The sequence below is a fragment of the Nocardioides mangrovicus genome, assembly GCF_003674065.1.
Taxonomy (GTDB): domain Bacteria; phylum Actinomycetota; class Actinomycetes; order Propionibacteriales; family Nocardioidaceae; genus Marmoricola; species Marmoricola mangrovicus.
Window position 1 is genome coordinate 525,321 of record NZ_RDBE01000010.1, and the last position, 115,343, is coordinate 640,663.

The 115,343-nt window shown below is 72.5% G+C and carries 102 protein-coding genes and 1 tRNA gene (1 of these 103 only partly in view); 33 read left to right on the forward strand and 70 right to left on the reverse strand.

Features of this window, described 5'->3' with window-relative positions; all coding sequences use genetic code 11:
- The 3 genes from D9V37_RS20780 to dnaK form a co-directional block, all read right to left on the reverse strand.
- Positions 1–648, reverse strand: a 648-nt coding sequence (locus tag D9V37_RS20780) for a DnaJ domain-containing protein (RefSeq protein WP_232524977.1), incomplete at its 3' end; no start/stop codon positions are given.
- A 77-nt stretch (positions 649–725) separates the two neighbouring features.
- On the reverse strand, positions 726–1,319 hold the full coding sequence (gene grpE, locus D9V37_RS17130; protein ID WP_332835760.1) for a nucleotide exchange factor GrpE: 594 nt from the start codon (positions 1,317–1,319) through the stop codon (positions 726–728).
- A complete protein-coding gene (dnaK, locus tag D9V37_RS17135; protein WP_121807348.1) occupies positions 1,316–3,175 on the reverse strand; it encodes a molecular chaperone DnaK in 1,860 nt (619 codons plus the stop codon). Before dnaK ends, grpE begins: the two co-directional genes overlap by 4 nt.
- A gap of 292 nt (positions 3,176–3,467) precedes the next feature.
- On the opposite strand from dnaK, the gene zwf reads away from it, so the two are divergent.
- From zwf to D9V37_RS17150, 3 genes are read left to right on the forward strand one after another with little or no spacing between them, the layout of a single operon-like run.
- A complete protein-coding gene (gene zwf, locus D9V37_RS17140; RefSeq protein WP_121807349.1) occupies positions 3,468–4,910 on the forward strand; it encodes a glucose-6-phosphate dehydrogenase in 1,443 nt (480 codons plus the stop codon).
- Between the two features lie 37 nt (positions 4,911–4,947).
- On the forward strand, positions 4,948–5,475 hold the full coding sequence (locus D9V37_RS17145) for a DUF3093 family protein (protein ID WP_158604508.1): 528 nt from the start codon (positions 4,948–4,950) through the stop codon (positions 5,473–5,475).
- A 55-nt stretch (positions 5,476–5,530) separates the two neighbouring features.
- Positions 5,531–6,376 carry an aldo/keto reductase gene (locus tag D9V37_RS17150; protein ID WP_121807351.1) on the forward strand — a complete coding sequence of 282 codons (846 nt, stop codon included), beginning with the start codon at positions 5,531–5,533 and terminating at the stop codon, positions 6,374–6,376.
- A gap of 34 nt (positions 6,377–6,410) precedes the next feature.
- On the opposite strand, the gene D9V37_RS17155 is transcribed toward D9V37_RS17150, so the two are convergent.
- From D9V37_RS17155 to D9V37_RS17175, 5 genes are all read right to left on the reverse strand, one after another.
- Entirely contained in the window at positions 6,411–7,067 is a 657-nt protein-coding gene (locus D9V37_RS17155) for a hypothetical protein (protein WP_121807352.1), read from the reverse strand.
- Positions 7,068–7,081: 14 nt separating this feature from the next.
- Positions 7,082–7,354: a hypothetical protein gene (locus D9V37_RS17160; protein ID WP_121807353.1), complete on the reverse strand. Its 273-nt coding sequence runs from the start codon at positions 7,352–7,354 to the stop codon at positions 7,082–7,084.
- A gap of 12 nt (positions 7,355–7,366) precedes the next feature.
- Complete coding sequence (locus tag D9V37_RS17165; protein WP_121807354.1) at positions 7,367–8,890, reverse strand: hypothetical protein; 1,524 nt, start codon at positions 8,888–8,890, stop codon at positions 7,367–7,369.
- Positions 8,887–9,729 (reverse strand): hypothetical protein, encoded by an 843-nt coding sequence (locus D9V37_RS17170; RefSeq protein WP_147455992.1) that lies wholly within the window; start codon positions 9,727–9,729, stop codon positions 8,887–8,889. The genes D9V37_RS17165 and D9V37_RS17170 overlap by 4 nt, the downstream gene beginning before the upstream one ends.
- A 107-nt stretch (positions 9,730–9,836) precedes the next feature.
- Positions 9,837–10,112 carry a WXG100 family type VII secretion target gene (locus tag D9V37_RS17175; RefSeq protein ID WP_121807356.1) on the reverse strand — a complete coding sequence of 92 codons (276 nt, stop codon included), beginning with the start codon at positions 10,110–10,112 and terminating at the stop codon, positions 9,837–9,839.
- Between the two features lie 176 nt (positions 10,113–10,288).
- On the opposite strand from D9V37_RS17175, the gene D9V37_RS17180 reads away from it, so the two are divergent.
- Positions 10,289–14,902: an FtsK/SpoIIIE domain-containing protein gene (locus D9V37_RS17180; protein ID WP_121807357.1), complete on the forward strand. Its 4,614-nt coding sequence runs from the start codon at positions 10,289–10,291 to the stop codon at positions 14,900–14,902.
- Positions 14,903–14,905: 3 nt separating this feature from the next.
- On the opposite strand, the gene D9V37_RS17185 is transcribed toward D9V37_RS17180, so the two are convergent.
- The 28 genes from D9V37_RS17185 to D9V37_RS17325 all read right to left on the reverse strand — a co-directional run bounded on the left by D9V37_RS17185 (position 14,906) and on the right by D9V37_RS17325 (position 44,833).
- The gene (locus D9V37_RS17185) at positions 14,906–15,880 is read right to left on the reverse strand and encodes an FKBP-type peptidyl-prolyl cis-trans isomerase (RefSeq protein ID WP_121807358.1); all 975 of its coding nucleotides are present in this window, start codon (positions 15,878–15,880) and stop codon (positions 14,906–14,908) included.
- Between the two features lie 152 nt (positions 15,881–16,032).
- Positions 16,033–18,822, reverse strand: coding sequence for a bacterial transcriptional activator domain-containing protein (locus D9V37_RS20310; RefSeq protein ID WP_158604509.1), 2,790 nt, complete (start codon positions 18,820–18,822; stop codon positions 16,033–16,035).
- 34 nt (positions 18,823–18,856) lie between these two features.
- Positions 18,857–19,819, reverse strand: a complete 963-nt coding sequence (locus D9V37_RS17200; protein ID WP_147455993.1) for a hypothetical protein — start codon at positions 19,817–19,819, stop codon at positions 18,857–18,859.
- A 122-nt stretch (positions 19,820–19,941) separates the two neighbouring features.
- A complete protein-coding gene (locus D9V37_RS17205) occupies positions 19,942–20,562 on the reverse strand; it encodes a hypothetical protein (protein WP_121807360.1) in 621 nt (206 codons plus the stop codon).
- A 100-nt stretch (positions 20,563–20,662) separates the two neighbouring features.
- Entirely contained in the window at positions 20,663–21,145 is a 483-nt protein-coding gene (locus tag D9V37_RS17210; RefSeq protein WP_121807361.1) for a pilus assembly protein TadG-related protein, read from the reverse strand.
- The gene (locus tag D9V37_RS17215) at positions 21,145–21,591 is read right to left on the reverse strand and encodes a TadE/TadG family type IV pilus assembly protein (protein ID WP_121807362.1); all 447 of its coding nucleotides are present in this window, start codon (positions 21,589–21,591) and stop codon (positions 21,145–21,147) included. Before D9V37_RS17215 ends, D9V37_RS17210 begins: the two co-directional genes overlap by 1 nt.
- The gene (locus tag D9V37_RS17220; RefSeq protein ID WP_121807363.1) at positions 21,588–22,037 is read right to left on the reverse strand and encodes a TadE/TadG family type IV pilus assembly protein; all 450 of its coding nucleotides are present in this window, start codon (positions 22,035–22,037) and stop codon (positions 21,588–21,590) included. Before D9V37_RS17220 ends, D9V37_RS17215 begins: the two co-directional genes overlap by 4 nt.
- Position 22,038: 1 nt before the next feature.
- On the reverse strand, positions 22,039–22,260 hold the full coding sequence (locus D9V37_RS17225; protein WP_121807364.1) for a Flp family type IVb pilin: 222 nt from the start codon (positions 22,258–22,260) through the stop codon (positions 22,039–22,041).
- 37 nt (positions 22,261–22,297) lie between these two features.
- Positions 22,298–23,227, reverse strand: coding sequence for a type II secretion system F family protein (locus D9V37_RS17230; RefSeq protein ID WP_232524978.1), 930 nt, complete (start codon positions 23,225–23,227; stop codon positions 22,298–22,300).
- Positions 23,224–24,126 carry a type II secretion system F family protein gene (locus D9V37_RS17235; protein ID WP_121807366.1) on the reverse strand — a complete coding sequence of 301 codons (903 nt, stop codon included), beginning with the start codon at positions 24,124–24,126 and terminating at the stop codon, positions 23,224–23,226. The genes D9V37_RS17230 and D9V37_RS17235 overlap by 4 nt, the downstream gene beginning before the upstream one ends.
- 7 nt (positions 24,127–24,133) lie before the next feature.
- Positions 24,134–25,456 carry a CpaF family protein gene (locus tag D9V37_RS17240; RefSeq protein WP_121807367.1) on the reverse strand — a complete coding sequence of 441 codons (1,323 nt, stop codon included), beginning with the start codon at positions 25,454–25,456 and terminating at the stop codon, positions 24,134–24,136.
- Positions 25,457–25,458: 2 nt separating this feature from the next.
- A complete protein-coding gene (locus D9V37_RS17245) occupies positions 25,459–26,367 on the reverse strand; it encodes a hypothetical protein (RefSeq protein ID WP_121807368.1) in 909 nt (302 codons plus the stop codon).
- A 3-nt stretch (positions 26,368–26,370) separates the two neighbouring features.
- Complete coding sequence (locus D9V37_RS17250; RefSeq protein WP_121807369.1) at positions 26,371–27,066, reverse strand: SAF domain-containing protein; 696 nt, start codon at positions 27,064–27,066, stop codon at positions 26,371–26,373.
- A gap of 168 nt (positions 27,067–27,234) precedes the next feature.
- Positions 27,235–27,759: a hypothetical protein gene (locus tag D9V37_RS17255; RefSeq protein WP_121807370.1), complete on the reverse strand. Its 525-nt coding sequence runs from the start codon at positions 27,757–27,759 to the stop codon at positions 27,235–27,237.
- A gap of 100 nt (positions 27,760–27,859) precedes the next feature.
- Positions 27,860–28,075: an SCO4848 family membrane protein gene (locus tag D9V37_RS17260; protein ID WP_121807371.1), complete on the reverse strand. Its 216-nt coding sequence runs from the start codon at positions 28,073–28,075 to the stop codon at positions 27,860–27,862.
- Between the two features lie 329 nt (positions 28,076–28,404).
- Positions 28,405–29,757: a cytochrome P450 gene (locus D9V37_RS17265; RefSeq protein ID WP_121807372.1), complete on the reverse strand. Its 1,353-nt coding sequence runs from the start codon at positions 29,755–29,757 to the stop codon at positions 28,405–28,407.
- Entirely contained in the window at positions 29,754–30,899 is a 1,146-nt protein-coding gene (locus D9V37_RS17270) for an NAD(P)/FAD-dependent oxidoreductase (protein ID WP_121807373.1), read from the reverse strand. Before D9V37_RS17270 ends, D9V37_RS17265 begins: the two co-directional genes overlap by 4 nt.
- Positions 30,896–31,798 (reverse strand): sucrase ferredoxin, encoded by a 903-nt coding sequence (locus D9V37_RS17275; protein ID WP_158604510.1) that lies wholly within the window; start codon positions 31,796–31,798, stop codon positions 30,896–30,898. Before D9V37_RS17275 ends, D9V37_RS17270 begins: the two co-directional genes overlap by 4 nt.
- Positions 31,795–32,925 carry a JmjC domain-containing protein gene (locus tag D9V37_RS17280; RefSeq protein ID WP_121807375.1) on the reverse strand — a complete coding sequence of 377 codons (1,131 nt, stop codon included), beginning with the start codon at positions 32,923–32,925 and terminating at the stop codon, positions 31,795–31,797. Before D9V37_RS17280 ends, D9V37_RS17275 begins: the two co-directional genes overlap by 4 nt.
- On the reverse strand, positions 32,926–33,165 hold the full coding sequence (locus tag D9V37_RS17285; protein WP_121807376.1) for a hypothetical protein: 240 nt from the start codon (positions 33,163–33,165) through the stop codon (positions 32,926–32,928). It abuts the gene before it with no gap.
- Between the two features lie 77 nt (positions 33,166–33,242).
- Entirely contained in the window at positions 33,243–34,085 is an 843-nt protein-coding gene (locus D9V37_RS17290) for a glycosyltransferase family 2 protein (RefSeq protein ID WP_121807377.1), read from the reverse strand.
- A complete protein-coding gene (locus D9V37_RS17295; RefSeq protein WP_121807378.1) occupies positions 34,082–35,029 on the reverse strand; it encodes an NAD-dependent epimerase/dehydratase family protein in 948 nt (315 codons plus the stop codon). Before D9V37_RS17295 ends, D9V37_RS17290 begins: the two co-directional genes overlap by 4 nt.
- Positions 35,026–36,042 carry a glycosyltransferase gene (locus tag D9V37_RS17300; protein WP_232524979.1) on the reverse strand — a complete coding sequence of 339 codons (1,017 nt, stop codon included), beginning with the start codon at positions 36,040–36,042 and terminating at the stop codon, positions 35,026–35,028. The genes D9V37_RS17295 and D9V37_RS17300 overlap by 4 nt, the downstream gene beginning before the upstream one ends.
- Positions 36,043–36,128: 86 nt before the next feature.
- The gene (locus D9V37_RS17305; protein WP_158604511.1) at positions 36,129–39,068 is read right to left on the reverse strand and encodes a helix-turn-helix transcriptional regulator; all 2,940 of its coding nucleotides are present in this window, start codon (positions 39,066–39,068) and stop codon (positions 36,129–36,131) included.
- 290 nt (positions 39,069–39,358) lie between these two features.
- Positions 39,359–40,987, reverse strand: a complete 1,629-nt coding sequence (locus tag D9V37_RS17310) for a DEAD/DEAH box helicase (RefSeq protein WP_121807380.1) — start codon at positions 40,985–40,987, stop codon at positions 39,359–39,361.
- Between the two features lie 95 nt (positions 40,988–41,082).
- The gene (gene hutI / locus D9V37_RS17315) at positions 41,083–42,222 is read right to left on the reverse strand and encodes an imidazolonepropionase (RefSeq protein WP_121807381.1); all 1,140 of its coding nucleotides are present in this window, start codon (positions 42,220–42,222) and stop codon (positions 41,083–41,085) included.
- Complete coding sequence (locus tag D9V37_RS17320) at positions 42,219–43,586, reverse strand: formimidoylglutamate deiminase (protein ID WP_121807382.1); 1,368 nt, start codon at positions 43,584–43,586, stop codon at positions 42,219–42,221. Before D9V37_RS17320 ends, hutI begins: the two co-directional genes overlap by 4 nt.
- Entirely contained in the window at positions 43,583–44,833 is a 1,251-nt protein-coding gene (locus D9V37_RS17325) for an allantoate amidohydrolase (protein ID WP_232524980.1), read from the reverse strand. The genes D9V37_RS17320 and D9V37_RS17325 overlap by 4 nt, the downstream gene beginning before the upstream one ends.
- A gap of 16 nt (positions 44,834–44,849) precedes the next feature.
- Here D9V37_RS17325 and D9V37_RS17330 point away from each other — a divergent pair, with 16 nt between their 5' ends.
- Positions 44,850–45,446: a nitroreductase family protein gene (locus D9V37_RS17330; RefSeq protein WP_332835761.1), complete on the forward strand. Its 597-nt coding sequence runs from the start codon at positions 44,850–44,852 to the stop codon at positions 45,444–45,446.
- 76 nt (positions 45,447–45,522) lie between these two features.
- On the opposite strand, the gene D9V37_RS17335 is transcribed toward D9V37_RS17330, so the two are convergent.
- A complete protein-coding gene (locus D9V37_RS17335; RefSeq protein WP_232524981.1) occupies positions 45,523–46,263 on the reverse strand; it encodes a class I SAM-dependent DNA methyltransferase in 741 nt (246 codons plus the stop codon).
- An 86-nt stretch (positions 46,264–46,349) separates the two neighbouring features.
- Complete coding sequence (locus D9V37_RS17340; RefSeq protein ID WP_232524982.1) at positions 46,350–47,660, reverse strand: MATE family efflux transporter; 1,311 nt, start codon at positions 47,658–47,660, stop codon at positions 46,350–46,352.
- 19 nt (positions 47,661–47,679) lie between these two features.
- Between D9V37_RS17340 and D9V37_RS17345 the strand changes: the two genes are divergently transcribed.
- From D9V37_RS17345 to D9V37_RS17365, 5 genes are read left to right on the forward strand one after another with little or no spacing between them, the layout of a single operon-like run.
- A complete protein-coding gene (locus D9V37_RS17345; RefSeq protein ID WP_121807384.1) occupies positions 47,680–48,981 on the forward strand; it encodes a M20/M25/M40 family metallo-hydrolase in 1,302 nt (433 codons plus the stop codon).
- The gene (locus D9V37_RS17350) at positions 48,951–50,396 is read left to right on the forward strand and encodes an MFS transporter (RefSeq protein ID WP_121807385.1); all 1,446 of its coding nucleotides are present in this window, start codon (positions 48,951–48,953) and stop codon (positions 50,394–50,396) included. Before D9V37_RS17345 ends, D9V37_RS17350 begins: the two co-directional genes overlap by 31 nt.
- A gap of 10 nt (positions 50,397–50,406) precedes the next feature.
- Positions 50,407–51,096, forward strand: a complete 690-nt coding sequence (locus D9V37_RS17355; protein ID WP_269778397.1) for an NADPH-dependent F420 reductase — start codon at positions 50,407–50,409, stop codon at positions 51,094–51,096.
- A gap of 20 nt (positions 51,097–51,116) precedes the next feature.
- Positions 51,117–51,572, forward strand: coding sequence for a DnaJ family domain-containing protein (locus D9V37_RS17360; protein ID WP_121807387.1), 456 nt, complete (start codon positions 51,117–51,119; stop codon positions 51,570–51,572).
- A 17-nt stretch (positions 51,573–51,589) separates the two neighbouring features.
- On the forward strand, positions 51,590–52,957 hold the full coding sequence (locus tag D9V37_RS17365; RefSeq protein WP_121807388.1) for an SMI1/KNR4 family protein: 1,368 nt from the start codon (positions 51,590–51,592) through the stop codon (positions 52,955–52,957).
- Positions 52,958–52,991: 34 nt separating this feature from the next.
- Here D9V37_RS17365 and D9V37_RS17370 read toward each other — a convergent pair whose 3' ends face one another.
- Positions 52,992–54,407 carry an MFS transporter gene (locus D9V37_RS17370; RefSeq protein ID WP_232524983.1) on the reverse strand — a complete coding sequence of 472 codons (1,416 nt, stop codon included), beginning with the start codon at positions 54,405–54,407 and terminating at the stop codon, positions 52,992–52,994.
- Positions 54,408–54,517: 110 nt separating this feature from the next.
- On the opposite strand from D9V37_RS17370, the gene D9V37_RS17375 reads away from it, so the two are divergent.
- Entirely contained in the window at positions 54,518–55,903 is a 1,386-nt protein-coding gene (locus D9V37_RS17375) for a threonine/serine exporter family protein (protein WP_121807390.1), read from the forward strand.
- Here the strand turns inward: D9V37_RS17375 and D9V37_RS17380 are convergent.
- The 5 genes from D9V37_RS17380 to D9V37_RS17400 form a co-directional block, all read right to left on the reverse strand.
- Positions 55,845–56,870 (reverse strand): M48 family metallopeptidase, encoded by a 1,026-nt coding sequence (locus D9V37_RS17380; RefSeq protein WP_121807391.1) that lies wholly within the window; start codon positions 56,868–56,870, stop codon positions 55,845–55,847. The two genes, D9V37_RS17375 and D9V37_RS17380, sit on opposite strands and share 59 nt — an antisense overlap.
- A gap of 30 nt (positions 56,871–56,900) precedes the next feature.
- Positions 56,901–57,500, reverse strand: a complete 600-nt coding sequence (locus D9V37_RS17385) for a maleylpyruvate isomerase N-terminal domain-containing protein (protein WP_121807392.1) — start codon at positions 57,498–57,500, stop codon at positions 56,901–56,903.
- A 90-nt stretch (positions 57,501–57,590) separates the two neighbouring features.
- Positions 57,591–59,243, reverse strand: coding sequence for a urocanate hydratase (gene hutU, locus D9V37_RS17390; protein ID WP_121807393.1), 1,653 nt, complete (start codon positions 59,241–59,243; stop codon positions 57,591–57,593).
- Entirely contained in the window at positions 59,240–60,781 is a 1,542-nt protein-coding gene (gene hutH / locus D9V37_RS17395; protein ID WP_121807900.1) for a histidine ammonia-lyase, read from the reverse strand. The genes hutU and hutH overlap by 4 nt, the downstream gene beginning before the upstream one ends.
- Before the next feature lie 75 nt (positions 60,782–60,856).
- On the reverse strand, positions 60,857–61,813 hold the full coding sequence (locus D9V37_RS17400) for a glycoside hydrolase family 25 domain-containing protein (RefSeq protein ID WP_121807394.1): 957 nt from the start codon (positions 61,811–61,813) through the stop codon (positions 60,857–60,859).
- Positions 61,814–61,927: 114 nt separating this feature from the next.
- Between D9V37_RS17400 and D9V37_RS17405 the strand changes: the two genes are divergently transcribed.
- Positions 61,928–62,332 carry a hypothetical protein gene (locus tag D9V37_RS17405; protein ID WP_121807395.1) on the forward strand — a complete coding sequence of 135 codons (405 nt, stop codon included), beginning with the start codon at positions 61,928–61,930 and terminating at the stop codon, positions 62,330–62,332.
- Between the two features lie 10 nt (positions 62,333–62,342).
- Here D9V37_RS17405 and D9V37_RS17410 read toward each other — a convergent pair whose 3' ends face one another.
- Positions 62,343–64,577, reverse strand: a complete 2,235-nt coding sequence (locus D9V37_RS17410) for an FUSC family protein (RefSeq protein ID WP_121807396.1) — start codon at positions 64,575–64,577, stop codon at positions 62,343–62,345.
- A gap of 13 nt (positions 64,578–64,590) precedes the next feature.
- Positions 64,591–65,178, reverse strand: coding sequence for a TetR/AcrR family transcriptional regulator (locus D9V37_RS17415; RefSeq protein ID WP_232524984.1), 588 nt, complete (start codon positions 65,176–65,178; stop codon positions 64,591–64,593).
- 79 nt (positions 65,179–65,257) lie between these two features.
- Between D9V37_RS17415 and D9V37_RS17420 the strand changes: the two genes are divergently transcribed.
- The 3 genes from D9V37_RS17420 to D9V37_RS17430 all read left to right on the forward strand — a co-directional run bounded on the left by D9V37_RS17420 (position 65,258) and on the right by D9V37_RS17430 (position 68,813).
- Entirely contained in the window at positions 65,258–66,712 is a 1,455-nt protein-coding gene (locus D9V37_RS17420) for an MFS transporter (protein WP_121807398.1), read from the forward strand.
- A gap of 85 nt (positions 66,713–66,797) precedes the next feature.
- On the forward strand, positions 66,798–67,943 hold the full coding sequence (locus D9V37_RS17425; protein WP_121807901.1) for an MFS transporter: 1,146 nt from the start codon (positions 66,798–66,800) through the stop codon (positions 67,941–67,943).
- Between the two features lie 108 nt (positions 67,944–68,051).
- Complete coding sequence (locus D9V37_RS17430; RefSeq protein WP_121807399.1) at positions 68,052–68,813, forward strand: IclR family transcriptional regulator; 762 nt, start codon at positions 68,052–68,054, stop codon at positions 68,811–68,813.
- Positions 68,814–68,842: 29 nt separating this feature from the next.
- Here D9V37_RS17430 and D9V37_RS17435 read toward each other — a convergent pair whose 3' ends face one another.
- Both D9V37_RS17435 and D9V37_RS17440 read right to left on the reverse strand, forming a co-directional pair.
- Positions 68,843–70,966 (reverse strand): YadA family autotransporter adhesin, encoded by a 2,124-nt coding sequence (locus D9V37_RS17435; protein ID WP_147455994.1) that lies wholly within the window; start codon positions 70,964–70,966, stop codon positions 68,843–68,845.
- A gap of 131 nt (positions 70,967–71,097) precedes the next feature.
- Entirely contained in the window at positions 71,098–72,318 is a 1,221-nt protein-coding gene (locus D9V37_RS17440) for a hypothetical protein (RefSeq protein WP_121807401.1), read from the reverse strand.
- A gap of 278 nt (positions 72,319–72,596) precedes the next feature.
- Here D9V37_RS17440 and D9V37_RS17445 point away from each other — a divergent pair, with 278 nt between their 5' ends.
- On the forward strand, positions 72,597–76,088 hold the full coding sequence (locus tag D9V37_RS17445) for a heterodisulfide reductase-related iron-sulfur binding cluster (RefSeq protein ID WP_121807402.1): 3,492 nt from the start codon (positions 72,597–72,599) through the stop codon (positions 76,086–76,088).
- A gap of 49 nt (positions 76,089–76,137) precedes the next feature.
- Here D9V37_RS17445 and dcd read toward each other — a convergent pair whose 3' ends face one another.
- The gene (gene dcd, locus D9V37_RS17450; RefSeq protein WP_158604512.1) at positions 76,138–76,716 is read right to left on the reverse strand and encodes a dCTP deaminase; all 579 of its coding nucleotides are present in this window, start codon (positions 76,714–76,716) and stop codon (positions 76,138–76,140) included.
- A 42-nt stretch (positions 76,717–76,758) separates the two neighbouring features.
- Between dcd and D9V37_RS17455 the strand changes: the two genes are divergently transcribed.
- From D9V37_RS17455 to D9V37_RS17475, 5 genes are all read left to right on the forward strand, one after another.
- A tRNA-Gly gene (locus D9V37_RS17455) sits at positions 76,759–76,834 on the forward strand.
- A 93-nt stretch (positions 76,835–76,927) separates the two neighbouring features.
- Positions 76,928–77,581, forward strand: a complete 654-nt coding sequence (locus tag D9V37_RS17460) for a DUF2461 domain-containing protein (protein ID WP_121807404.1) — start codon at positions 76,928–76,930, stop codon at positions 77,579–77,581.
- Positions 77,582–77,628: 47 nt separating this feature from the next.
- The gene (locus D9V37_RS17465) at positions 77,629–78,570 is read left to right on the forward strand and encodes an esterase/lipase family protein (protein ID WP_121807405.1); all 942 of its coding nucleotides are present in this window, start codon (positions 77,629–77,631) and stop codon (positions 78,568–78,570) included.
- Positions 78,571–78,580: 10 nt separating this feature from the next.
- Positions 78,581–79,054 carry an XdhC family protein gene (locus tag D9V37_RS17470; RefSeq protein ID WP_121807406.1) on the forward strand — a complete coding sequence of 158 codons (474 nt, stop codon included), beginning with the start codon at positions 78,581–78,583 and terminating at the stop codon, positions 79,052–79,054.
- A gap of 59 nt (positions 79,055–79,113) precedes the next feature.
- Entirely contained in the window at positions 79,114–79,983 is an 870-nt protein-coding gene (locus D9V37_RS17475; protein WP_121807407.1) for a hypothetical protein, read from the forward strand.
- Between the two features lie 21 nt (positions 79,984–80,004).
- On the opposite strand, the gene D9V37_RS17480 is transcribed toward D9V37_RS17475, so the two are convergent.
- Genes D9V37_RS17480 through D9V37_RS17495 form a run of 4 tightly spaced genes read right to left on the reverse strand, consistent with a single transcriptional unit; the run spans position 80,005 to position 83,066 of the window.
- Positions 80,005–80,475 (reverse strand): RrF2 family transcriptional regulator, encoded by a 471-nt coding sequence (locus D9V37_RS17480; protein ID WP_121807408.1) that lies wholly within the window; start codon positions 80,473–80,475, stop codon positions 80,005–80,007.
- Positions 80,476–80,501: 26 nt separating this feature from the next.
- Complete coding sequence (locus D9V37_RS17485) at positions 80,502–81,746, reverse strand: YibE/F family protein (protein ID WP_121807409.1); 1,245 nt, start codon at positions 81,744–81,746, stop codon at positions 80,502–80,504.
- A complete protein-coding gene (locus D9V37_RS17490) occupies positions 81,746–82,387 on the reverse strand; it encodes an FMN-binding negative transcriptional regulator (RefSeq protein WP_121807410.1) in 642 nt (213 codons plus the stop codon). Before D9V37_RS17490 ends, D9V37_RS17485 begins: the two co-directional genes overlap by 1 nt.
- Positions 82,388–82,391: 4 nt before the next feature.
- Positions 82,392–83,066 carry a maleylpyruvate isomerase family mycothiol-dependent enzyme gene (locus D9V37_RS17495; RefSeq protein WP_121807411.1) on the reverse strand — a complete coding sequence of 225 codons (675 nt, stop codon included), beginning with the start codon at positions 83,064–83,066 and terminating at the stop codon, positions 82,392–82,394.
- Positions 83,067–83,171: 105 nt separating this feature from the next.
- Here D9V37_RS17495 and D9V37_RS17500 point away from each other — a divergent pair, with 105 nt between their 5' ends.
- Together D9V37_RS17500 and D9V37_RS17505 are read left to right on the forward strand one after the other, a co-directional pair.
- Positions 83,172–83,666 (forward strand): hypothetical protein, encoded by a 495-nt coding sequence (locus D9V37_RS17500; protein ID WP_121807412.1) that lies wholly within the window; start codon positions 83,172–83,174, stop codon positions 83,664–83,666.
- Positions 83,667–83,890: 224 nt separating this feature from the next.
- Positions 83,891–84,145: a hypothetical protein gene (locus D9V37_RS17505; RefSeq protein ID WP_121807413.1), complete on the forward strand. Its 255-nt coding sequence runs from the start codon at positions 83,891–83,893 to the stop codon at positions 84,143–84,145.
- A gap of 24 nt (positions 84,146–84,169) precedes the next feature.
- Here the strand turns inward: D9V37_RS17505 and D9V37_RS17510 are convergent, their stop codons facing one another.
- Positions 84,170–84,673, reverse strand: coding sequence for an OsmC family protein (locus tag D9V37_RS17510; RefSeq protein WP_121807414.1), 504 nt, complete (start codon positions 84,671–84,673; stop codon positions 84,170–84,172).
- A 94-nt stretch (positions 84,674–84,767) separates the two neighbouring features.
- Between D9V37_RS17510 and D9V37_RS17515 the strand changes: the two genes are divergently transcribed.
- A complete protein-coding gene (locus D9V37_RS17515) occupies positions 84,768–86,642 on the forward strand; it encodes an acyl-CoA dehydrogenase (RefSeq protein ID WP_121807415.1) in 1,875 nt (624 codons plus the stop codon).
- A 78-nt stretch (positions 86,643–86,720) separates the two neighbouring features.
- On the opposite strand, the gene D9V37_RS17520 is transcribed toward D9V37_RS17515, so the two are convergent.
- Positions 86,721–88,688, reverse strand: coding sequence for a CASTOR/POLLUX-related putative ion channel (locus D9V37_RS17520; RefSeq protein WP_121807416.1), 1,968 nt, complete (start codon positions 88,686–88,688; stop codon positions 86,721–86,723).
- 94 nt (positions 88,689–88,782) lie between these two features.
- Here D9V37_RS17520 and D9V37_RS17525 point away from each other — a divergent pair, with 94 nt between their 5' ends.
- From D9V37_RS17525 to D9V37_RS17540, 4 genes are all read left to right on the forward strand, one after another.
- Positions 88,783–89,643, forward strand: a complete 861-nt coding sequence (locus D9V37_RS17525; protein ID WP_121807417.1) for a glycosyltransferase family 87 protein — start codon at positions 88,783–88,785, stop codon at positions 89,641–89,643.
- The gene (locus D9V37_RS17530) at positions 89,604–89,789 is read left to right on the forward strand and encodes a hypothetical protein (protein WP_121807418.1); all 186 of its coding nucleotides are present in this window, start codon (positions 89,604–89,606) and stop codon (positions 89,787–89,789) included. The genes D9V37_RS17525 and D9V37_RS17530 overlap by 40 nt, the downstream gene beginning before the upstream one ends.
- Before the next feature lie 68 nt (positions 89,790–89,857).
- Positions 89,858–91,069 (forward strand): aminotransferase class III-fold pyridoxal phosphate-dependent enzyme, encoded by a 1,212-nt coding sequence (locus D9V37_RS17535; RefSeq protein ID WP_121807419.1) that lies wholly within the window; start codon positions 89,858–89,860, stop codon positions 91,067–91,069.
- A gap of 7 nt (positions 91,070–91,076) precedes the next feature.
- Complete coding sequence (locus tag D9V37_RS17540) at positions 91,077–92,549, forward strand: carboxyl transferase domain-containing protein (RefSeq protein ID WP_121807420.1); 1,473 nt, start codon at positions 91,077–91,079, stop codon at positions 92,547–92,549.
- A gap of 62 nt (positions 92,550–92,611) precedes the next feature.
- Here the strand turns inward: D9V37_RS17540 and D9V37_RS20315 are convergent, their stop codons facing one another.
- The 6 genes from D9V37_RS20315 to pdhA all read right to left on the reverse strand — a co-directional run bounded on the left by D9V37_RS20315 (position 92,612) and on the right by pdhA (position 97,810).
- Positions 92,612–93,028 (reverse strand): GNAT family N-acetyltransferase, encoded by a 417-nt coding sequence (locus tag D9V37_RS20315; RefSeq protein WP_158604513.1) that lies wholly within the window; start codon positions 93,026–93,028, stop codon positions 92,612–92,614.
- Positions 93,025–93,489 carry a VTT domain-containing protein gene (locus D9V37_RS20320; protein ID WP_158604514.1) on the reverse strand — a complete coding sequence of 155 codons (465 nt, stop codon included), beginning with the start codon at positions 93,487–93,489 and terminating at the stop codon, positions 93,025–93,027. Before D9V37_RS20320 ends, D9V37_RS20315 begins: the two co-directional genes overlap by 4 nt.
- Positions 93,486–94,148, reverse strand: a complete 663-nt coding sequence (locus D9V37_RS17550; protein WP_198412630.1) for a CDP-alcohol phosphatidyltransferase family protein — start codon at positions 94,146–94,148, stop codon at positions 93,486–93,488. The genes D9V37_RS20320 and D9V37_RS17550 overlap by 4 nt, the downstream gene beginning before the upstream one ends.
- A gap of 77 nt (positions 94,149–94,225) precedes the next feature.
- A complete protein-coding gene (locus D9V37_RS17555) occupies positions 94,226–95,668 on the reverse strand; it encodes a dihydrolipoamide acetyltransferase family protein (protein ID WP_121807421.1) in 1,443 nt (480 codons plus the stop codon).
- 10 nt (positions 95,669–95,678) lie between these two features.
- Positions 95,679–96,656 carry an alpha-ketoacid dehydrogenase subunit beta gene (locus tag D9V37_RS17560; protein WP_121807422.1) on the reverse strand — a complete coding sequence of 326 codons (978 nt, stop codon included), beginning with the start codon at positions 96,654–96,656 and terminating at the stop codon, positions 95,679–95,681.
- Positions 96,653–97,810 carry a pyruvate dehydrogenase (acetyl-transferring) E1 component subunit alpha gene (gene pdhA / locus D9V37_RS17565; RefSeq protein ID WP_121807423.1) on the reverse strand — a complete coding sequence of 386 codons (1,158 nt, stop codon included), beginning with the start codon at positions 97,808–97,810 and terminating at the stop codon, positions 96,653–96,655. The genes D9V37_RS17560 and pdhA overlap by 4 nt, the downstream gene beginning before the upstream one ends.
- Before the next feature lie 199 nt (positions 97,811–98,009).
- Between pdhA and D9V37_RS17570 the strand changes: the two genes are divergently transcribed.
- Both D9V37_RS17570 and D9V37_RS17575 read left to right on the forward strand, forming a co-directional pair.
- Positions 98,010–98,480 (forward strand): SRPBCC family protein, encoded by a 471-nt coding sequence (locus tag D9V37_RS17570; RefSeq protein WP_121807424.1) that lies wholly within the window; start codon positions 98,010–98,012, stop codon positions 98,478–98,480.
- A complete protein-coding gene (locus tag D9V37_RS17575) occupies positions 98,477–98,701 on the forward strand; it encodes a hypervirulence associated TUDOR domain-containing protein (protein ID WP_121807425.1) in 225 nt (74 codons plus the stop codon). Before D9V37_RS17570 ends, D9V37_RS17575 begins: the two co-directional genes overlap by 4 nt.
- Here the strand turns inward: D9V37_RS17575 and D9V37_RS21025 are convergent.
- From D9V37_RS21025 to D9V37_RS17590, 3 genes are all read right to left on the reverse strand, one after another.
- The gene (locus tag D9V37_RS21025) at positions 98,685–99,410 is read right to left on the reverse strand and encodes a diguanylate cyclase domain-containing protein (RefSeq protein WP_408636234.1); all 726 of its coding nucleotides are present in this window, start codon (positions 99,408–99,410) and stop codon (positions 98,685–98,687) included. The two genes, D9V37_RS17575 and D9V37_RS21025, sit on opposite strands and share 17 nt — an antisense overlap.
- Positions 99,411–100,316: 906 nt before the next feature.
- Complete coding sequence (locus tag D9V37_RS17585; RefSeq protein ID WP_121807427.1) at positions 100,317–101,978, reverse strand: APC family permease; 1,662 nt, start codon at positions 101,976–101,978, stop codon at positions 100,317–100,319.
- 117 nt (positions 101,979–102,095) lie between these two features.
- Positions 102,096–103,064: a glutathione S-transferase C-terminal domain-containing protein gene (locus D9V37_RS17590; RefSeq protein WP_121807428.1), complete on the reverse strand. Its 969-nt coding sequence runs from the start codon at positions 103,062–103,064 to the stop codon at positions 102,096–102,098.
- Between the two features lie 71 nt (positions 103,065–103,135).
- Between D9V37_RS17590 and D9V37_RS17595 the strand changes: the two genes are divergently transcribed.
- Together D9V37_RS17595 and D9V37_RS17600 are read left to right on the forward strand one after the other, a co-directional pair.
- The gene (locus tag D9V37_RS17595; RefSeq protein WP_121807429.1) at positions 103,136–103,702 is read left to right on the forward strand and encodes a winged helix-turn-helix domain-containing protein; all 567 of its coding nucleotides are present in this window, start codon (positions 103,136–103,138) and stop codon (positions 103,700–103,702) included.
- Positions 103,699–105,027, forward strand: coding sequence for an MFS transporter (locus D9V37_RS17600; protein WP_121807430.1), 1,329 nt, complete (start codon positions 103,699–103,701; stop codon positions 105,025–105,027). The genes D9V37_RS17595 and D9V37_RS17600 overlap by 4 nt, the downstream gene beginning before the upstream one ends.
- Here D9V37_RS17600 and D9V37_RS17605 read toward each other — a convergent pair.
- From D9V37_RS17605 to D9V37_RS20785, 6 genes are all read right to left on the reverse strand, one after another.
- Entirely contained in the window at positions 104,949–105,938 is a 990-nt protein-coding gene (locus tag D9V37_RS17605; protein WP_121807431.1) for a zinc-binding metallopeptidase family protein, read from the reverse strand. The two genes, D9V37_RS17600 and D9V37_RS17605, sit on opposite strands and share 79 nt — an antisense overlap.
- A gap of 152 nt (positions 105,939–106,090) precedes the next feature.
- Complete coding sequence (locus tag D9V37_RS17610) at positions 106,091–106,957, reverse strand: transglutaminase family protein (RefSeq protein WP_121807432.1); 867 nt, start codon at positions 106,955–106,957, stop codon at positions 106,091–106,093.
- Positions 106,954–109,392: a circularly permuted type 2 ATP-grasp protein gene (locus tag D9V37_RS17615; protein ID WP_121807433.1), complete on the reverse strand. Its 2,439-nt coding sequence runs from the start codon at positions 109,390–109,392 to the stop codon at positions 106,954–106,956. The genes D9V37_RS17610 and D9V37_RS17615 overlap by 4 nt, the downstream gene beginning before the upstream one ends.
- Positions 109,389–112,613, reverse strand: coding sequence for a transglutaminase family protein (locus tag D9V37_RS17620; RefSeq protein ID WP_121807434.1), 3,225 nt, complete (start codon positions 112,611–112,613; stop codon positions 109,389–109,391). Before D9V37_RS17620 ends, D9V37_RS17615 begins: the two co-directional genes overlap by 4 nt.
- A gap of 34 nt (positions 112,614–112,647) precedes the next feature.
- Positions 112,648–113,721, reverse strand: coding sequence for a histidinol-phosphate transaminase (gene hisC / locus D9V37_RS17625; protein ID WP_121807435.1), 1,074 nt, complete (start codon positions 113,719–113,721; stop codon positions 112,648–112,650).
- A 123-nt stretch (positions 113,722–113,844) separates the two neighbouring features.
- Positions 113,845–114,384 carry a dimethylarginine dimethylaminohydrolase family protein gene (locus D9V37_RS20785; RefSeq protein ID WP_232524985.1) on the reverse strand — a complete coding sequence of 180 codons (540 nt, stop codon included), beginning with the start codon at positions 114,382–114,384 and terminating at the stop codon, positions 113,845–113,847.
- Between the two features lie 399 nt (positions 114,385–114,783).
- Between D9V37_RS20785 and D9V37_RS17635 the strand changes: the two genes are divergently transcribed.
- On the forward strand, positions 114,784–115,343 hold the 5' portion of the coding sequence (locus D9V37_RS17635) for a GntR family transcriptional regulator (protein ID WP_232524986.1). 103 nt of this gene lie beyond the right edge of the window; 560 of the gene's 663 nt are visible here — the first part of the coding sequence; the start codon lies at positions 114,784–114,786; its stop codon lies beyond the right edge, outside the window.

The window sequence follows — 115,343 nt, forward strand, 5'->3', positions numbered from 1 at the left end:
GACCAGCTGCCGGCCGTGGCACTGCGGGCAGGTCTCGTTCATCATGAAGCCGCCGCCGACCGACGATGCGACGGTGCCGGCGCCGTCGCAGGTCGGGCACACGTGCGGCCGCGTGCCCGGCTTGCCGCCGGTGCCCTGGCAGTGGGAGCACGGAGCGTCGGAGGAGAGCCGCAGCGGCAGCGTCGTGCCGTCGATGGCCTCCTTGAACCCGATGGTCGCCTCGGCCTCGATGTCGGCGCCGGGGCGCGCCTGCTGTCGCGTCGTGCGCCGGCCGCCCGCACCGCCGCCCCCGAAGAGGTCGCCGAACAGGTCGCCGAAGTCGAACTGCTGCCCGCCCCCGCCCGTCGACGTCCGCCCGCCGCCGAAGCCGCCCGGGAACCCGCCGGGGAAGCCCCCGCCGAACCCACCGGAGGCCGCCGCGGCGCGCAGCTCGTCGTACTCCTTGCGCTTCTTCTCGTCCCCCACGACGTCGTAGGCCTCGGCGACCTCCTTGAAGCGGGCGTGCTTCTTCTCATCGCCCGGGTTGGAGTCGGGGTGGTTCTCCTTGGCCAGCTTGCGGTAGGCCTTCTTGATGTCCTTGGCGTCGGCGTCCTTCGCCACGCCGAGGATCCGGTAGAAGTCCTTGGTCGCCCAGTCGGCACTGCTCATGGGGTCACCCCTCCTCTCGTTGCTTCATCGTTCTCGGTCTCGAGGCGACGCTGGCGCGCCCCCTCGACCAGCGACCCTCACTCAGGGTCGAGCACCGTCACCTTGGCGGCCCGGACGACACGCTCGCCGATCCGGTAGCCGGCCTGCGCGACGTGCTCCACCGTCGTGGTGGTCACCTCGGCGGAGTGGCCGTGCATCAGCGCCTCGTGCAGATTGGGGTCGAACTCCTCGCCGCTGGCGCCGAACTTGGTCAGCCCCAGCCCCGCGACCACCCTGTCGAGGGAGTCGGCCACGGCCTTGAAGCCGCCCTCGACCTCGCCGGCCTCGCGGGCCCGGTCGATGTCGTCGAGCACCGGCAGCAGCGAGCTGAGCACGGAGAACGTGGCGTTCTGCCGCACCAGCTCGCGGTCGCGGTCGACGCGCCGCTTGTAGTTGACGTACTCGGCCTGGATCCGCTGCAGGTCGGCGGTGCGCTCGGCCAGCTGCTGGGCGAGCGGGTCGGCCCCGGCGCCCGAGACCTGGTCGCTCGACACGCCGTCCGCCGACACCTCGTCCTGAGGCTCGAGCGGGCCACCCTCCTCGACCCAGTTGTCGACTCCGGAGATCTCCTCGGCGTCGGGGGCAGGAGGGGCCGACCGGTCGACCGGCCCCTCCGGGTGCTCCTGGGTCACTTCTTCTCGCCCTCGGGCTCGTCGTCGACGATCTCGGCGTCGACGATCTCGTCCTCGCCCGCCTGCTCGGCCTGCTCGGCGGCCTGCTCACCGGACGCGGACTCCTCCGCGGCCGACTGCTCGTACATCGCCGCGCCCATCTTCTGGCTGGACTCGCCCAGCTTGGTGATCGCGGCGTTGAACGCATCAGTCTCCGTGCCGTCGTCCTCCAGCAGCTTCTTGAGCGCGTCGACGTCGCCCTGCACCTCGGACTTGATGTCCTCGGGCAGCTTGTCGCCGTTGTCGGAGAGGAACTTCTCGGTGTTGTAGACCAGACCGTCGGCCTGGTTGCGCGTCTCGATCGACTCGCGACGCTTGCGGTCCTCGTCGGCGTACTGCTCGGCCTCGTTGACCATCCGGTCGATCTCGTCCTTCGACAGCGCGCTGCCGCCGGAGATCGTCATCGACTGCTCCTTGCCCGTGCCGCGGTCCTTGGCGGAGACGTGCACGATGCCGTTGGCGTCGATGTCGAAGGTGACCTCGATCTGCGGGATGCCGCGCGGTGCCGGCGGCAGGCCGGTGAGCTCGAAGTTGCCCAGCGGCTGGTTCTGCGACCACATCTGGCGCTCGCCCTGGGCCACCTTGATCTCCACCGACGGCTGGTTGTCGTCGGCGGTGCTGAACACCTCGGACTTCTTGGTCGGGATGGTGGTGTTGCGCTCGATCAGCGCGTGCATCACGCCGCCCTTGGTCTCGATGCCCAGGCTCAGCGGGGTCACGTCGAGCAGCAGCACGTCCTTGACCTCGCCCTTGAGGACGCCGGCCTGCAGGGCGGCGCCGATGGCGACGACCTCGTCGGGGTTGACGCCCTTGTTGGGCTCCTTGCCACCGAGCAGCTCGCGCACGACGTCGGTGACGGCGGGCATCCGGGTGGAGCCGCCGACGAGCACGACGTGGTCGATCTTGGAGACGTCGACGCCGGCGTCCTTGATGACCGACCGGAACGGCGACTTGGTGCGGTCGAGCAGGTCGGCGGTCAGCTTCTGGAACTCCGAGCGCGTCAGCCGCTCCTCGAAGTGGAGCGGACCGGACTCGCCGTGGGTGATGTAGGGCAGGTGCACGGTGGTCTCGCTGGAGGAGGACAGCTCGATCTTCGCCTTCTCAGCGGCCTCCTGGAGGCGCTGCAGCGCGATCTTGTCCTGGCTCAGGTCGACGCCGTTGCCGTCCTTGAACTTCTTGACCATCCAGTCGACGATCCGCTGGTCCCAGTCGTCGCCGCCGAGGTGGTTGTCGCCCGAGGTCGCCTTGACCTCCACGACACCCTCGCCGATCTCGAGCAGGGACACGTCGAACGTGCCGCCACCGAGGTCGAAGACCAAGATGGTCTGGTCGGTCTCGCCCTTGTCGAGGCCGTAGGCCAGCGCGGCCGCGGTGGGCTCGTTGACGATCCGGCTGACGTTGAGGCCCGCGATCTCGCCGGCCTCCTTGGTGGCCTGGCGCTGGGAGTCGGAGAAGTACGCCGGCACCGTGATGACGGCATCGGTGACGGTCTCGCCCAGGTAGGCCTCGGCGTCGCGCTTGAGCTTCTGCAGCACGAACGCGCTGATCTGCTGGGGGGTAAAGGACTTGTCGTCGATCTTCACCGTCCAGTCGGTGCCCATGTGCCGCTTGACCGACCGGATGGTCCGGTCGACGTTGGTGACGGCCTGCCGCTTGGCGACCTCGCCGACGAGCACCTCGCCGGACTTGGAGAACGCCACGACCGACGGCGTCGTGCGGGCGCCCTCGGCGTTGGCGATGACGGTGGGCTCGCCGCCCTCCAGGACGGACACGACGGAGTTCGTCGTACCCAGGTCGATACCGACCGCTCGTGCCATGTCTGCTACCTCTTCTTCTCGGTGTTCACGTCTAGTGAGCAGCGTGGTGGTTCTGCTCCGGTGGAGTCAAACAAGTTGAGTGCGCTGCGCTCAAGTCTGACATCTGGTCCAACGGCCGAGGTCGGCGGGAGATTCCCGATCGGCGCAATCGGGTTCGCACACGCCTCGACGCGGTGGCCGATCGGCCTCCGCGGCCGCGGCTGCGCTCGCGCTGCGGCCCCACCACCGACTGGGCCGGGATCGGCAACACGGGCGTCATCCGGACCGGGCGGCGAGGTGCGACAGTTAGGACATGGCCACCGCACCGACCACCGTCGTCCTGTTCGGCGCGACCGGCGACCTCTCGCGCCGCAAGCTGCTGCCGGGGCTGATGCACCTGTTCGAGACCGGCCTGGTCGACCAGATCCAGGTCGTCGGCACCTCGTTGGACGAGCTGGACCGCGACGGGTTCGTCGACTTCGCCCGCAAGGCCGTGGAGGAGTTCGGCGGCGAGCGCGACCTCACCGTGTGGGACGACTTCGCGCCCCGGTTGCACTGGGCTCCCGGCGCCGAGGGACCCAACGGCCTGCGGCGAGCCGTCGAGGACGCGGAGAAGGCCGCCGGAGTCTTTGGCGAGAGCCAGCGCCTGCACTACCTCAGCGTGCCGCCGAAGGCGGCGCTCGCCGTCGTCCACGAGCTGGAGGAGGCGGGCCTGGCCGAACGCAGCCGGATCATCATGGAGAAGCCGTTCGGCGTCGACCTGGCCTCGGCCGTCGAGCTCAACAACGAGCTGCACGAGGTGTTCGCCGAGGACCAGATCTTCCGCATCGACCACTTCTTGGGCAAAGAGGCCGCCCAGAACATCTTGGCCTTCAGGTTCGGCAACGGGCTCTTCGAGCCGATCTGGCACCGCAACCACATCGACCACATCCAGATCGACGTCCCGGAGTCGCTCGGCCTGGAGCAGCGGGCCAACTTCTACGAGTCGACCGGTGCCTATCGCGACATGGTGGTCACCCACCTGTTCCAGATCATGGCCTTCACCGCGATGGAGCCGCCCACCGCGCTCGAGCCCTTCGCGATCAGCGAGGAGAAGAACAAGGTCTTCCGCTCGATGAGCCCGATCGAGCCCCACGACGTGGTCCGCGGCCAGTTCGTCGGGTACCGCGACATCCCCGGGGTCAAGCCCGACTCCGAGACCGAGACGTTCATCGCACTGCGCTGCTACATCGACAACTGGCGCTGGGCGGGGGTGCCGTTCTACCTGCGCACCGGCAAGGAGATGGCCGAGGGCGCGCGCATCATCTCGATCGCCTTCCGCGAGCCGCCGCGCTCGATGTTCCCGCCCGGCTCCGGCGTCGGCGACCACGGCCCGGACCATCTGACCTTCGACCTCGCCGACCGGGCCAAGATGTCGTTGTCGTTCTACGGCAAGCGTCCCGGCCCCGGCATGAAGCTGGACAAGCTCTCGATGCAGTTCGCCATGGGCGACACCGGGTGGGCGGGCGCGGTGCTGGAGGCCTACGAACGGCTGATCTACGACGCCATCCGCGGTGACCGCACGCTGTTCACCTCGGCCCAGGGCATCGAGCGCCTCTGGGAGATCTCCCAGCCCCTCTTGGAGAACCCCCCGGTGGTCCGCCCCTACGCGAAGGGCTCCTGGGGCCCCAACGCGATCCACCAGCTCGTCGCTCCCGCCACCTGGCGGCTCCCCTTCGAGCGTGGCTGGCGCGACCCGAACGCAGCGGGCGCCTGACGGTCCCGCGCGCACCGGGGTTGGTAGCGTCCGCGCCGTGCCGCAGACCATCTACCGCAAGAGCCGGGTCAGCCCGCGGGCGTGGGCGCTCCCCGTCGTCCTCTGGGTGATCGCCGCCGTGGTCATCGTGGTCTTCTTTCCGGGCGTGAGCACCAGCGCCACCGTGCTCGCCGCCACCCTGCCGACAGCGATCGTGCTCGCGATCTGGCTGCTCACCTTGTGGTCGATGAACCGCTACGGCAGCCTGCGCTTGACCGCCGAGACGCTGTTCGTCGGCCGCGACACGGTGCCGGTCGACCAGATCGACCCCGCCTCGGTGCACGGCGCCGACAGCCGCCCGCCCGGCGCGCTCGAGCGCACCGTCACCTCGGCCGCCACGGTGCAGCCGCCCGGCCAGGGGCCGACGTCGGCCGACATGGACCGGCTGCTCGGTGGCGCCTACGGCTCCACCCTGGGTGACGACGTCGTGGTGATCCGGATGCGGAACGGCTCGCGCTACGGCGTGCCCACCACCGATCGCGCACGGCTACTGGCCGCGCTCCGCGAGGTGGTCCCCACCCCCTGAGGTGGGATCACCACCCCAGCCGGAATACCCGTCGGCACTGCTCGTTGCTACTTCTATGAGCGTTCTCGACCTGACTCTGAACAACGGCATCACGATCCCCCAGCTCGGCTTCGGTGTGTTCCAGATCCCGCCGGAAGAGACCGCGAAGGCGGTCGCGACCGCACTCGAGGTCGGCTACCGCCACATCGACACCGCCGAGATGTACGGCAACGAGGCGGAGGTCGGCGCCGCGATTCGCGCGTCGGGCGTCCCGCGCAACGAGATCTTCGTGACCAGCAAGCTCAACAACGGCTTCCACCAGCCCGACCAGGCCCGCGCCGCCTTCCAGGGCACGCTGGAGGCGCTCGACATCGGCTACGTCGACCTGTTCCTCATCCACTGGCCGCTGCCCACCCTCTACGGCGGCGACTACGTCTCCACGTGGGAGACCCTGGTCGAGTTCACCGCCGACGGCCGCGCCCGGTCGGTGGGCGTGAGCAACTTCCAGCCCGACCACCTCGACCGGCTGGCGGCGCAGACCGGCACGGTGCCCGCCGTCAACCAGATCGAGGTGCACCCCTACTTCGGCAACGAGGCGGCCCGCAAGGCCAGCCACGACCGCAACATCCTCGTCGAGGCGTGGTCGCCGATCGCGCAGGGCGGCGTGCTGGAGGACGAGACGATCGTCGGCATCGCCCAGAAGTACGACAAGACGCCGGCCCAGGTCGTGCTGCGCTGGCACCTCGAGCGCGGCGACATCATCTTCCCCAAGTCCACCCACGAGGAGCGGATGCGCGAGAACTTCGCGCTCTTCGACATCGAGCTGAGCCCCGACGACGTCGAGGCGATCAGCGCGCTGGACAAGGGCGAGGAGGGTCGCACCGGCCCGAACCCCGACACCTTCGCCTACATCCCCGACTGACTGTCCGAGCCGCTCGGCGCGGCGGTGGGGCACCTCAGCGACGTCGCCGGGCCAGCGAGGCCAAGGCGCCCACCGCTCGGGCGGTGTCGGCGGCGGCGTGAACCGCCGAACTCGCCAGCGTCTCGGTGGCAGACGGGAGGTCGGCCAGCTCGAGCAGCTCGAGCAGGAGAAGCTCGGCCGCCAATGTGCCGGCCTCCCAGCGGGTCACGTGCCGCCGGCCTGTACCCCGGCGCTGCATCCGGATGCGAGCAGGGTGCGCTCCTGGCCGCTCACCGCGGGCCAGCAGCGCCGGTGAGCGGTGCCAGCGCCGGCCGTCGAGGTGAACGGTCCACGCGTGCCCGTCGCCGCGCACCAGCAGGTGCTCGATCTGACTGCCTCCCCCCGCCGGCTCGACCCACTCCTGCTGCACGGTGAGCTCGCGGCCGAGCACCGTGAAGCGTCGGATCCGGACCGAGCCGACGACGTCCTCGTCGGCGGGCGCCCAACTGAACCGGGCCAGCTGGGCGCCTGCGGCGGTGAGGTTGAGCTCCCGAGCTGCCACGCCGGCGCTCACCGCGGTCCGGTCGACCTCGAACTCGGCCAGCAGCTCCGAGTCACCGCGAGCGTGGGCCCGCACGGCCGTGCGCTGGTCCACCGTGAGCAGCTCCTCGACAGACTGCTCACCGGCCTCCAGGGTCGTCGACCAGTCCATGCCCGATGCAGCCCTCAGTGGGCGCCGCTGGTGGCGTTGGCCTGCTCGGTCTTCTCGGCTGCGCGGGCCTGCCCTTCCACCTTGGTGGCCTCCTCGCGGATCCCCTCGGCGGCCCGCTGGGCGGCGCCGCGGTAGCCCTTGATGGCACCACGAACCTCCGTGGCGTTGTCGCAGTCCCAGGTGCTGCCCGCCGCCGCGGTGTTCGCGGCGTCGCAGCAGACCTCGATGTCGGATGCGAGCGCGCGCAGCAGCCGCGCCTTTTGGAAGAGGTCGTCTGAGTGAGCCATGCCTGACGTCTCCTAGAACCAGTTGCCCGGGTTGACCGGTGAGTCCTTGACGGCGTCGACCGCATCGCCGAGGCCGTCCTTGACGTCGTCGACGGTGTCGCTGACCTTGTCCTTCACGGTGTTGTAGGCATCGCTCGCCTTGTCGCCGACCCACTTCCCGGCGTCGGAGACCGCGCCGGTGACGTCGTCCCAGTGCTCGACCAGGCGCGCGCCGCCGTAGACGATGCCGGTGACCGCCACCGCACCCCAGGTGACCGGGTTGGGCGCGATCATCGCCGCGGTGAGCGAGGCGTTGAAGCCCACCTCGGCGACGTCGCCGATGACCTTCGCCTTGCCCTGGGTGCCACCCTCGCTCCATGCCTTCTGGAGCTCGCCCGACCGGAAGCCGTTGACCACACCGATGGTGGAGTCGACGGTGGCGAACGCGCTGCCGGCCACCCCCAGCACCCGCAGCGCACCGCCGACCTTGGCCACCTGGGCGAACTTGCCGGCCACCCCCTCGCCGTCGGCGAACACCTTGAGCAGGTTGGTGGCGTTGCGGCCCACCGTGACGGTCTCGGTGACGCCCCCGCGCACGACGGTGGTGGTCCACGGCCGGCCGAAGATGTTGCCGGTCAGCGCGGCGAGCTTGCTCGAGGCCGGCGTCTTGGTGAGGTCGACCAGCTTGTCCATGTTGGACTTGATGAGCGGGTTGTTGAGGATCTTGGCCGACATCGAGAGCTGGCCCTCGCCGTTGGTGGCCTCGCGGGCGGCGTTGAGGGCGTCCTCGAAGCTCTGCGACTTCAAGATGTACTTCACGGCTTGGCCCTTGAGCCAGGGCAGGGTGCTGCCCGGCGCCGTCAGCGTGCGCCGCGGACCGGTGTAGAGGTCGTCGACGAGCTTGATGCCCTTCTGCAGCCACTGCGCCTGGTTGAGCAGGCCACGCGCCCGCAGCGCGTCCTGGCCCATCTCGCCGTAGCGGCTGGTGACCTTGAACAGCAGCCCGTAGGCCTGGCTCTTCGACAGGTTGGCCACCGCCACCGACGCCATGCCACCTGCCTGCAGCAGGTTCTGGTACTCGTGGAAGGCGTGGATGCCCTTGCTGATCAGCTCGCCGTGGCTGCCCAGTAGGGGCAGGTGCTCGACAGCCTTGGTCTCCACCTTCTCCAGCCAGTCGGAGAAGTTCTGCGAGCCGTCCCAGCTCAAGATGCTGGAGTCGTCGCCCGACAGCTTCGCCTTCTGCGCCCCCTCCAGGGTGTAGAGCTGCTCGTCGACCGGCATCGAGGCGCCTGCCATCGCCTTCAACTGCGCCTCGGAGGCGCTGAACCCGTCGAACTTCGTCTGGTGGGCCTCCATGCGGTGGATCAGCCCGACCCGTGCGCGCAGGTCGATCGCGGTCTCGGTGGCCCAGGTCGAGAGCGTGCGCAGCTGGCCGACCTCGTGACCGACGTCGAGGGAGTCAGCGGTGCGCAGCATGCCCGGCACGTCGTCGGCCAGCGCGGTCAGCTTGTCGGCGGTGGCCTTGAGGACGTCGGCGTCGACGAACGAGCCGCTCACACCAGTGCCCCGCTCGCGGCGGCGCCGGCCTCCAGCTCACCCTTGGCGGGAAGGAGATCGCTCAGCGCCTGCCACAGGTCGCCACCGCTGGTGGGGACGAAGGTGGCATCGGGATCGGCCGCGATGTCCTCGGGGTGCAGCGGCTCGGCCGGCGTGGTGCGCACCCAGAAGCCGCCGGGTCCGCAGTCCCACACGGCCAGGCCGCGAGCGTGGGCGCGCGAGTCGGGACCCCAGACGCAGGTGACCCGCCACGTGGCCTGCAAGGTGGCGAGGACGGCCAGCCACATCTCGCGCTGATCGGTCTCCATGGAGCCGAGGATGTCGTCGAGCGTAGCGATCGCGACGGTGCGCACGTCCTCCCACTCGGTGTGCTCCGAGGCGGCGGCGAACGCCGCCATCAAGGAACCCACCGTCGAGAACGACGCCGCGACCGGCCGCGAGACCGGCGGCGGGGTGCTGCGACGGAAGCCGACGAGCCGGGCCAGCACCCAGATCAGCTGCGGCAGCGCGTCACGGGTGTAGACCGTCTCGTCGCGGCCTGGCCAGGGGTCGGTGTACCAGATCGTCTCGTCACCGCCCACGACCACGTGCGCGGTCACCTGACCGCGGTCGCTGGCGGACTCGACGAAGAGCTCGATGAGCGGGCGCGACATGGCCAGCGCCAGGTCGGCCACCAACGGATGGATCTCCCCGTCGGCGGTGAGCAGTCCTGCCGTGCTCAGCTCCTCGCGCGTGGCTGCGTCGACCCCGGCGGACTCGCCGTTGCTCACCGCTCGCAGCGCTTCGAGATGATCGTCGCTGACTGACAGCCGTCGTCGCATCGTGTCCAGTGCGGGCACGCGGCGCTCCCCCTCGGTCGTGTGTCGTCGATGTGGTCGTGCCTGGTGATGACGAACCGGGCACCGCCGCGGTGGCGGTGCCCGGTCCGGTGCAGCCGTGGAGGGCCTCAGATGGAGGCGGACTCCCCGGTAGCTGCAGCGATGTTGTTGTGCTGGGTGCGCACGTCGTCGCGCCCCTCGTGCAGCGCGGTCTGCAGCTTGTCGAACGCCGGCTTGAAGTCGTTCCAGGCCGAGCGGAACTTGTCCGCGTTGTGGCCCTTCCAGACGGCCTGGTTCAGGTGACCGTCACCCTTCGACTTCATGTCCTGCGCCTGGTCGCCGAGCTCGCCCAGACCCTTGTGCAGGTTCCGCAGCGTCTCGAGATCGCCACCAACTTCCGGCATGATCCTTGCCCCCTTCGAGGGATGTGTCACGGCCCGCGAAGGCCCTTGTTAGGTGAGGATTTACCACCGTCCGGCGCCCCCCAAACATCGGATTCACAAGTTGTTGAGGAGCCGCCAGGCGCCCCGGTCGCGGATATCCTGGGTGGGCACGTCTCGTGCGGACGAGGGGACTCCTGGTGCGACTGCTCATCACGGCCGTCATCGACGGCGACCCCGTCGACCTCGCCATCGACGCCGAGGACGACGCCCGGGTGCGCGATCTGGCCACCGTCATCGCCGGGGCGTACCCGCGCGTCCACGCCGCCGCTCTCGCTGCCGCCGCGCCGGTCGGAGCGCCGTCGCTGCGCGTCGTCGGCCGCAGCGAGGAGAGCACGCCGCGGCTCCCGCCGCCGGACCTGTTCTGCGACACCGATCTGCTCGACCCCGACGAGCCGCTGACGCACAGCCGGGTGCGCCACGGGGTGGTGCTCGGCGTCGGCAAGCCCGCGCCGGGATCCTTCGCCGAACCGGCCGGGCTGCTCGAGGTGCGCATCAGCAGTGGTGCCGGCGCCGGCACCGTCGCCCGGCTCGGCGCCGGCGAGTACACCGTCGGCGGCGGCGCGGACTGCGACGTCGTGCTGCCGGACCTGGGCCTGCCCGAGCGGTGCCTGTGCCTGCTGGTGCGCGTCGACGGCACGGTGGAGCTGGTGCCCGACGCCGGCGTCGTCGGCCGCTCGCGGCCTGCCCCGGTGCGGGCGCGGCCGTTGGAGGGCCCGATCGTCCTGGACATCCACAAGCAGCGGGTGCCCAAGAAGCCGAAGCCGGGCTCGACGCTGCCCGACGGCACGGTGACGGCCGACCCGATGGGCGACATCCCCCTGCTGCACATGGATCGCAAGCCCGTCGAGGCACCGCAGGACTGGCCGGTGGGCCAGACGCTCGCCGTCGGCACCACCCTGCTCGACCTGGTGCGGGTGTCCGCGCCGGACGCCTCGCTGTCGCCCAACCCGGCCGGCGCCACCCTCGACTACAACCGACCGCCGCGATTGCTGCCGCCCGACCGGCGCACCAGCTTCGGGCTGCCCAACGAGCCGCAGCGGCCGGAGAAGACGCCGATCCCGCTCCTGATGATCTTCATCCCGATCGCCCTCGGCGGGGCGATGCTCGCCATCACCCACAGTGCGTACTCCCTGCTGTTCATGCTGATGTCGCCGATGATGGCCATCGGCAACTACGTCAGCGGCAAGCGCTCGGGCAAGCAGCGCTACACCGACCAGGCCAGCGACTACGCCGAGCGGATGCACAAGATCCAGCAGGACGCCCTGGCGGCGTTGGTGGAGGAGCGCACGGCCCGGCGCCGTGACTTCGCCGACCCGGCCGAGATCATCATGACCGCCGTCGGCCCGCGCTCGCGGTTGTGGGAGCGCCGCCAGACCGACCCCGACTTCCTCGTGGCGCGCCTCGGCACGGCAGACCAGCCCTCCGACGTCACGGTGAGCAACCCGGCGCGGGAGAGCCACGAGGGCGACCTGGCGTGGACGGCGCCCGACGTCCCGGTCACCGTCGACCTCGCCGAGGTGGGCGTCACCGGCATCGCCGGCCCGGCCGAGGAGCGGCTCGGGCTGGCGCGCTGGATCATCGGCCAGACCGCCGTGCTGCAGACCCCGGCCGACGTCGACATGGTGCTCCTCACCGATGTCGGCGGCGACGCGGACTGGAACTGGGTGCGCTGGTTGCCGCACGTGCGCTCCGACGCCGGCGACTCCGAGCTGGTCCACATCGGCGTCGACGAGGAGAGCACCGCTCGTCGCGTCAGCGAGCTGATGGCCGAGATGCAGCAGCGGCACGAGGCATTGGGCGAGGGCTCCGGAGGGCTCGGTGGCGGCGCCAACAAGCTGGCGGCGTTCCAGCCGATGCTGATCGTGCTCGACGGCGCCCGCCGGCTGCGGCTGCTGCCCGGCGTGCCGGAGCTGCTGCAGCTCGGGCCGCGCGTGCGCATGTACTTCGTGTGCCTCGACGCCGATGCGCGGCTGCTGCCCGAGGAGTGCAACGCGGTCGTCAACGCCGTGCACGGCGACTTCTCGCTGAGCGTGACCGGACGTCCGGTCGTCGAGGGCGTCCGGCCCGACCTGGTGAGCATCTCGTGGGCCGAGATGCTGGCCCGCACCCTCGCGCCGATCCGCGACGTCAGCGACGTCGAGGCGGGCGGGTCGCTGCCTGGCTCGTCGCGGCTGCTCTCTGTGATCCGGCTCGACCCGCCGTCGGTCGAGGCGGTGCTGGAGCGGTGGACCTCCGTCGGCCGCACTACGGAGGCGGTCATCGGCGAGAGCGCCGACGGTGCGTTCGCCATCGACATGGTCCGCGACGGTCCGCACGGTCTGGTGGCCGGCACCACCGGCGCCGGCAAGTCCGAGCTGCTGCAGACGATCATCGCCTCGCTGGCCATCAACAACCGGCCCGACGAGATGAACTACGTGCTCATCGACTACAAGGGCGGCGCGGCCTTCAAGGACTGCAACAACCTGCCCCACACGGTCGGCATGGTCACCGACCTCGACGGCCACCTCACCACGCGAGCGCTGGAGAGCCTGGGCGCGGAGCTGCGGCGCCGCGAGCACCAGCTGGCGGCCGCCGACGCCAAGGACATCGAGGACTACCTGGCGGCCAAGGGCCCCGACGACGAGCCGATGCCGCGGCTGCTGATCGTGATCGACGAGTTCGCCGCGCTCGTGGCCGAGCTGCCCGACTTCGTCACCGGCCTGGTCGACATCGCCCGACGCGGCCGCTCGCTCGGTGTCCACCTGATCTTGGCCACCCAGCGCCCGGCCGGCGTCGTGAGCGCGGAGATCAAGTCCAACACCAACCTGCGCATCGCGCTGCGGGTCACCGACAGCGGCGACTCCTCCGACGTCATCGAGGCGCCCGACGCCGCCCAGATCGCGAAGGCGACGCCCGGTCGCGCCTACGCCCGGCTCGGGCACTCCAGCCTGATCCCGTTCCAGTCCTCGCGCGTCGGTGGCCGGCCGCGCGGCGAGGACGCCCCGGCCGACATCAACTTGCGCCAGGTCGCCTTCGCCTCACTGGGCACTCCCGAGGAGCGCCGGGCGGCGGCCGAGGAGGACATCTCGATCCCCACCGACCTGGCCGCCTTCGTCACCTCGGCCCGCGAGGCCAGCGCGCGGTCGGGCATCGTCGCACCGCCCAGCCCGTGGCTGCCGGCCATGCCCGAGATCGTCACCCTCGACCAGCTGCTCGAGGAGTTCCCCGCCGCCGTGCCGTCCGAGGACCGTCTCGTGCTGCCGTTCGGCATGGTCGACGTGCCCTCGGAGCAGCGGCGCGACGTCGCCGGCTACGACCTCGCGCGCGGTGGCCATCTCGCCGTCGTCGCGGCCCCACGCGCCGGCCGCTCCACGCTGCTGCGCGCGCTGGCCGGTGCGGTCGCCCGGTTCACCAGTCCGGCCGACGTGCAGGTCTACGGCGTCGACTGCGGCAACAACGCGCTGCTGCCGCTTGTGGGGCTGCCCCACGTCGGCGCCGTGGTGACCCGCGACCAGCGCGACCGGATGGACCGGCTGGTCTCGCGGCTGCAGGCGGTCATCACCGAGCGTCAGCAGTCGCTGGCACTCGGCGGCTACGCCGACGTCACCGAGCAGCGCGCCAGCGTCGCCCCGGAGGAGCGCCTGCCCTACCTCCTGGTGCTCTTCGACCGCTGGGAGGGCTTCTTCCAGGCCTACGACGAGATCGACGGCGGCCGGCTGGTCGCGGCCTGGCAGCAGATCCTGCAGGAGGGTGCCGCGGTCGGCATCAAGGTGGTCGTCACGGGCGACCGCACCCTGACGCTGGGCCGGATGTCGACCCTGATCGACGACAAGCTGATGATGCGGATGGTCGACATGACCGACTTCGGCACCATCGGCATGTCCAGCAAGCAGGTGCCGTCGTCGCTGAGCGAGGGACGCGGCTTCCGCGCCGAGGGGCTGCGCGAGACCCAGGTGGCGCTGCTGGCCGAGGACCCGGCCGGTACGGCCCAGGTCGGCGCGCTGCAGGAGATCGGCCGCGAGGCCGAGACCCGCTACGCCGACCTGCCCCGGGAGCGGCGGCCCTTCCGGCTCGACGTGCTGCCGGTGCAGATCGGGTTGGCCGAGGCCACGGCGCTGCAGGAGCGGCCGCTGGGAGACAGCGAGCTGGTGCTCGCCGTGGGCGGCGACACCCTCGGCCTGCGCACCCTCGACGCGTTCGAGCACGGCCCCGCGCTGCTGGTCACCGGGCCGCGGCGCAGCGGCCGGTCCACGGTGCTGCGCACGATGGCCACGTTCGCGCTGACCAGCGGTTGGAAGGTCGTCGTCGTCACGCCGCGGCTGAGCCCGCTGCGCGACCTGTGCGCCACCAGCCCGGACGTCTACGGCCCCTTCGACGACAGCTCGGACCAGACCGAGGTCACCGCCCTGTTCGCCGAGCTGCGCGACGAGTCGGGCCCGGTGCTGACCCTGGTCGACGACGTGGAGCTGATCGGCGCCGACGGCTGGCTGCCCGAGCTGCTCGGCGACCACATCGACCTGCTGCGCGACTCCGGCTCCGTGCTCGCCGCCGCCGGCTCACCGGCCGACATGGGCGGTCTCTACCGCGGCCCGACCGTGGCGCTGAAGCGGTCGGGGTCGGGCCTCATGCTGGCGCCGGCCTCCACCTCGGACCCCGACATGTTCGGCGCCCGCATGGCCCGCTCGTTGATCGGCCTCCCGATGCCCCCGGGCGGCGGCTACCTGATGCGCACCGGCTCCGCCGAGCGGGTGCAGGTGATCTGGCCGGAGTGAGCGCTACTTCGACGTCGCCTTGACCACGTCGATGACGAACCACAGGGTCGCGTTGCCCGGGATCGTCGAGCCGCTCCCCTCGGCGCCGTAGCCGTAGCCCGGGGGGATCTGCAGCAGGACCCGGCTGCCGACCTTCACGCCGCTCAGCCCGATCTTCCACCCCTGGATGAGGTTGCTCAACGACGAGGTGAGCGCGGTCTTCGTGTAGCTCTGGTCGAAGGGCGTGGTCGCCTGGTAGGTCTCCCCCAGGTAGTTGACCGTGACGGTGTCGGTCGCCTTCACGACCGCGCCCGTGCCCTTCTTCAGCACCACGCGCTGCACCGGGGTGGTCAGCGACGGCTTCGCGATGCCCGTCCAGCTGAGCCCCGAGGGCTTGCCCTTGGTGGAGACGACCTTGGGCAGCTGGCTCGCCGGCACGTCGTGCGCCTGATCGTCCGACGGCGTCGGCGAGGTCGCGACCTTCTTGACCAGGTCGGCCACGACCACCAGGTTGTCGCTGGCACCGATGCCCAGATCGGAGTTGCCCGAGCTGGAGCCGAGGAGGTCGGTCGCCGTCGTCACGGCCGCCACCCGGGAGCCGTACGTCGCGTTCTCGAACAGCTTCGCCACGACCCCGCTGAGCTGGGCGGTGGGGATCGACTCGGCCGAGCCGTTGGTGTAGTCGCTGTAGGCGACCTTCTTCGTGGTGCCGTCGCCGATCCAAAGGTAGGCACTGACGGTGTCACCCGTGGCGATCTTGGCGCCCTTCCCCTTCACCAAGGTCGTGACCTTCGCCGACGCCGGCGTGGTGAGCTTCTTGCGCCAGGTCACCTCGATCTTCTCCCCGACCGCCCCGGTGATGGAGGCGGCGTCGAGGTGGCCCGCGGTGGTCGTGCCGCTCCCTTTCTTGGCGCTACTGCTGCCGCACCCGGCCAGGAACGGGAGGATCACGACGGCGGACAGCAGCACGGTCGCGGGGCGGCGGAGTCCTACGGGCACAGGGTGGGCCTTCCGGTCGGGGAGACGACGTCGGAACGGTAGCCACCCAGCATGAGCGTCTGCTGTGAGAACCGGCCCGAGAAGCCATCCGTCCTCAGGATGGTCGCGAGATGAGCAGCGTGGTCAAGCCGCGGTCCCGGGCATTCTCGGTCTCAGCCGGCCTGCCCGGCGGGGGCCTCCGGGCTCACGCCCGGCGCCAGGTGAGCGACCAGCGCCTCGGTCTCGGGCTCGAACCGGTGGCCCGGCAGCGTGCGGAACATCTCGGCGGCGATGGTGGGAGCGCCCTCGGGACCGTCGCCCTTGAGCCGCATCAGGTCGCGCCACAGCTCCTCGGAGTCCGGCACCAGTCGCAGCCCGTTGCGCAGCGCGGCCTCGGCCCGGCGGGGGTCGCCGGCCCCGAGCAGCGCCGTGACGCGCTCGGCCATGGTGACGATCAGCGCGCGGGCGTCGCGGGCGGCCCGGTGCCAGGCCAGCCAGCCGTAACGACCGGCCGGGGTGCCGGAGAACGCTGCCCCCTGGGCCAGCTCCAGCGCTCGCACGTAGCTGCCCGCCTCCGAGCCGCCGTCGGGGATGGCGGCCAGCTGCAGCGCGTTCCAGTCGACGTAGACGTCGCCGGAGAGTCGGTAGAGGCCGTCGTCGCCGGCGGCGAGACGGGGCTGGCCGGTGGCGTCGACGCCGAGCCAGATCTGGGCGTCGCGGATGGTGCTCTCCACGACGTCGTCGCCGACGCCGCGCGGCCACAGGCCCGAGCGCAGGGTGGCTTCGTGCAGGCCGTGCGGATGCAGCGCCGCCATCGCCACGAGCTCGGTGAGCACGTCGCGGGTAGGGCCCTGGCCGCCGCTGGGCGTGGTGACCCCGACCGGGCCGAGCAGCTGGACGGTGACCTCGGCGTCGGCGCCGGGCAGCGTGCCCGCGGTGCGGCCGGCCGACATCAGCTCACCGGTCTCCTTGTGCACGAAGCTCGACGGGCGGCTCTCGGCCACCTCGCGGGCGCGGTCGCCGGCCTCCTTGACGGTGTCGCCGAGCAGGACCTTCAGCTCCTGCTGGGCGGCGACGGTGAGCCGCCGCGCGGTGCCCCGCACGCCGAGGACGCCGAGGTCGATGTGGCCGCTGCCGTCGACCACGAAGCGCCATCGCGCGCCCGGGGCGTCGCCGACGCAGATCGCGGCGAAGGCGGTGCGGCCACCGGAGGCGAGCCGGCTGATGCGCTGCACCTGCTCGGCGGAGGGCGGGCCGGAGAGCACGAGCACCTGCGGGCGCAGCTCGGCGTGGCGGGCGGTGCCGCGACCCGAGAGCACGCCGTCGACGCCGAGCCGGGCCAGCAGCCGCGAGGCCAGGCCGAGCCGCTCCTCGGCGGCGTCGAGGGCCTCGTCCAGGCTGTGGCTGAGCGTGACGCGCTCCGGCGCCACCTGGGACAGGTCGTCGCCGAACCCGACCATCTGCACGTCGACGGAGTCCGACCAGGCGTGGGTGACCAGGTCGACCGCCGCCGACATCGCCACCTCGCGGGCGACCGGGAGGTCGCCACCGAGCGCGACGAGGCCGGAGGCGTACTCCAGGTCGACCAGCACGTCGTAGCCGTGCGACTCGGCCACATCGACCAGGGCCGGGTAGGGCGCGGGGCCGGTGCCCGCGAAGTCGGCGAGGTCCGCGGCCGCGACCGACCACGAGCCGCCGTCCTCGGCCGCCCGCCACGGGTGGGACGGGGCCTGCGGCGAGCCGACCACGTGCGCGACGACCTGGTCGTCGGAGAGGTAGACCACCGAGAGGTCGGGCATCGGCAGGTTCTGGCCCAACCGGGTCTCGGCGAGCACCCGCATCGCCTTGTCCAGCAGGTCCGAGCGCACCGGGTTGGCCGCGAGCCGCAGCGCACCCTCGGTGTCACTCGGCGTGCCGAACAGGCCACGGCGCGAGGTGAGCGCGGTCAGCACGCCCGCCAGCAGCAGTCCGCCGCCCAGCAGCAGATCGCCTAGGTCGACGCCCTGCTGGTCCTGATCGCCGGCGAGCGACTCGACACCGGTGACGACGTCGCTCTGCTGGGTGCTCGACGCCTGGTCGGAGCCGGGGGCCGCCGGGGTGGCGGGAGCATCCGGTGCGCTGAGCTGGGTGTGCGCCTGCGGCGCCAGCCGGACGCCGGGACCCTTGGCGTCGGCGGGGAGGACGAGCTGCCAGCCCGGCTGGATCAGGTCGGCGTCGGTGAGCCTGCGGCCATCGGGCTGCATCCGGTCCTTGTTGAGGTCGTAGATCTCCTTGTAGCGCAGCGGGTCGCCCAGCAGTCGCTGCGAGATGTCCCAGAGCGTGTCGTGATGGCGACCCTGCGGCGGCACCACCTCGTAGTGCTTCATCGCACCGCTGCGAGGCGTGGTCGCCCCGACGTCGACCGCGCTCTCGGCGGCCGCGCGGGACTGCGCGGCGTCGGCGCCGGCCACGGTCAGGGAGGAGACGCTGGTCGTGGCCTGCGTCGGACCGGTCGCCGAGGGGGTCGTCATCGCGGCGGACACGCCGTGCACCACGCCGAGGCCACCGCTGAGCATGAGGATGCCGGCCACCAGCCGACGGGCGACGCTCTGCGAGCCGCCGCCGAGGATCACGCCGTGCGGCACCCGTCCCTGGCGCAGCGCCCGCCACTCGCTGATGAAGCAGGCGACGAAGTGCGCCCAGACGATCCATACCAGCACCGCGAGCACGTTGATGACGAGGTCGGAGGTGATCTGCGCGGTGAGCCAGTCGCGCGAGGGCGCGGTGGACGGCAGCGGGTTGCCGACCAGGAGCACCAGCGCCACCGGGACGCCGAGGAGCAGCAGCAGCGACCCGACGACGGACGCCGCGCCCACGAGCACGTTGCGCTCGCTGGAGGAGTCGTCGCGCGGCAGCATGTCGGGCCGGGTCGCGGGCGTCGAAGTCGCTCGCGAACGGGCCTTGGTGGCGTTCGGCGGTGTCATGGGTGCTCCCCTGTCGTGGTCCGACGGGTGGTCGTCACGAGACGTTGATGGCCTGGATCTCGGTGACCGGGATGTTGGCGGTGGTGGACTTCTGGAAGGAGTTGAACCGCGCCCCGTTGAGGTAGACGGTCCAGTAGGCGGTGATGCGGACCGGATACTTGTCGTCAGGCTGGCCCGCCGAGGACCGCGGATAGCGGTACCAGCAGTTGCCACCGGCCACGGGGGTCTCGCCCGCTACGGCCTTGTGGCCGCTGCCGGGACAGGAGATCGAGTCGTCGTCGTTCGTCCCGCGAGGTCGGACGACGATCTTCTCCTCCTTGGCCACGAGGGTCTGCCCGAGGGCGGTGACGGTGACCTGGTGCTCGGTAACGCCGTCGACGTCCTTGGCCGGCTGGCCGTCGAAGAATGACAGCCACTGGTTGACCCGGGGCGAGGTGGTGGGCGAGACGACGGCGACCGGGTAGGGAATCGTGTGGTTGGTGAAGACCAGCAGCTTCCGCTCGTTGTCGCCGATCCGCCTGATCTTGCTCTGGTCGTAGATGTACTCGGCCGTCTGCCGCAGGTAGATCGGCGGGTGGACCGTGAGGTCGTCGTCGATGCCCATGAGGCAGCGTTCCCAGTAGCCCCAGCGCGGCGGCACCTCGTCGGGAGCGTCGTAATACCCGGTGAGCGCCTGGTCCTCGGCGCTCATCGGGTCGTCCCAGCACTTCTTGAACTTCTCCTTGCCCATGATCGCCTTGATCGAGGCCGTGTCGCTCTCGCCACCGGGGCAGTAGGAGCCCAGGGACTGCGGGGTCGAGACCAGGTGGCAGCCACCGGAGTCGGCCGTCGCGGTGCCACCGGAGTCCGTGGCGCCCTGGGACTGGCTGACCGGGTCGGGGTCGGGGTTGGGGGTGGGGTTCGGGTCGATGCCCGCTTGCGAGGGAGCTGAGACCGCCAGAACGACCAGGGCGGCCGCCACCGCGCCCACCACACTGCGGTGCCACGAAGCGTGCACGCTCTCCCCCTCTACATCGGTGCGGATACATCGGTGCGGACTGCGCCTGCACGCGGCCCCCGCGTCCAGGTCATGGTCGTTCTACCCGCTCCGACCGGCGGGAAACCTCGGTGTCGCCCATCTCAGGACGGGGCGAACGGCACGCCCACGACCTTGACGCCGGAGCAGGTGACGTCGTCGTCCGTCACGTCGGCCACCTTCCATACTCCGCCGGTCTTCGTCATGTTGAACGCGATACCGGCGACCTTCGGCGGGTCGTGGGGCTTGTTCGTCGCACGGACCAGGGTCCAGCCGCCCAGCCGGGCACAACCGATCACCTTGACGATCGACCCGGACCTCTCGATGCGCACGGGGGTGAACGGAGTAGGCCCGGGATAGAGCTGCTTGTCCTTGATGTCGGAGTTGGCGATGGACTGGTACGACAGCGCGGAGGTGCTCAGCTTCTTGGCGCGGGGGAAGTCGAACTGCTGGGCGTTGACGTCCTGGGCGTAGGCGACGTTCCAGGCTCGGACGCCCTTGACCGGTCCCAGGTCCTCGAAGCGTGACAACGGCGCCTGGGTCGGGCTCGGCGACGCCGACGCGCTCGCGCTGGGCGACGGGCTGGGCGAGGTGCTGCTCGACGTGGTGCTCGGCGTGGCGGAGGCCGATCCGCTGCTCGTGGAGTCACCGCCACCACAGCCCGCGACCGCGGCCGCGAGGACGGGGATGGCGACGAGCGCCGCCACACGGTGCGCCTGCGTCATGAGATGACCAGCTCCTTCGTCTGAGGTGTCCGGATGGTCCCGGTGCCGGCCCTTGTATACCCGTCGGCACTGCCAAGAAACGCTGCGGCTCGGCGTCCGGCTACTCGTCGAGCGGCTTGGTGATGCCCTCGTAGGGCCGGGCACGACCGCTGCCGCTGAGGTTCATGTGGCTGATGGTGGCGATCTGCAGCAGCGTGGTGTCGATCTCCCCGGACACCTTGACCGAGACGTAGAGCGGGTGGCCACCGGGGCCGTCGCTGATCGCGATGTCGGTGCAGTGGATGCGGACGCCGACGCTGTTGGCACTGATGGTGTTGCAGTAGGTCCGCACCGCGTCGTAGGCCTTGCTCGGGTCGAGCTCGAGCGTGGTGGAGTCGAGGTTCACCTGCTGCGCCCCGGCGCGGGCGGCCTCCTCGGCGTAGGCCACCGCCACACCGCGGGCGTTGAGCAGCCGGGAGCCGTCGATGCCGAGCCCGCCGAGCAGCAGCAGCATCATCGCCAGGATCGGCAGCGCGGGAGCCAGCGAACCGCGCTCGTCGCGCCGGTGCAGCCGGGCCGTCAACCGGGCGGTGAGCCGGGCCATCACTCGGTCCCGTCGTCGAGCCCGCGGTTGGGGTCGAGCATCGAGGTGAAGGTCGACTTGGAGGTGATGACCTTGGTGACACCCGGCAGGCCCGCGTCGGCCAGTGAGTAGCGGCAGGTGGCGGTGACGGTGACCGCGTTGCCGGGCTGGAACTGACCGCTTGGCACCGTGACCTTGGCCGTGGCCCGGCAGTCCGAGGGTGCGTCGGCCAGCCCCTGGTCGAGCACCTGCTGGGCGTTGGCCTGCGCCTGGTCGGCCGACCGGGAGTCGGTGGCGGTGCGGGCGGCGTCGCGCGTGCTGGCGTCGAGCAGGCCGTGCACCTGGGCGACGATGCCGTAGGCGTAGATGAGGGCGAAGATGAACAGCAGGCTCGGGGCGAGCATGGCGAGCTCGATCGACAGCGAGCCCCGCTCGTCGCGCCGGCGCCTGAGGAGGGGCCTGCTCACTCGTCGGCCTCGAACCGCTCGACCGAGCCCGACGCGGTGCCGTGGGCCGTCAGGTCCAGACCCGGGATGAGTGAGATCGTCTTGCCCGACACCGAGACCGTGGTGCGTGGGAACCGCTCGTCGTAGTGCGGTTGCGCGCCGAAGGTGACCTGCGGGTCGTTCAGACCGCCGCTGCCCACGCTCGCGGCGAAGTCGGTGGTGCGCGCCCGCACCTGTGGCAGCAAGGAGTCGTAGGTCGCGGCGTCCTGGGCCAGCCGCAGCTGCGACACGGCCTCCCGCGCCGCCTGGATGGCGACGTTGCGGCCGTAGAAGTACAGCGCGGCCTGGATGGAGAGGAAGATCAGCGCCAGCAGCCACGGCGCGAGGAAGGCGAGCTCGAGCGCGCTCGCGCCGCGTTCGTTCCGCCGGCGCGGGACGCACGCGGGCACGAGCACGCGCAGGCTCATCTCAGCAGCCACCGCCCGCGTTGTCGCACATCTCGCCCTTCTTCTTGTTCACGATGCCCATGATCGCCGCGCCGATGATCGAGGCGGCGAGCACCACGACGGCGGCGATGAGTGCCCATTCCAGGACGCTTGCGCCGCCCTCCTCGCGGCGCAGCCGCTCGAAGCGAGCGAACATGCCGCGGTAGACGATGAGGCCCAGGGTGAGAGCCGGGTCGTTGAACATGGTGGTGATCCCCTTCTTTGAGAAAGCGCGGACGCGGTCAGGCCTTGAGCAGCTGAGAGACGGCCGGGAACCCGAGGAAGATCATGAAGGCGGTGCTGATGAGCATCTGGGCCACCAGCATCGACTGCGACTTCTCCCCCTCCTCGCCCTCGGCCTGGGTGAGCTCGCGTCGCCGCAACGTCGCGGCACGGGCCGAGAGCGACGAGCGGATCTTCGCGCCGTCGTCCGCAGCCAGCAACAGGGCCCCCGAGAGCTCTTCGAGCTCCTCCACACCCAGAGCCTTCCCCAAATCGCCGAGGGCAACCCACGGAGTGGTGCCGTAGAGGCGGGCGTTGGCCAGGGCGCTGCGGATCCGGACCATGGACCAGTGGTCACCCACGCTGGCCGCGGCGAGCAACGCCTCGGGCAGGCCGCGACCACCGGCGAGGTTCATGGCCACGAGGTCGAGGAAGACCCCGACGCTGCGGCGGAAGTCCCGGCGTCGCTCGCCGGCCTCCGAGCGCAGCACCACGTCGGGGAGCAAGAAGCCCACCAACGCGAAGATCAACCCGACGAAGGCGGGCACCACGGGGGGCACGTGGGCGCCTCCCAGGGTCAGGATCGACCACACCACCGGCGCCAGCAGGAACAGCCCGACGGCGGTGACCGCCTTGCTGGCCAGGTGGAACCCGACCGTGCGGCTCATCAGCGCGAGGTCCTGGCGTTGCCGGCCCAGCTGCCAGCCGCGGTCGGCGGCGAGCACCTCGAACCGGTCGGCGAGCTTGGCGAACATGGTCTGCACGCGGTCCTGCTGCCCGCCCTCGGCGAGCTCGTGCGCGGTGATCGTGTGGGTCGACATCGACCGGGAGCCGGAGTCGATGCGAGCGAGCATCGTGCCGACGCCGGTGCGCGGACGGGCGAACACGCGGGTGACCAGGTAGAGCCCGGCGCCGGCCACGGCGCCGCACATCAGGGCGAGGAACATCATGCGGCACCACCGGTGCGGATGGTCTCGATCTCGTCGCTCACCACGGTGGTGTCGTCGAAGACCAGGAAACGCTCGGTCTTCGACGGCGCGGCGAGGCTGCGCAGCCACAGCAGGCCCAGGCCGAAGATGGCGGTGATGATGATGAGCATCAGCTGCCCCAACAGCGTGTCGTAGGGCTTGACGTAGGTGCGGTTGAAGACGCTCAGCCCGCCCATCATGCCCAGCACGATGACCAGCACGATACGCACGCTTCGCCGGATCGCCTTGCGGCTGGCCTCGATCCGCCGCCGCATGTCCAGCTCCTCGCGGGTGGAGACGGCCAGCTCGGAGAGGACGTCGCGCAGGCCCGGCCCCCGCAGCCGGGCGTTGAGCAGCAGCGCCGCGCAGATGACGTCGGCGCTGGAGTCGTGCAGGTCGGCGGCGAAGGCCTTCAGCGCTTCGGGGAGCGGGTCGCGGATCCGGATCCGGTCGACCAGCAGGTTCAAGGAGGGCCGGATCGCCGGACTGGCGTTGGCCGCGGTGGCCGGGATGGCCTGCTCGAGGCCGATGGCGCCGGCGATCGTGTCGCGCAGCGACTCGGTCCACTGGGCCAGCGCCTCCAGCTTGCCGATGGCCAGCTTCTCCACGGTGCCCGAGCCGGCGATGCGGTCCCAGAAGGCGACCAGCAGCCCGATGCCGACGCCGGCCACCACCCAGTGCGTGCCGATGAGGGCCACCAGGCCGGCCACCGCGCCGAACAACATCCGCCGGCCGCGCTCGCCCAGCGACTCGCGCTGCTTCGTCGGCTTGCCCACCGGCCGCTCGGGCAGCCCGACGACGGCCAGCACGGCCACGAACAGGCCGAGCCCGAAGACGACCCCGGCGAGCAGGGCGATCGGGGTGCGGAGGACGTCGATCACGGCACGATCACGCCCACCGGTTGACGACCTGGCCGACGTAGCCGTTGGCCATCAGGTCGTCGATGCAGGAGATCGGGGCGTGGGGCACCGCGACCCCTTGGCTGTTGAGTGCGAAGACCTCGCTGGAGAGCACCCGGCCGTCGACGCCGGTGACCTCGCGCACGCTCTCGATCGCGCGGTTCAGCGTGCCGCCGCGCGCGTAGTCGTTGCGCTTGCGCAAGAACACGACGAAGTTGATCGACCCGGCGATCAGCATGTGCGTCGCCTCGACCGGCAGGTGCTCCTCGGCCTGCAGGGCGTAGGTGGAGATGCGGTTGAACACCTCCATCGAGGAGTTCGCGTGGATCGTGGACAGCGAACCGTCGTTGCCCTGGCTCATCGCGTTGAGCATCGTCACGATCTCATCGCCCAGCACCTCGCCGACGATGACCCGGCTGGGGTTCTGCCGCAGCGAGCGGCGCACCAGGTCGGCCATGGTGACCATGCCGAGGCCCTCGGAGTTGGGCAGCCGCTCCTCGAAGGCCACCACGTTGGGGTGGAGGTCCTCGAACTGGTCGAGTCCGAGCTCCAGCGCCCGCTCCACCGTGATCAGCCGCTCGTGGGCGGGGATCTCGTTGGCCAGCGCGCGCAGCAGCGTGGTCTTGCCCGAGTTCGTCGACCCGGCGAGCATCACGTTCTTCCGCGCCTTGACGCAGGCCCGCAGGAAGGAGGCGAGCTCGGGCGTCATGGTGCCGTTGGCCACCAGGTCGTCGAGCCCGACCTTGCCCAGGCGCGAGCGCCGGATCGAGATGCTGGGTCGCGAGCACACCGACTGCACGGCCGAGAGCCGGGAGCCGTCGGGCAGCCTCAGGTCCAGCTGGGGGTTGGCGGTGTCGAAGGGGCGCGAGGCCAGACCGACGCTGGCGGCGAGGATCTGGATCAGCTCGACGAGCTCCTCGTCGCTCTCCGCCACCGGGTCGGAGAGCTCCTCACGACCGTCGGCATAGCTGACGAAGACCCGGTCGCAGCCGTTGATGTCAACGTTCTCGACCTCGGGGTTCTGCAGCAGCGGCTGCAGCCGGCCGACCCCGAACAGGGCCGCGTGGATGGCGGCGGCGAGCAGCTCCTCCTGCTCGACGCTGGGCGGCGTGCGGCCGATGCTGATCTCGGCCCGGGCGTGGTCCTCGAGCACCTGGACCACCAGGGACCGGGCGTACTGGCGCTCGTCCTCGGGAGCCATGGGTGTGCGGGCGGCGAGCTCGTCGCTGCGTCGCTGCTGGTTGAGCCGGTCGGCGACCTGGGCCCGCAGGGTGCGGACCAGCTGCGGGTCGGCGACGGCGGGCTGGGTCATCGTCACGACGTCACCTCGCTGCGCTCGCGATGGCGGCGGACGCCGCGGCGGCGCCCCCGTCGGTTGGTGGGCTTGACCTCGCTGCCGTCACCGCCGGGCAGCCCCGCCGTCACGGCGTCGTCGTCCTCGACGGCGGCCGCGACGTCGTGCGGCGTCGCGGAGCCGGCCAGGTCGGCGTAGGCCTGGGCCGCCACGGTGCGTGCGCTGCGGGCCAGCATGCTGCGCTCGGGCCGGTAGACGGTGACGCCCTCGAACATCACGACGGCGCGCGGGTCGTAGGCGATCGACCCGTAGTCGCGGACCCACCCCAGCCCGCTGCGGATCGCGGCTGAGGCGGCCTGCCGGTCGCGCTCCTGGTCGGGGTCGGCGATGCCGACGATGCCGACGCGCAGGCCGCGCTCGCGGGCCGGCTCCTCCAGCGTCTCCAGCCGGCGGCGCAGGTGCAGGGCGCTCCACGCGGTGGGGCGGTAGACCGCCAGCAGCAGATCGGAGCCGAGGACGACCGCCAGGTGGTCGGAGGTGGCCTGCACCTGACCGACGTCGACGAACATGTCGGCGTCGGAGACCTGGGAGAACAGGTCGATCAGCGTCGGCCACATCGGCGCGACGGCCGCGGCCTGCTCCGGGCCGGGCAGGCCGACCAGCACCGGCTGGCCGCCGACGGCCTCTTGGGTGTGCTGAGCGACCGCGACGGGGTCCATCCCGCGCCGGGCGGCCGGCAGCACCGAGAGCAGGCCCCGGTCGGGATCCATGGCCCGGCCGTCGGAGCGTTGCAGCCGCAGCCCGACGTCGCCGCCGAGCGGGTCGGCGTCGAGCACGATGGTGGGTGCGGGCCACAGCGTGGCCAGCAGGAGGGTCGTGGTGGTCGCGCCGGGGGCTCCCTTGGCGGACATCACGGAGATGATCGCCACGAGTTACTCCCCGGGGGAGACGAGGTCGACGTCGGGGTCGGTGTCGCTCGGCAGCACGGTCATCGCCACGTTGCCGTTGGCCGACAGCGCGGCCACCGCACCGGCGTCGGAGCGCTTGACGACCACCGTGACGTTGGCGCTCCCGCTGGCCCCGCCGGAGTGGACCCCGACGACGCGAGCGGCATCGACCACCGAGTCGCCGGGGTTGTAGGAGCTGGCCGCCGTGCTGCTCTGGCTGGAGGTGACGAAGTAGAGCCGGACGACGTCGCCGGGGCTGGGCACGGTGCCGGGGCGCTTCGCGGAGCTCACCACGACACCGACCTCCTCGGCGCCGGCGGGCAGGATCTGGCCCTTGCTGAACATCGTGCGCGTGATGAAGGCGCCGCGGGGGACGCCGACCAGGGCGCGGCCGCCGGAGACGGCGCTCAGCGCGGTGGTGCGCACCAGGGTCGCGGTGTCGCCGGCGACCTTCACCTCGCGGAAGTCGGAGGCCTCGACCTTCTGGCCGACCTCGATGTTCTGCGCCGCCACCAGCACCGAGACCCGGTCGCCGCTGCGGAAGGCGATGAGTGCGCTGCCCAGCGCGCCGAGCAGGATCAGCAGCACCGCCAGCGCGGCCAGGGCCGGACGTCGGTCGCGCCGCGCTGCGGGCAGCCGGCCTCGCACCGCCTCACGCTCGCGGACAGGGCTCTGGACCATGGGGTTCCCTCCGTCGTCGCATCTCGCACCGAGCCACGGGCCCGACCGTGACCACCACCAGGACCGCCCCGATACCGGCCTGACGCCGTTCGCGCGCGGCCGTCGACCGCGCAGAACGGTTGTTCCCCTGCTGGAGCGCGGCAAACCCGTGCGTCACCGCGTATTTGGTCAGCCGATCGTCACCTGGACGACGTTCGAGGCCTGGCCGGTCGTCGGGTCGAGCAGTCGGAAGCTGGCCGCCCCCCGCTGGCTGGTGATGATGTAGGTCGAGAAGGCCCCGCCGTGCACGGTCACGGTGACGCCGGCGAAGGAGCCCCAGGTGGTGCCGGTCATCCGCTGCACCTGCAGCGTGACGCCGTCGGCGCCGGGGTACTGCCCGGTCAGGGTGACCCGGCTACCGGCCCCGGCCTGCGCCGGCGCCGTGAGCTGGATGCCCTGGGCGGGGGTGGGGGTCGGTGTGGCGCTCGGGGTGGGGCTGGCCGAGGCCTCCCCAGAGGTGATGGCGACCGTGGGCAGCTGGCTGGGAGTGCTCGTCGCGGCCTCGGAACGGTGGGATCCGTCGTCGGTGTCGCCGGTCAGGCCCAGCGCGCGGACCAGCATGAAGGTGACCAGCGCCAAGACGACCGCGATGACCACCGCGAACGCCGCGAACTTGACCAGCGCGGCACGAGCCTCGACCTGCTCGTCCTCCATCGCGCGCTCCCCGCTCCGCTCCGTGCCACCGTTGCCGCTGCCAGCGTACGTGGCGGATGGGACGGGTGGGGATAACGATTTGAGTCGAGCGCGCGCCGCCCTACTTCGCGGTGTCGCGATAGGCGCGCCAGCCCCACCGACCGAGCACGACGGCGATGATCAGGTTGACCACGATGAGCACCGAGTGCGCCACGTAGTACCCGGTCGGTCGGTCCTCCTGCGTGTCGACCAGCGCCTTGGTAAACCGCGCGTAGGTCAGCACGTTCCAGGTGGCGACGGCGAGCAGGACCACGGCGTGCTTGCGCTCGAGCTTCACGCCGCCGAGCGTAGCGGGGACCCGGTTTCACCCGCCGGCCGGCGAAACCGGGGGACGAACCGGGGCGGACCGGTCGCCGAACACCCGGATTCGCGCGCCCGTGGGGTGGTTTGTCTGGGTGCGTGGGCAGTGGGTGGGTTGGCGCGGCAGGGGCTGGACGGTTTCCCCCGCCTAGGCGGGGAAGCCGTCCCACGAACCAGGGCGAAACACCCCAACGAAGGGCGGTTTCCTCCGCTCGCGCGTCCGTTTCGCCCCGATGACGGCGTGGGCCCGCCGGGCGCCCAGCTCAGCTCGGTCGCCCCAGCGCGGTGAGCCCAGCTCAGCTCGGCTCAGCGTGGGGCGACGGCGATCCGCGCCCCGTGGCGCGGGACGCTGGTGATGTTGCGGACCTTGGGCTCGTCGTCGCCGACCGCCTCGAGGTCCCAGGTCGTCAGCACCTCGCGCAGCACCGCGACACCCTCCATCAGCGAGAAGCCGGCGCCGATGCAGCGCCGCACTCCGCCGCCGAAGGGCAGCCAGGTGTTCGGCGGGATCCGGCCGTGCTCGAAGCGCGAGGGGTCGAAGACCAGGGGCAGCGGGAAGTTCCGCGGGTCGGAGTGGGCGAGCAGGATCGACGCCGCCACTGTGACGCCGGCGGGCAGGTCGTAGCCGCCGACCCGCGCCGGGGCCATCAGGTGCCGCACCACCATCGGGATGACCGGGTGGAGCCGCATCGCCTCCTTGAGCACCGCCTCGAGGTGGTCGTCGTCGCCGCCGAGCGCGGCCTCGCGCGCTCGCGCCAGGTGCCCGGGGTCGCGGCCGAGCTCGTAGAGCGACCAGCTCAGCGCCGTGGCGGTGGTCTCGTGGCCGGCGAGCAGCAAGGTGACCAGCTGGTCGCGCAGCTCGTCGTCGCCCAGGCGCTCCCCCTCGTCCTCGACCAGCAGCAGCCGGGAGAGCACGTCGCCGCGCTCGGCGAGGTCGGGGGCCCGTCGCCGCTCGGCGATCTCGGCGTAGATGACGCGGTCCAGCTCCTGCTGGTTCTCGTAGGTCCGCCGCCACGGGCCGTAGCGGTGCAGCCCGGAGAGGCCCCAGCCCAAGAACACCAGCGGTGAGATGTTCACGGTCTGGTTGACCAACGGGCGCAGCTCGGCGAGCCGGTGCTCGTCGGTGACGCCGAAGACGACCTGCAAGATCACCTCGAGGGTCAGCGCGTTCATCCGGTCCAGCGACCGGAAGGGCCGGCCCGGTGTCCACGACCCGACCTCGGTCTTGGCCAGCCCCGTCACGACGTCGGCGTAGCCGCGCAGGGCGTGCCCGTTGAAGGCCGGCATCAGCAGCTTGCGGGCCCGCTGATGCGTGGCGCCGTCGACCAGGAGCAGCGAGTGCTCGCCCATGACCGGGCCGAGGATGGCGTTGCCCTTGCCGGCGTGGAAGACCTCGGGATCGCCGGCGAAGATCTCCTTGAGCACCTCCGGACGCTCGAAGACCACGAGGTGGCGGCCCTCGGGAAGCACGTCGAGGGTGAAGGCGTCGCCGTAACGGCGGCGCATCGCCGGCACGAACCGGTGCCGGAAGCCCAGCAGCCCGATGCTCTGCACGATGGCGTGCGAGCGCGGGCCCGGCGGCAGGGCAGCGACGTCGATCGCCGGCCCCCGGCGCGGCCGGGGACGCATCCGCTGCAGCCGGTCCTCTGTGACGCTCATCTCGACATACTAGGAGTATGTCCGGGTCCTCGCCAGGCCCGCAGCAACGCGGCCGTCAGCCGGGGCGTGACCAGTCCGTCGCCCAGCCCGATCTCCACCAGCTCGTCGAACACGCGCTGGCTACGACGCGCTGCGGTGATGCCGGCGTCGACCACCGACTCGTGGTCGGAGAGCCCGGCGACCACGGCGGTGTGGCGCAGGTGACGACCGATCAGCCGGTGCACCGCCCGCCGGTAGGCGAGCCCCGCGTCGCCGCCCGCGGCCGCGGCACGGCCCGCCAAGATGCCCGTGGCCACGGCGTAGTAGATGCCCTCACCCGTCATCGGGTTGATCAGCGACGCGGCGTCGCCGGCCAGCAGCACCGGACCGTCGGGCTGGGTCCACCGGAACGACGACAGCGGCAGCTGGTGTCCGGTGAACGCGCGCGGGTCGGTCATCGATCCGGGGATGAGCCGCTCCAGCTGGGCCAGCAGGTGCGCCCGGCTGGGCCGCTCCTGGCCGACCAGCTCGCCATAGCCGACGTTGGAGAGCCCGTCGCCGCGGTCGAAGGCCCAGGCGTACGCCGGCTGCAGCCCGTCGGCGTACCGGATCAGCTGTCGCCCGCGCCCCGACTCCGGCGTCGGCACGTAGCCCCGCAGCGCCACCGCCCGGCGGCCGCGGGCCGAGCGGCCCAGGAGCCAGCGGCGCACGATGGACTGGGCGCCGTCGGCGCCGAGCACGACCCGGGCGCGGATCTGCTCGTCGAGCAGCATCTCCTCGCCCACCCGGCGCAGCGAGGTGACGCGGTGACGGCGGCGTACCGCTCCGGCTGCCTCGGCGTGCGCCACGAGCCGGGCGTCGAAGACCTCGCGCGGGATCACCTGCACCGGCCGGGTGAGCGGCCGCTCCACGCCGTGGTCGCCACGCGAGAGCTCCAGCCGGGTGACCGGCGCCCAGCCGTCGGCCGCGTCGTGCACGCCGACCGAGGCGAGCGCGTCGAACACGTGCGGGGCCACGCCGTCGCCGCAGCACTTGTCGCGCGGGAAGTCGGCGCGGTCGAGCAGCAGCACCCGCAGCGACGGGTCGGCGTGCAGCGCCCCGAGGGCGGCACTGGCGCCGGCCGGACCGGCACCGACGACGACCAGGTCCCAGGTCGTGGTCACGGCAACGGTCGCATCGCCGCGACCTGGAACCTCGGCACCGGGTTCTCCGCCCGCGCCGAGCAGGTCAGGTAGGCCGCCAGGTCGTCGGTGGTGCGGACGACCTCGACCTCCCAGGTGAGCCCGCCGGGCGTCTCGAACCAGGCCCGCCAGCGGCCCTCGACCTGCTCCCAGGGACGCGCCGGGCGCAGCGCGTCCAGGCCCCACTCACCCAGCTCCTCGCGCACCGCGAACTCCGCGAACTGCACCGACATCGGGTAGCCGGCCCGCCCGCGCAGCCGGTCGGGGGTCATCCGGCCGGCCAGGTGCGCCTCGGCGACGGCGACCGCGGACTCCGGGTCGGTCCAGCCGTAGCCCAGGCCGTGCGGCAGCACCAGCATGTTGCCGGCCCACCGGTCGCCTCCGAGGTGGGAGACCTCCCAGGTGTGGTCGGGGTAGGCCTTTGTCAGCGCCCTCGCCACCGGCCGGCCGCGCTCCGCGCAGCAGGCGTCGTGGCGGCCGTGGGTGCACACGCCGAAGACCGGCTCGGTGTGGGCTGCGAGCCCCGGCGTGTCCCCGCGGCCGAGGGCCTCGAGGTCGAGGTCGAGCACCTCGTGGTGATCCTCGAGCACGGTGGTCTCGAGCCAGGGCCGCACCGGGTCGGTGCACGCGGCCCACACGCGCACGCCCTCCTGCCCACGCTGCTGATGCCTCCTGGTCAGCAGGATCCGCACCTTCGCCGAGCTGGACCGGCGGCGCAGGGCGGCCAGGAGATTGCCGGGCAGCGCGGTGTCGCGCAGCGCCGACTGGCCCCAGGGTCCCGGATGCTCCACGAGCAGGAAGGCCCGGACGTGGGTGGCCGTGCCGATGGTCTGGTCGCCGCGCTCCTGGGCGGCCAGCGAACAGCGGAAGCTGCCGCTCACACGACGACCTCGAGCAGCCCCTCCCGCACGAGGCGTCGGCACAGCACCACCCGGCTCTGCGGGTCGAGGTCGACGAGGTCGGCAGGACTCAGCCCACCCGACGACAGCGTCAGGTCGCGGATCCGCTCGAGGTGCGGGGTGAGACGCGCCGGGACCGTCAGCACCCGGTCCCCGAGCAGCACCTCGACGCTCTCTCCCTGCGTCCGCATCCGCATCGGGTGCCCCGGACGACGACCCAACCGGGTGGTGTCCTCGATCGCGGCCAGGGCGAGCCGGTCGCGCAGCCCGCCGCGCAGCCGTGGCGGGCGACCGCCCAGGAACGCGCCGATCTGGCGCTGCGCCTCCGCCTCGACGTCGACCTCGCGCAGCCGGTCGGCCAGCGAGCCGAGCCGCTCGCGCAGGCCGTCGGCCAGCGCGGCGGGATCGTCGAGGTAGCCCGCCGGCACGTGCTCGTCGCCGGCCAGCGTGCGGCCCACCACCTTGCGCAGGACGTCACCCCAGGTGACCTGGTTGATTCCGAGGGTGACGTGCAGCGACGCCCCCTCCTGCGCCCGGGCGGCGTGCGGTGTGCCCGTGGGCAGGTACATCGACAGGCCGGGCTCGAGCAGTACGTCGCGCCGCTCGCCGTCCTCGTGGACCTCCCACAGCTTCGTGCCGTGGGTCTGAAACACGAACACGTCGTGGGCGTCGGAGTGCACCGCGAAGCCCTGCGAGCCGGGCGGGGTGAGGTAGGCGTTGGCCTGGCAGGGGTGGCCCAGCTCGTCCTCGAGCTGGGCGCACAGCTCGGTCAGCGGCTCCCAGTAGCGCTGCAGGCCCTGCAGCACCACGGACGCGCCGTCCTCGAACAGGTCCAGCAGCCGGCGCGCGTCGACCAGCCCGGTCATCGGCTGCCCCGACATCGTCGCCGAGCGGGTGTAGGTCGAGGCGGGCAGCACGGCGCCGTCCTTGGCCACGCGGACCGACGGCGTCCGGATGGCCGTGGCGGTCAGCAGCCGGTCGACGTCGTCCAGGGAGAGGTAGCCGACCAGGTGGTCCGGTTCGGTCTGGTGGAGCAGCACGCGTGACGCCCAGACCTTCTCCTTGAAGGTCTGGGCGTCACCGCTCAGCAGCTCGAGCGCGGAGATCACTCAGGCGTCGGTGGCGTCGCCGTCGGAGCCGTCGCCGTCGACGCCGTCGGCGCCCTCGACGCCCTCGACGCTGTCGGCCGGGCCCTCGCTGCCGTCGGTGGCGTCACCGTCGGAGCCGTCGCCGTCGACGCCGTCCTCGCCCTCGTGACCCTCGACGCTGTCCGCCGGGCCCTCCTGCGAGCCGTCGCCACCGGGGGTGCTGGTCTCCATGTCGTCGTCGTTCAGCGGCTCGTCGGCCATGACGTTGTCCTCTCGTCGGTGAAGTTCGGTCCAGTCTGGCCATCGTGTCAGCCCCCGGGCAAGGCCCCTACGGGCGGCTACGCTGCGTGCCTCATCCGCCGCCGCCACACCACGTAGGCCGCTCGCCGCAGCCAGGCTGTGCGCAGCGCTCGCAGCGAGCCCAGCACCTCATCGGCGGCCGAGACTGTCTGCGGCAGGTCGGCGCGGAAGTGGCGGTGCACCGCCCGCGCCTGCCGGGCCTGCTCGGTCGCCAGTCGCACGCTCCACTGGGTGGTGCTGATCCGGAAGCTCGCCTGAGGCCGCGGCAGCGCCACGAGGTCGACGTGCTCGAGCACGCGCAGGTAGGTGAACTGGTCGATCAGGTAGGGGTACCGCGCGTCCCAGCCCCCGATCTTGCGCAGCGCGTCGGCTCGCAGCAGTACGCAGCCCGGCTCGCCGAGCAGGTTGCTGCCCGCGCGCACGATCTCGCGGATCGCCAGCGGCCCCGGCACCAGACCCGACATCCGGCCCAGACCCCGGCCGTGCAGCAGGACCTCGCCAACGACGTCGACCAGGTCGCGCGAGCAGGCGGCCACGCCGGCGGTCGGGTGCTCCTCCAGCGCGGCGACCTGCGCGGCCAGCGCATCGGGAGCGATCAGGTCGTCCCCGCACAGCAGCTTCACGTAGGTGCCGCGGGCGGCGTCGGTCGCCGCGTTCCAGTTCCGCTCGGCGCCGCCTCCCGCCGGTGTCCTGAGCAGCCTGACCCGGGGGTCGCCGCGGAACTGCTGGAGGCGCTCCCAGGTGCCGTCGTCCGACGCGTGATCGGCCACGACCAGCTCGAGATCGGGGTACGCCTGGTCCAGCACCGAGCGCACCGTCTCCTCGATGTAGGGCGCATTGCGGTAGCTGGGCACCACCACCGAGACCACCGGCGCGCTCACGCCAGCGCTCCCGCCGCGAGGGCGCCGGTCTGCGCCTGCACGGTGCGCGCGATGCCGACGGCGAGCGGAGTGATCGGGCGTCGGTCCAGGTCGGGCCAGACGATGCTGCGCACCCGCAGGTCGCGGGCCTGCAGCGTCGCGTTCGGGTGAGCGCCGAACGTGACGCGCGGACGTCGCTTCACCACGCGGCGCACCTCGGCCACCAGGTGCCCCACCGTCACCGGCTGGTGCGAGGCGATGATCTTGGTCCGGTGGCCCCGCTCGCGCCGGACCCGCTCCAGGCAGTCGGCGACCAGCGCACCCGCGTCGGCGGCGAAGAGGTAGTCGCGCACCGTGTCCAGCGGCACGTAGACCGTCAGCGGGCGGGCGAGCAGGTGCGCCCGGCAGATCTGCGAGACCAGGCCCTGAGCCTTGGCCAGGTCCTGGCCGGGGCCGTAGAGGTTGGCGACCCGGCCGACGACGACCGGGATCCCGGCCTCGCTCAGCCGGGCGGCCGCGGCCTCGACCGCCAGCTTGGCGTGGCCGTAGTCCGAGATCGGGCGCACCACGCTCGCCTCGTCGAACGGGGCGCTGCGCGAGCCGGCGTACACGGCGCCGGCCGAGGACGCGACGAAGCCGGCTCCGGCCTCGGCGCGGTCGCCGAGACGCTCGGTCAGCGCGCGGGACCACGCCTCGAACGCCGCCGACTCGGCCGCCAGGGCGGCGGCGGTGGTGCCGGTGACGCCGGCGCCGGCACACCACGAGACCTGCCACGGCCCCTCACCGACAGCGTCGGCGAAGTCGGCTGCCAGCCGAGCCAGCAGCCGCGGTGCGTCGGCGGTGCCCCACGGCACGCTGCACCCGGGCGTCCAGAGCCGCGCGCGGCGCGAGAGTGCCGTGATGACGTGCGAGCCGAGCAGCCCGCCGGCGCCGACGACCCAGGTCAACGGCGCATCGACAGTCATGACCGCCGAGACGCCGGCGGCCGTCCCAGCGGTCCGGCGGCCAGGTCGGCGGTGATGAGGAACGGCGGCCGGCCCATGGCCATGTTGACCGCGACCCCGACGTACTCGGCCACGACGCCGAGAGAGAACAGCACCAGGCCCGAGGCCATCAACACCACGACCATGACCGAGGTCCAGCCGGGCTGCTGCGTACCGCCGGTCAGCCGGCCGACCACCACGTAGGCGGAGAGCAGCACGCCGAGGACGGCGAACATGGCGCCGGTCATCGAGACCAGCCTCAGTCCGCGTGTGCCGGAGGAGAGCACCATGCGCCAGAAGTGGGAGAGCAGCGAGCGGGTGGAGTATCCCGAGGGCCGGCCGCCCTCCGCGCGCAGCTCGACGTCGCAGACGGCGGTGCGGTCGTTGACCCAGCCGATGGCGACGTCGAGGAAGACACCGGCACCGGCGTAGGCGGCGACGCTACGGCCGACCTCGCCGAGCACGAGCCGGTAGCTCTGAAAGCGTGAGAGGTCACCGCCGCGCAGCAGGTGCTCGAAGACCCACTTCGCCGAGCGCGAGGCAGCGTTGCGCAGGGCGCCGTGCGGGGCCGCGTTGGTCGGCCGGGCGTAGACCAGAGCGGCCTGTTCGCGCATCGCGACGTCGAGGAAGCGGGGGATGGCGGCCGGGTCGTGCTGGCCGTCCTCGTCGAGGGTGACGATCCAGTCGCCGCCGGAGGAGGCCATCCCGGCCAGCGTCGCGGCGTGCTGGCCGAAGTTGCGGCTGAGCCAGACCGGGCGCACCCGGTCGTACTTCTCGGCGAGCCGCCGCATGACCTCGGGTGATCGGTCCGGTCCGCAGTCGTGGACCAGCAGCACCTCGTGGATCTCGAAGCGGTGACCCTCGGCGGTCTCGGCGCCGTCGAAGAGCGGCTCCATCTCGGCGACCAGCCCGGCCAGCGTGTCGTAGCCCCGGTACACCGGGATCACGACCGAGACGGTGTGCACGTTGACACCGTCGACCACGGGGGTAGTCACTCGCCCAGATTATCGACGAAACCCGCATAACGGACCGAAACCGACTATTCCGTCACGCTGTGCGGTCGGTGAGCAGTGGCTCGCCCTCAGCCCAGGAGCCCCTCGCGGCGGGCGATGGCGGCCGCCTCGGTGCGGCCCCCCGCTCCGAGCTTGGCCAGGATGTGGGAGACGTGGACGCTGACGGTCTTGGTGGAGATGAACAGCTGCTTGCCGATCTCGCCGTTGCTGCGGCCGGCGGCGACCAGGGTCAGGATCTCCTGCTCACGGGGGGTGAGGTCGTCGTTGCCCCGGGCGCGGGGACCGGGGCCACCCAGTGCGTCGAGCTCGGCCAGCAACGGCTTCGCTCCCAGGCGCTCGGCGCACGCGCGGGCCGCGGCCAGCAGCGTGCGCACCTCCTCGGCGCCGGTGGGCAGCGCGGCGGCGAGCCGGGTACGCGACCGGGCGATCTCGACGACGTGGCCGAGGGCCTCGAAGCCGGCGAGGTCGGCACGCCAGGCCGCGACGAGCTCGTCCTCGGCGGGTGCGTCGACCCCGGCCAACCGGCAGAGGCGCAGGTGCTCGGCGTGCAGCCGCCGGGCCCAGGCGATGCCCTCGGGCCCCCAGTCGTCGGTGGACTCACGCTGCGCGCGGAGCGCGAGGTCGGCGCTTTCCCGCACCCGGTCGGCATCGGCGACCACACGCCGCCGTACGTCGGCGGCCTCGGTGTCCAGCCCGCGGGCGAGCGCGCCCAAGGTGACGGCCGCCAGCCGGACCTGGCCGTTGAACCGGCCCCGCCACAGCCGCGAGAGCGTCTCCACGGCGTCGTCGTGAACGGCCAGCGCGGCGCTGCGGTCGCCGGCCACCCCGTGCAGCTCGATGGTGGCCGGGGCGGCCGTGATGGCGACGACGCCGTCAGCCTCCCACTGCTGACGCAGCCGCGGCGCGACGCCGAGCTGGTCGACCTCGCCCCGGCCCGCCTGCACCGTGAGCAGTCCGGCGCGCAGCGTCGCCTCGGGCATCACCGGCGGCGACTGACCGCTGACGTCGGCCAGCACGCCCACCTCGTCCCAGTCGCCGACCAGGTGCGCGATCAGCAGCAGGCTGAACCGCGAGTCGAACCCGTAGGGCGCCCAGGAGCTGCCGATCTCCTGGGCGAGCTGCCAGGCCTGGGTGAAGTAGTCGCGCGAGCGGTCCAGCTCGGCGCGGTCGTAGTACCAGCGCCCGAGCAGCCAGACCGCGCGGAGCTGGGCCTGCCGTGCACCGGTACGCGCAGCCGACTCGGCCGCGGCGTGCAGCGCCTGCTCGACGTCCTCGACGTCGGCGGCCCCGTCGTAGCGGTTGACCGCGGCCAGGCTCGCGGCGATGTCGCTGCCCAGCCGCGGCATGCCCAGCGCCTCGGCCATCGAGAGCGCCTCCACGCCCACCTCGCGGGCCTCCTCACGGCGGTGGTGGAAGCCGAGCGCGCGGGCGTGCAGGTGCAGCAGCCTCGCCCGCAGCGCCGACGGCGCCGGGTCCATCTCGGCCAGGGCGGGCGTGGTGTAGGCCAGGGGGTCGAGCCGGGTCTCGGCCACCGTGATGGTGTCGGCGACCGCTGCTCGCAAGATCGCGCGCTGCACCGGGTCGGCGTCCTCGCCCAGCTGCTCGAGCAAGCGGACGGCCAGGGCGAGCCCGCGGGGTGGGTTGCCGGCAGCGACCAGGGCGTCGACGGTGCGCGCACCCAAGGTGGCGACGTCGACCTCGTGGTCGGCGGGCAACGAGGGGTCGGCCAGCAGCTCGAGGGCGGTCTCGAAGTGGCGGGCCGCCTCGATTGGGCCGCCCACCGACATCGCCTCCTCGCCGGCCCGGATGCTGGCGTCGAGCGCGGCCGCCGGCTGACGTGCGGCGCGCGCGTGCCGGGCCAGCTCCGCGGCGGTGCCCAGCGACGGGTCGGCGAGCATCGCCCGGGTGTACGCCGCGTGCAGGCGCGTGCGCTCTCCGGGCAGCAGGTCGTCGTAGACGGCCTCGGCCAGCAGGGCGTGGCGGAAGGCGTAGGTGTCGTCACGGTTCGGCACCAGCAGGTGATGTCCGACGGCGTCGCGCAGCCCGGCGTCGAGCTCGGCGGCCCCGAGTCCGGACACCGCGCTGAGCAGGCCGTAGCCGACGCGGCGCCCGGCGACCGCAGCGTCGCGCACCACCTCCTGGCCCTCCGCGCGCAGCTGCTCCAGGCGCAGCAGCAGCAGGTCGGCCAGGCCCCAGGGCAGCTCACCGGCGTGCTCGAGGCCGGCGGCGCCGACCAGCTCCTCGACGAAGAACGCGTTGCCGTCGGCGCGCTCGACGATGCCAGCCAGATCGGCCTCGCTGAGCGGCCCGGCGTGCAGGTCGCGGACCAGGGTGCGCACGGCCTCGGACGGCAGGGGCTCGAGCTGCAGACGCTCGACCCCCGGGATGCGGGCCCACTCAGCAGCCTGCCGGCGCAGCGGGTGACGGCGGTGGAGGTCGTCGCTGCGGTAGGACACCACGACCGCCACCGACGCCGCGAAGGCACGGGTGAACAAGAAGGTCATCAGGTCGCGGGAGGACGAGTCGGCCCAGTGGGCGTCCTCGACCACCAGCAGCAGCGGCTGCAGCTCCGCCGCCGCGGTGAGCAGCGCGTGGACCGCCTCGTAGAGGGCGCCGCGATCGAGGGAGTCCGCCGACTCCTCCCCGAGCAGCCGCCGCCCGGGGCGCAGTCGACCCAGGGCGGGGTGGGCCTCCGCAACGGCGTCGACCAGGTCGGGACGCTCGGTGACCAGCCGACCGACGACCTCGGAGAACGGCAGGTAGGGCAGGGCGCTGTCGCCGAAGTCCAGCGAGTGCCCCGCCACCACCTGCCACCCCTCGGCGAAGGCCACGTCGCGCAGCTCGGTGAGCAGTCGCGTCTTGCCGACGCCCGCGTCACCGGCCAGCAGCACCGCCTGTGCGGACCGGCCGGCCGGCCGCGCCGGGTCGGCCCGCACGCCACTGAGCGCCGCGAGAGCCCTCAGCTCGGCCTCGCGGCCGACAAGCGCGTTCAGGGGCGTGGTCGGCACGTCCGCCATTGTGGCGGGCGCCTCCGACAGCGCCGTCACTTCTGGGCCGTCACTTCTGGGCCGTCACTTCTGGCGCAGGCGCTGCAGGATGCCGCGGTGGTGCGTCCACGAGCGGGTGAGCAGCTCGCGGCGGTAGTCGTGGTTGGCCTTGGCGAAGGCGATGTCGTACATGGTGTCTCTCCTCTGCTGCGACCTCCCTGGCGAGGTCACACCACGAGGTTCGTCCGCTGAGGTAGGCCCGGACATCGGGAAAGTGCCTGAGGTAGGGCTCGCCGCTACCTCAGATCCGGCTACTTGTGGCGCGGCTTCTTGTGGCCCGCGCGTCGCGAGGGCGCCGGGCCGCGGTCCGGCCGGATGTCGATGGGGACGCCGCCGATGCGGGTGTCGGCCAGCCGGCGCAGCGTCTCGGCGGAGAGCTCGGGCAGCTCGACCAGCGAGAAGCCCGGCTTGATGTCGATCTTGCCGAAGTCGCCGCGCCGCAGGCCGCCCTCGTTGGCCAGGGCGCCCACGATCTGCCGCGGCTCCACCCGGTTCTTCCGCCCGACCGCGATCCGGTAGCGGATCTGGTCGCCGCGCTCGCGGGGGCGCGGCGGCGGCGGGGGCTCGTCGTCGGCCAGCAGCAGCGGCGCCCCGTCCTGGGCCAGCACGGCGACAGCGGCCGCGATGTCGGCGGCCGGGACGTCGTGCTGCGCCTCGTAGCTCGCGACGAGCTCGCGGAACAGCGGGATCTGCTCGTCGTCCAGGGCCGCGGTGATGGCCTCGGAGAAGCGAGCGACCCGCGTGGCGTTGACGTCCTCGACCGAGGGCATCGGCATCTCCACGAGCGTGGCCTGCGTCGCCTTCTCGATCGCCCGCAGCAGGTGCTTCTCGCGCGGGGTGACGAAGGAGATCGCATCCCCACTGCGCCCGGCGCGACCGGTGCGGCCGATGCGGTGCACGTAGGACTCGGTGTCGGTGGGCAGGTCGAGGTTGACGACGTGGCTCACCCGCTCCACGTCGAGGCCGCGGGCGGCGACGTCGGTGGCCACCAGGACGTCGAGGTCGCCGCGGCGCAGCGCCTCGACCGTCCGCTCACGCTGGGCCTGCACGACGTCGCCGTTGAGGGCGGCGGCGGAGAACCCCCGGGCGCGCAGCTTCTCGGCGAGCTCCTCGGTGGCCTGCTTGGTGCGCACGAAGACGATGGCCGCCTCGAAGCTCTCCACCTCCAGCACGCGGGTGAGGGCGTCGAGCTTGCGCGGCCAGGCGACGAAGAGGTAGCGCTGCCGGACGTTCTCCGCGGTCCGCGTCCGGTTCTTGACCGTGACCTCCACCGCGCCGGGCGCGTGGGTCTTGGCGATGCGGCGGATGGCGGGCGGCATCGTGGCCGAGAACAGCGCCACCTGCTTGTGCTCCGGGGTCGCGCTGAGGATCCGCTCGACGTCCTCGGCGAAGCCCATGTTGAGCATCTCGTCGGCCTCGTCGAGGACCACGTGACGCACCTCGGAGAGATCCAGCGTCCCCTTGTCGAGGTGGTCCATGACGCGCCCGGGGGTGCCGACGACCACGTGCACCCCGCGCCGCAGGGCGCTCAGCTGCACGCCGTAGCCCTGGCCGCCGTAGACCGGCAGCACGTGGAGCCCCGGCAGCTGGGCGGCGTAGCGCTCGAAGGCCTCGGAGACCTGCAGCGCCAGCTCACGTGTGGGCGCGAGCACCAGCGCCTGGGGGGTGCGCTGGGCGATGTCGAGCCGGCTCAGGATCGGCAGCGCGAACGCGGCCGTCTTGCCGGTGCCGGTCTGCGCCAGCCCCACTACGTGCTCCCCGCCCAGCAGGTGCGGGATGGTGCGGGCCTGGATCGGCGACGGCGACTCGTAACCGACGTCTCGCAGTGCCGCCAGCACCCCGTCGGCGAGCCCGAGCTGCTCGAAGGTCTGGTCGGTCACCGACCAAGGCTAGGGGCCGGGGTAGTCAGAGACGAAATGGCTGCTCCGGAGCCGCTCCGACAGCCATTTCGTCTCTGACTACCCCGGCTGTCCGGCTATCGCGCCGATGACCCCACGTGGGCGACGAGCGGGACCCCGGGGCGGTAGGCCAGGTGCACGGCCGAGGGGGCGTCGAGGACGACGTGGTCGGCGCGGGCACCGAGGGTGAGGCGGCCGACGTCGTCGCGTCCCAGCGCCCGGGCGCCACCCGCCGTGGCCGACCAGACCGCCTCGGCCGGGGTCAGCCCCATCTCGCGCACCGCCAGCGCGATGCAGAACGGCATCGAGGAGGTGTAGCAGGAGCCGGGGTTGCAGTCGCTGGCCAACGCCACGGTGACTCCAGCGTCGACCAGTGCGCGGGCGTCGGGATAGGGGTGGCGGGTGGAGAACTCCACCCCGGGCAGCAAGGTGGCGACGGTGCCGGAGTCGCGGAGCGCGCTGACGTCGTCGGCGGCGAGGTAGGTGCAGTGGTCCACGGCGGCCAGCCCGAGCTCGCAGGCCAGCCGCACGCCGGGACCCTCGGTGAGCTGGTTGGCGTGGAGCCGCCCGCCCAGCCCGCGGTCCATCCCGGCGGTGAGCACGGCCCGGGCCTGGTCGGCGTCGAAGGCTCCGGTCTCGCAGAACGCGTCGATCCACCGTGCGTGCGGCGCGGCGGCGTCGAGCATGGGACCGGTGACCAGGTCGACGTAGCCGGCCGGGTCGTCGGCGTACTCCGCGGGCACGACGTGGGCGCCGAGGAAGGTGGTCTCCTCGGTGTAGCGGCGGGCCACCGCGAGGGCGCGGGCCTCGTCGTGGACGGTGAGGCCGTAGCCGCTCTTGGTCTCCACCGTGGTGGTGCCCTGGCGGCGCATCTCGGCCAGGTGGCGCACCAGGTTGGCCTCGAGCTGCTCGTCGGCGGCGGCGCGGGTGGCGGCGACCGTGGTGCGGATCCCGCCTGCTGCGTAAGGGGTCCCGCTCATCCGGGCCGCGAACTCGGCCGAGCGGTCGCCGGCGAAGAGCAGGTGGCTGTGGGAGTCCACGAAGCCCGGGATCACCGCGCGGCCACCGACGTCCTGTACCTCGTCGGTAGCCGGGGCCGCGGCCGCGTCGCCCACCCACGCGACCAGCCCGCGCTCGACTACGAAGGCGGCGGCGGTGAGCGTCCGCTCGCCGTTGGTGGTGAGCTCGGAGACGTTGGTGACGAGCAGGGAGGTCACAGCAGCGCTCCGATCGCCTGCTCCAGCTCGGCCGCGATCCCGGGCAGGTCGTCGGGGGTGAAGACGACCTCGCCGCCGACGATCACCTGACGCACGTCGGCGCCTGAGGCCGCGAAGACGACGGTCTCCGGGCCAGCGCCCGTGCCCGCGGTGCGCACCGAGTCCAGGGCGACGGTCACCAGGTCGGCCCGCTGGCCGACCTCGATCGACCCGGCGTCGGGGAACCCGAGACTGGCGTGGCCGCCCGCCGTCGCCGCCTCGAGCAGCTCCTCCGGCGTCCAGTGGCCACGGCGCCGGGTGGCCAGTCGCTCGTCGAGCTCGACGGCCCGCATCTCCTCGAAGAGGTCGATGACCGCGTGGCTGTCCGAGCCGAGCGTGAGTCCGGCGCCGGCGGCGTGCAGGGCGCGGCTCGGGCCGATGCCGTCGCCCAGGTCGCGCTCGGTGGTCGGGCAGAAGCAGGCGTAGGACCGGGCGTCGCCGAGGCGGCGGACGTCGTCGTCGGTGAGGTGCGTGGCGTGCACGACGCTGGTACGCGCGGTCAGCGCGCCGGACTCGTCCAGCAGTGCGGTCGGGGTGACTCCGTAGGCCGCGAGGCAGTCCTCGTTCTCCTTCACCTGCTCGCTCAGGTGGACGTGGAGCGGGCCGTCCAGCGACGCCACCGTCGCCAGCTGGTCGCGAGGCACCGCTCGCACCGAGTGGATCGCCGCACCGACCACCACGTCGTCCGCACCCGTCAGGCGTGCGACCCGCTCGGCCCACGCGCCGGCGTCGCCGTCGCTGTAGCGCCACTGCACGCCCTCGGGCGACTGGCCGAACCCCGCAGAGAGGTAGCAGGTGTCGAGCAGCGCGATCCGCAGCCCGGCCTCCTGCGCGGCCGCAACGAGCGCCTCGCCCATCGCGTTGGGGTCGGCGTACGGGGTGCCGTCGGGCTGGTGGTGGAGGTAGTGGAACTCCCCCACGCCCGTGATGCCGGTGGCCACCATCTCGCGGTAGGTGGCGCGGGCCAGGGCGAGGTAGGTGTCGGGGTCGAGCCGCTCGGCCACGGCGTACATCTGGTCGCGCCAGGTCCAAAACGACCCGCTCCCCCGTTCCGTACGACCGCGCAGCGCACGGTGGAAGGCATGGCTGTGGCAGTTGGCGAGACCGGGGATGGTCAGGCCGGGAACGAGAATCGTTCCCGGGTGGGCGCCGGCGGGAATGGGAATCGTTCCCACGTCGGTCTGGGCGGGAATGGGAATGGTTCCCGTTTCGGTCTCGACGCGGGTGAACCGCCCGTCGGCCATCTCGACCAGCACGTGATCGCGCACCGCCCCACCGACGAAGGCCCGCTCGAGGACGAGAGTCGTTCCCGCCGGCGCGCTCACGTGAGCTCCGCCAGGACGTCGGCGAGCGCGTCGACCCCGGCCAGGCAGTCGGCCATCGGGGCGAACTCCGACGGCGCATGACTGATGCCGGTCGGGTTGCGCACGAACAGCATGGCGGTCGTGATGCCGGCGGCCGAGAGGATGCCGGCGTCGTGGCCGGCCATCGTCGGTATCACCGGCGCCGCGCCCAGCGTCCGCGAGAGCCGCTGCGCGAGGGTGGCGTCGAAGTGGACGGCGCCGCTCACCGACTCCGGCGTCACGGTGAGCGCGGTGCCGTCACGGCCGACCCGCTCGGTGGCCTGGCGCTCGATCTCGGCCAGCATCGCGGCGAGGGTGGCCTCGTCCTGGCAGCGCGCGTCGAGCCAGGCGGTGACGAGGGAGGGCACGGCGTTGGTGCCGTTGGGCGTCACCTGCAACCGGCCGAAGGTGGCGCGCTGGCCGGCGAGCCGGGCCTGCTTGTTGGCCGCGAGCACGGTCATGGCGTAGCTGAGCATGGGGTCGTGGCGGTCCTCCATGCGCGTGGTGCCCGCGTGGTTGGCCTCGCCGGCGAAGTCGAACCGGTACCGCCCGTGCGGCCAGATGGCGCTGGCGACGCCGATGGCGGCGTCGCGGTCGACCAGGTCGCGCCCCTGCTCCACGTGCAGCTCGACGAAGACGCCGACGTCACGCAGCAACGGGCTGGGGCCCAGCGCCGGCTCGAGCCCGGCCGCGGCCATCGCGTCGAGCAGCGGCACGCCGTCGGGGTCGCGCAGCTCGCCCGCCTGCTCGGGAGTCAACGCCCCGGTGGCCAGTCGCGAGCCCAGACAGGCGATCCCGAACCGCGAGCCCTCCTCCTCCACGAACACGCCCACCCCGATCGGCACGCTCGGTCGGTACCCGCGCTCGCGCAGCCGGTCGACCGCGGCCAAGGCGGTCGCCACCCCCAACGGTCCGTCGTAGGCCCCGCCGTCGCGGACGGAGTCCAGGTGGGAGCCGGTCAGGACGCCTAGTCCAGAACGTTCTGCATGGTTTTCGCCGCGAGAACGGTGCGAAACGTTCTGGACTAGGCCCTCGGGGCGCCACCAGGCCGCCACGTTCCCGTTGCCGTCGGCCTCGACCTCGAGCCCGCGGGAGGCCGCCTGCTCGAGGAACCAGGCCAGGCACTCGCGCTCGGCGGCGGCGAAGGGCTGGCGGAAGTAGCCGCCCGAGGAGGTCGAGCGGCCCAAGGGCGCGAGGTCGGCCCACATCTGCTCCAGGTCAGCCGGCACGATCGCTCCCCGCAGAATGGTCGGCGTGGAGTTCCAGGACGTCGTCCGCCGCCGGCGCATGGTGCGCGACTACGACTCGCGCCCGGTCGATCCCGCGGTCGTCGACCGCTGCCTGGCCAACGCCCAGCGGGCCCCGAGCGCCGGCTTCAGCCAGGGTTGGGGCTTCTTGGTGCTCGACCGGCCCGAGACGGTGCGCCGGTACTGGGAGCTCACGGCCGACATCGCGCACCCCGACGCGTGGCTGACGGGCATGATGCGCGCCCCGGTGATCGTGCTGCCCTGCTCCAGCAAGGCCGCCTACCTCGACCGCTACGCCGAGCCCGACAAGGGCTGGACCGACCGCGACGAGGCGCGCTGGCCGATGCCGTTCTGGCACATGGACGCCGCGATGGCCTCGCTGCTGATCCTGCAGACGGTGGTGGACGAGGGCCTGGGCGCCTGCTTCTTCGGCGTGGTGGAGATCGACGCCGTGCGCACCGAGTTCGGTATCCCGGCCAGCCACGACCCGGTCGGCGTCATCACGATCGGCCACCGCACGGACTCCTCCGGCGCGGCCGGCTCGCCCCGCACGCGCGCCCGGCGCTCGGACGTCGTCCACCGCAACCGCTGGTGAGACGGGTCGGGTCAGCACGGGCACCAGTCCACCGGCAGCCGACCGGGAGGGCAACGACCGGCACGCCGCGCGAGTCTCAGTCCCGAGACTTCTCCCACACCGAGACGTGCGAGGTGCTGGTGTCCGTGAACGGCGTCCGGTCCCACCACGCCCACCTCTCGCGCAGCCGCATGCCGGCCAGTCGCGCCATGAGGTCGAGCTCGGCCGGCCAGGCGTAGCGGAACGGCACGGAGTTGCGGCGCACCGTGCCCTCGGGACCGAACGTGAGGTGATGCGACCACATCGCCTGCGTGACGCGGTCGTACTCGTCGTAGCCGACGTGCTCCGAGGAGTGGTCGAAGACCCGGAACCGCTCCTGCGGCGCGATCCGCGAGACGCCCGGCACCGACGTCTCGACGACGAAGCAGCCACCGGGACGCAGGTGGCGAGCGGCGTTGGCGAAGGTGGCGACCTGCGCGTCCTGGGTGGTCACGTTGCCGATGGTGTTGAAGACCAGGTACGCGACGTCGAAGGTACCGTCGGCGTCCGCCGAGGTGTAGTCGCCCAGCGTCACGGGGATCTCGCGACCACCCGGCTTCTCGCGCAGCCGGTCGACCATCGCCTGGCTCAGCTCGATGCCGTGCACCTCGACCCCGCGCGCGGCGAGCGGCAGCGCCACGCGCCCGGTGCCGATCGCCAGCTCCAGCGCCCGACCACCCGGGGACGCCAGCTCGGCCAGGAACCCGGACTCCAGCGCCAGGTGCTCAGCGCTGAACCGGACGTCGGTGTCGTCGTCGTAGTCCGCGGCGACCGGCTCGTCGAAGTAGTTGTGGGGCACGGGGCGCCACTGTCGTCGCGCGCACCACAGGAGGCAACACAAATTCCCCGCACGGGCGGGACATACGGGGACCGACGGCGCACGGCTCAGCCGACGACGCCCTCCACCGACCACCGCGTCCCCCGGACCCGCCAGACCATGCCCACCAGCCGGACCAGGACGAACGCGGCGAGCCCGGCCCAGACCCCGCCGATGCCCCAGCCGAGCCGCAGCGCGAGGAGGTTGAGCGGCGCGAACGCCACGACCCCGGCCACGACGGTGAGCCAGGCCATGAAGCCGACGTCGCCGGCGCCCAGCAGCACTCCGTCGAGGGCGAACACGAGTCCGGCCGCGGGCAGCATCGCCACGAACCACCACCACAGCAGGTGCGCCTGGTGCTGCACTCCGGCGTCGGAGGTGAAGGCACGTGGCACCAGCGACCAGCCGGCGGCGTAGAGGACGGCGAAGCCCAGGCCGGCGTAGAGGCCCCACCGGCCGACCTGCCAGGCCAGCGTCCGCGCGTACGCCGCATCGGCACCGCCCAGCGCCGCGCCGACCAGCGACTGCGCGGCGATGGCGAAGCTGTCGAGCAGCAGGGCCGTGAACTCCCACAGCTGCAGGCCGATCTGGTGGGCGGCGATCTGCGCGGTGCCCATCCGGCTGGCCACGCCGGCGGCGGAGAGGAAGGCGATCTGGAAGGCCACGGACCGGATGATCAGGTCGCGTCCGACGACCAGCTGGCGGCGCATGACGCCGAGGTCGGGTCGCAGCGACGGCGCGGCGCGGCGCAGTGAGGTCAGGAACAGCACGGCGCCCAGCACCTGGGCGGCCAGGTTGGCCCAGGCCGAGCCGGCCAGGCCGAGTCCCACGGGATAGACCAGCACCGGCGAGAGCACGGCCGAGACGGCGTTGGCCGCGAGCACCAGCACCACCGGCTCCCGGGTGCGCTGCACCCCGCGCATCCAGCCGTTGCCGGCGAGCACCAGCAAGATCCCGGGCAGTCCGACGAGCGCGATGCGCAGCCACGACTCCGCTGCGCGCTGCGTCGGTCCGGCGCCGCCGGCGAGCGCCGCGGTGAGCGGACCGACGAAGATCTCGCCGATCACGACGATGACCAGGCCGATGCCCAGCGCGAGCCACGACGCCTGGACCCCCTCCCCCACGGCGCGTTCGGTCTGCCCGGCGCCGAACCAGCGCGCCGCCCGCGAGGTGGTGCCGTACTCGACGAAGGTGCCGACCACCGTCAGCAGCCCCATGACGGCGGCACCCACCCCGAGCCCGCCGAGCGAGATCCGGCCCAGGTGTCCCACCACCGCCGTGTCGACGAGGAGATAGAGCGGTTCGGCGGCGAGCACCACGAAGGCCGAGGCCGAGAGGGCGAGCAGCCGCCGCGTCGTCGGGGCCTCGGGCTGACTCACCGGCCCTACGCTGCCATCCATGACCGACCGTGCCGTCAACGCCCTGCAGGCGTTGGTGCGGATCCCGACCGTCTCCCACGCCGATCCCGCCCAGCGCGACGACGCCGCCCTCGGCGCGTTCGTCGAGGAGCACGCACGCCGGTTCCCGCTGCTCCACCACCACCTAGAGCGCGTCGAGCTGCCCAGCCACGCCCTGCTGCTGCGCTGGCCCGGAGCGGGCGACGAGGCGCCGGTGGTGCTGATGGCGCACATCGACGTCGTGCCGGTCGACGACGACTCGCCCTGGCAGCACCCGGCGTACGGCGGCGACGTGGTCGACGGCGTGCTGTGGGGACGCGGCACACTCGACGACAAGGGCCAGGTGGTGGCCGTGAGCGAGGCGGTCGAGGGACTGCTGGAGCAGGACTTCGTGCCCGCCCGCGACGTCTGGCTCAGCTTCGGCACCAGCGAGGAGGTCTCGGGTGAGACCGCGCAGCTGGCCGCCGCCGAGCTGCGCGAGCGCGGCGTGGCGCCGTGGTTCGTGCTCGACGAGGGCGGTGCGGTGGCGGCCGAGGCCTTTCCCGGCGTCCGCCCACCCGTCGCCGTGATCGGGGTGTCGGAGAAGGGCACGACGACGCTGGAGCTGCGGGTCGACGGTCGCGGCGGTCACGCGTCCACGCCGGTGCGCAAGGACGCCACCGCGCGGCTCGCCCGGGCGATCGTCCGGTTGGACGCCAGACCCATGCGTAGCCACGTGCCGGCGCCCACCCGGGAGCTGTTCCGTCGCCTCTCCCCGCACCTGCCGCGGGCGCTGCGCCCTGCGGTCGGGGGCCCACTGCTCGGCCGCGTGCTCGCGATGGCCGGGGCCGAGCCTGCGGCGATGGTGCGCACCACGCTCGCGGTCACCACGCTGTCGGGCGCGCCGGCGCCCAACGTCATCGCCTCCACCGCCCGGGCCGGGATCAACGTACGGGTACTGCCGGGCGACACCGTCGACGACGTCGTCGCCCACGTGCGCCGGGTCGTGCGCGACGACGCCGTGCAGGTGCGCGTGGTCGAGGCGGGCGAGGCCAGCCCGGTCTCCCCCACCGACGAGGCGTTCGCCCTGCTCGGCGAGGTGGTCGGCGAGGTCTTCCCCGATGCCGTCGTGGCGCCGTACGTCATGAACCAGGCCACCGACGCGCGTCACTTCGCCGCGGTCTGCCCGCGGGTGTACCGGTTCGCGCCGTTCCGGATGAGCCAGGAGCAGCGGCAGAGCATCCACTCCTACGACGAGCGGATCGGCGTCGACGCTCTGGCGGAGGGGGTGCGGTGGTACCGCCGGCTGATCGAGCGCCTGTAGTCCGTTCGCTGGCCGGCCTGGTCGGCTTCCTGGTCTGCGTCGAGCTGGCCAGCGGCGTCCTGCAGGGCTATTACACGCCGATCTTCCCGCAGATCGCCGACCACCTCGGCATCCACCACGCGAGCGTCAACTGGTTCGAGGCGGCCCAGCTGGTCCTCTCCGCGCTGGTGCTGCCGGTGCTCTCGCGGCTGGGCGACCTGATCGGTCACCGACAGGTGCTGCTGCTCTCGACCGTGATCACTGCTCTCGCTTCGTGGGCGGTCGCACTCGCCCCGGACTTCGCGACGTTCCTCATCGCCTGGGCGGTGCAGGGCTGCTACGTGGTGTGGCTGCCGCTGGAGATCAGCATCGTGCACCGGCGTACCGCCGGTGCGGCCGACCAGGACCGGAGCACCCGACGTGCGGCCGCCTACCTGGTGGCCGCCCTCGAGGTGGCCGTCATCGCCGGTGCGCTGGTCGCCGGCCAGCTCGGCGACAGCGTCGACATGCGTCTGGTGCTCTGCGTGCCCGCGCTCGCGGTGACGCTGTGCCTGGCGGCCGTCGCCTACGGTGTCCCGGCGACGCCGCCGGTGGCTGCCGGTGGGCGCATCGACAAGATCGGGCTGCTCCTGCTCACCACCAGCCTGCTGCTGCTCATGGGTGGTCTCGTGGCCCTGCGACTCCAGGGGGTGCGCAGCCCGCTCGGCTACGCCGGCATCGTCCTGGCGCTGGCGGTGCTGGTGCCCTTCGCGCGCTACGAGGCCCGCCACCCCGACCCCCTGGTCGACGTCAGGCTGCTGGCCACGCCCGGCCAGTGGCCGGTGCAGCTGACCGCCTTCTTGTTCGGCATGTCGGTGCTGGGCGCGCAGATCCCGCTCTCGACCTACGCCCAGACCGACCGGTCCACCGGTTACGGCCTGGGCGCCGGCCCGGGATTCGTCTCGGTGCTCATCGGGGTCTACGTGCTCATGCTCGTGGTGGGCGCGCTCTCGCTGCCCGCCGCCTCCCGCGTGCTGGGCACGCGCACGGCCCTCGCCGTCGCGTCGCTGCTCGTGGCGGCGGGCTATGCGCTGTGGATCGGTTTCCACGACTCGACCGCGCAGGCGCTGGTGAACATGGCCGTCGCCGGTGTCGGCTCGGGCGCCCTCGTGGCCGCGCTGCCCGCGGCCGCTGCCGCCGCGGCGCCCCCCGAACGCACCGGCTTCGCGACCGGCATGACCAACACCACCAAGACCGTCGGCGGCGCCGTCGCCTCCAGCGTCTTCGCCATGGCGCTCTCGGCCACCGGCACGATCGACACCGAGGGCGCGGTCAACGCCCCGCTCTCGGGCTACCTGGTGGTGTGGGGCGTCTGCGCCGGCTCCGCGCTGCTGGCCGCGCTGAGCCTGCTCGCCGCGACGAGGCGCACGCGCCTGTCCCGGTCGTCGTGGAGCTGACGGCCGGAACATCCCACGTCGATGCGGAGTTCCTCTCCGCATGACCTCCCTGGGAACCATCGGCAGCGGCAACATCGGCAGCACCGTGGCGCGACTGGCGGTGGCCGCGGGCCACGACGTCGTGCTGAGCAACTCCCGCGGCCCGGACACCCTGCGCGAGCTGGCCGCCGAGATCGGCGCCCGCGCCGGCACCACCGCCGACGCCGCGGCGGCCGACGTCGTGCTCGTGACCGTCCCGCTCGAGGTGTACCCGGACCTGGACCCCGAGCTGTTGGCCGGCAAGGTCGTGCTCGACACCATGAACTACTACCCGCAGCGCGACGGGCAGATCGCCGAGCTCGACGACAAGCGCTCCACCACCAGCGGCCTGCTGCAGGCCCACGCGCCGCAGGCGAAGGTGGTCAAGGCCTTCAACAACATCTACTTCAAGCACCTGCTGAACCTCGCCCGGCCCGAGGGCGACCCCGAGCGTTCGCCGCTGCTCATCGCCGGTGACGACGAGTCGGCCAAGGCGCTGGCGGGCTCGTTCATCGGCTCGCTGGGCTACGACGTGCTCGACACCGGTTCGCTGGCCGAGAGCTGGCGCTTCGAGCGCGACCGGCCGGCCTACGCCGCGGCCTACGGCACGTTCGAGAACGAGGCCGGCGCCCCCATCACCGCCGAGCGGCTGCAGGAGCTGCTCGACGAGGCCGTTCGCTGAGGCGACGTACGGTAGGAAGGATGGCCGACCAACCCGAGCAGGCACCTCGCCGCGGTCCGCGCGACAGCCGCGCCGCCGCCCGCGCGAGGGCAGAGAACCAGAGCTCCTACGTCGACCAGCAGGTCCGCATCGCGATGGCTCGCGGCGACTTCGACAACCTGCCGGGCGCCGGCAAGCCGATCCCCGACCTGGGCAAGACCCACGACAAGGACTGGTGGCTGAAGAAGCTCATCGAGCGCGAGCGGATCACCGGCGTCCTTCCCGAGGCGCTACAGCTGCGCAAGGACGACGCCGAGCTCGACGCCGAGCTCGACCGGCAGTCGGCCGAGCGCGTGGTGCGCGACCTGCTGGAGGACTTCAACCGACGCGTGGTCGCCGCCCGGCGCCAGCTCACCGGCGGGCCGCCCGTGGTCACCAAGCTGCGCGAGGTCGAGGCCGAGGTCTCCGCCTGGCGCGAGCGGCGCACACGTCGCTGACGACCTAGGCTCGCCCGGTGGCTGACCTCGACCGGTTCGAGACCTGGCGACCGGTGCTCGCCGCCCTGCGCGCCACCGCACCGAGCGCGACGTCGCTGAGCTGGTCGGGCACGGCGACCGCCTCCAGCATGGGCGGCAACGCCGTCGCCGACGGGGCGAGAGCGGACCTCGGTCGGGACGTCATGGACGCCGTCACCGCTCTCGCCCAGCGCCTCGCGCCCGACCGCGAGCTGGTGATCGAGGCGGCGATCACCGGCACCGACGCACGGGTGCGGTGCAGCGTGCTGCCGCCGGAGGTCGAGGCGTCGTTCGTGGTGGTCGACGCGGTGACGCTGCGACCGGGCACGATGCCCCGGCCGTTTCGCAGCGAACCCGACCGCAGCCTCGACCGGCCCGCCTCCCCCGGGCAGGACCCGGCCTTCGTCGACGCGACCGTGCGCCGGGCACTGCCCGACGCGGCGGCGCACACCCTCGAGGAGATCGCCGAGTTCGAGCGCGTCCACGCGGTGACGCTGCCCGACGACGTCCGGTCGCTGTACCTCGCCGCGAACGAGGGCGACCTCAAGGTCGGCGACGAGGACGCACCGGTCTTCGCCCTGGAACTCCTGCCGATCGGCAACCCATCGGCGCTGGCCGACTACAGCGCGTCGGCCCGCTTCTTCGGCTGGGCCCTCAACGGCACCGACGTCGCCCGGGTCGACCCCGGCGGCCGGGTCCAGGCGCTGGCCGGGGTCGACGCGAGCACGTGGCTGCCGCTCGGCACCGACGGGGGCGGCAACCTGTTCGTGGTCGACCTCGCCCCCGGACCCCACGGCTGGACCGGCCAGATCCTCTTCGTCGACCACGAGGAGTCGCTCGGCGCGACCCGCATCGCGGAGTCGTTGACCGCGCTGCTGCGCGGCGACGTCGTGGACGAACCACGCGCCGAGCCGGACCGTGCGACGGCGAGTACGCACCAGAACCCGCAACGCACCCCGGACCAGCTGGTCGGACCGGCGACGCAGGTGCTCCAGCTGTTCGAGGTGACCTCGCCGGTCGACCTCGCGCCCCTCGCCGGCCACCCCGCGCTACGTGCGGTGAGCGCGGAGGACGGCAGCATCGCCGACCTCGCGGCGCTGCGCGAACTTCCTGCCCTGGAGCTGCTGCGGCTCTCGGTGCGCGACTGGACGACGCTGCTCGACGACGGTCCGCTGCCACCACAGCTGCACGCCGCGCTGATCCTCGACGATCCCGGCCCCGCACGCCTGGACCTGGTCGACCGGCTGCTGAGCCTCAGCGGCCAACCGCCGCTGCACTGGCACGAGGCCACGGGCGAACTCCCGCCACCCGTGCTGCCACCCGCCTCACCGAGGGAGCGGCGGCGCTGGTGGCAGCGCCGCGGCTGAGCAATCCCTCCCGGGGGAGCGCCGTGGCTGCCGGTCAGCCGCCCTGCGCCGAGACGTACTCCTTCGCCTCCTCCTCCGAGGCCGCTGCCGGTGCCGAGCCCCACATCTTGCGGCCGTTGGGCTCGGCCAGGAAGTACAGCGAGACGGCGCCGATCAGACCGGCCGCGATGAGGTAGTACGCCGGCCAGTTCAGGTCGCCGGTCGCACCGACCAGCGTGCTCATCACGAACGACGTCGTGCCCGCGAACAGCGAGACCGAGACGTTGAAGGAGATCGAGAGCCCCGCCCCGCGGACGTCGGTCGGGAAGAGCGACGGCAGCGTCGAGGGCATGGTCGAGGAGAAGCAGATCAGGGCCAGCCCCATGATCAGCAGCCCCGCGAAGACGCCGACGGCGCTGGAGGCGCGCACCAGCAGGATCATCGGGAAGGCCAGCACGACGAGCATCGCGGCGCCGACGAAGGCGATCGGCTTGCGGCCGATGCGGTCCGAGAGCAGTCCCAGGAGCGGGATGGTCAGCAACGCCACGACCATCACCACGATCTGCACCACCTGCGAGGTGCCCGACGAGACGCCGGCGCCGTGCTGGTGCACGGTGTCGGTGACGTAGGTCGGCATGTAGGCGGTGAGCATGTAGTTGGTGACGTTCCAGGCCAGCACCAGGCCCACGCACACCAACGCGAACGGCCACAGGTGCGCGAGCTTCTTGGCCTCGCCCTCGCTCTTCTGCTGCTTCTCCTTGTCCTCCTGCTCCTGCTCCAGCTGCTGGTAGGCCGGGGTGTCGGCCAGCCGAGCCCGCAGGTAGACGCCGACGATGCCCAGCGGCAGCGCGACGAAGAACGGCAGTCGCCAGCCCCACGACAGCAGCTGGTCGTCGCTGAAGACGGCGTCGGCGACGGTCACCATGATCGCGCCGAGCAGGTAGCCGGTGAACGTGCCGAACTCCAGCCAGCTGCCGAGGAAGCCGCGTCGCCTGTCGGGGGCGTACTCGGCGATGAAGGTCATCGCGTTGCCGTACTCGCCGCCGGTGGAGAAGCCCTGCACCAGCCGGGCGACCAGGAGCAGGATCGGTGCCCAGATGCCGATGGAGGCGTGGCTGGGGATGCAGCCGATGGCGAAGGTGCCCAGCGCCATCAAGATCATGGTGGTGGCCAGCACCCGGTTGCGGCCGATCCGGTCGGCCAGCGGCCCGAAGACCATGCCGCCGATCGGGCGCACCAGGAACGCCACGGCGAACAGTCCGGCGGTCGCGATCGTCCCGGCGGTGTCGCCGAGCCCGGAGAAGAAGACCTTCTTGATGGTGGGCTCGAAGTAGGCGTAAACCCCGAAGTCGTACCACTCGGTGATGTTGCCGATGGCCGCGGCGCCGATGGCCCGCCGGATGATCGGCGGGTCGGTGACGACGATGTCGTCGAGCTTCCAGCGTCGGGGTCGTTCGTCCGGTACGAGCACTGCCACTGATCCGCGCACCTCCGAGGTTGCTGCTGGGGCCAGCCTTCGACCCTGCTCCTCGATACCCCGATCCGTCAAAACCCACGCGGGTGGGCGAGACTGGCCGAGCCATGCCAGCGCAGTCCCCGCCCGGTGAGGGCCAGCCCGTCATCGGCTCCTTCGGCGACCCGGAGATCTTCCGGACGCTCGACCTCGCGCTGCGCATCGGCGAGCTGCTGCTCTCCTCCGGCGCCGGCGCGGCCGACGTCCGCGCCCAGATGGACAACGTCGCCTACGCCTGCGGGCTGCGCGGCTACTCCGTCGACGTCACCTTCACCGAGCTCGCGATGAGCCACCAGAGCACGCCCGAGCAGCCCGCCCTGATCCAGATCCGCAACGTGCGCCACCGCGAGGTCGACTACGAGGACCTCACCCTGGTCGACCACCTGGTGCGCGACCTGGTCGTCGGCCGCATCGACCGCGACCAGGCGGCTACGCGGCTGAACCGGATCGTCTCCTCGGGCCACGCGCGACCGAAGTGGGCCGTCACGCTCGGGCTGGGCGCGATGGGCGGTGGCGTCGGCCTGGTGCTGGGCGGCGACCTGGTGGTGGTGCTGATCGCCTTCATCGCCGTGGTCGGCGTCGACCTGCTGCAACGCCGGATGACGCGCAACCGGATCCCGACCTTCTACCAGCAGGTGGCCGGCGGGCTGCTGGCCACGCTGCTCGCGGTGGGGGTCGACGCCGTGGGCCTGCCGGTGGCCCGGTCGACGGTCATCACGGCCGGCATCATCCTGCTGCTGGCGGGCGTCAGCTTCCTCGGCGCGATCCAGGACGCGCTCACCGGCTTCCCGCTCACCGCCGGCGCCCGCATCCTCGAGGCGATCATCGCCACCGCCGGCGTCATCGGCGGGGTCAGCGGCGGCCTGCAGCTGGCCCGGGTGGTCGGGCTGCCGCTGGGGACGCTGGATCCGGGGGTGATCACCTACGGCGACGTGGCCCTCATGGGCCTCGGCGGCGCGATCACCGCCGCGGCGTACGCGTACTCCTCCTACGCGCCGTACCGCGCGCTGCTGCCGGTGGCGGTCATCGGCGCCGCGGCGGTGCTCGTCTACCGGCTGATGTTCGACCGGGGCTTCGGCGTCGCCTGGGCCTCGGGGGTCGCCGCGCTGGTCGTGGGCCTGGTCAGCTTCTCGGTCGCCGGCCGGGCCCGGGTCCCGGCCCTGGTGGTAGTCACCGCGGCGATCGTGCCGCTGCTGCCCGGCCTGTCGATCTACCGGGGGCTGGCGCTGCTCTCCGACGGCGGCAGCACCGGGCTGCTGGCGATGGTCACCGCCGCCGCGATCGCCATCGCGCTCAGCTCGGGAGTGATCCTGGGCGAGTACATCGCCCAGCCGCTCAAGCGCGAGGCCCGCAAGCTCGAGACTCGGCTCGCCGGACCGCGCCTGGTGGGACCGCTCACTGCCCGCGCTTCGAGTCCGACCCGCCGCCGAAGGTCTCGTCGAACCAGCCCCTGACGCTCCCGGCCACGCCGGCGGTGTCCTGCACGATCCGCCCCAGCGCGTCACCGGCCTTGCGGAAGGCGTCGCTGTAGCTGCGCGCCGCCTCCGAGGCGGCCTGGCTCATCGAGGCGTCGGCGTCGTCCTCACGGCGCGGGTAGTCGCCGCCCAGGAGGGCGGTGTACTCCCCGGAGTCCACCCATCGACGCAGCTCGGCGGCGCGGACGACGGCGAACGGATGGGTCTGCGACTGCAGCAGCGACAGCTTGGTGAGCACCTCGCGCACGTCGCCGCCCTCGTCGTACTCCTGCCCCTGGGCGATGAAGGAGGTGGTGTCGAGCTCCTCGAGGTGACCGCCGCTGGCCAGCTGCATGTGGACACGGGTCGCCGTCGCCGGGTCCTGGGTGGCCAGCAGACCGGCGCGGTCGGCCGACAGCTCGGCCTTGCGCTGCCACTCCAGCAGCGCCGCCCGGATCAGCCGGATCGGCACTCCGGCCAGGGGGATGAACCCGAGCCGGAGCAGGGTGTCGAGCATCGTGCGGTAGACCGCGTGCCCGCTCAGGGCATGGCCGAGCTCGTGGCCGATGACGAAGCGCATCTCCTCCTCGTCGAGCAGGTCGACCAGCGCGGAGTTCACCACGATGATCGGCTTGTCGAGACCGATCGTGACGGCCCCCAGCAGCGGGTTCGCCGAGACGAACAGCTCCGGCACCCGGTCGGCGTCGAGGGTCTCGCAGGACTCCAGCAGCAGCCGGTGCAGCCGCGGGAACTGCCGCTCGTCGACCCGGACGGCGCCGCCCAGCAGCTGCAACCGGACCCCGCGCTGCACCCGGAAGCCGTTGAGGAACTTCAGCAGCGTGTCGAAGCCCTTAAGCTTGCGCAGCGCGGTGAGCGCGCCACGGTCGGCCGGGTGCTCCCAGGCCCGGGAGCTGACGCCGGTCAGCGTGACCCGGTGGCGGACGGGCTGGTTCGACGACTCCGTCATGCAGCCATTGTGCAGCCCGGTTCGAGCCGATCAGGCGGGAATGGGCTGATCGTCCTCACGTGGCCCGAAGATGCACATCTCGTCCAGCCGCTCCGCCGGCGCCCGTCCCTGACCCCGACCCCACGCCTGCATCTGGCTCCGCGAGCGGCGCGAGAACAGCCCGCGGAACAGCTCGTAGTCGTCGGCCTCGACGTCGGCGGGCACCTTGCTGCGCAACGCGTCGACGATCGGCTGCCAGTACGCCGCCGGCGGCCGGCCCTTGCCCAGCGCCTCGTGCAGGTCGGTGTGGTGGACGGCGATGTCCCACACGATCGCCGGGCTCGGGTTGTCGACGAGCGAGGCCGCCACCGCGTCGGTGTTGGCGTTCAGCTCGGCGAGGAGCTCCTCGATGCCGGCGCCACGGCGCTCGTCGACCGCCCGCTGAGTCCATTCCGGCCCGGGGATGCCGTCGGTGCGCTCGGCCAGGACGTCGGCCGGCACGCCGGCCATGTGCCGCAGCACGTCGTGCACCGTCCACTGCGGGGTCGCCGGGACCGTCGTCGCCAGCTCGGCCTCACCCAACCCCGGAGCCAGCGCGCTCACCGCCTCGACGTGCGTGCGGTACAGGTCGCCCCACTCGGTGTCCGCCATGGCGTCACGCTAGGCCCGCGCCACCCGGTAGGCCTAGTCCAGATCAAGTTGCTCCGTCCTGGCCTCCCACAGCGACCAACTTGATCTGGACTACCCCCGCATCGGGACGCGTACGCCCCGCTCGTCGGCCACCTGAGCCGCCTCGTCGTAGCCGGCGTCGACGTGGCGGATGACGCCCATGCCGGGGTCGTTGGTCAAGACGCGCTCGATCTTCGCCGCGGCCAGCTCGGTGCCGTCGGCGACGCAGACCTGGCCGGCGTGCAGCGAGCGGCCGATGCCGACGCCGCCGCCGTGGTGGAAGGACACCCAGGTGGCGCCGGAGGCGGTGTTGACCAGGGCGTTGAGGATGGCCCAGTCGGCGATGGCGTCCGAGCCGTCCTTCATCGCCTCCGTCTCCCGGTAGGGGGAGGCCACCGAGCCGCAGTCGAGGTGGTCGCGGCCGATGACCACCGGCGCGGAGAGCTCGCCGCTGGCGACCATCTCGTTGAACTTCAGGCCGGCCAGGTGCCGCTCGCCGTAGCCGAGCCAGCAGATCCGCGCGGGCAGGCCCTGGTAGTGCACGCGTTCTTGGGCCATCGTGATCCAGGTCCGCAGCCGCTCGTTGTCGGGGAACAGCGCGAGGATCGCCTCGTCGGTCTTGCGGATGTCCTCGGGGTCACCGGAGAGCGCGGCCCAGCGGAACGGGCCCTTGCCCTCGCAGAACAGCGGTCGGATGTAGGCCGGCACGAAGCCGGGGAACGAGAACGCCCGGTCGTAACCGCCCTTGCGAGCCTCGTCGCGGATCGAGTTGCCGTAGTCGAAGACCTCGGCGCCGGCGTCCTGCAGCTCCACCATCGCCCGCACGTGCACGGCCATCGACGCCTGCGCGTCCTTGGTGAAGCCCTCCGGGTCGCGCTCGGCGGCGTCGTGCCAGTTCTCGAACGCGACACCCGTCGGCAGGTAGGAGAGCGGGTCGTGCGCGGAGGTCTGGTCGGTGACGACGTCGACCGGCGCGCCCAGCTCGACCAGTCGCGGCAGCAGCTCGGCGGCGTTGCCCAGGACGCCGATGGAGACCGCCTGCTTCTCGTCGCGGGCCTTGATCGCCCGCTCGACGGCGTCCTCCAGCGAGTCGGCCTGCTCGTCGAGGTAGCGGTGCTCGATGCGACGCGTGATGCGCGCCTGGTCCACCTCGATGCAGATCGCGACACCGCCGTTCATCGTGACCGCCAGCGGCTGGGCGCCACCCATGCCGCCCAGACCGGCGGTGACGGTGATGGTGCCGGCCAACGTGCCGCCGAAGCGCTTGTCGGCCACGGCGGCGAACGTCTCGAACGTGCCCTGCAAGATGCCCTGCGTGCCGATGTAGATCCACGACCCGGCCGTCATCTGGCCGTACATCGTCAGGCCGAGGTCCTCCAGGCGGCGGAACTCCTCCCAGTTGGCCCAGTCGGGCACCAGGTTGGAGTTGGCGATGAGCACCCGCGGCGCCCACTCGTGGGTGCGCATGACGCCGACGGGCTTGCCCGACTGCACCAGCATCGTCTCGTCGTCCTCGAGGTCACGCAGGGTGCGCACCAGGGCGTCGTAGGCCTCCCAGCTGCGGGCCGCGCGGCCGGTGCCGCCGTAGACGACGAGGTCCTCGGGTCGCTCGGCGACCTCGGGGTCGAGATTGTTCATCAGCATCCGCAGCGGTGCCTCGGTCTGCCACGACTTCGCGGTCAGCTCGGTGCCGGTGGCGGCGTGGATGGGGAGTCGTTCGTTCACTGGAGTTCTCCGATCACGGGCTGGACGGCGGCGACGACGGCGCCGGAGCGGACGAGACCCACGACGGTCTCGATCTCGGGGGCGAGGTGGCGGTCCGGACCCGGACCCTCGACGCCGCTGGCGCGCAGCAGGTCGACGACCGCGCCGGTGGCCGGCGACGGCGCGAGCGGACGGCGCAGGTCGAGCGCCCGGGCGGCGGTGAGGACCTCGATCGCCAGCACGCGTGCGAGCCCGTCGACCGACCGGCGCAGCTTGCGTGCCGCCGCCCAACCCATCGAGACGTGGTCCTCCTGCATCGCCGAGGAGGGGATCGAGTCGACGCTGGCGGGGTTCGCCAGCCGCTTGAGCTCCGAGACGATCCCGGCCTGGGTGTACTGGGCGATCATGTGGCCCGAGTCGACGCCGGGGTCGTCGGCCAGGAACGGCGGCAGCCCGTGGTTGCGGGCCTTGTCGAGGAACCGGTCGGTGCGCCGCTCGCTGATCGAGGCGACATCGGCGGCGACGATGGCGGCGAAGTCGAGCACGTAGGCCACCGGGGCGCCGTGGAAGTTGCCGTTGGACTCGACGCGTCCGTCCTCGAGGACCACCGGGTTGTCGACCGCGGAGTCGAGCTCGCGGGAGGCGACCAGCGCGCAGTGCTCCAGGGTGTCGCGAGCAGCACCGTGCACCTGCGGCGAGCAGCGCAACGAGTAGGCGTCCTGCACGCGGTTGCAGTCGGGCCCGCGGTGCGAGGCGACGACGCCGGAGTCGCGCAGGAGCGCGGTGAGATTGGCTGCCGACCGGGCCTGGCCGGGGTGCGGGCGCAATGCCTGCAGCTCGGGAGCGAACACGCGGTCGGTGGCCAGCTGTCCCTCCACCGACATCGCGGCGGCGACGTCGGCGGTCTTGAGCAGCACCTCGAGGTCGCGCAGCGCGAGCACCAGCATGCCGAGCATGCCGTCGGTGCCGTTGATGAGCGCGAGCCCCTCCTTGGCCCTGAGCTCCACCGGCTCCAGGCCGGCCGCGGCGAGCGCGTCGGCGGCGTCGACGAGGGCACCGGAGGCGTCGTGCACCGACCCCTCGCCGAGCAGCGCCAGTGCGCAGTGCGAGAGCGGAGCGAGGTCCCCGGAGCAGCCGAGTGAGCCGTACTCGTGCACCACCGGCGTGATCCCGGCGCTGATCAGCCCCGCCATCAGCTGCGCGGTCTCCGGGCGCACCCCGGTGTGGCCGGTGGCCAGCGTCGAGAGCCGCAGCAGCATCAGTGCGCGCACCACCTCGCGCTCGACCTCGGGCCCCGATCCGGCGGCGTGCGAGCGGACCAGCGACCGCTGCAGCTGCTCGCGCATCTCGGTGGGGATGTGGCGGGTGGCGAGCGCGCCGAAGCCGGTGGAGATCCCGTACGCCGGCGTCGGCGCAGCGGCCAGCTCCTCCACGGCCTGACGCGCGCGGGCCAACGCGGTCAGCGCGTCGTCGCCGACCACCACGGGTGCGCCGTCACGGGCGACCGCGACGACGTCGTCGAAGCTGACCGGACCGACGCCCACGACCACGGGTTGCATGCGGCCCACTCTCGCGTCGCCGCGCCTACCCCGGAAGACCGAGCGTCGACCACCCGTCTCGGATGCGAGACGCACTCAGTACTGGTGGAACCAGTCGCCCAGCCGCGAGACGCCGTCGGGGCAGGTGACGATCCGGTCGCGCCCGGTCTCGGCCGAGCCGTCGACCCACTGCGACATCACCGCCGAGCCGCCCTGGAACATCCGCTCCACTCCGCACCGGCGCAGCGCCTCCGCCCGCGACGTCATCCCGGCCGCGCGCCACTCCGGGAGCTCGAGGCGCAGATCGCCGACGACCTCCTGCCACAGGTGCTGGGTGGAGTAGACGCCGACGCGATAGCCGGCCGCCTGGTAACCGCGCACCGCCCCGCGCACGACGGCCGCGTTGGCCTTCGGGTCCGCGCTCCAGGCGAAGTCGTTGACGGGCTCGACGTCGACCCACACCACCGGCGCGCGCAATCCCGCGCCCTTCATCGTGGCCACGTTGAACCGCGCCTGGGCGTACCCCACGTTGCCGAGCATCCCGAGCGGAGTATCGCCGTCGTAGGGCCCGGCGCCGCCCTCGCGCGTCAGCGTCGCCTCGTCCGGATAGCTCACCACCGAGTACGCCGCCGCGAGCAGGTGGCGCTGCGCCACCCACTGCACCTGCGACGCCAGGCACGGGTTGGCGGTGAAGCCCGGGGAGTTGGTCAGCCCGAGCACGACGAACCGCGCCGTGGGCAGCGGCATGGCCAGCCCCTTGCTGCGCTTCTGCGGGATGCCCATCCCCTTGGGGCACTGCGGCCAGGAGACGTCGGCACCTTCCACCGGCCCATCGCCGCCATCCAGGTTCTGGGCCTGGGCGGAGGCGATGCTCTCCAGCCCCGACGGCACTAGCGACGTCGGGCTCGGCGACGACCGGGCCGGGCTGCTCGCCGACGAGGACGGCGACAGGGCCGGTGTGGGCGCCCGTGCGGGCGACTCGGCCGCAGCGTGTCCACCGCACCCGGCCAGCAGCAGCGGGGCCGCCGCCAGGCGCACGAAAGCGATCCTCATCGCGGGGCATCGTCGCAGACCATCACCGGCGGCGACACCCGCGCGTAGGGCCGCGCGGGCTGGGTATGGACCTAGCCAGGGTCCTCGCCGTGGGGCACCCGAGAAGGAGTGGACATGAGCACCAGCGGATGGATCATCCTCATCGTCGTCGTGGTCGTCGTACTGGCCGTGGCGCTGGCCGTGGCCGCCGCGGCCCGCAACCGCAGCCGGGCCGCCCGGCGCGACGAGGCGCAGGCCAAGCGGGAACAGGCGGCCGGCGACGCGACCCACCTGGCGGACTCCGGTCGGCGAGCCCAGCAGGCCGAGGCGGAGGCGGAGGCGGCGCGGCTGCAGGCCGAGCGCGCGGAGTCCCGGGCCAGCGAGGCCCGTCAGGTCCACGACGTGGAGCGCGCCGAGCACGAGGACCAGGTCCGCGAGGCCGACCGCATCGACCCCGACGTCGACCACCGCTCCCGCGACTACGAGCCGCGGACCCTCGAGGACGGCACCGGCGAGGCGGGCCCGCAGCAGCCGCGCTGACCGGGCCCTCTCAGGCCGCGAGCTCCCGCATCCGGACGGCCGCCAGCAGCGGGTCGCTCTCGGCCAGCTGGAACAGCGTCGCCGAGAGGTGGTGCAGGTGCCGCACGACCGCCTCCTCGCTACTGCCGCCGACGGCGAACAGCGCCCGGTCGCCCTCCAGCAGCGGGATGCCCGCCTCGGGCGCGCCAGAGCCGAGCGCCACCGCGGACAGGACGTCCATCGCCTCGGCCAGCGACCGGCACGCGGCGGCCACGCTCGCGACGTCGTGCACACCGTCGCGGTTCATCGCCACGGTCAGCGCCCGGCACTGCGAGACCGCCACCACGATCAGCTCCATCCGGCGGCGCATCCGGCGGTTGGCCCCGGCGCCGACCCCGAACGGGCGCACCATCGGGCGCGCGACCAGGGCCATCCGCCGGGCCCGGTCGTCCAGCACCCGGGTGGCGGCGTCGAGGTCCACCCGCCGTCCTTCGGCGCAGGTCGACGCGCCGAGGAGCAGGTCGCGCATCGCGACGTAGACCTGACCGCGCGCCGCTCGGACGGTGTCGCGCGTGGACAGCGGGGCGAAGAGCAGCGCGACGACGATGCCGATGCCGGCGCCCACCGCCGTCTCCCCCAGCCGCAGCGCCAGCAGCGAGTCGGTGAAGGTGCCGAGCACCGTGTAGAGCTCGCCGAGCACCAGGGTGATGAAGAAGCCCATGGCCGTGGCAGAGACCTTCTGGAAGTAGAAGGCCAAGAAGATCGAGACCAAGATGATGGCGAGCACGACGGCGCTGTGACCGGCCGTCACGTGGGCGAGGAGGATCGCCACCACGATCCCCAGCAGCGTGCCCACGGTGCGACCGACGCCCTTGACCCAGGTCTCCGAGCGGGTGCCGGTGCCGGTGAAGGTGATGAAGACGGTGATGACGGCCCAGTAGTAGCGCGTGGGTGAGAGCACCGCGCCGGCCAGCAGGGCGAGCACGCCGGCCAGTGCCACCTGCACCGCCTGACGACTGGTCATCGACAGCCGCGCCACGGGGTTCCAGCGACTGCCGCGGGCGGCGACGTCGCGTGCGACCGCAGGCGAGCCGGCCAGGCCACCGAAGACCAGCCCGGTAGCGGCCTCGAAGTCGGCCTCACCCGGGTCGACCTCGGGCGGGTCGTCGGCGGCGGCGTCGAAGCGCAGGAACTCCCGAACCCCGAACGCCAGCTGCCGGGCGGGCGCCCAGCCCTCGAGATCCTGCTCCTTGGCGCGCTCGGAGAGCCGCTCCAGCCGGGTGGCGGCCCACGCCGCCGCACGGTCGCGACGCCGGGCGAGGTGGTCCAGCACCCGCTGCGAGGCGACGACCAGGTCGGGGTGGCCGTCGTGGGCGAGCGCGACGGACGCCCCGGCGATCCGGTCGACGGCCTGCTGGGACTCGATGAGCCGGCGACGCAGCGCGCTGGGCGACCAGCCCGGCGGGGTCGCCCTGCGCTCACTCGACCAGGCCTCGGCCAGCAGCGAGGCGTCGGCCAGGGCCGCCTGCCGGGCAGCCAGCGCGCGCAACGCCCGGCGTCGACGCGCGGGACCGGCGCTGGAGACGGCGAGCAGGTCGGCACCCTCCCGGGCCACCGACCGGCCGGCGGCGAAGAACGCGGCCAAGGTGGCGTGCAGCGCGCGCCCGGCGCCGATGTGGAACACCGTCGTGCTCAACAGCGTCACCCAGGCCGTGGAGGCGACCGAGGCCACCAGGAGCTCGGGCACCAGCGACAAGGTCGCGTGCAGGAAGGTGGCGAAGAAGAAGCCCATCCAGCCCATGAACCCGTAGAAGAACCAGGCCGTGCCGAAGCGGCGGACCCAGACGGCGAGGAAGAGGACCACCGCGAAGCCGACGACCTGCGCCAGCCGGAGTCCCGAGGTGGCGGTCGCGGTCAGCAGCCCGGCGGCCACCGCCACCGGGAAGAAGGCGGCCGTACGCAGCTTGGTACGCCGGTCCGACCCGGCCAGCGCGTTGGCCCCCAGCATCGCCACCACCGCGCCGAACAGCGTCGCGGCGAACCCGGCCTGGCCGGGGTAGCCGAGCACCCGGCCGATCGCCACCTGCACCGGCAGCGCTGTGCCCACGCTGACGGCGGCACTCAGCGCGGAGCGGAGCCTGAGCAGCCCGGGGTCGGAGACCCGCATGCGGTCGCGCAGCTCGAGCAGCGCCTGCTCGACCCGTTCGTGCGGACGCTCGGCCGCGTGCCGCGCCGAGACCCGGGCGGCGAGGTGGGCGGCTGGCACACCGCCGATCCTCTCAACCGTCGGTGAGCAGCGGCAGCGCGTCCCCGAAGGCGCAGCGGGTGAGCTCCGACAGACCGGGCTTCTCGCCGAGGAACTCCGGAGCGCGCATGGCCAGCATGACGTTGAGCAGCATCCCGTAGCCGATGAAGTCGCGGATCCGCTCGTCGTCGGCCCCGGTGCGCCGCAGCACCTCGAACACCTCGCCCATCCGGGCCCGGGCGATCGTCCCGATCGCCGGCTCGGCGCTGGCCACGATGCCGTGCATCATCACCAGCAGCAGGTCGCGGTCGACGACCAGCTCGGTGTAGCGCATCCCCAGACGTCCCCAGTCGTCCTCGGAGTCGGCGGTGAACGGGCCGCTCTCGATCTCCTCGCGGAAGGCGCCGACGATGCGCCCCATCACCTGGTCGAACACCGCGCAGAACAGGTCCAGCTTGGTGCCGAAGATCCGGACGACGTACGGCTGGGAGACGCCCGCCTCCTTTGCCACGGCGTCAGTGCTGGTGCCGGCGTAGCCGGTGCGGGCGAAGGCGCGGACGCCGGCGTCGAGCACCAGGGCGCGGCGCTCCTCGGGCTTCATGCGAGTGGTCCTGGTGCTCATCGGTTGACAGGTTATCAGTTGATTACTTACTGTCTGCAACGAAGTAATCATTCAATGCCTTCATCTGGGAAGGACCGCCATGACCACCACCGCTCTCTCTCACGACCGGGCTCCCGACCGGGCTCCCGAGCAGCGCGCGCGGCGACGCTCGGTGCCCGTGTGGGCCGCCCTCCTGGCCACTTCGCTGCCGATGTTCATGGCGACCCTGGACAACCTGGTGATGACCAGCGCGCTCCCGGTCGTCCGGGCCGACCTCGGCGCGAGCGTCGACCAGCTCTCCTGGTTCCTCAACGCCTACTCACTGGCGTTCGCCAGCTTCATGCTGCCTGCGGCCACACTGGGCGACCGGCTCGGTCGCCGCCGCATGATGCTCATCGGCATCGCGGTCTTCACGCTCGGCTCGATCGGCTCGGCCCTCTCGACCACCTCGGGCGCGCTCATCGCCGCCCGCGCCGTGCAGGGCCTGGGCGCCGCCGCGATCATGCCGCTGTCGCTGACACTCCTCGCCGCGGCCGTGCCCGCGCGGCTGCGGCCCGCCGCCATCGGCATCTGGGGCGGCGTCTCCGGGCTGGGCGTCGCGCTCGGCCCGGTCATCGGGGGCGCCGTGGTGCAGGGCGTGAGCTGGCAGGCGATCTTCTGGCTCAACGTGCCGATCGCCGTGGTGGGGGTGCCCTTCATGCTCTGGGCGGTGAGCGAGTCGCGCGGCTCGTGGCAGCGCATGGACCTGGTGGGCACCGCGATGCTCGGCGGGGCGGTCTTCCTCGGCGTCTGGGGCATCGTGCACGGCAACACTCAGCCTGATGGCTCTGGCGGCTGGACCTCCGTGGGCGTGCTCGTGCCGCTCGTGGTGGGCGCGCTGCTGCTGCCGGCGTACGTGCTGCGGGCGCGCTCGATCGACCACGCGGTGCTGCCGCTGCGACTCTTCGGCAGCCGCAGCTTCTCCACGGCCAACGTGATCGCCCTGTTCTTCACGGTCGGCATGTTCGGCACCGTGTTCCTGCTCGCGCAGTACCTGCAGGTGGTGCAGGGCTACACCCCGCTCGAGGCCGGCATCCGCACGCTGCCCTGGACCGCGGCGCCGATGGTCGTCGCCCCGATCGCCGGCGCCATCGCGCCCCGGGTGGGGCTGCGACCGCTGCTGCTGATCGGTCTCGCGCTGCAGACCGCGTCGCTGGTGTGGCTGGCCTCGCTGGCCGAGGGCCATGCGACCTACCCGCACTTCGTGCCGGCCCTCGCGATGGCCGGGGTCGGGATGGGACTCACGTTCGCGCCGATGTCGACCGCGACGCTCGACGGTCTGCCCGAGAGCGACTTCGCCATGGCCTCCTCGGCCAACTCGACGGTCCGCGAGTTCGGCGTGGCGCTCGGCATCGCCCTGCTGACCGCGGTGTTCACCGGCAACGGCGGCCAGATCACGCCGGTCGGCTACGACGGGGCGATCGGGCCGGCGATCCTCACCGGCGCAGCGGCGGTCGCCGTGGCCGTTCTCGCGGCGTGCTTCGTCCCCCGCCGTCGTCCGCATAGCGAGATCTGATTCTCACCTGGTGGACACCCGGTCGTACGTTGGCCGGGTGTCCGCCGTCGTCTCGACCGAGGTGAGCCCGGCTCGGCGCTGGTCCATGCTTGCGGTGAGCACCTACGCACAGGCCGCCTCCGCGGTGACGATGCACGGCCCGGCGTTCCTGATCCCCGTGCTGCACCGCCGCCTCGGCTTCACCCTCGCCGAGGCCGGCCTGGTGGCCGCCGCACCGACGGTGGGCGTGATGGCCACCCTCGTGCTCTGGGGCATCGTGGTCGACCGCCGCGGGGAGCGCTTCGCCCTGCTGGCCGGGCTGGTCGGCACGACGCTGGCCGACCTGGTCGCCGTCGTGCTGCAGCACCACGTCGTGGCCCTGGCACTGGCGCTCGGCGTCGCCGGAGCGTTCGCGGCCAGCACGAACTCGGCCAGTGGCCGCGTCGTCGTCGGCTGGTTCCCGCCGCAGCGACGCGGGCTGACGATGGGCATCCGGCAAATGGCGCAGCCCGTGGGCGTGGGCATCGCCGCCATCGGCATCGCCGTGCTGGCCGACCGCCACGGCGTCGGCGCCGCCCTGGTGCTGCCGACCGTGCTCGCGGCGGCGGCCGTGGTCGCGGTCCTGCTCGTGGTCCTCGACCCACCGCGACCCGACCGGCACGTGGCGCAGGCGCCCAACCCCTACCGCGACGACCGCTTCCTGGTGCGCATCCACGCGGTATCGGTGCTGCTCGTGGTGCCGCAGTTCGTGGTCTGGACCTACGCCCTCGTGTGGCTGGTGCAGGACCGCGGCTGGAGCGCGGCGGCCGCCGGCACCACCGTCGCGCTGGCGCAGATCGTCGGGGCCTTCAGCCGGATCGGGGTCGGCCAGCTCTCCGACGTCGTCGGCGGCCGCGTGCGGCCGCTGCGGTGGGTCACCATCGCGGCGGTGGTGAGCATGCTGCTGCTCGGCGCCACTGCCGCCCTGGGCTGGTGGGTCGCGGTGGTGGTGATGGTCGTGGCCACCGGCGTCACCGTCGCCGACAACGGCCTCTCCTTCACCGCCGTCGCCGAGCGCGCCGGCCCGTTCTGGTCCGGGCGTGCCCTCGGCCTGCAGAACACCGCCCAGTTCCTCGGAGCCGCCGCCGTCCCCCCACTGGCCGGGCTGCTGGTCTCCGGCGCCGGCTTCGGCTGGACCTTCGCCCTCGCCGCCCTCTTCCCCCTGCTGGCCCTTCCCCTCGTCCCGGTCCGCGACGAGGGTCCGTTGGCCTAGACCTGTGGACAACCGGGGTAGTCCGAGACGAAATGGCTGTCGTGGTGCCCGTTCGACGACCATTTCGTCTCTGACTATCCCGCCACTGACCGGCCCTAGGCTCGGACCATGGGGCAGGTACCGGCGGCCACGCGGACGCTGCGGGTGCTGCGGTTCCTGGCCGGGCAGCCCGATCCGGTGCCCCTGGAGCGGATCGCGCGGGCGGTCGGGCTGCCGCGCAGCACGGCCTACCACCTGGTGACGGCGATGATCGAGGAGGGCTTCGTCGTCCACCTCGAGGACGAGCACCGCTACGGACTCGGCGTCGCCGCGTTCGAGGTCGGCAGCGGCTACGCCCGGCAGGCGCCGCTGCAACGGATCGCGCGCCGGCCGCTGGCCGAGCTGGTCGACGCCCTCGGCCAGTCGGCGCACCTGGCCGTCCTGCACGGTCGCGACGTGCTCTACGTGGTGGAGGAGCGCTCGCCGGGCCGGCCGCCGCTGGTCACCGACGTCGGCGTCCGGCTGCCCGCTCAGCTCACGGCCAGCGGCCGCGCCATCCTGGCCGCGCTGCCGGCCGCGCAGGTGCGGGCGCTCTTCCCCGACCGCGACGCGTTCGTCGACCGTCACGGTCTGGGGCCTCGCACTCCCGGAGCGTTGCGCACGCTGCTGGCCGAGACCCGCCAGCGCGGCTACGCCGTCGAGGACGGGGAGGTCACGCCGGGGTTCGCCTCCGTCGCGGCCGTGGTTCTCGACCACAACGGCCTGCCCGCGGCCAGCGTCGCCGTCACCTACGCCGACGCCTCGGTGGACGTGGGTCGCGTGGTTCCCCTCGTCCGCCGCACGGCCGACCGGCTGGGCACGCGGCTGGGCGGTGGCCCGACCAAGGACTGATCGGACCACCGCCCCGCACTGTCATGGGATCAGAGCATCTCCATGACGTTCATGCACTGCGGCGCCTTCGGCTCGCAGGGCTTCGGCTCCGGCTGGGGGCAGGGCTTCGGCGGCTGCGGGCAGGGGTGCGCCTTCGGCGGGCACGGACCCGGGTTGTGGCTGGGCGGCGGCGTGGTGCCACCACCGCATGAGCCGCACTGACCCGGGGGCGGGTTGTGGCTGGGGGGAGGCGTGCTGCCCCCACCGCATGAACCGCACTGACCCGGAGGCGGGTAGCCACCCTCAGAGCTGGCCGGGCCCGACGTGGTCGTGCCGTTGTTGCTCTGCTGGGTGGTCGCCGACCCGCCGTTGCCCGACGCGGTCGAGCTGCCACCGGTCGTCGAGGAGCCGTTGCCGGCCGAACCGCCGTTGGCCGAGGCCGCCCCACCGTTGCCGGTGGACGGGTTGGCGCTCTGGTCGGTCGACCCGCTACCACCCCACGACTGGCCGCCCCACGGGCCCTGGGCCGACTGCTGCGGACGCGGCGACTGGTTCTGCGCGTCGGCGTCACCGGAGTTGCCGCCGGTGGCCTGACCGCCGTTGGCGGTGTTGTCGCCGCCGGTGGTGTTGCCGACGTTGCCGGACTTCGGTCCGGCTCCCCCGGTGGTGTTGGCGGAGTTGGAGTTGTCGGTCGAGGCGTCACCGCTCTGGGCGCCGCCCTGGCCACCCTGGCCGCCACCCTGCGACGAAGAGCCACCGGAGGTGGTGGTCCCGTTGTTGCTCTGCTGGGTGGTCGCCGACCCGCCGTTGCCCGTGGCGGTCGAGCTGCCACCGTGCGTCGACGAGCCGTTGCCGGCCGAGCCGCCGTTGGCCGAGGCCGACCCACCGTCTCCGGTCGAGGGCGATGCCGAGCACAACACCGACGCCATCACCGCGACGCAGTAGTTCGACGCCGAGGCGTCACCGGAGTTGCCGCCGGTGGCCTGACCGCCGTTGGCGGAGTTGTTCCCGCCCTGGGTGTCACCGACGTTGCCCGACTGCGGGCCCGCTCCCCCGGTGGTGTTGGCGGAGTTGGAGTTGTCGGTCGAGGCGTCGCCGCTCTGGGCGCCACCCTGGCCACCACCCTGGGACGAGGAGCCACCGGAGGTGGAGGTCCCGTTGTTGCTCTGCTGGGTGGTCGCCGACCCGCCGTTGCCCGACGCGGTCGAGCTGCCACCGGTCGTCGACGAGCCGTTGCCGGCCGAACCACCGTTGGCCGAGGCCGCCCCACCGTTCCCAGTGGAGGGGGACGTCGAGCACGACGCCGACCCCATCACCGCGACGCAGTAGTTCGATCCCGACGCATCGCCGGAGTTGCCGCCGGTGGCCTGACCGCCGTTGGCGGAGTTGTTGCCGCCGGTGGTGTTGCCGACGTTGCCGGACTTCGGCCCGGCTCCCCCGGTGGTGTTGGCGGAGTTGGAGTCGTCGGTCGAGGCGTCGCCGCTCTGGGCGCCGCTCTGGGCGCCACCCTGGCCCCAGCCCTGACCCCAGCCCTGGCCCCAGCCCGGCGAGGAGGACCCGTGACCGGAGGTCGTGGTGCCGTTGTTGCTCTGCTGGGTGGTCGCCGACCCGCCGTTGCCCGTGGCGGTCGAGCTGCCACCGGTCGTCGACGAGCCGTTGCCGGCCGAGCCGCCGTTGGCCGAGGCCGACCCACCGTCACCGGTCGAGGGGTTGGCGCTCTGCGCGGTGTGCCCGGGCTCCGGGTGGGATGGGTGATCACAGCCACACGAGGAGCCCTGGGTGGGCTCCTTGCCCACAGCACCGGACTGCGCCTTCGGCTGGGTGCTGTTCTCGGCGGTGGCCGAGCCGGAGTTGCCGCCGGTGGCCTGACCACCGTTGGCGGAGTTGTTCCCGCCGTGGGTGTCGCCGACGTTGCCCGACTGCGGGCCCGCTCCACCGGTGGTGTTCGCCGAGTTGGAGTTGGTGGTCGTCGCAGCACCGCTGCCGGTGGCGCTCTGACCGTTGGTGTTCTGACCCGGCGTGTTCTGACCCGGGGTGTTCTGACCCGGGGCCTGGACGCTCAGCGAGTGCAGCGCGGGCTGCAACGGGTTGGCCGCCGCTCCGCTCCCGCCGTCGTCGGCGTGGGCGGTGGCCTGGCCCGCGAGCCAGAAACCTCCCACGAATGCTGCGGTCACGAAGAACCGTGACCGAAATGTCGTACTCACAATGCTTCTCCTCGTTCAAGAAATGGCGTGTCGAAACCGGACGCGGACGCGTCGGTCGAATGACCCGGCAAAGGGGTCCGTGAAGGCTGAGCGAGGAGGTGTCAGCCGGGCCAGACGTCGACCGTGCCGGCGCGACTGCCGGGGGTGCCGAGGTCGGTGCCCTGGTGCCCGGCGAAGCGCAGCCCGTGGGTGGCTCGGACCGGGTCGAGGAACGCGTGGCCTCCGGCGGTGCCTCCGGAGGAGATCGAGGCCGGCGCGACGGGCGAGGCCGGCGCGTCCGGGGTGGTGGGAGAGGTCGGCGCAGCGGGGGCGTGAGGGGCCGCGGAGCTGAGCGGTTCGCCCGCTGCGAGGTCCGCGCCGCGCCGGGCGTGTGCGGACGCGACGTGCATGGACGTCGAGGGCGCCACGTGGGCGAGCACAGCGTGGCTCAGGCTGCTCGGGAGCACCGAAGTGACGACGCCGGCGGATCCCGGCACCGAAGGCGCCGTGTCGCCGGCGGTCGGGATGCTCGGCGTGGGCGGGGCGGCAGGCGGGGACGCCAGCTGGACCACCGGCTCCACGACCGGGGTCACGACCGGCTTGACCGCCACCTGCACGACCGGCTTCACCACCGCTTGAACGACCGGCTTCGCGACGGGCGCCACGACGGCCTCGACGGGCGCCACGACGGTGCCGACGGCGGTAGCGGCGCTGGTCAGCGGGGGTGTGACCGCCTGAACGACGGGCTGGACGACCGGCTGAACAACGGGCTGGACCACCGGCTGCACCACCGTGGTCGTCACCGGGGCGACCGCGTGGCTCACGGCCTGCGTCACGGGAGCTGCCGCGGCGCCAGCGTGGGAGACGACCGGAGCGACCGGAGCGACGGCGTGCTGCACCACCGGCTGCGCCGCTGCGGCCACGTGCTCGACCGCTGGGGCGACCGGGGCCGCGACGTGGCTCACCGTGTGCGTGACGGTGCTGGTCACGGCGTGGCCGACGGACGTGGCCGCGGCCTGGGAGGGCGCGGCGGGCGGGGCGGACGCGCTGGGCGTCGCGGGTGGCGCCGGTGGCGCGGGCGCGGCACTCGGCACGGTCTGGTGGACGGCCTGCTGGACGGTCTGGGTGACCTGCTGGCCCACATCGCCGAGGGGGCCCTGCGTCGATCCGGATCCCGATCCGTGGTCGTCGGCCGAGGCGCACGCCGTGGACACCGCGATCGCGGCGGCGGCGCCACCGAGGATCAGGCCGAGCCGGACGGCGAGACGGCGCCGGCGCGCGCCAGTAGCCCTCGCGTCCTCGTCGGTGAGGAACGCGGGCCCGGAAGGCGCCACGATCGCCATGTGACCGTAATAACACCGAAATACATTCCCGGTCGCCGCTCGTCGCTATTTTTCTGAAATACCCTCGGTACGGCCTGAATAGACCTCTGCCAGCATTGCCAACAATGTCCGTTTTGGCGCATGGCCGACATTCGTGGAAATCCCACCCCCAGGGGTGCGCTGGTGTCGGATGAGTCACCGCCCCCCCTCCGGTCGGTTACCGGCCGGTAAGGTCGGCGTCTGCCCGTAGTCTCAGCGCGACGCCACGCCGGCGTCCGGTCGCAGGAGAGAGGAACCCGGTGCTCGTCGTCCTCGTCGTCGGTCTGCTCATGAACCTGGTGGCGCTGCCGGTCGCGGCACGCCGGGTCGTCTTCTTGTACAAGATGATCACGGCCGGCCAGCCGGACCCCGAGCGGGTCGAGCTGGTCAAGAAGCGCACGGGACCGGCCCTGCGCTCCCAGCTGGTCGAGGTGTTCGGGCAGAAGAAGCTGCTGAAGTGGTCGCTGCCGGGCGCCGCCCACTTCTTCGTGATGTGGGCGTTCTTCATCCTCGCCACCGTCTACCTCGAGGCGTACGGCTCGCTGCTCAAGCTGCTCTTCCACGGCGGCGACGCCAAGCTCGACTGGGCGATCCCGTTCGTCGGGCACTGGGCGGTGCTGGGCTTCCTGCAGGACTTCATCGCCGTGATGGCGTTCGTGGGGATCCTCGTCTTCGTCGGGATCCGGGTGCGGAACGCGCCGAAGGAGCTCGGGCGACGCTCGCGGTTCTTCGGCTCCCACCTCTCCGGTGCGTGGATCACGCTGTTCATGATCTTCAACGTCATCTGGACGCTGTTCCTCTTCCGCGGCGCCTCGGCCGCTCTGGGCAACCTGCCGTACAAGCACGGGGCCTTCGCCTCGATCGGCATCGGCAAGCTGCTCGACTCGATGGGCCACACGCCGCTGGAGGTCGTCGAGGGCATCGGGCTGCTGCTCCACATCGGCGTGATGCTCGCCTTCTTGATCTTCGTGCTCAACAGCAAGCACCTCCACATCTTCATCGCGCCGATCAACGTGCTGTTCAAGCGGCAGCCGGTCGCCCTGGGTGCGCTCACGCCGATGCTCGCCGACGGCAAGCGGGTCGACCTGGAGGACCTGGAGGACCTCGACGACGAGACGGTCCTCGGAGTCGGCAAGGTCGAGGACTTCACGTGGAAGGGTCTGCTGGACCTGGCCACCTGCACCGAGTGCGGCCGCTGCCAGAGCCAGTGCCCGGCCTGGAACACCGAGAAGCCGCTCTCACCCAAGCTGCTGATCATGGGCCTGCGCGACCACGCGATGGCCAAGGCGCCCTACTTCATGGCCGCCGACGACGCCGCCCGGGAGAAGCTGCCGGCGTCGGTGCTGGCCGAGGCCGAGCGTCCTCTGGTCGGCGCCACCGAGGGCGAGTGGGCCTGGGAGCCCACCGGCGGCGCGGTCATCGACGACGACGTGCTGTGGAGCTGCACCTCCTGCGGAGCGTGCGTGAACCAGTGCCCGGTCGACATCGAGCACGTCGACCACATCGTCGACATGCGTCGCTACCAGATCCTGGTCGAGTCGAACTTCCCCGCCGAGCTCAACGGTCTGTTCAAGGGCCTGGAGGGCAAGGGCAACCCGTGGAACATGTCGGCCACCGCCCGGATGGACTGGGCCAAGGACCTGCCGTTCGACGTCAAGGTCGTCGGCGAGGACATCGAGTCGCTCGACGAGGTCGAGTGGCTGTTCTGGGTCGGCTGCGCCGGCGCCTACGAGGACCGCGCCAAGAAGACGACGCGTGCGGTCGCCGAGCTGCTCGACATGGCCGGCGTCAGTTTCGGCGTCCTCGGCAACGGCGAGACCTGCACCGGTGACCCCGCCCGCCGCGCCGGCAACGAGTTCGTCTTCCAGGGCCTCGCGGCACAGAACGTCGAGGTCCTCCAGGAGTCCAAGGCGAAGAAGGTCGTCTCGACCTGCGCGCACTGCTTCAACACGCTCAAGAACGAGTACGCCGAGCTCGGGGTCGAGCTGGAGGTGGTCCACCACACCCAGCTGCTCAACCGGCTCGTGCGCGAGAAGAAGCTGACCCCCGTGGCGGCCTCCGGCGGCAGCCGCTCCATCACCTACCACGACCCGTGCTACCTGGGCCGGCACAACCAGGTCTACAACCCGCCGCGCGAGCTGCTGCAGGTCATCCCCGACGCCACGTTCACCGAGATGCCGCGCCACGGCGAGCGCTCCTTCTGCTGCGGCGCCGGCGGCGCCCGGATGTGGATGGAGGAGAACATCGGGGAGCGGATCAACGTCAACCGCACCAAGGAGGCGGTCGAGACCGGTGCCGACCAGATCGCGGTGGGCTGCCCGTTCTGCCGCGTCATGCTCTCCGACGGCCTGACCCAGCAGCAGAGCGCCGGCGAGGCGCGCGAGGAGGTCGAGGTCCTCGACGTCGCCCAGCTGCTGCTGGCCTCGATCAAGGGCGAGGCACCGAAGAAGGCGTCGGCCGGCTCCTCCAGCGGCGGCACCGGCGGTGGCACCGCCGTCGCCACCAAGGACGAGCCGGAGGCCAAGGACGCCACCCAGACCGAGGACACCGTCACCGCCACCGAGGACGTCGGCCCGCTGGCCAAGGCCTCCGGCGGCTCCTCGCTGTTCGACGTGGAGGAGAGCGACGACGCAGGGTCGACGGCGTCGGCCGAGTCTGCCGAGCCCTCCGAGTCCGCCGAGCCGGAGCCCGCGGCGCAGGGCAAGGGCGCGGACGACTCCTTCGGCGGCTCGCTCTTCGACGTCGGCGACGACCAGCCCGCCGACCAGCCAGCTGACGAACCCGCCGCGAAGGCCGAGACCAAGCCCGCGCCGGAATCCGTCGACGAGCCGGAGGAGCAGGGGCAGGGCGCCGACGACGCCTTCAGCGGCTCACTCTTCGACATCGGCGACGACCAGCCCGCCGACGAACCCGCCGCGAAGGCCGAGACCAAGCCCGAGGTCGAGCCCGAGGTCGAGTCCGAGCCGGATCTCGAGGCGGAGCGCGACACCAAGCCGGAGGCGGAGACCGAGCCGGAGCCGCCCGCGGCCAGGTCCTCGTCGTCGGAGCCCGCGAACGTGATCCCCGAGGGCGGCTCGCTGTTCGACATCGAGGAGCCGGCCGAGCCGAGCCAGCCCGAGCCGGCAGCCGAGCCGGAGCCCGAGCCGGAACCCGAGTCGCAGCCCGAGCCGGAGCCGGCGGCGGCCGCCACCGAGCAGGCCCCTGCGCCGAGCGAGCCCTCGAACGTCATCCCCGAGGGCGGCTCGCTGTTCGACATCGCCGCCCCCGAAGAGCCGGCCGAGGCCGCGCCGAAGCCCGCAGCTGAGGAGAATCCCGCCCCGACCAAGGCGCGGGCGGCCGCAGCCTCGGACCGCATCCCCGAGGGTCAGTCACTCTTCGACATCGCCGCCCCCGGCGTCGCCGAAGCGGCCGGCGAAGCAGCACCCGAGCCCGTGACCGAGCCGGAGGCAGAGGCAGAGGCAGAGGCAGAGGCTGAGCCCGAGGCCAAGACCGAGCCCGCTTCCGACCCCGAGGAGGCGTCGGCCCCGACCTCGCTGAGGGACATCAAGGCCAAGGCCGCCGCGGGCGATGCTGACGCCGCCGAGGCCGACGAGGCTCCAGCGGAGGAGACGGCCACAACGGAGGAGCCGGTAGAGCCGGAGGAGCCGGCAGCGGAGCAGAAGTCCAAGCCCGCTGCGACGTCGTCCGGGGAGACCCACACCCCCAAGACCGACGCGGACATCGGCGGCGCGGACTCCCTGTTCGACCTCTGATCCGGGCGGAAGGGACGCGCGAGCGTAGGAAACCGTCCCCCGCCCGGCCTCAGCCGATCCGGGTCCGGTGGAAGTTCGACGCCGACCGGCTCGGCGTCGGCCCCCGCTGACCCTGGTAGCGCGAGCCATACTGCGCCGAGCCGTAGGGGTGGTCCGAGGGCGAGGACATGGAGAAGAAGCAGAACTGGCCGATCTTCATGCCCGGGTAGAGCTTGATCGGCAGCGTCGCGACGTTGGCCAGCTCGAGGGTGACGTGGCCGGAGAAGCCGGGGTCGACGAAGCCGGCGGTGGCGTGGGTGAGCAGACCCAACCGACCCAGCGAGGACTTGCCCTCGACGCGGGCGGCGAGATCGTCGGGCAGCGTCACCTGCTCGTAGGTGGAGCCGAGCACGAACTCCCCGGGGTGGAGGATGAACGGCTCGTCGCCGTCGGGCTCGACCTCACGGGTCAGGTCCTCCTGCGGCTCGGCGGGATCGATATGGGGATAGCGGTGGTTCTCGAAGACCCGGAAGAACCGGTCGAGCCGGACGTCGATGCTGGCCGGCTGCACCATCGACGGGTCGAAGGGGTCCATGACGATCCGCTTCGCGTCGATGGCGGCGAGGATGTCCCGGTCGGAGAGCAGCACGCCGTGACCGTATAGGATCGGCCCGGGTCCGAGAGGGCGCCTGCGGATGTAGCTCAGTTGGTAGAGCGCGACCTTCCCAAGGTCGATGTCGCGAGTTCGAATCTCGTCATCCGCTCCACATGGGAGCACAAGGTCAGTCCGGGTCGCGCTCGGAGCGCGACACTCTGCTCGACGTCGATGTCGCGAGTTCGAATCTCGTCATCCGCTCCACATGAACGACGCAGCGGATTTCGCCGGTTTCCCCGTCGCCGCGCTCGACTTCTACGACGACCTCGAGCTCGACAACACCCGGTCGTTCTGGACCGCCCACAAGGCGATCTACGACGAGGCGGTCCGGGCGCCGATGGTCGCGCTGACCCAGGCGCTGGAGAAGGAGTTCGGGGCGGCCAAGATCTTCCGGCCCTACCGCGACGTGCGGTTCGCCAAGGACAAGACGCCCTACAAGACCCACCAGGGCGCCTACGTCGGGGTCGCGCCCGCCACCGGCTGGTACGTCCAGGTCGGGGCGCCGGGCGTGCGGGTCGGAGCGGGCTTCTACGGCGCCGACGCCCCCACGCTGGCCCGGATCCGGGCCGCCATCGACGACGATCGCACGGGTCCCGAGCTCGAGGCGATGCTGCGGCGGCTCGAGCGCAAGGGCTTCGAGCGCGGCGGCGACCGGCTGAAAACCTCACCGCGCGACTACGACCGCGACCACCCGCGCATCGACCTGCTGCGGCACCGCTCGTTGGTGATGGGCCGCAGCTACGGGTTCGAGCCGGTGGTCCACACCGCCGACCTGCTGGCCGAGGTACGCCGCGACTGGCGCGCGCTGAAGCCGCTCGTGCAGTGGGTGGCCTTCCGCACCGGTACCGCCCCGGAGTGATCGCCGTTACAGTTCCGAGTGCACATGCGTTCACTCGGGAGGCTGTCATGCGCCGCGTCGTCGCTTCGTTCCTGCTCACCCTCGCTGTCCTCGCCGGGCTCTGCGCCCCGGCCGATGCGGCGACCGATGCGCCGCTGACCTGCGGGGGGAAGCTGACGACGGGGCCCACGCCGGTGCTGCTGGTGCCCGGCACCACGCTCACGCCCGAGGTCAACTTCTCCTGGAACTACGAGAAGGTCTTCACCGCGCAGGGTCGCGGCTGGTGCGCGGTCACGCTGCCCGACCACGCGATGGCCGACATCCAGACCAACGGCGAGATCGTCGCCCGCGCGATCGAGGACATGCACGCGCGCGCGGGGCGCACCATCTCGGTGGTCGGCTTCAGCCAGGGCGGCATGGTGCCGCGGTGGGCGTTCAAGTACGTCCCGCAGACCCGTTCGATGGTCGACGACCTCGTCGGCCTGGACCCCTCCAACCACGGCACCCTGGACTCCTACGCCGTGTGCGCGCTGAACGGCTGCGCGCCGGCGTTCTGGCAGCAGCAGACCGGCTCGCACTTCCTCACCGCCCTGAACCGGGGCCAGGAGACCTACGCCGGCATCTCCTACACCTCGGTCTTCACCGCGACCGACGAGATCGTCGTGCCGAACCTGCCTCCGGTGGCCAGCAGTGCGCTGACCACCGGACCCGGCCGTCGCAGCAACGTGCTGGTGCAGTCGATCTGCCCGGTCCATGTCTCCGAGCACCTCTCGATGGGCACCAGCGACCCGGTCGGCTACGCGCTGGTGATGGACGCGCTCACCCACGACGGTCCCGCCGACCCCGCACGGATCAGCGCCGCGGTGTGCACGCAGCCGGTCTTCCCCGGCATCGACCTCGCGGCCTACCCGGCCAACCTGGCCACCGTCGTCGCGAACGCCGGCCAGCAGGCGCTGACCTATCCTCACGTCGCGGCCGAGCCCCCGCTGCGCGGCTACGCGCAGGAGTAGCGTCGCCGGCGTGGACACCCTGCTGGTCGTCGGCGAGGGGCCTGTCGCCGACGTGATCGTGCCGATGGCCGAGCTCCTGGGCTGGCGCGCCCGTGCCGTGACCGGGCTCGAGGAGGCGCTGGCCGCGCTGAGCGAGTCACAGGCCGTGGTGGTGACCAGCCACCACGACGACGTCGACGGCCCGGCGCTGGCGGCGGCCCTGCGGGCCGACCTGGTCTACGTCGGCGCGATGGGCTCGCGGCGCACGCAGGAGCGGCGGCGCGCCCACCTCGACGCCGCCGGCGTCAGCCCCGAGCAGCAGGCCCGGATCCACGGACCGGCCGGTCTGGACATCGGCGCCGACGGTCCGCCGGAGATCGCGCTGGCCATCCTGGCCGAGCTGGTCGCCGTCGTCCGAGGCGGCCGCGCGGGCTCGATCAGCGACCGTGACGGCCCGATCCACCCCGAGCTGGGACCCGGCGAGGCGTTCTGCCCCACCGGCTAGACACCTCCTGGTCGGTGTCGGTTCACCGAGCGGTCGAGGCGATGGGTCACCCTCGGGACATGGCCCGACGCAGGATCTTCTGGCACATCGGCCCCGACGACCTCGGCACCCGGTTCCTCGCCCAGGCCCTCGACGACTCCCGCGAGGCCCTGGCCGAGCAGGGTGTGCAGGTGGCCGGCACCCCGGCCGCGTGGGACCTGGTGAGCGCCGAGCTACGGCACCGGCACCGCGCCCTGGGCTACCGGCGCGCCGAGGTCGACGGCCAGTACCCGGCCCTCGTGCGCCGGCTCTGGCCGCACCGTGGCACCTCCGTGCTCAGCACCCCCGGGCTCGCGGGCGCGACGCCCGAGGAGGTGGCGTTGGCCCTCGATGCGGTCCGCGGCGCCGAGCTGCACCTGGTGCTGGTGGTCCGCGACGAGGCGAGCCGGGCCGACGCCGCGCGGCAGGCGACGCTAGAGACCGGGGTCGCGCCCGAGCAGGAGGAGACCGCCTCGATCCTGGAGCGGTGGGGACGCACCGTGCTGCCCGAGCGGGTGCACCTGATCGAGGCGACCGAGCCGGAGCAGATCTGGGCCAGGCTGACCTCGCTGCTCGGCGCCGAGGTCGACCTGCCGCCCGGCCTGGTCACCGGTCAGCTCGATGCCGGGCGACTGGCGGTGCTCGGCGACGTCGTCGCCACGCTCGGTGAGCGCATCGATGCGGCCGGTCGCCGCACGGCGGTGCGCGACCTGCTGGTCGGCGCGTTGCTGGCCGCGCCCGACCACTCCCCGACCGACGCCGCCACCGACGCCTTGGCCGACGCGCTGCTGGAGGTGGCGCGGCTGCAGCAGGCCAACGCCGAGCTCACGCAGGAGAACCTGCGCCTGGACCGCAAGCGGCGCAAGCACAAGCGACGCCTCAAGCAGCTCGGCAAGGACGCCGCCGCCTGACCAGCCGCCTGACCCGCTGGATCAGTGCGGCACCCAGGCGTCCTCGTCCTTGGTGCGCGCCTCGACCTCGGGCGGGAGGGTGCGACCGGCCAGGTCGGCGATGGACACCTTCTCGAAGACGTCGCGCAGGCTGCTGCGAGCAGCGATCCACACCAGCTGCAGCACCTCGGCGGAGTCGTGGTACGTCACGGCTTCGGGCCGCAGCCCGTAGACGCTGACCAGGGGGCCGTCGACGGCGCGGATCACGTCGGCCACGGTGACGTCGGTGGCCGGGCGCGCCATCCGCCAGCCACCGGACTGACCCCGCTGACTGACCACCACGCCCGCGCGCCGCAGGTCGGCGAGGATGGCCTGCAAGAAGCCGTGGGGAATGTCCTGGGCGCGACCGAGCTCTTCAGCGCTCACCGGTCGCGCGCCGCTCTCGTCGTCGTCACGACCAGCGATCTCGATGAGCGCGCGGAGGGCGTAGTCGGCCTTGGCTGAGACGCGCATGACTCAAGTCTCCCAGATCGGGTGAGTTACCGGGGATCGGTGGGATCCGTGTCTCGCGGCAACGGTCGGCTCGAGGACCGGTCGCCGACCGTGGCCACCGCGATCGCCGTCGTCACCGGGACGGCGAGCACGAGGCCGATCGCGGAGGCCAGCGTCCGCACGACCTCCTCGGCGATCTGCTCGGTCGACAGCAAGGAGAGCGGCGGCCGCTCGTAGAAGTAGAGGAGCAGCAGCACCGAGAGCGCGCCGCCGGCGTAGGCGAAGACGATGGTGTAGATGGTCGAGGCGATGTGGTCACGACCGATCCGCATGGCGCGGGCGAACAGCCGTGCCCGGCTCAGGTTGGGCGCGACCGCCCGCAGCTCCCAGACCGCGGAGGCCTGCGTGATGGTGACGTCGTTGAGCACACCGAGCCCGGCGACGATGACCGCGCAGGTGAGCAGCCCTTGGAAGTCCAGGTCGCGCACGTAGGAGGAGAGCAGCGACCCCGTCTCGTCCGAGACCCCGGAGAGCCGCGTCTGGCCGATGGCCACCAGGCCCACCACTGCCGTGATCGCGACGCCGACCAGGGTGCCGAGCAGGGCGGCACTGGTGCGCATCGAGAGCCCGTGGGCCAGGTAGAGCACCACGAACATGATCGCCGCCGACCCCGAGAGCGCGACCCCGAGGCCGGAGTGACCGTCGAGCAGCGAGGGCAGCATGAACAGCACCACCACCGCCGCGCCGAAGGCCAGCCCCACCAGCGCCAGCAGCCCGCGCAGCCGCGCGACGAGGGCCACCACCAGCACGAAGAGCGCGGCCAGGAGGCCGATCGGCAGGTCGCGCTCGACGCTGAAGAAGGAGAACGTCGAGGCCCGGCCGTTGCTGGCCGGCGTCTGCAGCAGCTCCAGGGTGTCGCCGGCCCGGAGTCCCGACGTGCTCACCTCCGGCGCCACCGGCACCTGCGTCCGCGCGCCCCGCTGCGTGCCGGAGAGCACCCGCACCACCACCTGCCCGCAGCTGGTCTGCTGCTCGCTCTCTCGCACCGACGCGCACGGCTGCTGCACGCGCAGGACCCGGGCGTCGTGGAAGGTGACCCCGGGCGCGGCGAACGCGTTCGAGCCGCCCTCGGCGCGGGGCTTGTGCTCCGGCCACAGCTGCACCACCCCGAGGACGGTGGCCACCAGCACCGCACCGAGCACCGCGACGAGCACCACGCGGGCCCGTGGGTCGACCGGCACCCGGGAGAGCTCGTCGGCCGAGGAGTGCGCGTGCGCGTGACCGCCGGCCATCAGTCGGCGGGCTGCTGCTCGGCCAACTGCTGGGCCATCTGCTGGGCGACCGCCACCTCGCGCGACCCGCCCTCGCCCCGCAGCCCGGCGACGACACCGGCGCGGTCGGCCTCGCTGCGGTTCTGGCTCAGCTTCTGCTTCGCCTCGACCCGCTCCACCACCAGCTCGACGCCCACGATGGCGCGCAGCTGCTTGTCGACGTACGTCGCGGGAGCGTCGGTGACATGCCACGGCTGCGCACGAGGCTCCTCGTGCGCCCGGGTCAGCACGGTCACCGCCTCGCGCAGCCACGCGGGGTCGTCATGCACTGTGACCCGTCCGCTCAGGTGGACCGCGGAGTAGTTCCAGGTCGGCACCACGCGACCGTGCTCGGTCTTCGAGGCGTACCAGCCCGGCGAGACGTAGGCCTGCTCACCCGCGACCACCGCCAGGGCCGGGGTGCCGGGGGCGATCGCGCGCCAGTGCTGGTTCGCCCGCGCCATGTGCATGAGCAGCCGGTCGCCGTCCCAGACCACCGGCAGCAGCGTGGCCAGCGGATAGCCGTCGGGCCCGACCGTCACCAGCTCGGTCGAGCCGACCGAGGCGACGAGGGCGCGGACCTCCTCGGCGTCCTCCCAGGCGTTGAACCGGGGCACGTACATCTCGCTACTCCGGCAGCGGCTCGTCGGGCAGCGCGCCGAGGGCGGCGAAGGCGTCGAGGTAGGGGGCGACGTCGCCGCGCTCGGTCCAGCCGCGCAGCTGGTCGGCGGTGCGGCGGCTGGTGAGGGCACGGAACAGGTCGAAGTCGCCGGCCCGCACGACGACGTCGGCGGCCTCGGCGTCTCCGCTCGAGGCCCACCGCCAGCCATCGCCCACCAGCGCGAGCGGCGCCAGGTCCTCGACACCGTCGCCGAGCCGGCCGGCCATCCGGTCGCGGACGATCGCGATGCCCTCGTTGTCGCGGCCGCCGGGCGCACCGAGCGCACCGCGCAGGTCCTGCTCGTGGATCGTGATATCACCCAGCGGTCGCGGGTCGTTGGCCCGCATCCAGTCCGGCAGTCGCTCGGCGATCTCGGCCCACTCCGCCAGCAGCTCGGCCGGCGCGTGGTCGCGTCGGGCGTCGACCTGGGCCTGGGTCCAGGAGGCATTGTGGTCGTCGTCCTCGGCGCCGGCCAGCACGTCGGCGCCGAGGCCGATCATGTGGGAGAGCAGCTCGCGCCCGGTCCACGCGGGGCAGGCCGGGACGGTGCGCTCCAGCTCGTCCGGATCGGTCGAGGCGACCAGGTCGCGCACCCGGCCGTACGTCTCCTGCCACACCGCCACCGGGTCGACGTCGCTCATGGGGGGAGCCAACCACAACCCCGAAGCCGGCGGGGTCCCAGGTCCGGGACGGTTCCAGGGTCATCCCCCATGGCTGCGAGCCGTGCGCCCGACAGGGTCGAGACCATGACCGCAACGACGACGTCCACCCTCACCCGCGCGAGCGCCGCGACCGCCGCCCTCGCCGTCCTCGGCCTGGCCGCAGCCTGCGGCAACGACGACGACAGCGCCGCCGCCAGCAGCGGCCCCTCGAGCTCGGCCGCCAGCACCTCCACCAGCACCGCCACCGCCACCGCCACCAGCACCGCCAGCGCCACCGACGCGGCTCACGTGCAGCGCGGCGCGGCCACCGGCGAGCGCGACGTCGACGTCAAGGTGCGGCTGAGCTGGCGTGGGGGCGCCGTCGACCCGGCGGGCACCACCGTGGCGGTGGAGCGCGGCGACCGGGTCGAGGTGCTGGTCAGCTCCGACCAGCACGCCGACATCGACGTCTCCGGTCACCCCGACGACCGCAGCGACGTCGATCCCGACGAGCCCGAGGACGTCGACTTCACCATCACCGAGGAGCGCACCGTCGTGAGCATCGGCGGCACCACGCTGGCGACCTTCACGACGAGCTGACCCCTCCGGCTGGGGTAGCCTCGGCCGCGTCGCCGGCACGAGTCCGGCGGTGCGGTCGTTCCAGCGAAGTCCGGTGAGATCCCGGCACTGTCCCGCAACGGTAGAGCGCCACCCGGCGCGAGTCCGGTCGCCTGGCCCGAGCGCTCCTGGCGCAGCCCTCGGCGGAAGGGCGGTGCCCGGCCACCTCACCGGATCGTCCGGTCTCCGCCACGAGGAGCCCGACGATGACCATCTCGCTGATCCGCCCGATGCCTGAGACCGACCCCGCCTTCCTGCGCTTCCTCGCCGACCGCCTGGCCGAGGAGCGCGCCGCCGCCGCCGAGCGGACCGAGCCCTCACGCGGGCTGGACTTCCTCGAGGAGCTGCACGACCGGGTCGCGCGCGGCGAGGCCCCCGACCGGATGTCGTGCGACCTGCTCGTCGTCGCCTACGGCCGCCACCCGGCGTTCCGGCCGGAGTGGAACCGCTGGCGGGTCTAGCGGGGCCCGGAGGTGCGCCAGCCGCTACCGCCGCCGGACCACGATCCGCGGCGGGACGGCCAGCGACCGCCCGACCACGCAGTAGCGCTCGGTGAGCTCGGCCAGCTTCGCCAGCTGCTCCTCGCTCGCCTCGGTGCCGACCTCGGCGGCGACGACGACGTCGACCACCCCGACCGGCACGTCCGTGTCCAGACCGAGCGTGCCGCGGGCGTCGAAGGCGCCGTCGGCCGACAGCGAGACGTCACTCAGCTCCAGCCGCATCGCGGTGGCGACGCTGCGCAGCGTCACCCCGGCGCAGGCCAGCAGCGCCTCGAGCAGCATGTCGCCGGAGCAGGCGTCGGAGCCGTCGCCGCCGGTGCTGCGGTGCAGGCCGGCACGCACCGGCCCGGCCCAGGTGTCGACGGTCGCGGTGATGTCGTCGTCGGCGAAGGATGCCGCGGCGTGCAGCGGTGTCCGCGCGGCGCCGGGATCGTGGCGGTAACGCTCCTTCAGCGGTCGCTGGGCGGCCCGGAGCTGCTCGACGTCCATGCGTCGAACGTTACGGTCGCGGATGGTTCCGTCGGTGGTTACCGGCGGGTATCCTGATCGATGTTACTGGCGAGTACGTCGATTCGGAGGATCCGTGAGCCACTACAGAAGCAACGTCCGCGACATCGAGTTCAACCTCTTCGAGGTGCTCAAGCGCGACGAGGTGCTGGGCACCGGCCCGTTCGCCGACGTCGACGCCGAGACGGCACGCACGATCCTGGGCGAGGTCGACCGGCTGGCCCGCGAGGACCTCGCCGCCTCGTTCGAGGACGCCGACCGCCACCCGCCCGTCTTCGACCCCGATAGCCACACCGCGCCGATCCCGGAGTCGTTCAAGAAGAGCTACCAGGCCTGGATGGATGCCGAGTACTGGCGCCTGGGCACCATGGAGGAGCTCGGCGGCACCCCGGCCCCCAACAGCTTGAACTGGGCCATCGGCGAGCTGGTGCTCGGCGCCAACCCGGCGATCTGGATGTACGGCGCGGGCCCGATGTTCGCCGGCGTGGTGCACCGCAACGGCAACGAGCGCGACCAGCAGATCGCGCAGCTCATCGTCGACAAGGCCTGGATCACCACGATGGTCCTCACCGAGCCCGACGCCGGATCCGACGTCGGTGCCGGGCGCACCAAGGCCACCCCGAACGCCGACGGCACCTGGAACATCAGCGGCGTCAAGCGCTTCATCACCTCCGCGGAGTCCGACCTCTCGGAGAACGTCGTGCACCTGGTGCTCGCGCGCCCCTCGGGCGTCGAGGGCGCCGGCGGGCCCGGCACCAAGGGGCTCAGCCTGTTCATCGTGCCGAAGTACCACTTCGACCTCGAGACCGGCGAGCTGGGCGAGCGCAACGGCGCCTACGTCACCAACGTCGAGCACAAGATGGGCATCAAGGTCTCCAACACCTGCGAGGTCACCTTCGGCGACCCGGGTGTCGGCGGCGGCGAGCCCGCGGTCGGCTACCTGCTGGGCGAGGTGCACGACGGCATCGCGCAGATGTTCCAGGTCATCGAGAACGCTCGGATGATGGTGGGCACCAAGGCCATCGCCACCCTCTCGGCCGGCTACCTGGCCGCGCTGGAGTACGCCAAGGAGCGGGTGCAGGGCGCCGACCTCACGCAGGCCGCCGACAAGACCGCGCCGCGGGTGACCATCACCCACCACCCCGACGTCCGCCGCTCGCTGATGACGCAGAAGTCGTTCGCCGAGGCGATGCGCTCGCTGGTGCTCTACACCGCCTCCTGGCAGGACCGGGTCCGCATCGCCGAGCACGAGGGCCGCGAGGACGACCTGGCCATGAAGGTCAACGACCTGCTGCTGCCCATCGTCAAGGGCTACGGCTCGGAGCGCTCCTGGGTGCTGCTGGGCACCGAGTCGCTGCAGACGCTGGGCGGCTCGGGCTTCTTGACCGACTACCCGATCGAGCAGTACGTCCGCGACGCCAAGATCGACACCCTCTACGAGGGCACCACCGCGATCCAGGGCCAGGACCTGTTCTTCCGCAAGATCGTGAAGGACCAGGGTCAGGCGCTGGGCCACGTGGCCGGCGAGATCAAGGCCTGGATCGAGTCCGGCGCCGGCAACGGTCGGCTCAAGGTCGAGCGCGAGCTGCTCGCCACCGCGCTCGGCGACGCCGAGGCGATGGTCGGGCTGATGATCACCGACCTGATGAGCGCCGACCCCAGCGCCGAGAGCGGCGACCTGCGCAACGTCTACAAGGTCGGCCTGAACACCACCCGGCTGCTGATGGCGCTGGGCGACGTGGTGTGCGCCTGGCTGCTGCTGCGCGGCGCCCAGGTGTCGCTCGACGCTCTCGGCGGCGACCTGCCGAAGGACGAGCAGGCCTTCTACGAGGGCAAGGTGGCCGCGGCCCAGTTCTTCGCCCGCACCAACCTGCCCCGGCTCAGCTCCGAGCGCGCCATCGCCGAGGGCATCGACCTATCGCTGATGGACCTCGACGAGTCCAGCTTCTGACTCGCTGACGTCATACGCCCCGGTCGCCATGGCGACCGGGGCGTATGACGTCAACCGCGTTCGACGGCCACCCAGGGCTCAGTCCTCCGCCAGCACCACCAGGCGGTCGGCCGCGACCGGGCGCACGGGCGTCGACTTGGCCGGGTTCACCCGCACGCCGTAGCCGGCGTCGGCGTCGTGGGCCTGCAGCGCGGTGCGGTAGCCGATGGCGGTCTCGCCGCGGCGCGCGGCCGCCTCGACCAGGGTCGCGTAGGAGACCTCGGCGCCGAGCTCGACGTACTCGGCCACGGGCCGCAGGTAGATCTCCGAGCCGGCCTCTTGGAGCAGCTCGTCGAAGATCACCTCGAGGCGGCCCTCCTCGGAGAGCTGGGCCAGCATCAGGCTGACGATCTCGTCGGACACGATGACGTCGTCGACCTCGGCGACGTTGGCCAGCGCGCGGTTGCGGTCGTCGAGCATCTCGCTGACCAGCGCCGGACCGCCGTCGACGGTGGAGCCGATCAGGTCGCGCACGTGGAGCAGCGTGATGAGGGTGCGGGCGTCGGCCTTCTGCAGGTCCAGGTCGTCGGAGTAGCAGAGCACGATGATCTGGTCGAACCGCTCGACGCCGAGGGTCTCCAGCGACGAGCGCTCGCTGGTGCTCGCCCGCTGCACCGTGGCGGTGTAGGCCGAGAGGGGCGGCAGGGCCGGGTCGCCGAAGGCGGAGACCACGACCAGCTCCGAGCCGGCCACGGCGTAGGCGTCGAGCTCGCGGATGACCGAGGTGGCGCGCTGGTTCCAGCCCAGCACCAGCGTGCGCGTGGGGGCCTGCGGCGTGACGGCTCGCGCGACGATGACCGTCTCGTCGACCGGCGCCGACGCGCTCCGCAGCGAGCCGAGCGCGGAGTCGTCGGCGGCGACGACCACCAGGTCGCAGCCGGTGACGTCGGTGTCGCCGGGCGGGTTGAGGGTCACGACGTCGTCGCGGACGACGCCGATCACGCTGACGTCCTCGTAGGCGTGCAGGACCTGGGCGTAGCTCTGGCCGTCGAGGCGGGGCTCGCGGTGGAAGTAGATCTCGTCGCCGTCGAAGTCGAACAACTCCTTGTACACCGCCGCAGCACCTGCCTGGCGCGAGGTCTGCACGATCAGCCGGGCGATGGTCTCCTGCTTGTTGAGGATGACCGCGCGGTCGCCGCCGACCAGCCGGGCGGCCTCCAGGTTGCGGGGATCCTCGATCTCGGCCACCACGTGGGCCTCGCCCGCGGCGCCGTGGGTGAGGGCGAGGAGCACCTTGATGACCTCGCTGTCGGGCTCCTCGCCGCCCGGCGAGAGCACCACGACCGAGCGGGCGCTGTCGTGGCTGGTCAGCGCCAGGTCGCCGATGTCCATCGGCGAGCCGGTGCGGCACACCACGCGGGTGCCGCGCAGGTCGGGCAGCTTGTCGCGCAGCTCGTCCTCCATCTCCACCTTGTCGCGCTCGGCGAGGACGACCACCACCGGCCGGCGGCGGCTCTCGTTGGCCACCGCGAGCTCGCTGATGATGGTGAAGACGGCGTCGGACCAGCCGAGGATGACGGTGTGGTCGTGCTCGATGACCAGCGAGCGGCCACGGCGCAGGTCGACCAGCTTGTTGTCGATGCCGGTCGCGATGACACCGATCAGCGCGCTGACGATGAACAGGCCGCCGATGGTGAGGACGATCATCAGCACGACGTAGCGCCACGAGCTGGCACCGTCGCCGGCCACCGTGCCGGCGTCGAGGGTGTGGATGAAGCTGTTGAACAGCTCGGCGAAGAAGCCGGGCCGCTTGCCGTCGGCGTCCTTCGGGCTGAGCCCGGTGATCATCAGCAGCACGGCGAAGACCAGCATCAGCGCGAGCGAGACGACGGCGAGCCAGCCCACCAGCGCCTTCGTGCCACGCGACATCGAGGTGTCGAAGGCGTAGCGCAGCCGCTGCCCCCGGCTGTACGTCGCGTTCCGGCGGGGCTTGGCCGGCACCACCTTCGCGTTGGCCACCATCGCCTGCTTCGTGCGGGCGCGCATCTGCTGCCCCGTTCGTCCCATGGTGCCGATTGTCGTGGAGCCGCGGCCGCGGCGGGGCGGAACCTGGATTTCCGAAACCGGACGAAACGGATAGGTCCGGCTCTACCATCGACGGGTGGCCGAGGTGGACCTGCGACGCTCGCTGCCGCTGCACCTGACGTGGCTGGCGGGCCTGGCGATGACCTGGCTGACCTGGACCGACGCGCAGGACAACCGGCTGGGCCGCGACTCGCACGCGTACTGGGTGGCGCTGCAGGGCGACCACCTCTACGCCAACGCACCCGGTACGGTCGACGCCTTCAACTACTCTCCCGCGTTCGCCCAGCTGCTCTCGCCGTTCGGCCACCTGCCGTGGCCGGTGTTCGGGCTGGGCTTCGCCGCGCTGGTGGTCGTGGGGTTCGTGCACCTGTTCCGGCCGCTGGGCTGGCGGTGGGTGTTCCCACTGCTGCTGTGCTGCACACCGGAGATCGTCTCGGGCAACGTGTTCTGGGTGCTGGCCCTGGTCGCGGCCTACGGGCTGCGCTACCCCGCTCTCTGGGCGTTCCCGCTGCTGACCAAGGTCACGCCCGGCCTGGGGCCGCTGTGGTTCGCGCTGCGACGCGAGTGGCGTCCTCTCCTGGTCTCGCTGGTGACGACCGCCCTGGTGGCGGGAGTCTCCTTCGCCATCGCGCCGCACGCCTGGGTCGGATGGCTGCGCTTCATGAGCCATCACTTCCGCGGCACCTCGGCCCCGACGGGCAGCGACCTGTTCCCGTCGCTCCTCGTACGACTGCCCGTCGCCCTGACCCTGCTGGTGTGGTGCGCGCTGACCGACCGGCGCTGGGGCCTGCCCGCGGCAATGGCGTTGGCGACGCCCGTCAGCGGCATCGCGATGTTCACGATCCTGGCCGCGCTGCCGCGGCTGGCGCGCGAGCAGGAGCGTGGCACGGTGGAGCCGTGGGCACGCTCACGGCAACCGGCGGTCACCCCGTCCTGACCACGCTGCTCGTCCTCGCGGCCGTGCTCGTGCTGGCCGCGCTGCGCGCGTGGACCTGGCGACGCAAGGAGCGGGTGCTGCGTCGCGTCGGGCTCGACCTCCGCGTGCCCGACGCGAGCGACAAATCCCCGCAGAAGCCCCGATAGCGCGGCGCGAGGCTTGGCAGGCCCGGGCCCAGGTGGTCTGCTGTCCTCCCAGGACGACGGGGGTCATCATGTCCGCACCGCACACCAGGGCGCCCCGGGTGCCGCAGCAACGCGCTCCGCTGGCACCCAGCACCCTTCCCACCACCCTTCCCACCACCCTGCCCAGCACCCTGCCCACCACCCTGCCCAGCACGGCCTTCCGGCCGGCCTTCGCACCGCAGACCGCGCCGCTGCCGGGCCCGACCACGCGGGTGCACGACCGCGGCCTGTCGCAGGTGCTGAGCACCCGGCTGGACGCGCTCGTGCCCGGCGGCGCCGCCACCGCCGCCCGCGGCAGTGCGGCGTACCCCGCCGGCCGGGCGCCGGTGCTGACCCGCGGCCAGGGTGGGCACGTCTGGGACGTCGACGGCAACCGCTACGTCGAGCTGGGCAGCGGCGACGGGGCGGTCGCGCTCGGACACCGCCATCCGCGGGTGGCCGACGCCGTCCGCGCGGCGCTGGAGATGGGTGAGAGCTTCACGCGTCCCGCGGCACTGGAGGTCGACGCCGCCGAGACCCTGCTGGCGTGCGTGCCGCAGGCCGAGATGGTGGCCTTCGTCGGCGACGACGCCGCGGCGCGAGCGCTCGCAGTCGATCTCGCCCGCACCCTGACCGGCCGCGACCCGGTGGTCGTGCTGCCCAGCGACGACCTGGCCTCACGCCGCGCCGAGTGCGACACCGCCGGCTCCCTGCTGGTGCTCGACGAGCGGCGGACGGCGTTCCGGATCACGCCCGGCGGTGCGACCCTCGACGTACCGGTCGACCTGCGCCTGCTGGGCGGCGCGCTCGGCAACGGCTTCGCCGTCGGCGCGGTGACGGGGAGCCGGGCGGTGATGCGCCATGCGCGGGTCGAGCAGGGCGCGCAGGCGCATGCGCTGGCCGCGGCGACGGCCGTACTGGAGGCGCACCGCAAGGAGGACGTCGTCGCCACGCTCGACTGGGTGGGCCGCTACCTCGCCGAGCAGGTGCGCGAGGCGCTGGACGCCCTCGGTCTGGTGCCGCACTTGCGGCTCACCGGCCCGCCCGCGGACCTGCGCTACACCGTGCTCGACGGCGCCGGCGAGCCGTCGGCCGACCTGCAGCGGCTGTTCCTGGCCGGCCTGCTGGACCACGGCGTCCTCGCGCCCAGCTTCGTGGTGAGCGCCGCGCTGACCGACGCCGACGTGCAGCACGTGGCCGACGGCGCGCACCAGGCGGCGCAGGGGCTCCGGTTGGCCCTGGACGACGCCGCGCCCCGATAGTGGGTTCGTGGCGCACCTGTCGGCCCGTCAGCTGATCGACCTCGTCCTCGACGACGGGCCGTGGACCTCCTGGGACACCCCGCCCGAGCGCGACGGCGTCGGCGCGGACTACGCCGAGGCCCTGGAGCGGGCGACGGAGCGGGCCGGCACCGATGAGTCGGTGCTCACCGGCGAGGGCACGCTGCGCGGGCGTCGGGTGGCGGTGGTGGCCTGCGAGTTCGGCTTCCTGGCCGGATCGATCGGGAAGGCCGCGGCCGGCCGGCTGGTGGCAGCCATCGGCCGGGCCACCGCCGAGGGTGTCCCTCTGCTGGCGGCGCCGGTCAGCGGCGGCACGCGGATGCAGGAGGGCACCCCCGCCTTCGTGCGCATGGTCGGGATCTCGGCGGCCGTCGCGCGGCACCGCGCGGCCGGGCTGCCCTACCTGGTGTACCTGCGTCACCCGACGACCGGCGGGGTGATGGCCTCGTGGGGCTCGCTGGGCCACGTCACGGTGGCCGAGCCGGGCGCGCTGGTCGGGTTCCTCGGCCCGCGGGTCTACGAGGCGCTCTACGGCGAGCCGTTCCCCGACGGCGTGCAGACCTCGGAGAACCTCTACGCCCACGGGATCGTCGACGCCGTGCTGCCGCCCGAGGAGGTGGGCGACGTGGTGCACCGGGCCCTGGAGGTGCTGCTCGCGCGGCCGTCGGCCGACGCCCCCGAGCCCGCGGCCGTCGAGGTGCCCGACGTCGACGCCTGGGAGGCGATCACCCGCTCGCGGCGTCCCGACCGGCCCGGCGTGCGCCGGCTGCTGCGCTACGCCGCCGCCGACGCGATCCCGCTCAACGGCACCGGCGAGGGCGAGTCCGACCCCGGCCTGCTGCTCGCCCTCGCCCGCTTCGGCGACGCTCCCTGCGTGCTGCTGGGCCAGGACCGGCGCGGCCAGACCTCGGCCCACCCACTGGGGCCCGGCGCGCTACGAGAGGCCCGCCGCGGCATGCGGCTGGCCGTCGAGCTGGGGCTGCCGTTGCTGACCATCATCGACACCCCCGGGGCGGCGCTCTCGCCCGAGGCCGAGGAGGGCGGCCTGGCCGGGGAGATCGCCCGCTGCCTGGCCGACCAGGCGACGCTGCGCGCACCGGTGCTGTGCCTGATGCTCGGCGAGGGTAACGGCGGGGGCGCACTGGCGCTGCTGCCGGCCGACCGCGTCGTCGCGGCCCAGCACGCCTGGCTCTCCCCGCTGCCGCCCGAGGGCGCCAGCGCCATCGTCCACCGCGACACCGCGCACGCCCCCGACATGGCCCGCGCCCAGCACGTCCGCGCCGCGGACCTGCGAGCCGCCGGTGTCGTGGACCGCGTCGTGCCCGAGCACCCCGACGCCGCCGACGAGCCCGAGGCTTTCTGCCGCCGCGTCGGTGAGGTGCTGGCCTGGGAGCTGGCCCGGCTGATGGCCCAGGACCTGGACGCGCTGGTGGGGAGCCGCGCGGCCCGGTTCGCCGGGTAGGCCGGGTAGTCCGTGACGAACGGACCCTGCTTCCGGCTGATCCGAGGTCCGTTCGTCACGGACTACCCCTCCCGGGCGCGCTCGGGCCGCTCCATCCGCAGGTGAGGTCCGAGGTCGGGGTCGGCCCACTCCTCGCCGACGGCGACGAACCCGGCGCGCTCGTAGAGGGAGCGGGCGCCGGTGCGGGCGTGGCACCAGACGATCCCGCCGCCGTGGTCGTCGGCGTAGGCCAGCAGCGCGGTGAGCACCTGGGTACCCAGGCCCCGGCCACGGTGGGCCGGGTCGACCGCCATGCCGCGGATGCGCCAACCGGGTGGCTCCGGCCCGATGTTGCCGGTGGCGACCAACCGGTCCTGCTCGTGGACGCCGACGTAGTGAGCGTCGGCGCGGTCGCCCAGCGGCGGGTGGTCGCGTCCGTTGCGCAGCACCGCGCGCCGCAGGTCCGCCGAGTCGGACGGGTCGATCGGGACCGTGGTCACAGCCGGTGCACGATGTAGTCGGCGGCGCCGAGCAGCACCAGGAAGCGGATCCACCGGCCGACGAGCACGGTGGAGACGAACAGCCAGATCCGCACCCGCAGGTTGCCGGCGAGGACCGCGATCACCAGCAGCGGCGGGATGCCCGCGCTGGCCGAGGCGAACAGCACCGCGGCCGTCTGGCCCGGGTGCTCCTCGACGCGCTTGGCCCAGCGGGCGTAGGACTCCTGCCACTTCGGCGTCGCCATCTTCTTGCGGATCCACGGCAGGCCCATCGCCCAGTCGGCGGCGTAGTAGAGCACGATCTTGCCGCTCGTCTGGCCGACGGCGGCCGCGAGCGAGACCTGCCAGACGCCGACGTGCTTGATCGCCGCGCCGACGCCGCCGAGGTAGGCCTCGATGTTGATGAAGGGCAGCACCGCCGAGCCGAACCCCACCAGGAGGGTGGTGAGGATCAGCTTCATCCGAGGCTGTGGGTCGAGTCGTCGACCAGCTCGCGCTCGTTGGGCAGCGATGCCGTCGGCATCGGCAGCCCGAGCCGCATCACCTGGCCCAGCGCCACGCACTTGTAGACCAGCAGCGCCAGCGCGATCGCACCGCCGAGCCAGACGCCCCAGGCCTGGTCGCGGGTCACGAGGAGCAGGACCCCGAAGAGCGCCGAGTTCACCGCCTTCGCGGGCTTGGACCAGTTGTAGCGCCAGATGGTGCGGTCGACGACGTAGAAGTAGTTGGGGCTGGTGATCGGCCAGAACAAGAAGGCCAGCGAGATGAAGCAGTCGACGACCAGGAACTCGGCCAGGTAGAGCCCGATCGCGGGCATCAGGTGGGGCAGCAGCCAGCCCAGGCCGATGTAGAAGGCGGCCAGGTCGAAGCGGTCGCTGAGGATGTCCAGCGTCGCCCCGGTGCGTGTCTCGCAGTCGCGGACCCGCGCCCACCAGCCGTCGATGGAGTCGCCCACCCAGTGCACCACCAGCGCGACCACCAGCAGCCACAGCTCGCGCTGGTAGGCCGCCGCGCCGGCCAGCCCGACGCACACGATGGTGCGCACCACCGTGACCATGGTGGCCTCGGTCCAGACCCGCTCGCGGGCGGGGTCGGCGTGGATGCGCCGGGAGAGCTGCACGGTGGTCAGGCTAACGGGCGGGGTGGGCGGAGGTGTCGAGACGGTTGCTGCGCAACCTTCTCCGCTGCCGTCGCGCCTCAGAACAGCAGCGCCGTGCCGGGGTCGCTCATGAGGCCAGCGACGTCGGCCAGGAACCGGCTGCCCAGCTCGCCGTCGATGTGGCGGTGGTCGAAGGAGAGCGAGAACGTGCACACGTCGCGGATCGCGAGCTGCTCGTCCGCGCCCTCGCCGACCACCCACGGCTGCCGCTTGGTGGCGCCGAAGGCGAGGATGGCCGACTCGCCGGGGTTGATGATCGGCGTGCCGCCGTCGACGCCGAACGGGCCGACGTTGGTGATGGTGAAGGTGCCGCCGGCCATGTCGGCCGGCTGCGTACGCCCGGCGCGGGCGGTCTCCACCAGCGTCCCAAGCGACTCGGCGAGCTCGACCAGCGACTTGGCCTCGGCGTCCTTGACGTTCGGCACCACGAGGCCGCGGGGCGTGGCGGCCGCGATGCCGAGGTTCACGTAGGACTTGTAGACGACCTCCTGGGCCGCCTCGTCCCAGAACGAGTTGATCTCCGGTGTGCGCCGCATCGCCAGGCAGACCGCCCGCGCGAGCACCAGCAACGGGGTCACCTTGAGGTCGCGCAGCTCGCGGTGGCGGCGCAGCCGGGCCACCAGCTCGGTGGTGGCGGTGACGTCGACGGTGATCCACTCGGTGACGTGGGGGGCGGAGAAGGCGGAGTCCACCATCGCCTGCCCCATCATCTTGCGCACGCCCTTGATCGGCTCGCGACGCTCCCGCTGGACGTCATACGACGTGGTCGCTAGGGCGACCTCTTCGGATGACGTCGCGACGGCGGCCTGGACGTCCTCGCGGGTCACGACGCCGTCGGGGCCCGAGGCGGTGACGGTGGCCAGGTCGACGCCGAGGTCCTTGGCCAGCTTGCGTACCGGGGGCTTGGCCATCGCCCGCGCCTCGCGCTGGGTGGGCACCGCGACCGGGGTGGCCGGCACCGGGGACTCCTCCGCGGGCGCGACCTCATCAGACTGCGCACCACCCGGCGCGAAGGCACCCTGCAGCTGCAGCTGGGAGGCGGCCCCCGCCTCGGTGGCGGGCGTCGCCGCACCGCGTCGGGCCCGGCGCTGCGGACCGCGCTCGGCCTTGTTGCGGCCCACCAGCGACTCGCCCTCGCCGCCGCCGCTGGCGGCGGGGTTGGAGAGGTCGATCTCCACGGACTGCTCGGGCTGCTCGGCCGGGGCGTCGCCCAGGAACGGCGGCTTCGCCGGGGCACCGGCCTCGGCGTCCTCACCGATCCGGATGATCGGGGTGCCCACCGGCACGGTCTCGCCCTCGGGCACGAGGATCGCGTCGACCTCGCCGGCGTACGGCGAGGGCAGCTCGACCAGCGACTTGGCGGTCTCGATCTCCACCACGACGTCGTTGATGGCGACGGTGTCGCCGGCCTTGACCTTCCAGGAGACGATCTCGGCCTCGGTCAACCCCTCACCGGGGTCGGGCAGCAGGTACTCGGGCATCTCGATCGCCTCAGAACTCGAAGGTGCGGTCGACGGCGTCCAGGACGCGGTCCAGGTCGGGGAGGTAGTCCTCCTCGATCCGGCTCGGCGGGTAGGGCGTGTCGAACCCGCCGACGCGCAGCACCGGCGCCTCGAGGGAGTAGAAGCACTCCTCGGTGATCCGGGCCGCCACCTCGGCGCCCAGGCCGAGGTTCACGTGCGCCTCGTGGGTGATGACGACGCGGCCGGTGCGGCGCACCGAGTCGTAGACCGGCCCCAGGTCGAGCGGGGAGAGGGTGCGCAGGTCGATCACCTCGACCGAGCGGCCCTCGCCCTCGGCGGCCCCGGCCGCCTTGAGCGCGGTCTTCACCATCGGACCGTAGGCCAGCAGCGTGGCGTCAGCGCCGGGTCGCACCACGCGCGAGGTGAACAGCGGCTGCGGGGTGGCCTGCTCGTCGAGCTCGGCCTTGTCGGCGTGGTACTGCCGCTTGGGCTCGAGGAAGATGACCGGGTCGTCGGCGGCGATGGCCTGCTGGATCATCCAGTAGCCGTCCACCGGGTTGGAGCAGGCGACCACCTTGAGCCCGGGCGTGTGCGCGAACTGCGCCTCCGGCGACTCCGAGTGGTGCTCCACAGCCCCGATGCCGCCGCCGAACGGGATGCGCACGACGATCGGCATCGGCACCTTGCCACGGGTGCGGAAGCAGAACTTGGCCACCTGGCTGACGATCTGGTCGTAGGCGGGGTAGACGAAGCCGTCGAACTGGATCTCGCACACCGGCCGGTACCCGCGGATGGCCAGACCCACGGCCGTGCCGAGGATGCCGGACTCGGCGAGCGGGGAGTCGATGACCCGGTCCTCGCCGAAGTCCTTCTGCAAGCCGTCGGTGATCCGGAAGACGCCGCCGAGCTTGCCGACGTCCTCACCCATGATGAGGACCTTGGGGTCGTCCTCCATCGCCTTGCGCAGGCCGGCGTTGAGCGCCTTGGCCAGGGTCACCGTGGTCATCGCGCCGCCTCGGTGTCGAAGGTGTCGAGGTAGGCGGCGTAGCCGTCACGCTGCCGCTCCAGCTCGGGGGTGTTCTCGGCGTAGACATGGTCGAAGATCGACAGCGGGTTCGGGTCGGGCAGCGTCCGGCAGCCCTCGCGCAGCCGCACACCCAGCTCGTCGGCCTCGGCCCTGATCGCCTCGAAGAAGTCCTCGTCGGCCAGCCCGTTGCGCTTGAGGTAGACCTCCACGCGGGCGATCGGGTCCTTCAGCTTCCAGGTCTCGACGTCGTCGGAGAGCCGGTAGCGGGTGGGGTCGTCGGTGGTGGTGTGCGCACCCATGCGGTAGGTGTAGGCCTCCACCAGCGTGGGGCCGCTGCCCTCGCGGGCGCGCTGCAGGGCGGCCTGGGTGACGGCGTAGGTGGCCAGCACGTCGTTGCCGTCGACGCGGACGCCGGGGAAGCCGAAGCCCAGCGCGCGCTGGTAGAGCGGGATGCGGGTCTGCCGCTCGATCGGCTCGGAGATCGCCCACTGGTTGTTCTGGCAGAAAAAGACGACCGGGGCGTTGTAGGAGGCGGCGAAGATGAACGCCTCGTTGACGTCGCCCTGGCTGCTGGCGCCGTCGCCGAAGTAGGCGATGACCGCGGCGTCGCGCTCGGGGTCGCCGGTGCCCACCGCGCCGTCGCGCTGGACGCCCATCGCGTAGCCGGTGGCGTGCAGCGTCTGCGCGCCGATGACGATCGTGTAGTTGCCGAAGTTGTGCTCGCGCGGGTCCCAGTCGCCCTGGTCGATGCCGCGGAAGAGACCGAGCAGCCGGAGCGGGTCGAGACCGCGGCACCAGGCGACGCCGTGCTCGCGGTAGGTGGGGAACGCATAGTCCTGCGGACGCAGTGCGCGACCGGAGCCGACCTGGGCGGCCTCCTGGCCCAGCAGCTGGGCCCAGATGCCGAGCTCCCCGTGACGCTGCAGCGCGGTGGACTCGGTGTCGATGCGCCGGGTGAGCACCATGTCGCGGTAGAAGCCGCGCAGCTGGTCGGCGGAGAAGTCCTGGTCGAACTCGGCGCGGTGCACGCGCTCGCCCTCGGGGGTGAGCAGCTGCACCAGCTCGGGGCCGCCGTCGCTCTGCGAGGGCCCGAAGACCTCGACGAGGTCCGGCCCGAAGTCGGATGTGGTCATGCACGCTCCTTCTCACGTCGCCGCCCGTGCGGGGTCGCCGCTGGGTCGGTGGTCGGGGCCGACGGACCGGCGTGCAGGGGTGGCGCGCGGGACGGTCCGGCGTACCGCTCGTTGTGACCCGGGCCACAGCGCGGCGGTGCCGTCAACCTACCCGTCGCCGCCAGCGTGTCGCCAATCGAGGGACGGGTAAGAAGGAGGCATGAGCCAGTCCCACGTCGTCCCAGGAGTGGTCGCCGAGTCGATCGACGTCGACACCCCGCCGGAGCGGGTGTTCGCGATCCTCAGCGATCCCTACCAGCATCCGCGCATCGACGGCTCGGGCAGCCTGACGGGCGCGATCCGCGGGCCGCACCAGCTCTCCGAGGGCGCCAGCTTCGGCGTCGACATGAAGCTGTTCGGGCTGCCGTACAAGATCCGCAACACGGTGGTGGAGTACGAGGAGGGGCGCCTGATCGCCTGGCGTCACTTCAACGGCCACCGGTGGCGCTACCGGCTCGAGCCCCGAGCCGACGGCGCCGGCACGCGCGTCACCGAGGAGTTCGACTACTCCCGCGTGCCCGGCTACAACCGCCGCATCCTGGAGCTGCTCGGCTTCCCCGAGCGCAACCGGCAGGGCATCAAGGACACACTGCCGCGGCTCAAGGCCGAGGCGGAGGGGCAGTCCGCGTGAGCGTGATCCGCACGGGCACCACGGTGTCGTGGTCGTGGGGCAGCAGCACCGCGACGGGGAAGGTGACCGCGATCCACCGCTCGAAGGTCACGCGCACCATCAAGGGCAGCTCGATCACCCGCGACGGCTCGAAGGACGACCCGGCCTACGAGATCGAGCAGGATGACGGCACCCGGGTGCTCAAGCTCCGCTCGGAGGTCTCGGCTAGCCGGCCTGGCTGAGCTCGCCCCGCTCGGCGCGACGGGCGGTCTTCTGGGCGTACATCGCGGCGTCGGCGCGGCGCATCAGGTCGTCGGCGAGCTCGGCGTGGCCCAGGGCCGGTGTCGGCTCGTCGCCCTGCGCGACCAGCAGCCGGTGGTGGGCGACCCCCACGCTGACGGCCACCTCGACCAGGATCCCGCCGATGTCGAAGGGTTCGCCGAAGGCCCCCTCGATGCGGGCGACCACGCGCTCGGCGTGACCGCCGTCCTCGAGCAGCAGCGCGAACTCGTCGCCGCCCAGGCGGGCGACCGTGTCGCAGCTGCGGACGCAGCCGCCCAGCCGCTCGGCCACGACGCGCAGCAAGACGTCGCCGGCACCGTGGCCGTGCTCGTCGTTGACCGGCTTGAAGCCGTCGAGGTCGCAGTACAGGACGGCCACGTCTCGGCGGGCGCGGCTCAGCGCGCGGTCGAGCCGCGCCGCGAAGAGCACCCGGTTGGGCAGGCCGGTGAGGGCGTCGTGCATGGCCTGGTGGTGCAGCTCGTCGCGGGCATCGGCGAGCGCCGTCACCAGTCGCTGGTTGTCGCGGACGGTGAGGAACTGGCGCAGCAGCATCATGGCCACCAGGGCCGCGACCAGGAGCAGGACGCTGCGCTGGTTGGTCGAGGAGCGCATCAGCTCGGTGCCGAGCACCGTCACCGCGATCGTCAGCGGCAGGTAGGGCAGTGCCATCCAGACCAGTGCCTGCTCGGACTGCCCGCGACGCCGGCGCCGCTTGGCCCGCCGGGCCGCGGCGCGGACCGGCGTCCCGGCGCCGCCCGCCCCGATGAGCAGGAAGCCCAGGAACCAGCCGCCGTTGGCCAGCGCGTCGCTGGAGGAGAAGGAGGAGATGCTGTCGAGGTAGAGGAAGGTGCTGTCGGCGACGGAGACGAACACCAGGCCGATGGTCATCACCATCAGCGCGGTGCGCTCGTCGCGACGGCCGCGCGCCAGCGCCATGAGGGCGAGCGAGGCCATGACGACGTCGCCCACCGGGTAGGCCAGCGAGAGCAGGAACGGCAGCCAACCGTTGCCCGGACCGTCGGAGAAGGTCGGGCCGAGGATCGTCACCCACGACAAGGAGAGCAGCGACCCGGCGATGATGGCGCCGTCCATGAGGTCGCGGCCCCGCGCCACCAGCTGACCGCGCTGCGTGCCCAGCCACAGCACGACGCCCGCACCGGCGGCCAGGGGGAAGAGCAGGAAGCCGGCGTCGGCGAGCGAGGGGAACGGCACCTCCTGGCCGAGCAGCAGCTCGTCGTAGGTCCAGATCGCCTGCCCGAGCGCCCAGCACCCGGTGCCCAGCGCGATCAGGGCCCAGGCGCGTCGGCGCTGGCCGTGGGCGCGCCGAGCTGCGAGCGCGCCGCCGAGCGCGCCGAGCGAGGCGGCCAGCAGCTGGCCCAGGTCGCTGACGGCGGTGACGGCGCCGCCGACCAGCTGGGGGCGTCCGAGCACGACCGCGTAGGCGACGGCCGCAGCCGTCGCCGCAGCCGCGAGCCGCCACGTGCGCACCATGTCCCCCTTCGAGGACAGGATGACGGCAGCGGCGGGACCCCCGGGCGGGAATCCGTGAAAACCCTATGAACGGGTCACTCCGGGCTAGTCGCGCTCGTAGCGCTCGCCGGTGGCCGGGTCGATGGCGCTCCGCCCAGGCGGCAGGTTCGACAGGTCGGGGGCGATGACCGTGCGCTCGTGGGTGTCGGGCAGCCGCGGCCCACGCGGCATGTCGCCGCCGCCGACCAGCACCAGGTCGCTGGAGTCGCGCTTGGGCAGCGTCTCGCCGCGGAAGAAGGCCGGCGCCATCGCCTGGTAGGCCAGCATCAGCACGATGCCGAGGAGGAGCGAGCCGATGCCGATGAGGAACACGCCGCCGATCCCGAAGAGCCTGGTGTAGCCGTAGTCGGGGTCGGCGTAGGTCTTGCAGGCCACGACGAAGAAGGCCAGCAGCACGACGCCGCCGATGAGCGGGAGGACCCCCTGCATGAGGATGTCGCGCGGCTTGTCCCACATCGTCTTGCGGTAGAACCAGACGCACGCGAATCCGGTCAGGCCGTAGTAGAAGGCGATCATCAGCCCGACCGCGGCGATCGTGTCGGCGAGGATGTTCTGGCTCAGCAGCGACAGCCCGACGTAGACGACGATCGAGACGATGCCCATCCACACCGTCGAGACGGTGGGCGTCAGGTACCTCGGGTGGATCCGGGCGAAGGCCCTCGGGATCGCCTGAAAGGCGCCCATCGACAGGCTCGTGCGGGCGGTGGGCAGGATGGTGGTCTGGGTCGACGCCGAGGCCGAGGTGAGCACGCAGATCGCCAGCAGGTGCACCATGATCCAGCCGACGGCACCGCCGCCGAAGACCTCGTGGCCCATCGCGGCGAAGACGTCGTCGGCGTTCGCGTCGTTGCCCAGCCCGATGCCGTGGGTGCCCACGCCGGCGAAGGCGATCGTCGAGATCGAGACCAGGGCGTAGATCAGCAGCAGCAGGATCGTGGAGAGCACGGCGGCCCGGCCGGGCGTGCTCGCCGGGTCGTCGGACTCCTCGTTGGTGGCCACCGCGGTGTCCCAGCCCCAGTAGATGAAGACGGCGATCAGCGTGGCCGACACGATCGCCGTCGGGGTCAGCCCCGCGGGCGAGAGCCAGCTCAGCGACGGCTTGAGACCCGCCGGCGCGTCGCCGGCGTACACCTTGACGATCGCGAACACCGCGAACGCCACCAGGGTGACGATCTCGACCCCGAGCAGGGCGTACTGCAGACGCGCGGAGACCTCGATGCCGCGGTAGCAGATGTAGGTCATGACGATGATCCACACGATGCCCGCGACCGTGCTCCAGAACAGGCTGCCGGCCAGCTCGTCGAACCCGAAGAGGCTGAAGGAGTAGGAACCGGCGATGGCCGCCAGGTTGGCCATGACGATGACGTCGGCGGCGATGATGCCCCACCCGCCCATCCAGCCGGTGCGGGTGCCGAAGGCCCGCGCGGCCCAGGTGAAGGTGGTGCCGCAGTCCGGCTCGGCCTTGTTCAGCTCGGCGTAGGCGACCGCGATCAGGTACATCGGGATGAAGGCCAGCACCATGATGAGCGGTGCCTTGGTGCCGACGATCCCGTCGCCGCTCTGGACGATGACGACGTAGCCGAGGCTGGCCGCCAGGCTGTACGCCGGCGCGGTGGAGGCGATGCCGACCACGACGCTGCCGACCAGGCCGAGAGCCCCGGCCTTGAGGCCCTTGCTGTCACCCACCACGGATGCGGTCGCCGTCATGGCCCCAACCTTCCGATCCCACACAGCCCGGCCCCGAGGTAGAGCCACACAGTAGGACGACTCCCCCGTGGTGGGAAAGGAGTCGAGGACCGGACCGGCCGTCGCCGGCCGAGGCCTCTAGACGGCCGTGGTCCAGCCGGACAGGTCGGGTCCGTCGGGGACGATGCCGGAGGGGTTCAGGTCGGTGTGCACGCGGTAGTAGTGCGCCTTGATCTGGTCGAAGTCGATCGAGTCGCCGAAGGCCGGGATGGCGTACAGCTCGCGCGCGTAGCGCCACAGGTGCGGCAGCTCGACGAGCTTGGACCGATTGGTCTTGAAGTGGCCGTGGTAGACGGGGTCGAAGCGGGCCAGGGTGGTGAAGAGCCGGACGTCGGCCTCGGTGATGTCCTCGCCCATCAGGAAGCGGCGTTCCGCGAGCCGCTCCTCGAGCCAGTCCAGCGCGGCGAAGAGCCGCTCGAAGGCGTCGTCGTAGGCCTCCTGGGAGCCGGCGAACCCGCACCGGTAGACGCCGTTGTTGACCTCGGTGTAGATCCGCCGCATCACCTCCTCCATCTCCTCGCGACACTCGGCCGGCCACAGGTCCGGGGCGTCGGGACGGTGGAACTCGCGCCACTCGAAGAAGAAGTCGTGGGTGATCCAGGGGAAGTCGTTGGTGACGACGGCCTTGGTCGAGACATCGACCATCGCCGGCACGGTGATGCCCTTGGGGTAGTCGGGGAAGCGCGCGAAGTAGGCCTGCTGCAGCCGCTCGTAGCCCAGCACGGGGTCGACGCCGCCCGGGTCGAGGTCGAAGGTCCAGCTGCGCGAGTCGTGCGTGGGACCGCACTGGCCCATCGAGATGACGTCCTCGAGGCCGAGCAGGCTGCGCACGATGATGGCCCGGTTGGCCCAGGGGCAGGCACGCGCGACGATCAGTCGGTAGCGGCCCGGCTCGACCGGCCAGTACTCGCGACCCGAGCCGTCGGACTTGTTGTGGTGGTCGCCGGGATCGCGGGCTCCCGAGGTGATCCGGTCGGGGATGTAGTCGGTGTCGCGCTCGAAGGCCTTGCCCTGCTCGACGTAGGTGGGCGTGTAGTCCTCGGGCATACCTCGACCCTACCGACCACCCATTGCAAAGAAGTCTTTGCAAAGAGGTCTTTGCGGTCTAGGGTGTCGCCATGGAGCCCACCACCGTCGTCACTCCCGGACCCGAGCAGCTGCGGGCCCTGGCCCACCCCGGCCGACTGCGGATGCTCGGGCTGCTGCGCACCAGCGGCCCGGCTACGGCGACCTCGCTGGCCGGTCGGCTCGGGCTCAACACCGGAGCCACCTCCTACCACCTGCGCCAGCTGGCGGCCCACGGCTTCGTGGTGGAGGACACCGAGCGCGGCAACGGCCGTGAGCGGTGGTGGAGGGCCGCCCACCAGACCACCCACACCGCGACCGCACCCGACGCGAGCGAGGAGGAGCGCGACGTCACCGATGCCTACCTCCAGGCCGTCGCCATCACCCACGCCGACAACCTGCAGCGCGCGCTGGCCGAGTCGCGGGCGCTGCCCGAGGCCTGGCAGCAGGTGCTCGACCTCAGCGACTGGAACCCGCGGCTCACGGCGGCGCACGCCAAGGAGCTCTCGGAGGCGATCCACGAGCTGGTCTCGGGCTGGCCCGAGGACGTGGACGACCCCGAGGCACAGCGTTTCGTCGTCAACGTCAACACCTACCTGCGCCCCGGGACGCTGCGATGAGCCGGCGGCCGCTGGTCGGCTACCTCGCCGCGCAGGCGGTCTCCACCACGGGCACCCGGGTGTCGATGATCGCCGTGCCGTGGTTCGTGCTCACCACCACCGGCTCGGCCACACGCACCGGTCTCGCGGCGTTCGCCGAGATGCTGCCGATGGTGGTGTGCCAGGCGCTGTCGGGCCCGCTCGCCGACCGGCTCAGTGCGCGCCGGGTGGCGATCACCTGCGACGCGCTCAGCGTCCTGGCCGTGGGCGCGATCCCGCTGCTGCACGTCCTGGGCCTGCTCCACTTCGGCGCGCTGCTGGTGCTGGTGGCGCTCGCCGGGGCGCTGCGCGGGCCGGGCGAGGCGGCCAAGCACGCGATGATGCCCGTGCTGGTGCGCCAGACCGACGTCCCCACCGAGCGGCTCACCGGGCTGGAGGGTGCGGTCGAGCGCACGGCCTCACTGGCCGGCGCCGGGGTGGGCGCCGGCCTGGTGGCCACGCTCGGCGCGGCCAACGCGGTCGCCGTCGACGCGCTCTCCTTCGGACTCTCGGCCCTGCTGCTGCTCGGCTTCACGCGCCGCGACCCCGGCGCGCGCCCGGTCGAGGCGAGGCCGCGGCTCGGGTACGTCGCCGAGCTGCGGTCGGGCTGGGACTTCATGCGACGCGACCAGGTGCTGATGGGCATCGGGGTGATGGTGGCGGTCACCAATCTCCTCGACGCCGCGTGGAGCAGCGTGCTGCTGCCGGTGTGGGCCCGCGACAGCGGTCACGGCGTGGCGGCCGTCGGCATCGTGCTGACGACGTTCTCCGCGGCCGCCATCGTGAGCTCGACCGCGGCGGCGACGATCGGCCACCGGCTGCCGCGCTACTGGACCTACCTGATCTGCTTCGTCATCGGCGGCGTGCCGCGCTTCGTGGTCCAGGCGCTGCACGTGCCGCTGTGGCTGGTCATCGCCGTCTGCGTGGTGGGCGGGCTCGGCTCGGGATTCCTCAACCCGATCCTCGGGGCGGTGCTCTTCGAGCGCACGCCGGCCGAGCTGGTCGGCCGGGTGAGCGCGATGAACATCGCGATGGCCTGGTCGCTGATGCCGCTGGGCGGCGTGCTCGGCGGCGTGCTCGTGGCCGGGATCGGCCTCTCGCCCGCGCTGCTCGTCGTCGGCGGCGCGTACTTCCTCACCACCATGCTGCCCGTGGTGCAGCCACGCTGGCGCGAGCTCGACCGCCGCCCGGATCAGGCGCCGAGTCAGGCTCCGGGTGAGGTTCTGGGTCAGACCGACGACGCGCGGACCAGCTCGGCCACGAAGTCGAGCTTGGCCAACACCGGCGGCGGGATGACGAACGGGTAGAGGTCGTTCTTGCCCATCGAGCGCTCGATCTGGTTCAGCGCGGTCGACAGCGGGATCCACACGCCGGCGACGAGGTCGTGGAACTCGGTGAACGCCTCCGGCTGGACGCTGGTCAGGCCGTAGCTCGCGGCGGTGTCCACGGTGTCGCGGATGTGCAGGAAGTGCGCCCAGCTCTCCGCGAAGTCCTCGAAGGGGTGCATGGTGGCGTACTCGGAGATGTAGCTCTCCTGCCAGCCCTCCGGCGGCCCCTCGCTGTAGTGCCGGTCGATCTCGGCCTGGTAGTCCTTGGTCTCGTCGCCGAAGAGGTCTCGGGCCTTCTCGATCCAGTCGCCGGTGACCAGCTGCCACTCGTAGTAGTGACCGACCTCGTGGCGGAAGTGGCCGAGCATCGTGCGGTACGGCTCGGCCAGCTGCTCGCGCACCTTTTCGCGGTAGGCGTCGTCGCTCTCGGCCAGGTCGATGGTGATGACGCCGTCCTCGTGGCCGATGACGACGTTCTCGGCGACACTGGAGAGCAGGTCGAAGGCCAGCCCCTGCTCGGGGTCCTCCTCCTTGGTCCGGATGGGCAGCCCGAGCACGTCGAGCTCGACGACCAGGTGCCGCTTGGCCACCTCGGCCTCGTGGAACTGCGCGATGCCCTTCGCGTCCTCGTCGTTGGGGCGGGTGCGGGTCAGGTCGCAGGCGAAGCACTGACCCCCCTCCAGGGGCGCGAGCCAGGTGCAACCGGAGAGGTTGAGGTTGCGGCACACGTGCCAGACCAGCCCGGCGGCGTCGACGTACTGGCCCTGATCGTCGACCGGGACGATTGCCTTCTCCTCGCGGGAGAACCCCAGCGAGGTGCCGCAGGAGACGCAGACGGAGTTCTCGAAGTAGAGCGCGTTGCCGCACACGCGGCAGGAGAAGGACTTCACGGGGGTGGAGCCTGTCAGAGATGGGCCTACCCGTGGGGGTGGAGTGCGAACGTGCCGCCGCTTCCCACGGCGAACTGCCACTTCCCACGGGTCCTCCATCGTGGGAGGTGGCCGTTCACCATGCCACCATGGTGAACGAGCAGGGGGGCCGCCTACGCCGGCACGACGTCCACAGCCACCGTCATGGTCGACTTCTTGGCCTCGGTGAAGATGACGCCCTTGACCGGGGGGACGTCGGCGTAGTCGCGGCCCCAGGCGACGGTGACGTGACGGTCGGCGACCCACTGGTCGTTGGTGGGGTCGACGGCCAGCCACTGATCGGCCGCACCCGGCAGGCGGACGGCGGCCCAGGCGTGGCTGGCGTCGGCGCCGACGACCCGATCCTGGCCGGGGGCCGGCGTGGTGGCCAGGTAGCCGCTGACGTAGCGCACGGCCAGGCCGTGGCCGCGCAGACCGGCGATGAGCAGGTGGGCGAAGTCCTGGCACACCCCGGCGCGCTCGGCGAGGACGTCCTCGACGGTGCTGGTGACGGTGGTGGCGCCCTGCCGGTACTCGAAGTCGCCGTGCACGCGGTGCACCAGGTCGGTGACGGCCTCGCCGATCGGGCGGCCGGGCAGCAGCGAGCGGGCGGCGTACGCGGTGGCGTCGGGGGTGAGCGCGACCATCGAGGAGGCCATCGTGAAGTCGACCGACCGCCAGGCCGCCGCGTCGGGTCGGCCCTGCTCCCAGGGAGCGGCGAGTGCGTCCTGGTCGTAGACGGGGGCGACGACGTCGACGACGGCCGTGGCGTGGACGCCGAGCTCGCGATGGGGCCGGGTGACCTGGAAGAAGCCGCAGGTGTTGCCGTAGTAGTCGAGGTCCTCGGCCAGGTCGGCCGGCGTCGGGTCGACGACGAGACCGGTCTCGTGGACCTGCTGCCAGGGCAGCGTCCGCGGGGTCACGTAGACGACGCCGTAGGAGTCGGTCACCTCGTCGTCGTAGGCGTAGGTGGTGCGGTGGGAGATCTGCCAGCGGGTCATGGCTCGACCAGGAGGCCGGTGAAGGGTCGCGGAGCGGGGCCGCTGGTGGCGTGCAGCTCCACCACCGAGTCGGCCAGCTGCTGCAGCGAGACGACGGTGGCCTCGAGGAACCGCCGCAGGTTCGGCCGGGAGGCGCCGCCGATCGCGACGAGCGAGGCGCTGTCGACCTCCTCGACCTGCTCGAGCAGCCCGGCGAGACGGCGCTCGGGGCGGCTGGTGCCGGTGGAGCGGGGCAGCGCGGCCAGGTGGTCGGCCGCGCTGCGCAGCGTGAAGCGCAGCGAGCGCGGGTTGAGGTCGTCGAGCAGCAGCAGGTCGAGCACGGTGCGCGGACGGACGTGGCCGCGGTAGCGGCGCCGGTGGGTCACCGCCGACTCGGCCACGGCGAGCGCGGCATCGAGCACGCGGCGGTCGACATCGAGCCCGCGCCGCTCGATGGTGGTGCCCTGCAGCAGGAAGCACAGCTGCAGGGCGCGCTCCAGGCTGCGACCGAGCGCGATGAGGTGCCAGCCGGGGTCGCGCATCATGTTGGCCACGACGCCGTCCAGCGCCAGCACCGCGGTCAGCATCCGCCCGGCCGACTCGGCCACCTGGTGCGGGTGCGGCGACTCCACCAGCAGTCCCACGGCCCGGTCGTGCACGCCGAAGGTGCGCCAGACGTCGGGCGAGAGCTGGTCGCGCACCGACTGCGCGGTGTCGCGCATCGTCGCGACGGCCTGCGCCACCCCGCCGTCGCGGCGGACGTCGAGCAGCACCGACCGCAGGTCGCTGTCCAGCTCCTCGCTGGCCGTGCCCGCCAGCCGGTTCACCACCTGGTGCATCACCTGCGCGCAGAACCGATCGGCGTCGGAGGCGGTGTTCTCCGACAGCGCGTGGACGACGATCACCAGCCGCAGCATCGCCTCGACCCGTTCGGCGGTGCGGCCCAGCCAGAACATGTCGTCGAGCACGCGCGGCACGCTGGCCTCGACCGCCCGCAGGGTGGAGATCGGCATCGGTTCGCGCAGCCCCTGGTCCGGGTCGGCGCTGCCGCGCTTGAGCACCCAGACGTCCTTGCTGGAGCGCGAGAGGCCGTCCTCCCCGACGACGCTGCCCAGCCCGCCGAGCAGCGGCCGGTAGGCGCCGCCCGTGTGCAGGGTGAAGGTACGCACCGAGACCGGCGAGGGGCGGATCCCGGCCCGGCCGGCCACGGGTGCCTGCGAGAGCAGCAGCCGCTCCTGGCCGACGTAGCGGTGCGGCGCCGCGAGCACCTGGGCGCGGACCTGGTCCACCGGGCCGTTCAGCGGCCGGCCACCGTCGATGCGTCGCACCACCAGCCGCTCCGCGTGGCTGAGCAGCACGTCGAGCCCGGCCGCCTCGCCTCCCCACCAGGTCAGCACCGTGGGCAGGATCGGCTCCTCGTCGAGAAGCAGTCGGCACATCGCACCCTGGTAGGGCAGCAGCGCGGGGTTCTCCAGCACCCCGGCCCCCAGCCCGTTCACGACCCGCACGGTGCCCCGGCGGCACGCCTCGGCCAGCCCCGCGACGCCGAGCTGGGAGTCGCCGCGCAGCTCCAGCGGGTCGCTGAACGCGGCGTCGACGCGGCGCAGGATGACGTGCACCCGCTCGGGCCGGTCGACTCCCCGCAGCCACACGCAGCCGTCGCGGACGACCAGGTCGGAGCCCTCCACCAGGCTGAAGCCGAGGTGCGCGGCGACGAAGGCCTGGTCGAAGGCCGTCTCGGAGTGCGACCCGGGAGAGAGCACGACCACCCGCGCCTGCGACTCGTCGACCGGTGCGGCCTGGATCAGCGCCGAGCGCAGTGCGGCGTAGAACGGGCCCATCCGGTGCAGCGACGCCTCGCGGTAGAGCTCGGGCAGCACGCGGGAGATGACCCGCCGGTTCTCCATCGCGTAGCCGATGCCCGAGGGGGCCTGGGCGCGGTCGCCGAGCACGGTCCAGCGTCCGTCGGCGGTACGGCCGAGGTCGTGGGCGGCCACGGTGAGCGGCTGGGTGCCCCCGGCCGAGCGCCGGGCGACCAGGCGCACGAAGCCCGGGTGCCCGAACACCGCCGCGGGCGGCAGCACCCCCGAGGAGAGCAACCGCTGCTCGCCGTAGAGGTCGACCAGGATCGCGTTGAGCAGCTCGGCGCGCTGGGCCAGGCCGACCTCGAGCCGCTCCCACTCCGCCGCCTCGATGACCAGTGGCAGCGGGTCCAGCCGCCACGGCTGGGCGCGGCGGCCGTCACGGTTGTAGGTGACGCCGTCGTCGGCCAGCGAGCGCACGATCTCGCTCTCCACGCGCCGCAGGTCGTCGGGTGTCAGGCCGATGGCGACCTCGGCCAGGCCCTTCCAGGCCGGCCGCAGCGCGCCGTCGGGCCCGACCATCTCGTCGAACCGGCTGATCGCCCCCAGCTCGGGCTGCCCGACGCGAGCCGCGTACTCGCGCAGGACTGTCATGGGGAGCGCCGCAGGTCCAGCGTGTGCGGGTACTCCTGGCTCCGAGCCCGACGCCCGGCCTCGCGCATCGCGGCGACGTCGAGCCGGCCGGGGGTGTGGCCGCGCGGCTCGAACCGGGCGCCGCGGCGAGCCTCGGCCTCCTGGGCGTTGACCGGCGGCGTCTCGTAGGCGCGTCCACCCGGGTGCACGACGTGGTAGGTCGCGCCGCCCAGCGAGGTGGCCGCGGCCACGTCGACGACGTCGACGTGCAGCGGCGTGTGCGGCTCGATGCTGGGGTGCAGCGCCGACCACGGCTGCCAGGCGCGGAACCGGACGCCGGCGTAGGCCTCCCCCGGGCTGCCGGAGGGCTGCAGGGGCACCGGCACACCCTGACAGGTCACCAGGTGCCGGTGGGGGTCGAACCCGCGCACCAGCACCTGGATCCGCTCGACCGAGGAGTCGACGTACCGGGCGGTGCCGCCCGCGGCGGCCTCCTCGCCGAGCACGTGCCACGGCTCGATGGCGTGGCGCAGCTCCAGCTCCACCTCGCCGGCCTGCGCCAGCCCGATGCGCGGGAACCGGAACTCGGTGAACGGGTCGAGCCAGCTCTCCTCGAAGTCGATGCCGTGCGCTCGCAGGTCGGCCACCACCTGGCCCACGTCGCGCAGGCAGCCCTGCGGCAGGAGGAAGTCCTCGTGCAGCGCGGTGCCCCAGCGCACCAGCGGCGCCCGGTAGGGCTGCTCCCAGAACATCGCGACCAGCGAGCGCACCAGCAGCGCCTGCAGCAGCCCCATGCGCGGGTGCGGCGGCATCTCGAAGCCGCGCAGCTCCAGCAGCCCGAGACGGCCGCGGGAGGAGTCGGGGCTGTACATCTTGTCGATGCAGAACTCGGCGCGGTGCGTGTTGCCGGTCAGGTCGGTGAGCAGGTGGCGCAGCGCGCGGTCGACCAGCCACGGTCGCGGCGCGGCCTCGCCCGCGGTCAGCCGGTCGATCTCGGCGAACGCGATCTCCATCTCGTACGTCTGCTCCGGCCGGCCCTCGTCGAACCGCGGCGCCTGGCTGGTCGGGCCGATGAAGCGGCCCGAGAACAGGTACGACAGCGAGGGGTGCCGCTGCCAGTAGGTCAGCATGCTGACCAGCAGGTCGGGGCGGCGCAGCAGCGGCGAGTCGACGGGCTGGCGGCCGCCGAGCGTGAGGTGGTTGCCGCCGCCGGTGCCGGTGTGGGTGCCGTCGACGTCGAACTTCTCGGTGGTCAGCCGGACCTGCCGCGCCGCCTCGTAGAGCGTCTCGGTCAGGTCGCGCTGCTCGGCCCAGCTCCGCGTGGGCTGCACGTTGACCTCGACCACGCCCGGGTCGGGGGTGACCACGAGCTGGGTGAGCCGGCTGTCGGGCGGCGGGCCGTAGCCCTCCAGCACCACCGGCTGCCCCATCGCCGCAGCCGCGCTCTCCACGGCGGCCAGCAGCGCGGCGTAGTCCTCGAGCCGCTCGGTGGGCGGCAGGAAGACGAAGCAGTGGCCGTCGCGCTCCTCGACGGCGAGCGCGGTGGTCGCCTCGCCGCGTGGGTCCACCACGCTCACCTGGGGAACCTGGGGCGCGAGTGGCGGACCGGCCTCGAGGTACGACGGCTCGCCGGGCGCCTCGGGGTCCTCCCACGAGACGGCGTCCAGCGGCAGCCGCAGCCCGACCGCGGAGGTGCCGCCGGTGAGCACCAGCCGGCCGCGCCGGAACGTCCACGCGGGCGAGCGCCATTCCTCGCCGGTGACGACCGGCAGCACCCAGCCGGCCGGCTCGGTGACGCCGGCATCGAGAGCAGCGAGGGCGGCGACGCCGTCGGGCTCGGCCCCGGGGCGCTCGCCCTCGGGACGGCGGACGTCGGCGGCGATGACCGCGAGCGGGTCCTCGTAGGCCGCCAGCAGCTGCTCCTCGGGCAGCCCCAGCACCCGGGTCAGCTCGCGGGCGAGGCCCTCGGCGTCGACCTTCTCCGCCTCCTCGCCCCACGGGTCGGCCAGCAGCGCCGGGTCGTGCCAGAGCGGCTCGCCGTCGGTGCGCCACTGCAGGGCAATCTGCCAGCGAGGCAGGGGCTCGCCGGGGTACCACTTGCCCTGCCCGCGGTGCACCGCGCCGCCGACGGCGTAGAGCGCCTGCAGCCGCTCGGCCAGCTCGCCGGCCAGGCGCCGCTTCTCCTCGCCGTCGGCCGCCGTGCTCCACTGCGCGTCGGTGGCGTCCAGCGCGACGAAGGTCGGCTCGCCGCCCATGGTGAGTCGGACGTCGCCGCGCTCCAGGCGCTGGTCGACGGCCCCGCCGAGGGCGTCGATGCGCGTCCACTCCTCGTCGGTGTAGGGCAGCGTGACGCGCGGGTCCTCGTGCACGCGGCGCACCTGGTTGTGGAAGGCGAAGCCGACCTCGACCGGGTCGGTGGCACCGGTGATCGGCGCCGCGGAGGAAGGGTGCGGGGTCGCGCTGAGCGGGATGTGGCCCTCGCCGGCGAACAGTGCGCTGGTGGGATCCAGGCCGACCCAGCCCGCGCCGGGCACGAAGACCTCCGCCCACGCGTGCAGGTCGGTGAAGTCCGCGCTCGGGCCGCTGGGACCCTCGAGGCTGGCCTGGTCGGCGACCAGCTGCACCAGGTAGCCCGAGACGAACCGCGCGGCCAGCCCGTACTGGCGCAGCAGCGCCACCAGCAGCCAGGCGCTGTCGCGGCACGAGCCGATGCCGCGGGCCAGCGTCTCGTCGGGGGTCTGGACGCCGGTCTCGAGCCGGATCTCATAGGCCACCGCGTCGTGGACCGCCTGGTTGAGGCGCACCAGGAAGCCGACGGTGGGCTCCTCGTGGGGCTCGGGCAGCGAGCGCCGGAAGGCGTCGGCCTGGGCAGCAACCTCGACCGGACGCAGGTACGGCGCCAGGTCGGCGGCGAGCTGCTCGTCGTAGCCGAACGGCACCAGCTCGGCGGACTCCTCGATGAAGAAGTCGAAGGGGTTGACCACCACCAGGTCGGCCACCAGGCCGACGGTGATGTCGAGCCGGCTGACCTTCTCGGGGAAGACCAGCCGCGCCTGCCAGTTGCCGAACGGGTCCTGCTGCCAGTTCACGAAGTGGTCGGCGGGCTCGATCTGCAGCGAGTACGCCTCGATCGGGGTCCGCGTGTGCGGGGCCGGCCGCAGCCGCACCACGTGCGGGTGCACGGTGACCGGCTCGGCGAAGGAATACGTCGTGCGGTGCTCCAGTGCGACCTTCACGGACATGGCGACAGCCTGACGGACGAGCGTTACCGGGATGTCACACGGGTCCGAAGCGGGCGGCGACGTCGAGCAGCACGTCGTTGCCGGCCGGCTCGCCGATGCTCACCCGCGCGCCCTCCGGGAACGGTCGCACCACGACGCCGGCCTCCTCGGCGGCCGCCGCGAACGCCGGGGTGCGCTCCCCCAGCGGCAGCCAGACGAAGTTGGCCTGGGTGTCGGGCACGGCCCAGCCCTGCGCGCGCAGGGTGGCGAGCACGCGGTCGCGCTCCGCGACGATGGCCTCGACCCGCTCCATCAGCTCGGGTTCGTGGTCAAGCGCTGCGATCGCCGCGGCCTGGGCCACCGAGCTGACGCCGAACGGCAGCGCGCAGGCACGCACCGCCGCCGCCACCTCGGGGTGCGCGACGGCGTACCCCACGCGCAGCCCGGCCAGCCCGTAGGCCTTGGCGAGGGTGCGCATCACGACGACGTTGGCCCGCGTGCGCTGCAGGGCGAGCCCGTCGGCCGCACTGGGCAGCCGGACGAACTCGCGGTAGGCCTCGTCGACGACGACCAGCACGTGCTCGGGCACCCGCTCGACCAGCCAGGTGAGCTCGTCGTGGGTGAGCGCCGGCCCGGTCGGGTTGTTGGGCGTACAGACCACGACGACCTTGGTGCGGTCGGTGACCGCCGCGGCCATCGCCGCCACGTCGTGCTCGGCACCCGAGGTCAGCGGCACCCGCACGCTGCGCGCCCCGGTGACCGTGACCGCGATCGGGTACGCCTCGAAGGACCGCCACGCGTGGACGACCTCGTCGCCGGGATCGCAGTAGGCCTGCAGCAGGTGGTAGAGCACCGCGACGCTCCCCGTGCCCGCGGCCAGCTCGTCGGCACCCACGCCGAGCCGGTCGGCCAGCGCGGCGTAGAGCGCGGTGCAGCCCATGTCGGGGTAGCGGTTGAGCGTGCCCAGCGCCTCGGTGGCGGCCTTCTCGATGCCCGGCAGCGGCGGGTACGGGTTCTCGTTGGAGGACAGCTTGTAGGTCCTCACCCCCGGCCTCGCCGCCGGCGGCCGGCCCGGGACGTACGCCGGCAGGTCGGCGATGACCTGGCGGGGGCGCGGTGGGGTGGTCACCGGGTCGACTCTAGGGGTTGGCGGGGCGAGCCCGGTTTCACCGGCCGGCGGGTGAAACCGGGGGACGAACCCGGACCAGCTGCCCGCGAATCGACCGGATTCACGCACCCGCCGCCCGATTCATCACCCCCACATCACGACCTCTCCCCCCGGCACGACGACCAGATCCCGCCGCGCGACGACGTCGAGGGGGTTGGTCAGGCACCGCACGGCACCCCCGCCGAGGAGGAACTCCGATACGTCGACCACCACGACGGCGAAGCCCCGGGCCTCCAGGGCCCGGCGGACCCGGGGCGGGCAGGCCGGCGCGATGACGGTGCGGCCGACGACCACCGAGTTGGCCACGAAGGTCATCGCCTCGGCCTCGTCGAGCACGAGCGGGTGGGGCACCAGGTCGAGCAGGGCGCGCGCGGAGGCGTCGTCGAAGGCACTCGGGGCCACCATCGCGTGGGTGGCGTCGAGCGGGCAGAAGGCCAGGTCGAGATGGTACATGCCGGGGTGCACGATCCGCAGGCCCCGCACCCGGACGTCGAGCTCGGTGGCCAGGTGCTTGAGCGCGAGCTCCTCGGTGCGCGGCCCGAAGCCGACGACCAGGTCGCCGCGCCAGCAGAAGGCGTCGCCGGCCTCCAGGTGCGGGCCGACGCCGTCGCGGCCCACCGTCACCGGCGCGAAGCCGTGCTCGGCGAACCACGGCGCTGCGGAACCGGGCCTCGGCGCGACGCTCGGGGTAGCGCATGTGGGAGACGACGGCACGCTCGCCCACCACCAGGCCCAGGTTCATCGCGTAGACCATGTCGGGGCTGTCGGGTCGCTGCGCGAGCCACCGCACCGACCCGCCGGCCGACTCGATGGCCGCGGCCAGGGCGTGGGCCTGGTCGCGCGAGCGGACCGGGTCGGGCTGCACCGCGGTGTCCATGAACGGGTTGATCGCATAGTCGATGCGGAAGTGATCGGGCGCCACCATCAGGTAGTCCCGTCCCCACGCCAGCTGCTCGCCCATCGTCCACCTCCACGAATCGTCGGATTGTCGAACAATCTTCAGCATAGTCGACAATGCTCGACGTGTCCTCGTTCTCGCACCTCTCCCTCGACCCGGAGACGACGGTCGACAAGATCGCGGCCGAGCTGCGCCGCGCCCTGTTCGACGGCGAGCTCGAGCCGGGGACGCCGCTGCGGGAGGTCGCGCTGGCCGACTCCCTCGGCGTCGCCCGTTCGACGGTGCGCGAGGCCCTGGGGTCGCTGGTCGCCGACGGCCTCGCCGTGCGCGTCGCGAACAAGGGGGTCGCGGTCAGCACCCCCGACCCAGGCGTCATCCACGACGTCACCCGGGCGCGCACGGTGCTCGAGGTCGCCGGCGTACGCCGCTGGGCCGAGGCCGCCGAGACCGACCGCCAGGCCGTGCGCGACGCTCTCGCCGCGTACGCCGAGCTGGCGAGCACCGACTTCACCACGGCCGCCTGGAACCAGGCCCACCTGGCCATCCACCGGGCCTTCGTCGGACTCACCGGCTCCGAGCGGCTGGTGGCGGCCGCCGACGCGCTGGCCGGCGAGATCCGGCTGGCGCTGGCCAAGGTCGACCGCACCCGGCGCAACGCCACCGAGCAGGTCGCCTCCCACGCCCT

Bases quoted from the DNA above. Each gene is read 5' to 3' on its own strand.
- D9V37_RS17590 (WP_121807428.1), bottom strand. From the start codon at position 103,064: ATGCCCGAGGACTACACGCCCACCTACGTCGAGCAGGGCAAGGCCTTC.
- D9V37_RS17570 (WP_121807424.1), top strand. From the start codon at position 98,010: ATGAGCCAGTCCCACGTCGTCCCAGGAGTGGTCGCCGAGTCGATCGAC.
- D9V37_RS17150 (WP_121807351.1), top strand. From the start codon at position 5,531: ATGAGCGTTCTCGACCTGACTCTGAACAACGGCATCACGATCCCCCAG.
- D9V37_RS17495 (WP_121807411.1), bottom strand. From the start codon at position 83,066: ATGAGCGACGTCGACCCGGTGGCGGTGTGGCAGGAGACGTACGGCCGG.
- D9V37_RS17520 (WP_121807416.1), bottom strand. From the start codon at position 88,688: ATGGGACGAACGGGGCAGCAGATGCGCGCCCGCACGAAGCAGGCGATG.
- D9V37_RS17225 (WP_121807364.1), bottom strand. From the start codon at position 22,260: ATGTTCAACGACCCGGCTCTCACCCTGGGCCTCATCGTCTACCGCGGC.
- D9V37_RS17360 (WP_121807387.1), top strand. From the start codon at position 51,117: ATGGCCGACCAACCCGAGCAGGCACCTCGCCGCGGTCCGCGCGACAGC.
- D9V37_RS17220 (WP_121807363.1), bottom strand. From the start codon at position 22,037: ATGAGCCTGCGCGTGCTCGTGCCCGCGTGCGTCCCGCGCCGGCGGAAC.
- D9V37_RS17295 (WP_121807378.1), bottom strand. From the start codon at position 35,029: ATGACTGTCGATGCGCCGTTGACCTGGGTCGTCGGCGCCGGCGGGCTG.
- D9V37_RS17465 (WP_121807405.1), top strand. From the start codon at position 77,629: ATGCGCCGCGTCGTCGCTTCGTTCCTGCTCACCCTCGCTGTCCTCGCC.
- D9V37_RS17535 (WP_121807419.1), top strand. From the start codon at position 89,858: ATGTCCGCACCGCACACCAGGGCGCCCCGGGTGCCGCAGCAACGCGCT.
- D9V37_RS17485 (WP_121807409.1), bottom strand. From the start codon at position 81,746: ATGGCCGGCGGTCACGCGCACGCGCACTCCTCGGCCGACGAGCTCTCC.
- D9V37_RS17620 (WP_121807434.1), bottom strand. From the start codon at position 112,613: ATGTCCGTGAAGGTCGCACTGGAGCACCGCACGACGTATTCCTTCGCC.
- D9V37_RS17330 (WP_332835761.1), top strand. From the start codon at position 44,850: ATGGTCGGCGTGGAGTTCCAGGACGTCGTCCGCCGCCGGCGCATGGTG.
- D9V37_RS17480 (WP_121807408.1), bottom strand. From the start codon at position 80,475: ATGCGCGTCTCAGCCAAGGCCGACTACGCCCTCCGCGCGCTCATCGAG.
- D9V37_RS17475 (WP_121807407.1), top strand. From the start codon at position 79,114: ATGGCCCGACGCAGGATCTTCTGGCACATCGGCCCCGACGACCTCGGC.
- D9V37_RS20320 (WP_158604514.1), bottom strand. From the start codon at position 93,489: ATGAAGCTGATCCTCACCACCCTCCTGGTGGGGTTCGGCTCGGCGGTG.
- D9V37_RS17500 (WP_121807412.1), top strand. From the start codon at position 83,172: ATGACCGCAACGACGACGTCCACCCTCACCCGCGCGAGCGCCGCGACC.
- D9V37_RS17415 (WP_232524984.1), bottom strand. From the start codon at position 65,178: ATGAGCACCAGGACCACTCGCATGAAGCCCGAGGAGCGCCGCGCCCTG.
- pdhA (WP_121807423.1), bottom strand. From the start codon at position 97,810: ATGACCACATCCGACTTCGGGCCGGACCTCGTCGAGGTCTTCGGGCCC.
- D9V37_RS17285 (WP_121807376.1), bottom strand. From the start codon at position 33,165: ATGGCCGACGAGCCGCTGAACGACGACGACATGGAGACCAGCACCCCC.
- D9V37_RS17610 (WP_121807432.1), bottom strand. From the start codon at position 106,957: ATGACCCGCTGGCAGATCTCCCACCGCACCACCTACGCCTACGACGAC.
- D9V37_RS17430 (WP_121807399.1), top strand. From the start codon at position 68,052: ATGGGGCAGGTACCGGCGGCCACGCGGACGCTGCGGGTGCTGCGGTTC.
- D9V37_RS17505 (WP_121807413.1), top strand. From the start codon at position 83,891: ATGACCATCTCGCTGATCCGCCCGATGCCTGAGACCGACCCCGCCTTC.
- D9V37_RS17385 (WP_121807392.1), bottom strand. From the start codon at position 57,500: ATGGCGGACACCGAGTGGGGCGACCTGTACCGCACGCACGTCGAGGCG.
- D9V37_RS17265 (WP_121807372.1), bottom strand. From the start codon at position 29,757: ATGAGCGTCACAGAGGACCGGCTGCAGCGGATGCGTCCCCGGCCGCGC.
- hutH (WP_121807900.1), bottom strand. From the start codon at position 60,781: ATGCAACCCGTGGTCGTGGGCGTCGGTCCGGTCAGCTTCGACGACGTC.
- D9V37_RS17380 (WP_121807391.1), bottom strand. From the start codon at position 56,870: ATGACGGAGTCGTCGAACCAGCCCGTCCGCCACCGGGTCACGCTGACC.
- D9V37_RS17555 (WP_121807421.1), bottom strand. From the start codon at position 95,668: ATGCCCGAGTACCTGCTGCCCGACCCCGGTGAGGGGTTGACCGAGGCC.
- D9V37_RS17585 (WP_121807427.1), bottom strand. From the start codon at position 101,978: ATGACGGCGACCGCATCCGTGGTGGGTGACAGCAAGGGCCTCAAGGCC.
- D9V37_RS17420 (WP_121807398.1), top strand. From the start codon at position 65,258: ATGACCACCACCGCTCTCTCTCACGACCGGGCTCCCGACCGGGCTCCC.
- D9V37_RS17400 (WP_121807394.1), bottom strand. From the start codon at position 61,813: ATGAGGATCGCTTTCGTGCGCCTGGCGGCGGCCCCGCTGCTGCTGGCC.
- D9V37_RS17440 (WP_121807401.1), bottom strand. From the start codon at position 72,318: ATGGCGATCGTGGCGCCTTCCGGGCCCGCGTTCCTCACCGACGAGGAC.
- D9V37_RS17345 (WP_121807384.1), top strand. From the start codon at position 47,680: ATGACCGACCGTGCCGTCAACGCCCTGCAGGCGTTGGTGCGGATCCCG.
- D9V37_RS17595 (WP_121807429.1), top strand. From the start codon at position 103,136: ATGGAGCCCACCACCGTCGTCACTCCCGGACCCGAGCAGCTGCGGGCC.
- D9V37_RS17425 (WP_121807901.1), top strand. From the start codon at position 66,798: ATGCTTGCGGTGAGCACCTACGCACAGGCCGCCTCCGCGGTGACGATG.
- D9V37_RS17230 (WP_232524978.1), bottom strand. From the start codon at position 23,227: ATGATGTTCCTCGCCCTGATGTGCGGCGCCGTGGCCGGCGCCGGGCTC.
- D9V37_RS20310 (WP_158604509.1), bottom strand. From the start codon at position 18,822: ATGACACCGCCGAACGCCACCAAGGCCCGTTCGCGAGCGACTTCGACG.
- zwf (WP_121807349.1), top strand. From the start codon at position 3,468: ATGGCCACCGCACCGACCACCGTCGTCCTGTTCGGCGCGACCGGCGAC.
- D9V37_RS17460 (WP_121807404.1), top strand. From the start codon at position 76,928: ATGAACGACGCAGCGGATTTCGCCGGTTTCCCCGTCGCCGCGCTCGAC.
- D9V37_RS17375 (WP_121807390.1), top strand. From the start codon at position 54,518: ATGCCAGCGCAGTCCCCGCCCGGTGAGGGCCAGCCCGTCATCGGCTCC.
- D9V37_RS17210 (WP_121807361.1), bottom strand. From the start codon at position 21,145: ATGGCCCGGCTCACCGCCCGGTTGACGGCCCGGCTGCACCGGCGCGAC.
- D9V37_RS17175 (WP_121807356.1), bottom strand. From the start codon at position 10,112: ATGCCGGAAGTTGGTGGCGATCTCGAGACGCTGCGGAACCTGCACAAG.
- D9V37_RS21025 (WP_408636234.1), bottom strand. From the start codon at position 99,410: ATGGCACTGCCCTACCTGCCGCTGACGATCGCGGTGACGGTGCTCGGC.
- D9V37_RS17160 (WP_121807353.1), bottom strand. From the start codon at position 7,354: ATGGCTCACTCAGACGACCTCTTCCAAAAGGCGCGGCTGCTGCGCGCG.
- D9V37_RS17600 (WP_121807430.1), top strand. From the start codon at position 103,699: ATGAGCCGGCGGCCGCTGGTCGGCTACCTCGCCGCGCAGGCGGTCTCC.
- D9V37_RS17240 (WP_121807367.1), bottom strand. From the start codon at position 25,456: ATGACCCAGCCCGCCGTCGCCGACCCGCAGCTGGTCCGCACCCTGCGG.
- D9V37_RS17255 (WP_121807370.1), bottom strand. From the start codon at position 27,759: ATGGAGGACGAGCAGGTCGAGGCTCGTGCCGCGCTGGTCAAGTTCGCG.
- D9V37_RS17155 (WP_121807352.1), bottom strand. From the start codon at position 7,067: ATGGACTGGTCGACGACCCTGGAGGCCGGTGAGCAGTCTGTCGAGGAG.
- D9V37_RS17510 (WP_121807414.1), bottom strand. From the start codon at position 84,673: ATGGACGTCGAGCAGCTCCGGGCCGCCCAGCGACCGCTGAAGGAGCGT.
- D9V37_RS17205 (WP_121807360.1), bottom strand. From the start codon at position 20,562: ATGACGCAGGCGCACCGTGTGGCGGCGCTCGTCGCCATCCCCGTCCTC.
- D9V37_RS17615 (WP_121807433.1), bottom strand. From the start codon at position 109,392: ATGACAGTCCTGCGCGAGTACGCGGCTCGCGTCGGGCAGCCCGAGCTG.
- D9V37_RS17250 (WP_121807369.1), bottom strand. From the start codon at position 27,066: ATGGTCCAGAGCCCTGTCCGCGAGCGTGAGGCGGTGCGAGGCCGGCTG.
- D9V37_RS17490 (WP_121807410.1), bottom strand. From the start codon at position 82,387: ATGTACGTGCCCCGGTTCAACGCCTGGGAGGACGCCGAGGAGGTCCGC.
- D9V37_RS17560 (WP_121807422.1), bottom strand. From the start codon at position 96,656: ATGACCACGGTGACCCTGGCCAAGGCGCTCAACGCCGGCCTGCGCAAG.
- dnaK (WP_121807348.1), bottom strand. From the start codon at position 3,175: ATGGCACGAGCGGTCGGTATCGACCTGGGTACGACGAACTCCGTCGTG.
- D9V37_RS17405 (WP_121807395.1), top strand. From the start codon at position 61,928: ATGAGCACCAGCGGATGGATCATCCTCATCGTCGTCGTGGTCGTCGTA.